An 82,645-nucleotide genomic window follows, 5' to 3' on the forward strand; every position below is an offset into this window, starting at 1 on the left:
CGGTACCGGCCGCCAGCGCCCTCGCCTTGAGCAGGGCGTTCTCGGCGAAGGTGACGCCGGTCTCCCTGACGTCGGGGATCTCGGGGTAGGCGTCGGCCCCGACGAGGTCCACGTCCAGGCCGCTGTCGGCGAGGATCGCGTGGAGTTCGGTGACCTTGTGTGCGTTGCGGGTGGCGAGTACGAGGCGGCGGGTCATGGGGGAATTATCTCCGGCCGGATGCCGTGGCCGTTGAGGCGGTCGTGTGACGACGGTTCACGCGCCCCCTCCCCCGTGGCCGCGCCTCCCGGCGGGCGCGGCGCGCGTGGCTGTCAACACGCGGCAGCCGCCGGGAGGGTGGCGTCGAGCGGGGTTCAGGCGGTGGCCGCCAGGGCGGCTTGCTGGGCGGCGGTGAGGTCGGCGCAGCCGTTGACGGCGAGGGCGAGGAGGGCGTCGAGTTCGGCGCGGTCGAAGGGCTGGCCTTCGGCGGTGCCCTGGACCTCGACGAAGCGGCCGTCGCCGGTGCAGACGACGTTCATGTCGGTTTCGGCCTTGACGTCCTCTTCGTAGGCGAGGTCGAGGAGGGGGACGCCGTCGACGATGCCGACGCTGACGGCGGCGACGGTGCCGGTGAGGGGCTGGGCCTTGGCGCGGATGAGGCGGTTGGTCTGCATCCAGGTGACGGCGTCGGCGAGGGCGACGTAGGCGCCGGTGATGGCGGCGGTGCGGGTGCCGCCGTCGGCCTGGAGGACGTCGCAGTCGAGGACGACGGTGTTCTCGCCGAGGGCTTTGTAGTCGATGACGGCGCGCAGGGAGCGGCCGATCAGGCGGGAGATCTCGTGGGTGCGGCCGCCGATCTTGCCGCGGACGGATTCGCGGTCGCCGCGGGTGTTGGTGGCGCGCGGGAGCATGGAGTATTCGGCGGTGACCCAGCCTTCGCCGCTGCCTTTGCGCCAGCGGGGTACGCCTTGGGTGGCGCTGGCGGTGCAGAGCACGCGGGTGTCGCCGAAGGAGACGAGGACGGAGCCCTCGGCGTGCTTGCTCCACGCGCGCTCGATGGTGACGGGGCGGAGCTGGTCAGGGGTGCGGCCGTCGAATCGTGACATGCGCGTGAGCCTATCCGGGTGAGGCCGCCGCGCAGGACCGGGTGGGTCCGGGACCGCGGGGCCCGTCGGGGGCGCGGCCCGCGGCCGTCGGCGGGAACGGGGAGGACCGCGCCACGGGAGTGACGCGGTCCTCGGACGTTCAGCGCGGGCGCCGCGTCACATCATGTCTTCGATGTCCGCCGCGATCGGGTCCGCGTCGGTGCCGATGACGACCTGGATGGCGGTGCCCATTTTGACGACGCCGTGGGCGCCCGCGGCCTTGAGGGCGGCCTCGTCGACGAGGGAGGGGTCCCGTACCTCGGTGCGCAGCCGGGTGATGCAGCCCTCGACCTCTTCGATGTTGTCGAGTCCGCCGAGACCGGCGACGATCTTCTCAGCCTTGCTGGCCATCTCTTGTCTCCTGTTTCCCTGACCCACCGTGAGTCCGATATGTCACGGTAACGCACGGTTGGCCCAACTTCACGGGCGGTTGACCCCCGGGTGGACCACCATGGCGCTCAGCGGCGCCCCCCTGCCGGACGGGCGCCGCCTGCGTACAAGTGGTCTAAACCAATGTACGGCCACTGTACGCGAACGCCCGCAGGCAGCAGTCAGGGAGGACACCGAATGAGTTCGGCCACCGCGTCCGCGGCGCCCCGCAAACCCTGGTTGAGCGTGCTGTTCCAAGGGCTCCAGAAGATGGGCCGCAGCCTCCAGCTGCCGATCGCCGTCCTGCCCGCCGCGGGCATCTTGAACCGGCTGGGCCAGCCGGACGTCTTCGGCGCCGACGGCCTCGGCTGGGACCGGGTGGCCAAGGTCTTCGTCGGCGCGGGCGGCGCGCTGCTGGACGGCTCGATCGGTCTGCCGCTGCTGTTCTGCGTGGGTGTGGCCATCGGCATGGCCAAGAAGTCCGACGGCTCGACCGCGCTCGCCGCGGTGGCCGGTTTCCTGGTCTACAACGGCGTGCTGCACCAGTTCCCCAAGGACTGCGGGCCCGGCACCGTACTGTCGGCGGGCGCGTGCATCGCCAAGGACGGTACGGCGGCGGCGGCCACGTACCAGAACCCCGGTGTCTTCGGCGGCATCGTGCTCGGGCTGCTGACCGCGTACTTCTGGCAGCGCTTCCACCGCACCAAGCTGGTCGACTGGCTCGGCTTCTTCAACGGCCGCCGCCTGGTGCCGATCATGATGGCCGGAGTCGCGATCGTCTTCGCGGTGATCTGCACCTGGGTCTGGCCGCCGATCGGCGACGCGCTGACCAGCTTCAGCAAGTGGCTGGTGGACCTCGGCGCGATCGGCTCGGGCATCTTCGGTGTCGCCAACCGCGCGCTGCTCACGGTGGGTCTGCACCAGTTCCTGAACACCTTCGTGTGGTTCCAGTTCGGCGACTTCACCAAGCCGGACGGCACGGTCGTGCACGGCGACATCCCGCGCTTCCTGGCGGGCGACCCGACGGCCGGGCAGTTCCAGACCGGCTTCTTCCCGATCATGATGTTCGCGCTGCCCGCCGCCGCGCTGGCCATCGCGCACACCGCCAAGCCGCACCGCCGCAAGGAGATCAGCGGCATGATGCTCTCGGTCGGCCTGACGTCGTTCGTCACCGGGATCACCGAGCCGATCGAGTACTCCTTCCTGTTCATCGCACCGCTGCTGTACGCCTTCCACGCGGTGCTGACCGGCGTCTCGATGGCGGTCTGCTGGGGGCTGGGCGCCAAGGACGGCTTCAGCTTCTCGGCCGGTCTGATCGACTACTGCCTGAACTGGAACCTGGCCACCAAACCCTGGCTGCTGCTGATCGTCGGCGCGTGTTTCGCCGTGGTCTACTACGCGCTCTTCCGCTTCGTGATCGTGAAGTTCAACCTGGCCACGCCGGGCCGGGAGCCGGACGAGATCGAGGCCGAGCTGGAGCAGGGCAACGTAAAGTAACGATTCGGCGTCGTAAAAGCCCCCAAGTCCCCGGACTTGGGGGCTTTTGTCATGTCACCCAGCGTGTGACTCATGGCACACACAACGATCCGGAATCATGGATTCCTTTACGCCTCCCTCACGTGTTAAAACTGGTCTACACCACTGAGTGGTATAGACCACGGCGGCGGGCCGTCCCCTTCCATGCGCCCGCCTCACCAGGAGGAATCTGATGAGTACGGCCACCGGCACGGCGGCTCCCGCGAAGAAGCGGGGCTCCGGCCTGTTCCAGGGTCTGCAGAAGGTGGGACGGAGCCTCCAGCTCCCGATCGCCGTCCTGCCGGCCGCGGGCATCCTGCTCCGGCTCGGCCAGCCCGACGTCTTCGGCGCCGACGGTCTGGGCTGGGGCAAGGTCGCGACCGTCTTCGCCGAGGCCGGCGGCGCGGTCTTCGACAACCTGCCGCTGCTGTTCTGCATAGGCGTCGCCATCGGCTTCGCGAAGAAGTCCGACGGCTCCACCGCGCTGGCCGCCCTGGTCGGCTTCCTGGTCTACAGCCGGGTCCTCCAGGCGTTCCCGGTCACCGACGCGGTCGTCAACACCACCGCCAACAAGGGCGTCGACGTCGCGGCCACGTACAACAACCCCGGTGTCCTCGGCGGCATCCTGATGGGTCTGCTGGCCGCCGTGCTGTGGCAGCGCTTCCACCGCACCAAGCTGGTCGACTGGCTCGGCTTCTTCAACGGCCGCCGCCTCGTCCCGATCATCATGGCCTTCGTCGGCACCGGCATGGGTGTCTTCTTCGGCCTGGTCTGGAAGCCGATCGGCGAGGGCATCAGCAACTTCGGCGAGTGGATGACCGGCCTCGGCGCGGTCGGCGCCGGCCTGTTCGGCCTGATCAACCGCGGTCTGATCCCGGTCGGCATGCACCAGTTCGTGAACTCCGTCGCCTGGTTCCAGATCGGCGACTTCAAGGACGCCTCCGGCACGATCGTGCACGGCGACCTGACCCGGTTCTTCGCCCACGACCCGACCGCGGGCCAGTTCATGGCGGGCTTCTTCCCGATCATGATGTTCGGCCTGCCCGCCGCCGCGCTGGCCATGGCGCACACCGCGCGCCCCGAGCGCCGCAAGGCCGTCATGGGCATGATGCTCTCGCTCGCCCTGACCTCGTTCGTGACCGGTGTCACCGAGCCGATCGAGTTCTCGTTCATGTTCATCGCGCCGCTGCTGTACGCGATCCACGCCGTGCTGACCGCAGCGTCGATGGCCATCACCTGGGCGCTGGGCGTGCACGCGGGCTTCACCTTCTCCGCGGGCTTCATCGACTACGCGCTGAACTGGAACCTCGCCACCAAGCCGTATCTGATCATCCCGATCGGCCTGGTCTTCGGAGCGATCTACTACTTCGTCTTCCGGTTCGCGATCGTCAAGTTCAACATCCCCACCCCGGGCCGCGAGCCCGAGGAGGAGATCGAGGACATCACCAAGTGACGTACGGGCGCTGACAGTTCAGCCACCCGCGGCGGGTCCGGGACCGGATACGGTTACGGGCCCGCCGTCCGCGTTCCGGTCAGAGTTCGTAGACCGCGCCGGAGACGGCGAGTTCGACCGGACCTTCGAAGGCGGACTTGGCGTCACGCAGGTTGACCGAGGGGTTGGTCCACGGCGGGATGTGGGTGAGGACCAGGCGTCCGGCGCGGGCGCGGGCGGCGGCCTCCCCGGCCTCGCGGCCGTTGAGGTGCAGCTCGGGGATGTCCTCCTTGCCGTGCGTGAAGGACGCCTCGCACAAGAAGAGGTCGGCGCCGTCCGCGAGCCCGTCCAGGGCGGCGCAGGGGCCGGTGTCGCCGGAGTACGCCAGCGTGCTGCCCTCGTACTCGATACGGAACCCGTACGCCTCGACCGGGTGGCTGACCAGGTCCGTGGTGATGCCGAACGGGCCCAGGCGGAAGGCGCCGGGCTCCAGGGTGCGGAAGTCGAAGACCTCGCTCATGCACTTCTCGTCCGGCACGTCGCCGTAGGCGATGCTCAGACGGCGCTCGGTGCCCTCGGGGCCGTAGACCGGGATCGGGGCGGCGGGGCCGCCGTCGTGCCGGTAGTAGCGGGCCACGAAGTAGCCGCACATGTCGATGCAGTGGTCGGCGTGCAGATGGCTGAGCAGTACGGCGTCCAGGTCGTACAGGCCGCAGTGACGCTGCAGTTCGCCGAGGGCGCCGTTGCCCATGTCGATCAGCAGCCGGAAGCCGTCGGCCTCGACGAGGTAGCTCGAACAAGCCGATTCCGCGGACGGGAACGACCCCGAGCAGCCGACGACGGTGAGCTTCATTCCTGGAAACACCTCCGTGGGCGCGCCACAGATCACCCCATTCCGGCTGGAGTGGGGGGATTGGCGGGACGGTCCGCCATGTCTTGAGAGGGTAAGGCGCGGGGGGTCCTCACGCGCCTCTCCCGCACCTCGTTGTGGGCGGAATCACCAGTACGGGGGGCCGCGGGGCCGGTTGCCGAACACCAACGCGGGCCCCCGCGCACCGGGGGGTGTCCTGGAACGCCGGACGGGCCGGCCGACGAGCGGTCAGGCCCAGAGCTGGCCGTGCAGGGCCGCGACGGCGGCCTCGGTGGACTCGGCGGTGTAGATGCCGGTCGAGAGGTACTTCCAGCCGCCGTCGGCGACGATGAAGACGATGTCGGCGCGCTGGGCGGCGCGGTGCGCCTTGGCGGCCACGCCGAGGGCGGCGTGCAGGGCCGCGCCGGTGGAGACCCCGGCGAAGATGCCTTCCTGCGACAGGAGTTCGCGGGTGCGGCGGACCGCGTCCTCGGAGCCGACGGAGAAGCGGGTGGTGAGCACGGACTCGTCGTACAGCTCGGGCACGAAGCCCTCGTCGAGGTTGCGCAGGCCGTAGACGACGTCGTCGTAGCGCGGCTCGGCGGCGACGACGGAGATTCCCGGCACCTTCTCGCGCAGGAAGCGGCCGACGCCCATGAGGGTGCCGGTGGTGCCGAGACCGGCGACGAAGTGGGTGATGGTGGGGAGGTCGGCGAGGATCTCCGGGCCGGTGGTGGCGTAGTGCGCGGCCGGGTTGGCAGGGTTGCCGTACTGGTAGAGCATCACCCAGTCGGGGTGCTCGGCGGCCAGTTCCTTGGCGACCCGGACCGCGGTGTTGGAGCCGCCCGCGGCCGGTGAGGAGATGATCTCCGCGCCCCACATGGCCAGCAGCTCGCGCCGCTCGGAGGAGGTGTTCTCCGGCATGACGCAGACGATCCGGTAGCCCTTGAGGCGGGCGGCCATGGCCAGCGAGATGCCGGTGTTGCCTGAGGTGGGCTCCAGGATGGTGCAGCCGGGCGTGAGGCGGCCGTCCGCCTCGGCCTGCTCGATCATGTGCAGGGCCGGGCGGTCCTTGACCGAGCCGGTCGGATTGCGGTCCTCCAGCTTCGCCCAGACGCTCACCTCGTCGGACGGCGACAGGCGCGGCAGGCGGACCAGCGGGGTGTTGCCGACCGCCGCCAGCGAACTGTCGTAACGCATCAGCGCGCGCCGCCGGCCACTGCCGGGAGGATCGTCACGCTGTCGCCGTCGGCGACCTTGGTGGAGATGCCGTCGAGGAAGCGGACGTCCTCGTCGTTGAGGTAGACGTTCACGAAGCGGCGCAGCTCGCCGCCGTCCACGACGCGGTCGCGCAGGCCCGCGTGCCGGGTGTCGAGGTCCGCGAACAGCTCGTCCAGGGTGGTCCCGGCGCCTTCGACGGCCTTCTGGCCGTCGGTGTAGGTGCGGAGGATGGTCGGGATGCGGACCTCGATGGCCATGACTGCGCTCCAGTGAGTGCGTGCGTACGACGACAGGGGCGGGGCGGGGCTGCGGTGCTTCAGCGGTCGTGCGGGGTGCGTGCGGAAGCGGGCGCGGGTGGTCAGGCGCCCTGACACGCCGCGCTGGTGCGGCGGCACAGGTCGACGTGCAGCCGCGCCACGAGCAGCGTGCCCGGCGCCTTGTCACTCACGTCGAAGAGAACCATGGGGTCATCGTATCGATTCCCCCTGGTGGGCCGAGACGGCCGTCCCACGATCCGGACCGTCAGACGTAGGAGTCCACGACCTGTACGGGTTCTTCGGTGACGACACCGTCCACGATGCGGAACGAGCGGAACTGGAACTCCTCCGCGAGCGAGACCAGCACGTAGTGCGCGCCGGGTTCCTGGGCGAGCGAGATGTCGGTACGGGAGGGGTACGCCTCCGTCGCGGTGTGCGAGTGGTAGATCACCACCTGCTCCTCGCCGCGCTGCCGCATCTCCTTGTCGAGCCGGAGCTGCTCCATCGAGTCGAACTCGTAGAAGGTGGGTGAGCGGGCCGCGTTCAGCATGGGCACGAACCGCTCGGGGCGGTCGCTGTCCTCGGGGCCCGCGACGACCCCGCACGCCTCGTCGGGGGCGTCGGCCTCGGCGTGCGCGACGATCCGGTCGTACAGGTCCTGGGTGATGGTGAGCATGCGGGAAAAATAACAGGGGCCGCGCGGTCACGGCCCGGTGGTCGGGGCCCGGCGCTCACGGCCCGGTGGCCGGGGCCCGGCGCTCACGGCCCGGTGGCCGGGGCCCGGCGCCTACGGCCCGGTGGTCGCGGTCGCGGCGGCGGGGGTGGGGGCGGGCGCCAGGTGGGCCCTGCGGGCGAAGGCGGCCGGATTGCGCCGCTTGAGCAGCGTGTAGCCGCCGGCCAGGAGCGCGAGCCACAGCGGGACGCCGTACAGCGAGATCCGGGCGTCGGCGTCGGCGCCGATCAGCACCAGCACCAGGACGAGGAAGGCGAGCGCGAGCCAGCTGGCGACGGCGCCGCCGGGCGCGGTGAACCAGGCCGCCGCCGCGCGCCCGTCCTTGACCGCGGCGCGGTAGCGGATGTGCGAGGCAAGGATCACCCCCCAGGTCCAGACGGCGGCGACGGTCGCGAAGGCGGTGATGTACGTGAACGCGCCTGCGGGGTCGACGTAGTTGAGCCACACGCCGGTGCCCATCAGGGCGACGGAGACCAGGGTGCCGGTGGCCGGGGTGCGGCGGGCGGTGAGGCGGGTGAAGACCCGCGGGCCCTGGCCGTTGACGGCGAGGTCGCGGAGCATGCGCCCGGTGGAGTACATCCCGGAGTTGCAGGACGACAGGGCGGCGGTGAGCACCACGAAGTTGACGATGCCCGCGCCGAAGGGGATGCCGATCCGGGCGAAGGCGGCCACGAACGGGCTGACGCCGGGCCGGAATTCGGTCCAGGGGACGACGCAGAGGATGACGGCGAGCGCGCCGACGTAGAACAGGCCGATGCGCCAGGGAAGGGTGTTGATGGCCTTGGGCAGCGTCTCGCGGGGGTTCTCGGCCTCGCCCGCGGTGACGCCGACGAGTTCGACGGCCAGATAGGCGAACATGACGATCTGGAGGGTGAGCAGCGAGGAGCCGACGCCGTTGGGAAAGACCCCGCCGTCGCGCCACAGGTGGCCGACCGAGGCGGTGTCACCGGCCGCGGACACCCCGAGGGTGAGGACGCCGACGCCGATGAGGATCATGCCCGCGATGGCGGTGACCTTCACCATCGACAGCCAGAACTCGACCTCGCCGAAGAGCCGCACGGAGATCAGATTGGCCGCGAAGAGCAGGACGAGGAAGCCGAGGGCGGCGGTCCACTGCGGAATCCAGGGCCACCAGTACGCGAGGTAGGTGGCGGCGGCGGTGACCTCGGCCATGCCGGTGACCACCCACATCAGCCAGTACGTCCAGCCGGTGACGAAGCCCGCGAAGGGGCCGAGGAATTCGCGGGCGTAGTCGGCGAAGGAGCCGGACACCGGGCGGTAGGTGAGGAGTTCGCCGAGCGCGCGCATGATGACGAAGATGGCGACGCCCGCGACGGCGTACATCAGGACCAGGCCGGGGCCCGCCTGGTGGATGGCGCGGCCCGCGCCGAGGAACAGGCCGGTGCCGATCGCGCCGCCGATGGCGATCATCTGGATCTGGCGGCTGCCGAGGCCGCGCGCGTACCCCTCGTCCCCCGCCGGGGCCTCGCCCGCCCCGTCCCGCCCGTCCGTTCCACCCGTCACGTCCGACACGTCCGTCATGCCGGATTCGTACCACGTGCGGCACGGCGCCGCCCGTCGGCGGCCGACGGTCCGTCAGGTCGGGTGCGGGCCGGATGAGGGGCGGACACGGGCCGGGGGCGGGTGGGCGCGGCTCGGGCGCGGCTCAGGTGAGGACCGCGCGGGGCTCAGGTGAGGGCCGGGCGCGGCTCAGGTGAGGGCTTCGAGCAGGGTCTCCTGGAGCAGGCCGAACCACTGGAAGGCGAGCATCAGCGGCTTGCGCGGGTCCTCGTCCGGCAGGTGGTACAGCTCGCTGCGCTCGTCCTCGCTGACCTCCAGCCGGGCGCCGATGGACAGCCGCAGGTCGTTGAGCGTGCCGAGCCACTGGCGGGCCTCGTCGGCGCTGAGCCGGATCAGCGGGCCGCCCGCGTCCAGCGCGCGCAGCACGGCGAGGGCGTCCTCGCGCTTGCGGGCGCGCAGGTCGTTCTCGGTGAAGCGGCGGAATTCGGCGGCGTCGGCGGTCTCCTCGTACGCGCTCGGGAAGAGCCGGGCCAGCGCCGGGTCCTCCGGGGGCTTGGTGGGGCCGTCGGCGAAGAGCGCGGCCAGCGGGTCGTCGTCGGCCTCCGCGGGCTGGCTGCCCGGACCGACGAGTTCGAGCAACTGCGCCGTGAGGCTGCGGAGGATGGAGATCTCCACTGTGTCCAGCTCGATCGCGGCGCCGCCGCCGCGGACCCGCTCGAAGTAGCCCGCACGGGCGCGGCGGCCCATCAGCGGTCCTGCGTCAAGGTGGCCCACAGGCCGTATCCGTGCATCGCCTGCACGTCGCGTTCCATCTCCTCGCGGGTGCCGGTCGACACCACGGCGCGGCCCTTGTAATGGACGTCTTCCATCAGCTTCTTGGCCTTGCCCTTCGAGTACCCGAAGTAGGTCTGGAAGACATACGTCACGTAGCTCATGAGGTTGACGGGGTCGTTGTGGACGAGGGTCACCCACGGCACGTCCGGCGCGGGAACCTCGAAAGGCGCTTCGCTCGCTTCGGGACGCTCGACTTCTACTGGCGCGACACTCACAGGTTCCATGCTGCCGCTCCTGTGGTGCCTCGCACAAATGGGCGTGCGCGGCACCGCCGAATGGGGGGTTTTGCGCCCGCGCGGAATCCGTCGGTGTGCGGCGCCGCACACTTGCCCCGAGAAATCGTCACTCTGACGAGTATTGGGGGTAGCATCCTCGCCATGAGCACAGCAGACCTGGGACTGCCGGTGGACGTGCCGTCCACCGCCCTGTTCACCGACCGGTACGAGCTGACGATGCTGCGGGCCGCCCTGCGCAGCGGCGCCGCGCAGCGCCGCTCGGTCTTCGAGGCGTTCACCCGCAGGCTGCCCGAGGGGCGCCGCTACGGAGTGGTCGCCGGCACCGGCCGGGTCCTCGACGCGGTGGAGAACTTCCGCTTCGACGAACCCGTGCTGGAATTCCTGGAGCGCGAGGGCGTGGTGGACTCCGCGACCCTCGACTGGCTGGCGGGCTACCGCTTCACCGGCGACATCTGGGGATACCCGGAGGGCGAGGTGTACTTCCCCGGCTCGCCGATCCTGCGCGTCGAGGGCACCTTCGCCGAGGCCGTGCTGCTGGAGACGGTCATCCTGTCGATCCTCAACCACGACTCGGCGATCGCCGCGGCGGCCTCCCGGATGGCGGTGGCCGCGGGCGGCCGTCCGCTGATGGAGATGGGCGCCAGGCGCGCCCACGAGCTGGCCGCGGTGGCCGCCTCGCGGGCCGCGTACATCGGCGGCTTCGGCTCCTCCTCCAACCTCGCCGCCGGTTTCCGGTACGGCATCCCGACCATCGGCACCAGCGCGCACGCCTTCACGCTGCTGCACGACACCGAGCGCGACGCGTTCACCGCCCAGGTGGACGCGCTCGGCCGCGGCACGACGCTGCTGGTGGACACGTACGACCTCACCAGCGCCGTGCGCACCGCCGTGGAGATCGCCGGGCCCGAGCTGGGAGCGGTCCGGATCGACTCCGGCGACCTGCTGCTGCTCGCCTACCGGGTGCGCCAGCAGCTCGACGACCTCGGCGCCAAGGACACGAAGATCATCGTGACCTCCGATCTGGACGAGTACGCCATCGCCTCGATGGCCGCCGCGCCCGTGGACGCCTACGGGGTCGGCACCTCCCTGGTCACCGGCAGCGGGCACCCCACCTGCTCGATGGTCTACAAGCTCGTGGCCCGCGCCACCTCCGACGACCCCGACGAGCCGCTGGTCTCCGTCGCCAAGAAGTCACTCGGCGGCAAGACGAGCGTCGGCGGCCGCAAGTGGGCCGCCCGGCGGCTCGACGAGGACGGCGTCGCCGCCGCCGAGGTGGTCGGCACCGGGGCCGTGCCGCCCGAGCTCGCCGACCGCCAGCTCCTCGTCCCCCTCGTCCGCCACGGCGAGGTCATCGGCCGCGAGCCCCTCGACTCCGCCCGCGCCCGCCACATCACCGCTCGCGCGGGCCTTCCCCTCTCCGCGACCCAGCTCTCCCGCGGCGAGCCCGTCCTCCCCACCGAACTGATGTGACCCCCGCGGGGGCGCCCCCTCAGGGGCGCGAGGAACCGCGCGAGCGGCCCGTCGACGGCTGAGCGCGCGGTTCCCCGCGCAGCGGGGAGGGCAACGTCTTACGTTGGGGGGAGCGCACCCCTAGGCTCGGGACCGTTTCCACACTTTCCGCCGGAAGGGCAAAATGCACCGCGCATTGATCGTCGTCGACGTGCAGAACGACTTCTGCGAGGGCGGCAGCCTCGCGGTGACCGGCGGGGCCGACGTGGCCGCGGCGATCACGGACCTGATCGGGGAGTCGGCGGGCAGCTACCGGCACGTCGTCGCCACCAGGGACCACCACATCGACCCGGGCTCGCACTTCTCGGACCGGCCGGACTTCGTGACGTCGTGGCCGGTGCACTGCGTGGCGGGCACGGAGGGCGCGGGGTTCCACCCGAACTTCGCGCCCGCGGTCGCCTCCGGCGCGGTGGACGCGGTCTTCGACAAGGGGGCCTACGCGGCGGCGTACAGCGGCTTCGAGGGCCTGGACGAGAACGGCGCGGCGCTGACCGGCTGGCTGCGCGAGCGCGGCGTCACGGAGGTGGACGTGGTGGGCATCGCCACCGACCACTGCGTGCGGGCGACCGCGCTGGACTCCGTACGCGACGGCTTCACGACCCGCGTGCTGCTCTCGCTGACCGCGGGCGTGGCGCCCACGACGACCGACCGGGCGCTGGTGGAGCTGCGCGAGGCGGGCGTGGAGCTGACCGGCGCCCCGGTGGTCGCCGGCTAGCGCGGAGTACGGTTCAGCTAGTGCGGAGTACGGTTCAGCGCCGAGATCGGGTGCCACAGCTCGGTGCTGGCGCCGACGTCCCCCTTGCCGCGGTATTCGCGCCAGACCAGGCCGTCCGGGTGGTGCAGGACCGCGGTGACCTCGTCGGGCGTGGGCGGCTCGGCGTTGCCGGTGAGCCGGGCGCCGCGGAAGCCGAGGTTGCTGAGCCGGGTGAGGGCGCGCTGCCGGTTCTGGGCGTGCACCACGACCCGTACCGTGCGTTCGGGGCACGCCGGATGCGGCAGGCCGAGTGCGACGACGACCGTGCCGCCCGGGAGCTTGGTGAATCCACCGACCGCCATGGTCACATCATCAGCCGTTCGGCCGCCGCCCACCAGAGGACGACGGCCGAACGCGGGATGAACCCGGATGAAACAGCAGGTCACAGCGGATGCGACCCGATCAGGACGATCTTCGTGCGGTGACCGTCCCGGTGATTAGCCCGGCGATCGGCGCGGTGATCAGCGGTGCGCCGGCCCGACCTGGAGGGTCATCGTGCTGCCGTCGAGCGCCTCACCGACGATGGTGATCCGGGTGTTGGTGTCCTGCACCTTCACCCCGCCGGTCGGGTTCGCGGCGTCCCAGTAGGAGCCGTAGTGGTCGTCGAAGACCGGGTTGCCGAGCTTCGCCTTGACCTTGGTGGCGACACCGTTGGTGTGCACGGTGAAGCCGTCGGTCGGGAACCAACTGAACGGCGAGTCGTACGCCTGGATGCGGTTGCGCATCACGCTGCCGTCCGACCACTTCTCCGCCTTGGCGTGGGCGTCGATCGGCAGGATCTGGCCCGTGCCGGGGTGGATGCCGACGTTGTTGTCGGACTGCGAGGTGTCCCACAGCCAGACCAGCAGACCGTTCTGGTACGGGTAGTGCTCGACCCAGTCCGGCCGGGTGCTCGTCCAGCCGAAGTTGTACGGGCCGGTCTTCAGCGTCTTGTCGTACGAGACGTACTGCCGGTTCTCCGCGATGTAGTACTGCGGGTAGTCGTTGGTGAACGACGCCCCGATCCGGGAGAAGCCCTTGGCGGTCCAGCCGTTGTCGTCCGTCTCGGCACCGTCGGTGAAGACGGTCGCGCCGTCCGCGGTGACCGAGATCGCGTCGGCCGCGAAGCCCTGCTGGGCCACGCCACCGTCGGTCAGGTAGCGGAAGCGGAGCTGGATCTGCTTGCCCGCGTAGGCGTTCAGCGGGAAGGACAGGTCCTGGTACGCGCCGTTGGTGCCGGTCAGCGCCGGGGTGCCGCCGCCGTCGCGCGGGATGGACTTGCCGTTGGCGGTGCCGTCGAGCGCGGTCCAGGTGGCCCCGCCGTCGGCGGACGCCTCGGTGTAGAGGTAGTCGTACCCCTCCTCGATGTCCCACCAGCCCTTGAGGGCCAGCGACGCCGAGGACTTGCCGGTCAGGTCGACCGAGCGGGTCAGGGTGTTGGACAGGTTGTCGCCGCTGCCGCTCCACCACTGCTTGCTGCCCTCGGCGGGCGCGGTGATGGCGGTGGTGACCGCCTTGTCGGGCAGCGAGACGATCAGCGCCTGCTTGTCCTTGGTGTTGTACTCGGCGACGCCCAGCTTGGTCGTTGAGCGCGAAGCGGCCTTGGCCGTACCGTAGTTGAGCCAGCCGAGCTGGAGCTTGTCCCAGGCGCTCATGTCGTCCGGGAGGTCGCCGATCGAGTCCTTGCCGGTGCCCATCCAGGAGCCGGAGGACATCAGCGACCAGAAGCCGACGCTGGACTCGCCGACGTACGTGGTGTCGTACTCGTCGGGCAGGCCGAGGTCGTGGCCGTACTCGTGCGCGAAGACGCCGAGTCCGCCGTTCTCCGGCTGGAGGGTGTAGTCACCGATCCAGACGCCGGTGTTGCCGATCTGGGTGCCGCCGGACTTGTTGTCGGCCGGGCCCGTGCGGCCCGCGTCGGTGCCGTAGGCGTACCAGCGGTGCGCCCACAGCGCGTCCGTGCCCTGGGCGCCGCCGCCCGCGGACTCGTCCTCGCCCGCGTGCACGATCTGGAAGTGGTCGATGTAGCCGTCGGGCTCGTTGAAGTTGCCGTCGCCGTCGTAGTCGTAGCGGTCCCACTGGTCGTACTGGGCCAGGTCCGCCTTGATCTGCGCGTCGGTGCGGCCCTGGGCCTTCTGGTCGGCGACGTACGCGGTGGTGGCGTCGCGGATCAGGTCCCAGGCGCTGGAGCAGGTGCTGGCGCCGCAGTAGTTGGAGCCGTAACGGGCCTCGTTCCAGGGCACCTTGACCCAGGAGGAGACCTCGCCCTCCACCGAGTAGCGGCCCGAGGACTGCTTCTCGTAGTACTTCGCCAGCGACTCCTTCTTCGCGTCGTGCGAGAAGTAGAGGTCGTTGAAGTGCTGCTGGTTGTAATCCGCCTGCCAGGCCGTGCTGTTGTCGTTCTTCGGGTCCGGCTTGGCGATGGTGTTGTGCGCGGGGCCCGGGTCGCCGCCGTACTTCACGACCGGCGGCTGCGGGCCGTCGGGGCCGTCCGGGTCGTACGTCGTGGTGTTGTCGACCTGGTCGCCGAACTCGACAAGAATCGTGAAGATCTTGTCGGTCTGCTCGCGGCCCAGCTCGACGTACTTGCTCTTCTTGCCCTTGCCGGAGCCGAGTTGGACGACCTTCGAGCCGCCGCGCTGCTGCACGGTCGCGTCGCCGTTCACGACCTGCTGAAGCGCGGCCGTACGCTCGGCCGACTGCTTCTCGCTGAACGGGCCCGGCAGATCGTGGGCCTGGTTCTCCGCCGGATCGTGGCTGGCCACGGGTGCGGGCTGCCCCTTCTCGGCGGGAGCCGCGTACGCCCCCGCGGTGGTGACCGCGGTGACGCCCAACACGGCTATCGCGAGGGCCAGGGCGGCGGGTTTGGTGATCCTCCGCTGCGTTTTCAAGATTTTTGACCTCCCCTTGAGAAAGGCCATTGCATCGGAGTGACGGGAGAAAAAACAGATCTTGACTTGAGCATGGCAGGCCAGTACGTTTACCGGTTTCCCGGCACCGCTCAGCGGACCCACAGGTCACACCAACCGGCCGCCACCGTCCGGGCGTTGACGGACACCGGCGTCCGCAGGATGAGACGCCTGACACGCTTGCGACCCCGTGCGCCCCCTCGTGCTCCGCACCGTGGGTTAGGTCACGCTTACCCCATGTTCGGGCCGGGCATGCCGAAGCGTAGAGCCAGCCCGCTACCGAGGACGGATTCCCCCAATGCCACGTCCTACGACCGCGCAACTCGCCTACGGTTCCCTGACCGTTGTCCTGTCCACCTTCGCGATGCTCCTGCTGTCGGACGCACGGTCCGGCGTGGGAGTCGCCGTCATTTGCGCGGCGGGACTGATCCTGGGCCTGCTCGTCGCGGTGACCGTCACCCTGCCCTTCGTCGCCCGGGTGCGGTCCGCCCAGGCCCGGCCCAGCGCCTCTACCGGTTCCACCGTTCCCGCCGCCGAGTCCGGCGCCCAACCGTCCCCCGCACAGCGCCCGCTCCCACGGGCGGCCGGCGGTCGCGGCGTACGCGAGTCGTCGCGGGTCGGCGAGGCGTCACTACGACGCTGAGGCCCGGCGCGGACCCGCGCGGAAGACCCGCACCGCATGTCACCGCTGAAGGCACTTCGGCACTTCGGCCCTTCGGCCCTTCGGCGCTTCACGGCGCCACCGCTTCATCGCTCCAGCGCTCGTCCGCTGCACCGCTTCACCGCTGCACCGCGTCAGACGGCGGCCACGACCACGGTCCTGGCCGCCTTGTCGTGCAGGCACTGCCGGAACGGCTTGTCCCAGGTGCACCACAGGGAGTTGAGCAGCCAGAAGAGCGGGCCGATCAGGATCGTGACGAGCACGCCGGGCAGCGCGTAGACCGCGGCCCGCGTCCAGCCGACGCCGCCGGGGACCGCGCCGTCCTCCAGGCGCGCCGCGCGTATCCGCAGCAGCATCTTGCCGAGGGTCTGCCCGCGGGCGGCCGTCATGGCGCCCTCGTAGAGGAAGTACGCGATGAAGGTCGCCGCCCCCGCGAGGATCTCCTTGCCGCGGCCCGCGTCACCTGGATTGGACAGATCACCGCCGAACACCGCCGCGCTGAGCAGCACGTCGAGGACGATCAGGATCGCGGTGTCGACGACCCGGGCCAGGAACCGCTGGCCGAGGGAGGCGAGCGGGGCCATCCCGGACGGCTGGTCTGCACTCATGACGCTCAGTCAATCAGCCATCCGGGTGGCGGTACAGGGCGTGTGCGGCGCCCTTCCGCCCGGCCGCCGGCCCGTCAGGCGGTCTGGACGACCACCGTCTTAGCGGCCTTGTCATGGAGCCCCTGCTTGTACGGCTTGTCGAACAGCACCGTGATGCCGAGGATCACGAACCAGACGCAGCTGCAGCAGAAGGCGGGCAGCCACAGCACGAGCGCGCGCAGCCCCGCCGCCGCGGAGGTGGGCACGCTGCCGTTCTCCAGCATCGCCACGCGCAGCTTCATCAGCTTCTTGCCCACCGTCTGGCCGGTGGACCGGGTCATGAACCACTCGTAGAGGAAGCCGAGCACCGCGAAGAAGGCGCCGCCGACCGCCGACTTGCCGCTGCTGAAGTTGTCGGTGCCGCCCGCCGCCCAGTCCAGCAGACCGGCCGGGATCAGCACGATGATCACGTCGATCACGCGGGCCAGCACGCGCTTGCCGCCGTCCGCCAGCGGCGGCATCCCGGCCAGCGGGTCCTGCGGGGCGCCGCCGTAGGGGTTGTTGGGGTCACCAGGCCCGCCGGGACCGCCAGGACCGCCGCCGTACGGGTTTCCCGGACCGCCGGGACCGCCGCCGCCGTACGGATTCGCCGGGCCGCCGGGACCGCCGCCGTAGGGGTTGTCGGAGCCGCCGGGGCCGCCCGGAGTGGCGGGACCGCCGCCGTACGGGTCGCCGCCGTACGGATTGCCCGGCGGCGGGGTGCCCTGGGCGCCGTTGTACGGGCCGCCGGCCTGGTCGCCTGGCGGCTTGGCGAAGGGGTCCTGGGGGGAACCGGGCGCTGGCTGATCGGTACTCATGTCCCGAGTCAAACCCGGACACCGGCCGCCCGCCCGCTGCGGACTCCGTTCGGAGTACGGCGCCGCCCCGGACGTACGGCATCGGCGCGGACGTACGACCCGCCCCCGGACGTGACCTCAGTCGGCCGCCACGAACGTCCGCGCGGCCTTGTCGTGCCAGCACTGGCGCCACGGGCGGTCGAAGAGGCACCAGGCGAGGCCGACGACGCCGACGACCAGGACGTCCAGCACGGTGTGGGTCAGCCAGCGGCGAAGGCTCGGGCCGAAGGCCGGCGGGATCTGCGCCTCGACGTCCAGCACCCGCAGGCCCACCAGCTTCTTGCCCAGCGTGCGCCCCCACTTGACGGTCGGCAGCACTTCGAGCAGCAGGCCCGCCAGGACCGCCACCAGCAGCACCACGGCCAGCTCCAGGCCCGTCGTGCCGTCGATCAGCCACACCTTCACGGTCTCGCCGCTCTGCTTCGCGTCGTCCACCTTCGTGTGGATGTGGTGGTACGCGGCCGTGCCCAGCGGTACGGCCGCGGCGGCGGTCACCGCGCAGAACAGCACCGTGTCGAGCACGCGCGCCGCGAACCGCCGCACCAGCGCGCCCGGCCGCCCCTGCGCCGAGATCATGCTCAGGAACGGGTCACCGGCCGGGGGCCGCCACGGCGCCGGGCGCTCCTCGCCCGCGGGCCGCTCCTGCTCCCCCGCCGACTGCCGGGCCAGATGGTGCACCTGCTGCGCCCAGGGCGCGGCCTGCGGTTGAGGTTGCGGCTGGGCCTGCGGCTGCGGCTGGGGCTGGGGGGCGGCCTGCGGCTGCGGCTGGGCGTGCGGTTGAGGCTGGGCGTGGACCTGCGGCTGGTGGGGCGGTGTCCGCGGCTGGGGCCGCTCGGCGGCGGGCGGCGACTGCTGCGCGGGCACGCCCGGCGCGGCGGCCGTGCCCGCGGCGCCCCAGGAGATCCGCGGCGGCTCGGCGCCGGGCTCCTGCCCGGCGGGCCGGGGCCAGGAAGGAGCGGGCTCCGGGGCGGACGCCGGGGCCGCAGCGGGCGCCGGCGTACCGAAGTCGGAGTGCGGCGCCCCCGGGTCCTCGTCGAGGAACATTGGCCCGGACTCGTCCATCGCCGGGGCGGGCGGAGGGGAAGAAGAAGGGGACGGGGACGGAACCGGCGCCTCACCCGCGGCGGGCGCGGGCCGGCTCGTACCCGGCACCCAGGTGGAGCCGTTCCAGTAGCGGATGTAGTTCGGGACCGAGGGGTCAGGGTAGTAGCCCGGGGCCGGGGACGCGGAGGAGGAACCGGAGGAGCCAGAAGTGGGTGCGCTCATGGTTCACGGAATCCGTATCTGCTCGGTCTGGGGGGTTTGTGACGTCCACATCTACCAGACGCGCGGGCCCGGCGTGACCGCCGTTCCCCGCACCGCCCGGCTTCGGAGGGCGTACTTGTCTTTACCCGTACGCGCCCCCTCGTGCCCGTGCTTCAGGAAATTTGAACCGAATCCCGCGAACCCGCGTAATGGTTGGAGTGGTACGCGCTCTCTCCTGGTGCAGGCCCCGGCGCAGCACCCGCTGCGCGTCACCGAAGACACCGCGGAACACGCGGAACGCGAAATGGGGCTGCCGCGCCGAGGAAAGGATGTCGAGTCGATGCACACCGTGGTGGAACGCGAACTGGAAATGCAGCTAGTGCTGTCGCCGGAGCGGAGCATCCCCGTACCCGCCAGGCTGGCCTATCGCACGGATGATCCCTTTGCCGTGCACATCACTTTCCACGTGGGCTCCGACGCCCCCGTGAACTGGACCTTCGCCCGCGAGCTGATCGTGGAGGGGGTGTTCAGGCCGTGCGGTCACGGTGACGTGCGGATCTGGCCGACGAAGGTCAACGGCCGCAGCGTGATCTGTCTGGCCCTCAGCTCCCCCGACGGCAACGCGCTGCTGGAGGCGCCCTCGTCGCCGGTCGCGGCCTGGCTGGAGCGGACGCTGCGGGTGGTGCCGCCGGGCACCGAGCACGAGCAGCTCGGCATGGACGACGGTCTCAGCCGGTTGCTCGCCCCGACCACGCGGGACGAGCTATGGCTGAGCGATCCGTGGTCGGGGAAGGACGAGACGCCGGACGCGGGGGCGTGAGGGCCGGGCACGCCCGGCGCGGCCCTCAGAACAGCTTGCCCGGATTCAGCAGCCCGAGCGGGTCGAAGACGGCCTTCACGCCGCGCTGCAACTCGACGCCGGTGGGGCCGAGTTCGCGGGCCAGCCAGTCCTTCTTGAGCAGGCCGACGCCGTGCTCGCCGGTGATGGTGCCGCCGAGCGCGAGACCGAGCGCCATGATCTCGTCGAAGGACTCGCGGGCCCGCAGGGCCTCGTCGGGGTCGTGCGCGTCGAAGCAGACCACGGGGTGGGTGTTGCCGTCGCCCGCGTGCGCGCACACCCCGATCGTCAGGCCGAACTTGGCCGAGATGTCCGCGACGCCGTCCAGCATCTCGCCGAGCTTCGCGCGCGGTACGCACACGTCGTCGATCATCATGGCCGTCGAGATGGTCTCCAGCGCCGTCAGTGACAGGCGGCGCGCCTGGAGCAGCATCTCGGACTCGGCGCTGTCCTCCGCGGGCACCACGTCGGTGGCGCCCGCCGCCGTGCACAGCTCGCCGACCGCGGCGAGGTCGGCGGCCGGGTCGGCGGTGTCGAAGGCGGCGAGCAGCATGGCCTCGGTGGTCTCGGGCAGGCCCATGTTCGCCATCGCGTTGACCGCGCGGATGGTCGTGCCGTCCATCAGCTCCAGCAGCGACGGCACATGGCCGCTCTCCATGATCGAGCAGACGGCGGCGCAGGCCGCGGCGGCCGACGGGAATTCGGCGACCATGGCGAGCTGGCGCGGCGGTGCGGGCCGCAGCGCGAGGACCGCCTTCACGACGATGCCGAGGGTGCCCTCGGAGCCGACGAAGAGCCGCGTGAGGTCGTATCCCGCCACGCCCTTGGCGGTGCGCCGCCCGGTGGTCAGCAGCCGCCCGTCGGCCAGCACCACCTCGAGGCCGAGGACGTACTCGGCCGTCACCCCGTACTTCACGCAGCACAGGCCGCCCGCGCCGGTGCCGATGTTGCCGCCGATCGTGCACTGTTCCCAGCTCGACGGGTCCGGCGGGTAGGACAGGCCGTGCTCGCCGACCGCCCTGGACAGCACGGCGTTGACGACGCCCGGTTCGACCACGGCGATCCGGTCGACCGTGTCGATCTCCAGGATGCGGTCCATCTTCACCAGCGAGAGCACGATGCAGCCGTCCATGGCGTTGGCGCCGCCGGACAGCCCGGTCCGCGCCCCCTGCGGTACGACCGGCGCCCGGTGCGCGGTCGCGGTCCGCATGACGTGCTGCACGTCCTCGGTGCTGCGGGGCAGCACGACCGCCGCCGGGGTGCCGACGGCGGAGAAGCTCGCCATGTCCTGGGAGTACGCCGCGACGACGTCGGGGTCGGTCAGTACCGCCTCCGGCGGCAGGCCGCCGCGCAGTGCGGTGATCAGTTCATCGTGCATGTGTTCACCCTGACAGGCCGGGGCCCCGCCCTCAAGGGCGGGACCCCCACGAGACCACAGGGTGAGATCAGAGGTTGCCGCGCAGCTCCTGCTCCCGCTCGATCGCCTCGAACAGGGCCTTGAAGTTGCCCTTGCCGAAGCCCATGGAGCCGTGGCGCTCGATCATCTCGAAGAAGACGGTCGGGCGGTCCTGGACCGGCTTGGTGAAGATCTGGAGCAGGTAGCCGTCCTCGTCGCGGTCCACGAGGAGCTTGAGTTCGCGCAGTGTCTCGACGGGGACGCGGGTCTCGCCCGCCCATTCGCCGAGGGTGTCGTAGTAGGAGTCGGGGGTGTCGAGGAATTCGACACCGGCGGCGCGCATGGCGCGTACGGAGGCGACGATGTCGTTGGTGGCCAGCGCGATGTGCTGGACGCCGGGGCCGCCGTAGAACTCCAGGTACTCGTCGATCTGGGACTTCTTCTTGGCGACGGCCGGCTCGTTGAGCGGGAACTTCACCTTGAGCGTGCCGTCGGCCACGACCTTGGACATCAGCGCCGAGTACTCGGTGGCGATGTCGTCGCCGACGAATTCCTTCATGTTGGTGAAGCCCATGACCCGGTTGTAGAAGGCCACCCACTCGTTCATCCGGCCGAGTTCGACATTGCCGACGCAGTGGTCGATGGCCTGGAAGAAGCGCCGCGCCGGGGGCTCGACCACCGGCTCGGCGGCGACGAAGCCCGGCATGTAGGGGCCGTCGTAGCCGGTGCGGTCGACCAGGGTGTGCCGGGTCTGGCCGTACGTGGCGATGGCGGCGAGCACGACGGTGCCGTGGTCGTCCTTCAGCTCGTACGGCTCGGTGAGGCCGGTGGCGCCGTGCTCGACGGCGTACGCGTACGCGGCGCGCGCGTCCGGGACCTCCAGGGCGAGGTCGACGACGCCGTCGCCGTGGGCGGCGACGTGGTCGGCCAGGAAGCGGCCGTGGTCGGTGGCGGGCTTGATGACGGAGGTGAACACGAAGCGCGCGCCGCCCGACTCCAGGACGTAGGAGGCGGTCTCGCGGCTGCCGTTCTCGGGTCCCGAGTAGGCGACGCGGCGCATGCCGAAAGCGGTGGAGTAGTAGTGCGCGGCCTGTTTGGCGTTGCCCACGGCGAAGACGACGGCGTCCATGCCCTTTACCGGGAAAGCATCCTGGGTCTCAGTCATGACAAAAGCGTCCCGCCGCTTGTCAGGGTGCGCAATAGTTCCGGATTTCAGTGGACAGTCTGCACAGCGGAAGCGAGGATCGACGGGTCAATCTGTGCAGCATGACCACGGAAGGCGGCGGGGTATGGGGATCGACGCGCTGGACGGGCGGCTGATCACGCTGCTGGACCGGGAGCCGCGGATCGGCGTGCTGGAGGCGTCCCGGCGGCTGGGGGTGGCGCGCGGCACGGTGCAGGCCCGGCTCGACCGGCTGAGGGCCAATGGGGTGATCCGCGGCTTCGGCCCGCAGGTGGACCCGGCGGCGCTCGGCTATCCGGTGACGGCGTTCGCCACGCTGGAGATCAAGCAGGGCCAAGGGGCCGACGTACGGGCGCACTTGACCACTGTGCCGGAGGTGCTGGAGCTGCACACCACGACCGGTCAGGGCGACATGCTCTGCCGTCTGGTGGCCCGTTCCAACGCCGATCTCCAGCGGGTGATCGACCGCGTTGTCGGCTTTGATGGGATTGTCCGGGCCGCCACGGCCATCGTCATGGAGAACCCGGTCCCGCTGCGGATCATCCCGCTGGTGGAGCAGGCGGCGCGCGACACGTAGACGCGCCACGCGGTCGAAGGAGACGGGGAGGTGGCGGCGCGGTGAGCTTCTGGCAGTACCTCTCCAACCGGCACCAGCAACTGCTCACCGACGCCTTCCAGCACGCCAGCGCCGTGTTCCAGTGCATGGTGCTCGCGACCGTGATCGGCGTCCTGATCGGTGTCCTGACCTACCGCAGCGACTGGGCGGGCAATCTCGCGGTCACCTCGACCGCGACCATCCTCACCATCCCGTCGCTGGCCCTGATCGGTCTGCTGATCCCGGTCCTGGGCCTGGGCGTGCCGCCGACGGTGACCGCGCTGACGCTGTACGGGCTGCTGCCGGTCGTCCGCAACTCCATCGTCGGGCTGCGCGGTGTGGACCCGGCGCTGGTGGACGCGGCCAAGGGCATCGGCATGTCGCGGGTGGCCCGGCTGCTGCGGGTGGAGCTGCCGCTGGCCTGGCCGCCGATCCTGACCGGTATCCGGGTCGCCACCCAGATGCTGATGGGTATCGCGGCGGTGGCCGCGTACGCCTCGGGCCCCGGCCTCGGCAACGAGATCTTCCGCGGCATCGCGTCGCTGGGCAGCGCCAACGCGCTCAACGAGGTGCTGTCCGGCACGCTCGGCATCATCGTCCTCGCGCTGCTCTTCGACGCCGCGTACGTGGGCATCGGCCGTCTGACCATTCCGAGGGGGATCCGTGTCTGAGCAGTGGTCACCGCAGGACCGGGAGCAGCCGGCGCCCGCCGGGGTGGCGGGCGCCACCATCGAGCTGGAGAACCTGACCAAGCGCTATCCGGGCAGCCAGGACCCGGCCGTGGACAGCGTCAGCATGGAGATCAAGGCCGGTGAGACGGTGATCTTCGTGGGCCCTTCCGGCTGCGGCAAGTCCACCACGCTGAAGATGATCAACCGGCTGATCGAGCCGTCGTCCGGGCGGATCAGGATCAACGACGAGGACGTCACCGCGATCGACCCGGTCAAGCTGCGCCGCAAGGTCGGGTACGCCATCCAGTCGTCCGGTCTCTTCCCGCACATGACGGTCGCGGAGAACATCGCGCTGGTGCCGAAGATGGTCGGCTGGAGCAAGTCGCGGGTCAAGGACCGGGTCGAGGAGATGCTCGACCTGGTGGGCCTGGACCCGCGGGAGTTCCACGGCCGCTACCCGCGCCAGCTCTCCGGCGGACAGCAGCAACGCGTGGGCGTGGCACGGGCGTTGGCGGCCGACCCGCCGGTGCTGCTGATGGACGAGCCGTTCGGCGCGGTCGACCCGATCACCCGCGACCACCTCCAGGACGAACTGATCAGGCTCCAGCACGAGTTGCACAAGACGATCGTCTTCGTCACGCACGACTTCGACGAGGCGATCAAGCTGGGCGACCGGATCGCGGTGCTCCGCGAGCACTCGCACATCGCCCAGTTCGACACGCCGGAGGCCATTCTCACCAACCCGGCCGACGACTTCGTGTCCGGCTTCGTCGGCGCCGGTGCGGCGCTCAAGCGGCTCAATCTCACCCGCGTGCGCGATGTCGGCATCGCCGAATTCCCCGCGGCGGGCGTCGACGAGCCGTTGCAGTCGATCTTCGAGCGGCTGCGCACCAGCCAGCACAACGAACTGCTGCTGCTCGACCGGCGGCGGCGCCCGTACAAGTGGCTGCGGCGCGGCGATCTGATGCGCGCCAAGGGGTCGTTGGCGCGGGCGGGCACGATCGTGCACGACACGGTGACGCGGGACGCGACGCTGCGGGACGCGCTGGAGGCGGTGCTGACCGACAGCGGCGGGCGGGTGGCGGTGACCGGGCGGCGCGGCGAATTCGTGGGCGTGGTCGACATGGAGACGCTGATGAACTCGGTGCAGGAGATGCTGGAGGCCGACCGGCTGACCGCGATGGAGCACCAGCACGAACTGGCCGAGTCGCAGGCCGGGCAGGGGCACGAGGAGGAGCGGGCACGCGCCGAGCAGGAGGGCGCGGCGGGCGCGGAGCCGGCGTCATGAGCCCGGACAGCCCGGACCGCGCGACGGGGGCCAGCCGCGCCGACGGCGGCCGGTCCCACCCGTCGGGCCGGGACACCCGCGACGCCGGGGAGCGCCGTCCCCCCGGCGAGCACGACGTGCGCGGCCTGGCCTTCCGCGACGACGACGGCGGTACGGAGCACGAGGAGCACGAGGGCGGGCCCGCGCCCGCCGCGACCAGGCCGAAGCCCAAACTGACCTGGCGGAAGCTGGTGTTCACCCCGGTCGTGCTGGCCGCCGTGCTGCTCGCCACGTATCTGTGGATCACCAACATCCACCTGGACGCGATCGAGAAGAATTCGCTCGACGACGGCAATGTGCAGCTCCGGCTCTGGCAGCACGTGAAGCTGACCGCGATCTCCACCTTCTGGGTGCTGGTGATCGCCATCCCCGTCGGCATCGCGCTGACCCGGCGGCGGCTGCGCAGGGTCGCGCCGTTCGTGACCGCGCTCGCCAACATCGGCCAGGCCACCCCGGCGATCGGCCTGCTGGCGCTGCTGGTGATCTGGCTGGGCATCGGCGCCCGCACCGCGATCATCGGCATCGTGGCCTACGCGGTGCTGCCGGTGCTCTCCAACACCGTCGCGGGGCTCAAGGCCATCGACCCGACGCTGGTGGAGGCCGCGCGCGGCATCGGCATGTCGGCGCCCGGTGTGCTCGCCAAGGTCGAACTGCCGCTCGCCGTACCGCTGATCCTCGCGGGCGTGCGGACCGCGCTGGTGCTCAACGTCGGCACCGCCACGCTGGCCACCTTCGGCGGGGGCGGCGGCCTCGGCGACCTGATCACCTCCGGCATCGTCAACCAGCGGATGCCGGTGCTGATCCTCGGCTCGGTGCTGACGGTGGTGCTCGCGCTGTTCGTGGACTGGCTGGCCTCGGTCGCCGAGCAGTTGATGCGCCCCCGCGGCCTGGAGGTGACGGTGTGACGCGGCGGCGTACGGGGCTCGTGGCGCTCTGCGGCGCCGCCCTGCTGGCGTCCTGCGGGCTGACCAGCGGCAGCCCGCTGGTGGACAACGTCAAACCGGGCTCGATCGGGCAGGGCGAACCCCTCAAGGGCGCCCACCTGGTGATCACGTCCAAGAACTTCAGCGAGAACATCATCCTGGGCGAGATGATCGGCCTCGCCTTCAAGGCGGCGGGCGCGAGCGTGCTGGACCGGACGAACATCACCGGCTCGATCGGCGCCCGCGAGGCGGTCAAGTCCGGTCAGGCGGACGCGATGTACGAGTACACCGGCACCGCCTGGATCACGTATCTGGGGCACACGGAACCCATCAAGAACCCCCAGGCGCAGTGGGAGGCCGTGCACGACGCGGACCTGAAGAACGGCCTGACCTGGCTGCCGCCGTCGACGCTGAACAACACGTACTCGCTCGCCGTCAGCCAGCGCAACAACGCGAAGTACCACCTCAAGACGCTCTCCGACGTGGCCGCGCTGGCGAAGAAGGACCCCAAGGCCGTGACGCTGTGCGTGGAGAACGAGTTCGCCTCCCGGCAGGACGGGCTGCCCGGCATGATGAAGGCGTACGACATGGACATCCCCAGCTCGCGGATCCAGAAGATGGACGCGGGGATCATCTACACCCAGGTGAACAAGAGCGGTTCCTGCCTGCTGGGCGAGGTGTACACCACCGACGGCCGCATCCAGTCGATGCACCTGACCGTCATGGAGGACGACAAGCACTTCTTCCCCAACTACAACGCGGCGCCCGTCATCTACAGCAAGGCGTTCAAGAAGTACCCGGCCATCGCCAAGCTCCTCGACCCGATCAGCGCCAAGCTGGACACGGCGGTCGCGCAGAAGCTGAACGCCCAGGTGGACGTGGACGGGCAGGACCCGCACGACGTGGCGAAGAAGTGGCTGATCGCGGAGGGCTTCATCAAGAACGGGTGAGGGGGCCCTGCGGGGCTCGGGGGGTACGGCTCGCGGGGTACGGCTCGGGCGTACGGCTCCGGGGTGGATGCAAAGCTGTTTTGCAAAAGAGCGTTGCAAAGGTGCTTTGCACGCGCTTAAGGTGGTGTCCATGACGGACAAGAAGGACGCGGTGCCGATCGGCCCGATCTCGGACGAGGATCTGCTGACCCTCGACGCCAGGTCGCTGCGCGGCCTCGCCCACCCGCTGCGGATGCGGCTGCTGGCCGCGCTGCGCGACCGCGGCCCCGCCACGGCCTCCCAACTGGCCGACCGGCTCGGCGAGTCCAGCGGTGCGACCAGCTACCACCTGCGCCAGCTCGCCTCGTTCGGCCTGGTCGAGGACGACCCCGGCCGCGGCACCGCGCGCGAGCGCTGGTGGAAGGCGGTGCACCGGGGCCAACGCTTCGACAGCATCGGGGAGTTCGTCCGCCACCCCGACCCCGAGGTGCGCGCCGCGATGAGCACCTTCCTGGTCGAGCACGCCACCAGCAGCGCCGAGCAGGTGGCGACCTGGATGAGCACGATGCACACCTGGCCGAAGGTCTGGCAGGAGGCGTGGGACTCCAGCCGCTTCACGCTGCGCCTCACGCCGCAGGACGCGGTGGAGCTGAGCGAGCGGGTACACGCGCTCGTGGAGTCCTTCCGCGAGCGGGAGACGGACGGGCCGGAGGGTGAGCGGGTCCGGGTGCAGTTCCACGAGTTCCCGATCGCGTCCGACTGACCCCGCTCCCCCGCGCCGCGCGCGCCGTCACCGCACGCGCAGCCGTATCCGTATCCGTATCCGTACTCGTACCCGTACCGGCTCTCTGTCCGTACCGCCTCCCTGTCCGTACCGGCCCGTAATTCCGTAGCTCCGTCACTCCGTATCAACGACCCATCGTCACGGGGGAATTCGCCATGCCCGCACGCACCGCGATACCGCACGCCCACCACCGGCCCGACGGGTCGGGACCGGCCCGCGACCGGCGCCCGCTGGGGGTGCTGCTGGCCGCCAACGTGGTCTCGATCGCCGGGAACATGCTCACCGTCGTCGCCGTCCCGTGGTTCGTGCTGGAGACCACCGGGAGCCCGGCGCGGGCCGGTCTGGTCGCCTTCGCGGCCACCCTGCCGGTCGTGCTCGCCGCGATCCTGGGCGGCCCGCTGATCGACCGGCTCGGCTACGCGGTCACGAGCGTCGTGTCGGACGTGGTGTGCGCGGCGGCCATGGCGGCCGTACCGCTGCTGCATCTGACCGTCGGGTTGCGCTACTGGGAACTGCTCGCGCTCGTCGGCGTCAGCGGCCTCTTCCACGCCCCCGGCGAGACCGCCCGCGAGGTGCTGATGCCCCGGCTCGCCGCACGCGCCGACACCACCGTGGCGCGGGCGTCGAGCGCGTACGAGGGCGCGTCGCGCGGCGCCCGTATGCTCGGCGCCCCGCTGGCTGGCGTGCTCATCTCGGTGATGGGCGCCACCAATACGCTGCTGGTCGACGCGGCGACCTTCGCGGTGTCCGCGGTGCTGATCGGGATCGGGGTACGGGACCGGACGCCGGCGGAGGCGCCGGAGCCGCCGAAGGAGTCCGCCGGCAGTTACCGGGCCGAACTGCGCGAGGGATTCGCCTACTTGGTGGCCGCGCGGCTGCTGTTCGCCATCGTGGTGATGGTGATGGTGACCAACGCGCTGGACCAGGCGTGGTCGGCGGTGCTGCTGCCGGTGGACGCCCGCGAGCACCTGGGCGGTTCGGTGAGCGTCGGCCTGGTCGCCGGGACCTTCGGCGGCGGCGCGCTGATCGGCTCGCTGACGTACGGCGTCGTCGGCCACCGGGTGTCGCAACGCGGCCTCTACATCGGCGCGTTCCTCATCAGCGGCTTCCCCCGGACGGCCGTGGCCGCCTTCGTGCCCGGTCTGACCCCGCTCCTGGTCACCTGCGCGGTGTGCGGGCTGGCCGCCGGGGTCCTGAACCCGATGATCGGCACCGAGATGGTCCGCCTGGTCCCCGAGCGGCTGCGCAGCCGCGTCTTCGGCGCCGTCACCTCCGGCGTCCTGGTCGCCGTGCCGCTGGGCGGCCTGCTCGGCGGCTTCCTCGTCCAGTACGCGGGCCTGCGCACCGCCATGGCCACCGTCAGCGCCGTCTATCTGCTCACGACGCTGAGCCCGCTCGTCCTGCCCGCCTTCCGGCACTGGAACGACGAGCCCGGCGACGAGCCCGCCGTGTCGCCGGGCGCCGCGCGGGCGTCGGTCTAGCGGCCGTCTAGCAGGTCGGCAGCTTTCCACCCTTGTCCAGGGCGGCCAGGGCCGCCAGCGCGCCATCCAGGTCGTTGACCGGGACCAGCCTGAGCCCGTCGGGCAGCTCCGCCTTGGCGTCGGAGCACTCGCCGCGCGGTACGAGGAAGACGGTCGCGCCGTCGCGGCGGGCGGCCTGCTCCTTCAGCGGCACCCCGCCGACCGCGCCGACCTTGCCCGAGGCGTCGATGGTCCCGGTGCCCGCGATGGTCCGGCCGCCGGTGAGGTCGCCGCCGTGGCCGTCGCCGTTGATCTTGTCGATGATGCCGAGTGCGAAGAGCAGCCCGGCGCTGGGGCCGCCGACGTCGGCGAGCTGGAGATCGACCTTCACCTTGGACGGTGAGAGCCCGAGGTGCTTGAGCGCGGCCGTCGTCGCCGCGTCCTGCGAGTCGGTCATCTCCTTGCGGTTCGCCTTCTCGATCTCCTTCACCGAGCCGCCGGTGGGGTAGACCGAGTCGCGCGGCATCGCCGCCTGGTCCTTCTTGAACCACGCCTTCAGCACGTCGGTGACGTGCACCGAGGCGTCCGGTGACGTCGCCTGGATCGTCACCATCCGCAGTTGCCCGCTCGTCCTGCGCACCGGTGTCCCGCTCACCGTGATCACCTGCGTCCCCTGGTCCGCCCCCAGCACGTTCGCCGTCAGCCCCGGCTCCACGATCGAGATCGGGAGCGGGGCGAGGGCCGCGACGGCCAGCAGCCCGGCCGTGACTGCTCCGCAGACGGCCAGAGTCACGGTCCGCCGGGAGACGCTGCTTCTACGCATGCCGCCGACCCTATTTCACACCCCCCGCCCTCGCGGCCACGCCCCCGCACGACCAGCGCCCCGCCAGGGGCGCGAGGAACTGCGCGAGCAACCCACCACCGGCCGGTGGCCCGGACCCAACCGAACCGCCCCGCCGCCCCCGGCAAAGCAACCGCCCCGGGGCCGGGCCCCAGCTACCCGCACGCACGACCAGCGCCCCCTCAGGGGCGCGAGGAACTGCGCGAGTAACCCACCACCGGCCGGTGGCCCGGACCCACCCGAACAGCCCCGCCGGGACCGGCGGTGACCCGCGGCAGCCCGCGCCCCAAAAACACGGCCCACCGCCCCCAGCAAAACAACCGCCCCGGGGCAGCAGCCCAAAACGCGTAGCGGCGTCCCGGCAAAGGAGCCCCCTTGGGCCGGGCCCGTGAAGACGCGTAGCCGGCGTCCCGGCAAAGGACCCGCCACGGGCCCGGGGGCCTGGGGGCGCACCCTTGTGGGGAGGCTCAGCGCCCTAGCGCAGGGCGTCGGCGACCTCCGTGGCGGCCTCCACGACGCGCGCACCGACCCTCTCGGGGACCGAGTCGGCGAGCATGACGACGCCGACGCTCCCCTCGATGCCGGGGACGCCCAGGAGGGGCGCGGCGGCCCCGCTGGCACCGGCCTCCAGCTCGCCGTGGGTGAGGACGTACCGGACCGGCTCGGTGGCGGTGACGGTATGGGCGGCGGGCGGCCCCTCGGCCGGGCGGGCGCCCAGGGACTCCTCCTCGACGAACCGCTCCCAGCGCGACCCGTCGGGCGTCGGCTGCATGCCCCGCCCGGCGAGAATGGCGCGCCCCGCGGCCCCGCGGTCCAGCGGGTGCCGGAAGCCGGTGCGATAGGCCACGTGGTAGTCGGTCCAGGTCGGCTCCACGACGGCGACGGCCAGCGCCTCGCTGCCGTCGACGAGGGTCAGGTGGGCGGTCGCCCCGATCTCCTCGGCGAGCGAGCGCAACGCGGGCAGTGCGGCCTCGCGCAGCAGCGGGTGCACCTGGTGGGCCAGACCGAGCACGCCCAGTCCGACGCGCGCCCGGCCGCCGAGGTCACGGCGGACCAGCGAATGCTGCTCCAGCGTGGCCAGCAAGCGGTAGACCACCGTCCGGTTCACACCGAGTTTGGCGGCCAGCTCGGTCACCGTCAGGCCGTGGTCGGTGTCGGCGAGCAGCTTGAGAACCCGCAGGCCCCGGTCAAGCGTTTGAGACGTCTCCGCGGTCACGACGCCCCCTCCTCGTAGGCGGCGGCCATCTCCACGGCGGTAACGCACTGCCGGTCCCGCGGCAGTGCGCGGAGAGGCCGCCGGTAGTCGTCATACCGGCTGCGCTCCGCGGCTGCACTGCCACGGCGCGTGCGTGACCGGCACCGTAGCGAGCGGGTACCGCTCAGCGGAAGGGGTCGTCCACAATCCGGGCGTCGGCTTGACCCGACTTTGGAGATCCACCCTCTACAATACGGCCGACATCATCGCATTCGGGTCGCCCACTCCTGCACCTTCTTGATCCGCTCGCCGAGCTGTCCCGCCGTCGCCTCGGCGCTCGGCGGTCCGCCGCACGCACGGCGCAATTCGGTGTGAATCACCCCGTGCGGCTTACCGCTCTGATGGTTGTACGCGGCCACGAGCGTGTTCAACTGCTTGCGCAGTTCGAGCAGTTGGCGGTGGGTGACGATCGGGCGCCGCTCGGCGGGGAGTTCGAGCAGATCGGCCTCTTCGTCCGGCTTCTTCCGGCTGTGGGCGATCTGCCGGGCCTGCCGCTTCTGCAGCAGTATCTGGACCTGGTCCGGTTCGAGGAGTCCGGGGATGCCGAGGTAGTCCTGCTCCTCCTCGCTGCCCGGATGCGCCTGCATGCCGAACTCGGCCCCGTCGTACAGCACCCGGTCGAAGACCGCGTCGGACTCCAGCGCCTCGAAGGGCAGCATGTCCTCCTCGGTGGCCTCGTCCTCGGCCTTCTCCGCGTCCGCGAGGAGCTTGTCCTCCTCCGCGAAGGGGTCCTCCTCGCCCTGCTTCTTGGGCTTGTCGAGCACGTGGTCGCGCTCGACCTCCATCTCGTTGGCGAATTCCAGCAGCATCGGGATGGTCGGAACGAACACCGACGCCGTCTCGCCGCGCCGCCGCGACCGTACGAAACGGCCCACGGCCTGCGCGAAGAACAGCGGCGTCGAGATCGTCGTGGCGTACACGCCGACCGCGAGGCGGGGCACGTCGACGCCCTCCGACACCATCCGGACCGCGACCATCCACCGGTCCTCGGACTCGCTGAACTTCTCGATCCGCTTGGAGGAGCCGGGGTCGTCGGAGAGCACGACGGTCGGCTTGTGCCCGGAGATCTCCTTGAGCAGCTTGGCGTAGGCGCGGGCCGAGTCCTGGTCGGTGGCGATCACCAGGCCGCCCGCGTCCGGGATGCCCTTGCGGACCTCGGTCAGCCGCTGGTCGGCGGCCTTCAGCACGTTCGGGATCCAGTCGCCGGTCGGCGCGAGCGCGGTCCGCCACGCCTGTCCGATGGCGTCCTTCGTCATCGGCTCGCCCAGGCGCGCCGCGATCTCGTCGCCCGCCTTGGTGCGCCAGCGCATGTTGCCGCTGTAGCTGAGGAAGATCACCGGGCGCACGACGCCGTCGTTGAGCGCGTTGCCGTACCCGTACGTGTAGTCGGCGGCGCTGCGGCGGATGCCGTCGTTGCCCTCCTCGTACACCACGAAGGGGATCGGGTTGGTGTCCGACCTGAACGGCGTCCCGGTCAGCGCCAGCCGCCGCGTCGCCGGGTCGAACGCCTCCAGGCACGCCTCGCCCCACGACTTGCTGTCGCCCGCGTGGTGGATCTCGTCCAGGATCACCAGCGTCTTGCGCTGCTCGCAGCGGTTGCGGTGCAGCATCGGCCGCACCCCGACGCCCGCGTACGTCACGGCGACGCCGTGGTACTCCTTGCCGACGGGGCCCGCGCTGTACTCCGGGTCCAGCTTGATCCCTATCCGCGCCGCCGCGTCCGCCCACTGCGTCTTCAGGTGCTCGGTGGGCGCCACCACCGTGATCTGCTGCACCAGGTGGTTGTGGAGCAGATACGACGCCAGCGACAGCGCGAAGGTGGTCTTCCCGGCGCCGGGTGTCGCCACCGCGAGGAAGTCCCGCGGCTGCTTGGCGACGTACGCGTCGATGGCCCCCTGCTGCCAGGCCCGAAGCTTGTTCGCCGTCCCCCAGGGCGCGCGCCCGGGGAAGGCGGGAGACAGATGGTGCGGGTGCGATGCGGCGGTGGTAGTCACGGTCTCCGTTGAGGTTCGTCTCGCGGCGGGTCGGTACGAAAACCGCCTCAGCCTACCGGCCGCACCCCCTCACCCCCGTCCCGACGCCACCGCGCCGCCCGTGTGCGACTCAGCTCACATACGGGCGCGCGGACGCCGTCTCGTACGGTGATACGCCGTCCCGGGCGCAGGCGGTCGGTCTCACGCCGATTTCGGGTGGGGGCGCAGGCGCCCCGCTACGAAGGCGCCCACGAGGGCCAGGGCGGCGGCGGGGAGGAAGACGGCGGCGAAGGCCGCGGGGTGTGCCGTCGTGGTGGTGCTCGCGTCGGCCGCGGCGCCGACCGTGCCGCCGCCGAGGGCGGCGAAGACGGTGCCGGCGGCGGCGACCAGGAGGACGTTGGAGAGGGCGTCGGAGACCTGGAGGGCCGCGGAGTTGGCACCGGCCTCCGCGGGGGCGGACTGCTCCAGCATCAGCACGCTGAGGGTGGAGATGACCAGGCCCATGCCGAGGCCGCCCGCGCACCAGGCGACGGCCACGATCCACACCGGTACGGACTGGACGAGGGCGAGGGAGGCGCCGCAGATGGCGGCGGCGGACAGCACCATGCCGAACTGCGCGAGGCGTTCGCGGACCGGTGCCAGGCGCGGGCGGGCCTGGACGTACGAGCCGAGCGCCCAGGTGAGCCCGGCGCCCGCCAGCGACAGCCCCGCCATGGTCGCGGACAGGCCGCGCTGGGTGACCAGCATCAGCGGGATGAAGCTCTCGGCGGCGATGAAGGTGCCCGCCGCGATCCCGCGCATCAGGATCACCGTGGGCAGCCCGCGCACCGCGCGGAAGGTGCCGGGCGGCAGCAGCCGCAGCGCGGACGGTACGAGCAGCACGATGCCCGCGACGGCCGGTATCACCGAGAGCGGGCTGATGTCCTGGCCCGCGTACTGCAACAGCGCCGCGCCCGTCGCGAGCGCCACCGCGTACCAGATCCGCCGCCCGTCCCGTACGGGCGGCGCGACCGGCTCGGGGGCCTCGGGCAGCGTCTCGGGGGCCGGGTCGGGGGCGTGCGCGGCCCGCCGCAGGGGCGGCAGCATGACGGCGAGCGGCAGCGCCACCAGGACCGGGATGGCCAGGAACACCCAGCGCCAGCCGAGGTGTTCGGTGACCGTCCCCGACACCAGCGGCCCGACGATCGACGGCACCACCCACGACGCCGCGAAGGCGGCCATCACCGAGGGCCGCAGCCGTTCCGGATACGCCCGGCCGACCACCACGTACAGCGCGACGATCACGAGCCCGCCGCCGAGCCCCTGCACGGCCCGGCCGAGCACGAACGGCCACATCGACTGCGCGGTCCCGCTGACCACCAGTCCCGCCGCGAAGCCGCCGATGCCCGCCGCCAGCGGCGGCAGCGGCCCCGACCGGTCGCACCACTGCCCGCTGACCACCATCGCGAGCAGCGACGTCGTGAAATACCCCGAGAACGCGAACGCGTACAGCCCGAGACCGTCCAGCTCCCGCGCCGCGATCGGCATCGCCGTCCCCACCGCGGTCGCCTCGAACGCGATCATCAGCACCACCGACACGATGCCCAGGGTCAGCGCGCGGTACGACCGCCCCATCACGCCTTCCGGCGCGGCCGGGGCGGTCTCGGGGTCGATTCCAGGAAGCCGCTGGTCACGGCGAGTGTCGGAGGCAGTCACCAGCCAAGGGTAAGGGGCATCAGCCCCTTTCACCCCTGCCCTGCGACCGCCTTTCCCTCCGCCTTTCGCCCTACGCCCCGCCCTCGTCCCACCTCCGTCCCGGCCGCCTTCCCGCCCCGGCCCGCGCCCCCGTTCATGAACGCCGTATGGCAGTCCCGTTGCACCCCCTCCCCCACCCTTGACCCACCCCCGCCCCACCCGCGAAGGTCGAACCACACCGCACACACACCTGGCCGTGTGCCCGAGTGGTTGAGGGACTCGCCTGCAAAGCGAGTTACGCCGGTTCGATTCCGGTCACGGCCTCCGATTGCCTGATATGGCGAAAGAAGAGGGCGGCACCCCGTACGGGGTGCCGCCCTCTTCTTGATGTGCTGTCGTCTCCTGCGGCTTGCACGATCCGGAGCACTCGAGCTTGAGAGAGCGGGCCTCAGTGCGCCGGGGGACGGTCACTCGGGAGCATCGAACACGACACCGTCTCTTCCCTGGGGGCAGCAGTGGAGCTGACACGACTCGTCGGATCGTGCGACGACGGCGATTGTCCGACGCTGTACGTGACCGACCGGGGCACCCTCGCAGTGCAGGGGCCGCACATCACCGAGCACGGTCGGAGCATCCCCGCTCACGAAGGCATGGTCGAAATCCCTGTGGAACTGATCAGAAAGGCCATCCGTGACGGGCTCCTCTAAAACGCTCGGCGAGATGTTCTCGCAGTTCGAGCGGGAAGCGTTCCGGCTGGAAACGCTGGGCGACTACAGCAAGTCCGGTGGTGTGACCGCCTATCACGCCTTCCTCGCAGGGGAGGATCAGCCGGAGGACTACCGAGACGCCGACTGGGTCACGACGGTCCGCGAGATCACCCGGGCCGGGAAACGCATCTATCGGGTACACATCTTGTCACGGCCTCTCACACCGTACCTGCGATTCGAACTGGGCTGGGGATACCAGCGGAACATGACGGCCGGTGAGGAATTCTTCATCCTCGACACCACCGAGACGGAGAACCCGCTGCCGCAGGCCCCTGACTTCTGGCTGTTCGACGGCAGGACGGCGGCGGCCATGACGTACGACGGCGCTGGGAAGTTCCTCGGCGTGGACGTCCACGAGGCGGCGGATGCCGACGAGTTCGGGGCGTACCGCGATGTGGCGCTCGCACACGCGAGGCCCTTCACTGACTGGTGGGCCGAGTTCGGCGAGTGAACAGATCAGAACTGGGCGCCGCGCTGCGGGCGTTGCGGCAGGCCTCCGGGCAGGAAGCGAAGGCTGTGGCCCGCGGCGCCGTCATGTCCACCAGTAAGCTGAGCAAGATCGAGAACGGCCGCACCGCGCCCGGCGTCATCGACGTGGAGCGCATCCTCACGGCATTGGGCGTGTCCGCCAACCGTCGCTGATTCCGGGCCTGTTGCAGACACCCGAGTACGGGCGGGCGGTGCTCTCCCGCAAGGAGCTGGGCGACGAACAGTTGGCACGTACGGTCGCCGCGCGACTCGATCGCCAGAGCGTGCTGTACGACAGGACGAAGACCCTGCGGTTCGTCGTCACCGAGCCCGTACTGCGCTGGCTGCTCGTTCCGCCACCGGTGATGGCCGGCCAACTGGACAGGCTCATCTTCCTGTCCGGGCTTCCCAATCTCGACATCCGCGTCGTCCCGCTCACCGCAGCACAAAAATACGCACCCGGTCACTCCTTCGTCATCCGCGACAACCGTATGGTCACGGTCGAGACGCTGCACGCCGAAATGGCGGTGACCGATCCCAGGGACGTCGCTCTTTACGTGAAGAAATTCGAGCACTTCTCCTCGGGCGCCCTCGCCGACGACGCCATGCGCGACTTCCTCACGGCTGTTCGCGACGAATTCTTGCGCGAACAGGAAACGCCCTGGACACCGCACTCCGCCTCCCAGAATTCTGGACACGACAGCGAATAGGGCGGAAGGCCGAGCAAAGGAGATGCGCAGTGGAGAAGACTCCGCGAGGAATTCGTGCCGGTGGAGAGGGAGACGGGCAGCCGGGGACGCCGTGGACGCCGCCGGAGGAGCCGCCGAATCCGGATGGGTCCACGCCGCCCGGGGGCGGGACGCATCGGAAGTGACATCGATCGAACGGGGCGGGGGGCGGGCCGAGTTGGGGCGGTCGCTTCTCGCGGCGGGGGTCATGACGGACGATTGGGCGACGGCTTTCGCGGCGGTGCCGCGGGCGGCGTTTCTGCCCGAGGTGATGTGGCCGTTCGACCTCACCGCACAGGCCAGTGTGGCCGTGAGCAGGGCGGAGGACCCGGCGGCGTGGCTGGGGTACGCCGAGGCCGATGTGCCGATCGTGACGCAGTGGGACGACGGGCGGCACAGCGGGGCGGCGCCGGGGAAGGTGTCGACGTCGTCCGCGTCGATGCCGTCCGTCGTGTTCGCCATGCTCGGCGATCTGGAGGTGCGGCCCGGGCACGCGGTGCTGGAGATCGGCACCGGGACGGGGTGGAACGCGGGGCTGCTGACGCACCGGCTCGGCGGCGAGAAGGTGACGACCGTCGAGGTGGACGCGGCGGTGGCGGCAGCGGCCCGGGAGTCGCTGCGAAGGGCGGGGCTCGGCCCGACGGTGGTGACGGGGGACGGATACGGCGGGCACCTGCCGGGCGCGCCGGTACGACCGGGTCATCGCCACGTGCGGGATGCGCGAGATCCCGTACGCCTGGGTCGAGCAGACGGCACCCGGCGGGATCGTCGTGGCGCCGTGGGGGACGCATTACGGGAACGGTGACGCCGTGGCACGTCTGGTCGTCGGGGACGGGGTGGCGTCGGGGCGGTTCACGCGGCTGGTGGAGTTCATGAAGCTCCGCGCCCAGCGGAGGGCTGCCGTACGGCACGGCGATGACGTATCGCAGGAGGGCACGGACGGCGCCGACGCGTCCACGACCACCGTCACCGAGGCGGAATTCCTCACCGGGCGGTACACCGCGGGCCCCTTCGCGTTGGGGCTGCGGGTGCCCGGGTGCGTACAGGCCGCGGCCGAGAAGCGCGGGGACACGCGGCCGGTCTGGTTCTACGGTCTCACCGACACGTCGTGGGCCGTCGTGACCTTCCGCGACGGCCGGCCCGCGTCCACGGTCCACCAGTACGGACCGCGTCGGCTGTGGGACGAGGTGGAGGCCGCCTTCCGCTGGTGGACGGGCCGGGGAAAGCCGGGGGTCGAGCGCTTCGGGCTGACGGTCGACGCCGACGGGCAGTACGTGTGGCTGGACGATCCGGCCGAGTCCTGGGGTATCTGAGCGACATCACTCTCCAGGCACGAAGCGGGGAGAGGCTCCTGGACGGCTTCCGGGCCGGGCCGGAGCCCCTGCCGAAGACGCCGCCGAAGGCGAAAACCCTGCCCGCGCCACCCCTGACCGCCGCCCAGCTCGGCGACGTGCTCCTCGCACTCGGGCCGCACCGGCGCCGCTGACAGGGTGAACGACCGGACCGGCGGAAATACTGACGTGGCCGTGGCGGTTGCCGCCGGTATGGCGACTTTGGGACTGATCGGCAGCGGAAACATCGGCGGCACCCTGGCCCGGCTGGCGGTCGACAGCGGGCTCGATGTGGTGCTCAGCAACTCCCGGGGGCCGGAAACCCTCGCGGACCTCGTCGCGGAGCTCGGCCCACGAGCCCGCGCGGGCACGGCGGCGGAGGCCGCCGCCGCCGGGGACTGGGTGGTGGTGACGGTCCCGGTCAAGGCGTACCCGCGGATTCCGCGGGAGCCGCTGGCGGGCAAGACCGTGATCGACACCGGCAACTACTACCCGCAGCGCGACGGCGACATCGCCGAGCTGGTCGAGAAGAAGACCACCGACAGCGGGCTGCTCCAGGGGTATCTGGACGGTGCCCACGTGGTGAAGGCGTTCAACAACATCTTCTTCAAGCACCTGGCGGCGCTGCCGCGTCCGGCGGGAGCGGCCGACCGCAGCGCCCTGCCCATCGCCGGTGACGACGCCGACGCGAAGGCGCACGCCGCTGAGCTGCTCGATCTGCTCGGCTTCGACACGGTGGACGCCGGGCCGCTCGCCGAGGGCCGGCGGTTCCAGCCCGGCACGGCGGCGTACGGGCTGCCCTACGCGGACAAGTCGGTCGCCGACTTCATGGCCGAGCCCCCCGCGCCGGCCTCCGTCGCCGACATCGAGGCGGCCCTGGCGGCGGCGGAGAGCTGAAGCCGGGCCCGAAGCCGGGCCGCCCGTCCGCTCCCGCCGCGATTGGCCCAGGGATTTGGGGCGGGAGTGGTACAACGGCGCGGGGCGATCAGGCCGTAGCGTCGTCGGTATGAGTGAGCGAGTGGATTACGCGAAGCACGCGCCGGACGCGTTCCGGGCGATGCTGGGGTTCAGCCAGGCGGCGGCGAAGGGGCTCGACCCCGTGGTCGCGGAACTGGTGAAGATCAGGGCGTCGCAGATCAACCGGTGCGCGTTCTGCCTGGACATGCACATCAAGGACGCGCGGAAGGCCGGGGAGAGCGACCAGCGGATCTTCCTGCTGAGCGCGTGGGAAGAGGTCGACGGCGTCTACAGCGAGAAGGAGCGGGCGGCGCTGGCGCTGACGGAGGCGGTGACGCTGCTGACGGACGGGTTCGTGCCGGACGAGGTGTACGCGCGGGCGGCGGAGCACTTCGACGCGGACGAGTTGGCGCGCCTGGGGGCCGCGATCGTGGCGATCAACGCGTGGAACCGGTTCAACGTGACGTTCAGGACGCAGCCGGCGGCGAGCGCGTGAGCGGCGCGGGGGCCGGGGCGGGGGGCGTGGCCGGGGCCGAGGTCGGGGCCGTGGCCGGGGCGGGGGGCGCGAAGGCGCTGCTGGCGCTGCATCACGGGCGGGACGCCGCCGATCCGTTGGTGCTGCCCGGGCCGTGGGACGCGGCCAGCGCGCGGGTGTTCGCGGACGCGGGCTTCCCGGCGCTGGCGACGCCCAGCGCCGGGGTGTCGGCGTCGCTGGGGTACGAGGACGGCGAGGCGCCCGCCGACGAGATGTTCGCCGCGATCCGGCGGATCACCCGCGCCGTGGACGTCCCCGTGTCGGCCGACGTCGAGGCCGGATACGGGCTGGCGCCCGAGGAGTTGGTCGAGCGGCTGCTGGAGGCCGGGGCCGTCGGGTGCAATCTGGAGGACTCCGAGCCGGGGTCCAGGGGGCTGGTCGAGCCCCGGCGGCAGGCGGACCGGCTCGCGGCCGTACGCGCCGCCGCCGGGGACGCGTTGGTCGTCAACGCGCGCATCGACACGTTTCTGCGCGGCGACCGTACGACCGGCGCCGCCGTCGAGCGCGGGCTGCTCTACGCCGCCGCCGGAGCCGACTGCGTCTACCCGATCCTCGCCCCGCCCGCCCTCCTCGCCGAGATCGCCGAAGCCGTCCCGCTCCCCCTCAACGCACTCTGCCGTCCCGGCGGGCCCTCCCCCCGCGAGCTGGCCTTCCTCGGCGCCACCCGCGTCACCTTCGGCGGCGGCCTCCAGCAACAAGCCCTGGAAGCCGTTCGCGACATGGCGACCGGTATGCGCCTGTGACCCGCCGGGCGCGCGCCGCGTAAAGGCGCCGGGCGACGTTGTCCAGGGGCGCGGTGGACCGGCACGCTCAGCCGCGGCCGCGCCCCTGACAAGCTCAACCCGCCCCGGATAGCTCCGCTACGAGGCCGCCCCGGCGCCTTGCGCTCGCACGTACCGGGCGCCGCCTGGACCGCCCATGATCCGCCGGACAGGCGCTAGTTCTGGGGTTTGACCACCGCGGCTTGGGGGCGGATGGGGAGGCGGGGGATGGGGCGGGCGGTGGCGGCGCGGACGGCGGCGGCCACCGCGGCGGGGGCGGTGACGACGGGGACCGCGGAGACGGCCTTGGCGCCGAAGGGGGCGAGGACGTCGCGCTCCTCGACCAGCCGGATGATGCGGACCGTGGGGGCGTCGAGGGCGGTCGGCAGGGAGTATCCGGTGAGGCTGGGGCGTTTGACGATGCCTCGGGGCGCGCGGAGGTCCTCCATCAGGGCGAGGCCGACGCCCTGGGTGATCCCGGCCTCGATGCGGGCGGCGAGCTGGCGGGGGTTGAGGATGCGGCCGACGTCCTGGGCGACGGCCATCTCGACCACGCGCACGGCGCCCAGTTCGATGTCGACGTCGACCACGGCGCGAATCGCGCAGAAGGTGAGGCCGACGAAGGCGTCGCCCTGGCCGGTGTCGTCGAGCCGGTCGGTCGGGTGCGGGCGGCACTGCGCGGTGGCCCACAGCTCCTTGCCGTCGAGGGTCTCGGCGACGGTGGTGGACAGCACACCGTCGTACGAGGTGATCTTGCCGTCGGCGATGGACAGCAGCTCCACGGACATGCCGAATTTGGCGGCGAGCGGCTGGAGCAGCTGGGTGCGGACCATCTTGGCCGCGCGCTCGACCGCGCCGCCGGACACCCAGGTGTGGCGTCCGCGCGCGGAGGGTCCCGACGGCGGCTGGTCGGTGTCGGACGGCAGCACCTGGACGTCGTCGATGCCGAGGACTTCCTGGACGATCTGCCGCGCCAGCGTGGTGAATCCCTGGCCGGTCTCGACGGCGGCGCAGATGACGGTGGCGCGGCCGTCGTGGACGCGTACGGTCGCGGTCGACACCTCGTCGGCGCCCTCGGCGCCGAGCACGTGGACCATGCCGAGCGCGTAGCCGACCCCGCGCCGTACCGCGCCCGGCTCGCCCGCGCCCGAGGTGCCGCCGGGCAGCAGCCACTGCGACTCGTCGTCGCCGTCGGGCAGCGGGGGCAGCTCGGCGTCGCGTACGGCCTTCAGCAGCTCGCCGACGGGCGCGGGGCAGGTGACGGTCTGGCCGGTGGGCAGCAGGTCGCCGGTGGCCAGGACGTTGCGCATCCGGATCTCGGCCGGATCCAGGCCGACCTTCGCGGCGAGCTTGTCCATCTGGCCCTCGTACGCGGCGCAGACCTGGAGCGCGCCCTCGCCGCGTACGTGGCCGGACGGCGGGTTGTTGGTGCGTACGGCCCAGCCCTCGACGAAGACGTGCGGGACGACGTAGGGACCGGCCGCGAAGGCCACGGCGGCGGCGAGCGCGTCGGAGGAGGCGTCGGCGTACGCGCCCGCGTCGAGCAGGATCTGCGCCTCGACCTTGACCAGGCGGCCCTCGGCGTCGGCGTGGTGCCGGTAGCGCAGCAGGGTGGGGTGGCGGTGGGCGTGGCCGAGGAAGGACTCCTCGCGGGTGGCCACGAATTTGACCGGGCAGCCGGTCTTGAGCGCGAGCAGGCCGAGCGGGAGCTGGACGCCGGAGTCCTCGCGGTCGCCCATCGCGCCGGGCACGCCGGTGACGACGACCTTGACGCGGTCGGGTTCGAGGCCGAAGCAGGCGGCGGCTAGGTCGCGGTCGGCGTGCGGGTCGGTGGAGGCGACGTACAGCTCGACGCCGCCGTCCGGGCGCGGGACGGCGAGTCCGGCCTCGGCGCCGATCGGCGCCGGGTCCTGGCGGCCGACCCGGTACAGGCCCTCCACGATGACGTCGCCGATCGCGTCGGGGTCGCCGAAGCGCAGCGGGATGTGCCGGATCAGATTGCCGTCGGGGTGCAGCGGCTCGGCGGCGAACGCCTTCTCGGGGTCGGTGACCGGCTCCAGCACCTCGTACTCGACGAGGATCGCGGCGGCGGCCAGCCGGGCGGTGTCGGGGTGGTCGGCGGCGACGGCGGCGATCGGCTCGCCGTGGTGCCGCACCAGGTCCTCGGCGAAGACCGGGCGGTCCGCGACCCGGCGGCCGTGCATCGCGTCGCCCGGCACGTCCTCGTGCGTGACGACGGCCCGCACGCCGGGCATCGCGACGGCCTCGCTGGTGTCGATCCGGGTGATCCGCGCGTGCGGGTACGGCGAGCGCAGCACGGCCGCCCACAGCAGCCCCTCGGCCCACAGATCCGCCGCGTACGGGTAGGTGCCCTGCGCCTTCTGGAGCGCGTCGGCCGAGGGCAGCGACGCGCCGATCCCCCGTACCGCCCCGGCGCCCGCCAGGGTCTCCGCGACGGGCCCCGGTCCGTCGATGATGCCGGTCATACGGCGCCTCCCGAGGGGCCGCCCTGGTGCGGGACGCGGGCGGCGGTGGAGGAGGCCGCGGACGCCGGGTTGTCGGGGTCGTCGGCGGCGGCCTCGCGGGCGGCGATGACCTGGTCGACGGCGTCGAGGACGCCGCGGTAGCCGGAGCAGCGGCAGAGGTTGCCGCACAGCGCCTGGCGGGTCTCCAGGTCGGTGGGTTTGTGGTTGCCCTCCAGCAGGTCGTGCACCGTCATCGCCATGCCGGGGATGCAGAAGCCGCACTGGACGGCGCCGGATTCGGCGAGCGCGCGCTGGACGTCGGAGGGGCGGCCGTCCACGGTCAGGCCCTCGACGGTACGGACCTCGCTGCCCGCCGCGGTGGCCGCGGGCACCAGGCAGGAGGCGACCAGACGGCCGTCGACCTGGACGGAGCAGGCCCCGCACTCGCCCTGTTCGCAGCCGTCCTTGGCGCCGGCGAGGCCGAGGCGTTCGCGCAGCACGTAGAGCAGCGATTCGCCGAGCCAGGCGTCGGTCACCGGGCGGTCGGCGCCGTTGACGCGCAGGACGTAGGAGGCGAGGGGGTGTTCGCTGTGGGTCTCCTCGACGGGTTCCGGCTCCGGCTCCCGCTCGGCCTCGTCGGCCGCGAGGTCGCCGTCCGCCTCCGCCGTACCGGAATCCGGGGCGAGGGGGTCGGGGGCGAGGGCGTCGGGCGTGAGGCCGTCGGGCGCGGGGCCGTCCACGGCGTCGGGGAGCGGCCCGGCCGGGGGCAGTTCGCCCGGCGCGAGGCCGTCCGGTACGTGGCCGTCCGGTACGTGGCCGTTCGCCACCAGTTCCTCGCCGCCGTCGAGCGCGGGCAGCGCGGGCAGCGCGGACAGGCCGCCCGGCAGGGCGTCGAGGCCGCTGAGACCGTCGAGCGCGGACAGGCCGTCGACGCCGTCGAGCGCGCCGATCCCGGTGAGCGGGGTGAGGCCGTCCGACAGGCCCTCGGGGTCGTGCAGCGCGCCCGCGCTGCCGGGGCTCTCGGGGTCGCCGGGGGCGCGCGTCCTGGCCGCCGGGTCGTGGCCGGTGCCGTAGTCGGCGTCGTGGCCGGTGTGCGTGAACGCGCTGTCGGCGGTGGCCTGGTGTCCCGCGCCGGGCGGCGGGCCCTCCGGGTCGTCGACGGCGGCGGACCAGGCGGCCTGGGTGGGCGGCCAGGGCAGCCCCTCGTCAACTCCCGCGCCCAGGCCGGTGCCCAGGCCCGTGCCGGGGTCGATGCCGGTGCCGACGCCGCTGAAGTCCCACTGCCCGGTGAGCTGGTCCTGCGGTGCGCCCTGCCCGGCCTGCGCCTGGGCGGCGGCCTGAGCGGCCGCCTGGGCCTGCGCGGCGGCCGCCGCGCCCTGCCCGAACATCCCGGCGGGGAAGGACTGCGTGGGCGCGGGTGACGGTGCCTGGTCCCACGGCGAGGCGAAGGAGCCGACGGAGAACTCCCCCGAGTCGCCGTCCGCGTCGTCCTTTATGACCGGGATCGACCACTGGGTGACCGGGTCGCCCTCACCGGTGACGGGCGGTCCCGCCGGGCCGTGCGCGCCGAGCGGGTCCTCGCCCGGCCGCGGCTCCGGCGGCAGTTGGGCCGCGAAGGAGACGTGCATGGTCTGGTCGGGGTCGTAGTCCCCGCCGCCGGGCACCGGCTGCCAGGTCCCCGACGTGCCGGGCGACGTACCGGACGCGCCGGACGTGCCCGACCTGTCGTCGGTGCCGGGTGCGCCCGGCTGCGGCTGCGGCTGGTCGGTCATGCCAGTGCCCTCCCGAGCGCTCGACGGGACAGTGCGGCCACGGTACGGCGTAGCTGGACGGCGGCGGGCGGCAGTTCGACACCTTCCTGGTCCGGGATGCACGCGGCGGCCACGTACTCGCCGAAGGCCGTGCACGCCTCGGGGGCGAGATTGCGGTCGCCGTCCCAGTCGATGAGGCCCGCGACCCACTGCTCGGCCTCCAGGGGCCGCAGCGGCACCGGCGCGACCGCGCCCACCGAACAGCGCACCTGGCGGCGCGCGGGGTCGACCACGAGCGCGACGGAGGCCACCGCACGCCCCGGCCCGGTGCGCCCGGTGGCCTTGAGGAAGGTCTGCGGCGCGTGCAGCAGCGGAATCCTCACGAAGGCGAGGAGTTCGCCGGGGCGCAGCGGGTCCATGCCGGTGAGCAGGTGGCTGACCGGGAGTTCGCGGTCGCCCTCGGGTCCGGCGACGATGACGCTGGCCTCCAGCGCGGCGAGCACCGGGAGGGCGTCGCCGGTCGGGGCCGCGGTCGCGATGTTGCCGCCGAGGGTGCCCGCGTTGCGGATCTGCGGCGGTCCCGCGGAGCGGGCGGCGGCGGCGAGCGCGGGGATGAGGGCGGCGAAGTCCGGCCGCCCCATCCGCGCGTGGGTCAGTCCGGCGCCGAGCAGCGCCGCGCCGTCCGCGTACTGCCAGCCGCGGATCTCACTGATCCGGCCGAGGCCGACCAGCGCGTCCGGGCGCAGCAGCCCGGAGTTCACCGCCGCCATCAGGTCGGTGCCGCCTGCGACGGGCACGGCGCTGGGCATGGCGGCGAGCGCCTCCACCGCCTCGTCGAGCGAGGACGGCAGCGTCACGTTCTCCGCCGTCCGCCGTGCATACGTGCTCACGCAGCCTGCCCCTTCCCGGCCTTCCTCCGTCGCGCGGTAGCCGTACCGTACGTGCTCACAGCCTGGACGTGGCAACTCTGGCACATGTTCCACGGTGGTCAACGCGAGGGTCCACGAAGTACCGATCCGTCCGTCACGGGCGCGATCGTACGGCTCTGACGGAATCAACCGCTGTGCCGGAATTGCCATCCTTCGGGTGTGTTGCGACGGTACGCCACTCCACCGTGCCAGCTCCGCCCGCGCCGGGTGCGGAAGTTGCGGAATCAGTCACACGATCGGGGGCGGACCGTCCTTGGGACGGCCGAGGACGCCGGGGCGGCGCTGCCACGGCAGCGGGCCGCCCGGCGGCCGGTACTCCACGCCCAGGGCGTCCAGTCGGGCGTAGTGGGTCCGCATCCGGGCTTCGAATTCCGGCCAGTCGCGCTCGTCGGCGGCGGGCAGGTCCGACCAGGCGACCTCGGCGAAGGCGGCGAGCCGCGGGAAGGCCATGTAGTCCAGCACCCGTACGGAGTCCATGACTTCGGTCCAGATGTTGGCCTGGGTGCCGATGACGTGCGCCGCCTCCTCCTCGGTGAGCTGCGGCGGAACCGGCTCGAAGCGGAAGACGTCCTCCAGGCCGCGGGCGTGCGCGATCGGCACCGGCTCCTCGGGGTCCTCCGACTGCCGCCAGTCCAGGTAGACATGGGTCTGGGGGCACATCACCACGTCGTGCCCCGCCTTGGCCGCCGCGATGCCGCCGGCGTATCCCTGCCACGACGACACGGCGGCGCCCTCGGCGAGGCCGCCCTCCAGGATCTCGTCCCAGCCGATCAGCCGCCGGCCGCGCTCGGTCAGCCAGTGGTCGAAGTGGCCGATCATCCAGCTCTGCAGCTCGTCCTCGTCCTCCAGGCCCAGCTCCTGCATCCGCTCCTGCGCCGAACGCGAGGCGCGCCACTGGTCCTTGGGGCACTCGTCGCCGCCGACGTGGAAGAACTCGCCGGGGAACAGCTCCAGCAGCTCGGCGAAGACGTTCTCGTAGAAGCGCAGGGTGCTCTCGGCGGGCGAGAGCACATTGGGGTTGACGCCCCACGTGGTCAGCACGGAGAGGGCCGAGGTGTCGACGACGTCGGTGTTGCCGAGCTCCGGGTACGCGGCGATGGCCGCCTGCGAGTGGCCGGGGATGTCGACCTCGGGGACGACGGTGATGTGCCGCTCGGCGGCGTACGCGACGATCTCGCGGATGTCGTCCTGGGTGTAGTAACCGCCGTGCGGGCGCTCGTCCCACAGCGGCGACTCGCGCAGCCCGACCTTCGTGCGCTCGCGCCACGCGCCGACCTCGGTCAGCTTCGGGTAGCGCTTGATCTCCACCCGCCAGCCCTGGTCGTCGGTGAGGTGGAAGTGCAGCACGTTCAGCTTGTGGGCGGCCATCAGGTCGAGGTACTTGAACACGACGTCCTTCGGCATGAAGTGCCGTGCCACGTCGAGCATGAAGCCGCGCCAGGCGAAGCGGGGGGCGTCCTGTATCTGGCAGGTCGGCACGCGCCACTCGCGCTCCCCCAGGGGCGCCCGGCGGAAGGCGTCGGCCCCCAGGAGCTGGCGCAGGGTCTGCGCGCCCCAGAAGACGCCGGCGGGGCTCCCGCCGAAGACGTGCACGCCGGAGTTGGGCGCGGCCATGATGCGGTAGCCCTCGGGGCCCAGCTCCCTGGCCACCGCGTCGTCCACCGCCAGCCGGATCACGTCCTTCCCGGACGGCTCCACCGGTGCCAGCGGCAGGCCCGTCGCTGCCGCGAGCACTCCGCGCAGCCAGCGCGCGGCGCCTTCGGCGCCGGGGGTCGCGGTGAGGGTCGTCTCGGGCCCGAGGACGAAGGCGTCGTCGGTGCCGTACGGGGTCTGATGGCGCGGGGCCGGAATGAGGTCCATGGGGGCCATCCTGACCCGTAATCCGCGATTGGCATAGACCAATCCCGCAGCTGCCTGACCGAGGACCGTTCTCCGACCGCGGAAGCGTCATGCCTGGTCGCGCAGTTCCCGCGCCGCCGAAGGGCCCGGCTCACCCGCCCGCGGCAGACTTGCCCCGCCCGGGCGCGGGCAAAGACGACGGGCACGGGCCCCGAGGGGCGCCGGGGGCACCTCCCAGCGGTAGCTGGCGGAGGAACTGCGCGGCCAGCCCCCACCGGCCGGGAGTGCGGGGGCCGCCGGAGCGGGGCACCGCGTACCCGGCCCGGGAAAGACTAGAAGGCGGCAGCCGCCCTCTCGCGTTGGGCGCGCACGGCCAGCAGCACGGTGAGGGTCACACCGAGGAGCAGCCACGCCAAGTGGGCGATGGTGAGGGCCTGCCACGCGGAGTGGGGCACGTCGGGGGCGGAGGCCAGGGCGAGGGTGGCGCCCAGCAGCGCGAACACGGCCGCGAGCTGCACACGCCCGTTCCAGCTCCGCAGGAACGCGCGCTCGGCGAAGGGCCCGCCGTACCACCAGCGGACGGCGAGGCCGACGACGACCACGGCGGCCAGACCGGCCGCGGTCACGGCGGAGACCGCCCACAGCGGCCACGGCGCGCGCTGCCGTTCCTTGTCGCAGGGCAGCACGGTGGTGACCAGCGGCACCAGCGGGAGTACGGCGACGGCGTTGATCTCCCGGACCCGCCGCAGCCAGGGATCGGCGGCCAGCTCCGTACGGACGGTGGCACGGATGCCCCGCAGCCGGGCGGGCAGCGGCGTACCGGAGCGGCGCCCGGCCACCGTCAGCAGGACCACGATCAGGACCAGGGCCGCCGCGGCCCCGGCGGCGGTGGCGATGATCTGCCACACGTCACCGGTCGCGATCCGGAAGAGCTGCACGCCCACCAGCAGGGCCACGGCGATGATCCCGGCCAGTGCCCCGCCGCGCGGCGCGGTGAGCTGGCTGGGGTCGGCGCCGAGCATCAGCGCCCGCTCCACCGCGCTCTGGTGCTCGGCGCGGTGCCGCTTGGGCACCCGGCCGAGCAGCCCGCGCCCCGAGGTCAGCGAACGGGCCAGCGCGACCTGCGCCTCGGCCTCCTGCGGGGCGAGCGCGACCGCGCGGCGGGCGGCGGCCACCGCGTCGGGCACCCGGCCGAGCCGCCGGTAGACGTCGGAGAGCAGCACCGACGGCTCCCAGCCGTCGGGGTCGGCGCCGGTGGCCCGCAGCGCGACGGTCAGCGCCGCGTGCGGCTCGTCCAGCGAGAGCAGCACGACCCCGGCCAGCACGAAGACGTCGGCCGCCTCCGCGGGCCCGGCGAGCGCCAGTGCCCAGTCGACCGACTCGCGGGCCTCGGGGCGCCGCTTCTCCTGCGCGAGGATCCAGGCGCGCAGCAGGTAGCCCGCGCTGCCGTTGCGCTCCACGAAGGCATCGCTGACGAGGGCGTGCGCCTCGGCGAACCGGCTCTGCGCGACGAGCGAGTGCACCCGCTCGCCGTCGCTCGCGTCGTCGTCGCCGGGCGCGTCCGCCGCGCCGAACGCGCCGTCGTCACCCTGACCGCTGTCCACGTCCGCCCCTGTTTCCGCCGGCGAGGAGCGCGGACGTCAGCTCTTGCCGCCGCTGCCCTTGCCGGACTTGTCCTTGTCCCCGCCGCCCAGCGGCATGCCCTCGTAGATCTCCTTGCACATCGGGCAGACCGGGTACTTCTTCGGATCGCGTCCCGGGACCCAGACCTTGCCGCAGAGCGCGACGACGGGCGTGCCTTCCAGCGCGCTCGCCATGATCTTGTCCTTCTGGACATAGTGCGCGTAGCGCTCGTGGTCGCCGTCACCATGGGAGAGCTGCGGGGTCGGCTCGACCAGAGTGCCGGTGCCCGCCCCGCGCTCGGGCTCAAGAGTGCTCATAAGACTCAAGACTAGTTGAGAGACGGATCGTCGGGATACGTGGCCACCATGGCCAGCTCATTGCGCTGCCTGCGCAGCACCGAGCGCCACAGTTGTTCGGGATCGGGCGAGGACACGTCGCCCGGCTCGGACTCGATCACGTACCAGGCGCCGTCGACCAGTTCCTTCTCCAGCTGGCCGGGCCCCCAGCCGGAATATCCGGCGAAGATCCGCAGCGAGCCCAGCTCGGCGGCGAGCAGTTCGGGCGGCGCCTCCAGGTCGACCAGGCCGATCGCGCCGTGCACCCGCCGCCAGCCCAGCGGGTCCGCGTCCTCGCCCTCGCGGACGTCGCCCGGCACCACGGCCAGGCCCAGCGCGGAGTCCAGCGAGACCGGGCCGCCCTGGAAGACCACCGGGGGCGCGCCCGCCAGCGGCGCCCAGGGCAGCAGGACGTCGCCGACGCCGACCGGCGTGGGCCGGTTCAGGACGACGCCGAGCGACCCCTCCGCGTCGTGGTCGAGGAGGAGCACCACCGCCCGGTCGAAGTTGGGGTCGGCGAGCGCCGGTGTGGCGACGAGCAGTCTTCCGGTGAGCGAGGACACCTCGGTCATGGGACACATGATCCCGCACAAACCCGCTGGGCGGAGCGGCAACCGCCACTCCCGGACATCCGCCGCTACGGCGCGACACGCGGTACGGCGCGCGCGGCAGCGGACGGTGTGCGGTCCGCCACGCACCGCGCTGTAGCGAAGTCATGACACTGGCCGAGGTTCACGGCAGCCGGGACGGGTCAGTAGGCGCATTACCATTTCTTCCTGCGCTCCGCGCGGCGAGCACCCCGGCCGCGCCCGGCCTCCCCCGTACCAACCGTTCCGAAGATCGCGAGATCCATGACCGACATCGCCGATGTACTGCTTGTTCATGGCGGAACCCCCCTCGAGGGCGAGATCCGTGTCCGCGGTGCGAAGAACCTCGTGCCCAAGGCCATGGTCGCCGCCCTGCTCGGCAGCGGACCGAGCAGACTCCGCAATGTCCCCGACATCCGTGACGTACGCGTCGTACGCGGGCTGCTCCAGCTCCACGGCGTGACGGTGCAGAGCGGTGAGGAACCGGGCGAGCTGGTCCTCGACCCGACGCGCGTCGAGAGCGCCAACGTGGCCGACATCGACGCCCACGCGGGCTCCTCCCGGATCCCGATCCTGTTCTGCGGCCCGCTGCTGCACCGGCTCGGCCACGCCTTCATCCCGGGCCTGGGCGGCTGCGACATCGGCGGCCGGCCGATCGACTTCCACTTCGACGTGCTGCGGCAGTTCGGCGCCACGATCGAGAAGCGCGCCGACGGCCAGTACCTGGAGGCGCCGCAGCGGCTGCGCGGCTGCAAGATCCGGCTGCCGTACCCGTCGGTCGGCTCGACCGAACAGGTGCTGCTCACCGCGGTGCTGGCCGAGGGCGTCACGGAGCTGTCCAACGCGGCGGTCGAGCCGGAGATCGAGGACCTGATCTGCGTCCTGCAGAAAATGGGCGCGATCATCTCGATGGACACCGACCGGACGATCCGGATCACCGGCGTCGACAAGCTCGGCGGCTACAACCACCGGGCGCTCCCCGACCGCCTCGAAGCCGCCTCCTGGGCGAGCGCGGCGCTGGCCACCGAGGGCAACATCTACGTCCGCGGCGCCCAGCAGCGGTCGATGATGACCTTCCTCAACACCTTCCGCCGGGTCGGCGGGGCCTTCGAGGTGGACGACGACGGCATCCGCTTCTGGCACCCGGGCGGCCCGCTCAACGCCATCGCGCTGGAGACCGACGTGCACCCCGGTTTCCAGACCGACTGGCAGCAGCCGCTGGTGGTGGCGCTCACCCAGGCGTCGGGGCTGTCCATCGTGCACGAGACGGTGTACGAGTCCCGGCTCGGCTTCACCTCCGCGCTCAACCAGATGGGCGCGCACATCCAGCTCTACCGCGAGTGCCTGGGCGGTTCCGCCTGCCGCTTCGGGCAGCGCAATTTCCTGCACTCCGCGGTCGTGTCGGGCCCGACCAAGCTCCAGGGCTCCGACCTGGTCATCCCCGACCTGCGCGGCGGCTTCTCGTACCTGATCGCGGCGCTGGCCGCGCAGGGCACCTCGCGCGTGCACGGCATCGACCTGATCAACCGGGGCTACGAGAACTTCCTCGCCAAGCTGGAGGGCCTGGGCGCCCACATCGAGCTGCCCGAGCCCGCGGGCGCGGTCGCTTCCTGAGCGGTACGGCGGGCGTACGGCAGCCGTACGCCCGCCGTGCGGCCCGGCGTACCGCTGTCGTGCGGGCCGCCCCATGCGAAAGGGCGGCTTCTCCCCCGGGAGAAGCCGCCCTTTGGCGATGTGATTACTTGCCCTTGGCGGCTTCCTTGAGCTTGGAGCCCGCCGAAACCTTCACGCTGTAGCCGGCCGCGATGTTGATCGGCTCACCGGTCTGCGGGTTACGCGCGGTCCGAGCGGCACGGTGGGTGCGCTCGAAGGTCAGGAAGCCGGGGATGGTGACCTTCTCGTCGCCCTTGGCCACGATCTCACCGACGGTCTCAGCGAACGCGGCCAGTACGGCGTCGGCGTCCTTGCGGGTCACCTCGGCGCGCTCGGACAGAGCGGCCACCAGCTCACTGCGGTTCATATCTGTACTCCCGTGTTCTTTCTGCCATGGGGGCGCGAGCTCGAAGCTGTTGCTGTGTGCCTCACTGCCCAGGTGTGCATCCTGCCCCCATATATGGGGGGAAAGCCAATCCACCGACCGCGCGAGTCGCACAAAAAACGATGCGATTGCACGGGGACACCACGGGGATGACGGATTGTCGTCACATGGTCGACGCATCGAATCCGTTTGTCGGACGGATTGTCAGACCGCCCCCGGCGCGGTCGCCGCGGCGGCCACCGCCGGTCCCTGCGCCTTGGCCGCGTCGCGTACGGCGTCGGCGACCGCGCCCGCGACCTTGTCGTTGAAGACGCTGGGGACGATGTAGTTGGCGTTCAGCTCGCCCTCCCCCACCACGTCCGCGAGGGCGTGCGCGGCGGCCAGCATCATCTCGGTGTTCACGGTGCGGGACTGGGCGTCCAGCAGGCCGCGGAAGACGCCGGGGAAGACCAGGACGTTGTTGATCTGGTTGGGGAAGTCGCTGCGCCCGGTGGCGACCACGGCGGCGGTCTCGCGGGCCACGCCCGGGTCCACCTCGGGGTCGGGGTTGGCGAGCGCGAAGACGATCGCGCCGTCCGCCATCCGCGCCACGTCCGTACCGTCCAGGACGTTGGGCGCGGAGACGCCGATGAAGACGTCGGCGCCGGTCACGGCCTCCTTCAGGGTGCCGCTGACGCCCTCGGGGTTGGTGTTGTCGGCGATCCAGCGCAGCGGCGAGTCCGGCGACGCCTCCACCAGGTCGTCGCGGTCGCAGTGCACCACGCCGTGGATGTCGGCGACCACCGCGTGCTTCACTCCGGCGGCCAGCAGCAGCTTGAGGATGGCCGTACCGGCCGCGCCCGCGCCGGACATGACGACGCGTACGTCGCCGATCTGCTTGCCGACCACGCGCAGCGCGTTGGTGAGCGCGGCGAGCACCACGATGGCGGTGCCGTGCTGGTCGTCGTGGAAGACCGGGATGTCCAGCGCCTCGCGCAGCCGGGCCTCGATCTCGAAGCAGCGCGGCGCGGAGATGTCCTCCAGGTTGATGCCCGCGAAGCCGGGGGCGATGGCCTTGACGATCGCCACGATCTCGTCGGTGTCCTGGGTGTCGAGGCACAGCGGCCAGGCGTCGATGCCGGCGAAGCGCTTGAAGAGGGCCGCCTTGCCCTCCATGACCGGCAGCGCGGCCTTCGGGCCGATGTTGCCGAGGCCGAGGACGGCGGAGCCGTCGGTGACGACGGCCACGCTGTTGCGCTTGATGGTCAGGCGGCGGGCGTCCTCGGGGTTCTCCGCGATGGCCATGCAGACCCGGGCGACGCCGGGGGTGTAGATCATGGAGAGGTCGTCACGGTTGCGGATCGGGTGCTTGGACTGCATCTCGATCTTGCCGCCGAGGTGCATGAGGAACGTACGGTCGGAGACCTTGCTCACGGCGACGCCCTCGATGCCGCGGAGCTTGCCGACGATCTCGTCGGCGTGCGCGGTGGAGCTGGCGGCGACGGTGACGTCGATGCGGAGCATGTCGTGGCCCGACGCGGTGACGTCCAGGCCGGTGACCGAACCGCCCGAGGACTCCACCGCGGTGGTGAGCTGGCTGACCGCGGTCCCGCTGGCGGGGACCTCCAGCCGTACCGTGATCGAGTACGAGACGCTTGGCGCCGTTGCCATGACGGACCTTCTTCCGGTTCCTCTGCTGCTGGTGGTGCTGCCCGTCGATCGTTGCACCTACCGACGGGTACGCGTAAACCCGCGTGGGGTGAAGATTGGAAGAATACTTCCGCGATGCGGGAGCGGCGCAACCGGGTGGACCGAAGAAGAGATTTTCGTCCGCCGGGAAGAGGTTCCCGTAGCCGTTTGTTAGCCTGAGTACGGCACCGGCTCGATCCAAGCCCCCGGGCCCAACCTTAGGCGCTTCGAGCGCCCACTTGCCGCGAGGCGAGCATGGCGGGCCGGTGTCGTGAACGTCACGTGGGCGCCCCCTCTTCCGGAGGGGGCGCCCACGGCGTTTTCGGAACGGTGCCAGGACCCGTTGTCGGACCTGTTCCCGGACCCGTGCCAGGAGCCGCTTCCCGGACCCGTGCCAGGACCCGTCGTCGGACCCCGCCGCCCGGTCAGGGGCGCAGCAGGTCCGGCACTCCCTCGGCGTCCGGCAGATCGCCCTCGGCCGCGAGGACCATCAGGCGTTGCGTCGCCCGCGTCAGGGCCACGTACAGCACCCTCAGCCCCGCGGGCGACTCCTCCGCGATCTCGGCTGGGGACACCACGAGCGTGGCGTCGTACTCCAGGCCCTTGGCCTCCAGGCTGCCGAGCGCCACGACGCGCTCGCCGAGCCCTTCGAGCCAACCGCGGGCCTGGGCGCGGCGGTTCATGGCGACGACGACGCCGACCGTGCCGTCCACCTCCTCCAACAGCCGCGCGGCGCACCGGCGTACGTCCGCGCCGAGGTCGTCGCCCGCGACCGCGTACTGCGGCAGGACACCGGTGGAGCGCACGGCGCGCGGCGACTGCATGCCGGGCATGGCGAGCGCCAGCACGGTGGCGGCGACCTCCGCGATCTCGGCGGGGTTGCGGTAGTTGACGGTGAGGGTGAAGCGCCGCCGGGGCCGGGTGCCGAGCGCCTCGTCGCGCGCCCGCGCCGCCTCGTCCACGTCCGTCCAGGAACTCTGCGCCGGGTCGCCGACGATCGTCCAGGTGGCCGTACGGCCGCGGCGCCCGACCATCCGCCACTGCATCGGCGTCAGGTCCTGCGCCTCGTCCACGATGACGTGCGCGTACTCGGTGCGCTCCTCGTCCAGCCGCTCGGCCCGGCTGCGGCGGCCCGCGTCGTGCCGGTCGGCGAAGGTCGTGACCTCGTCCAGGCCGGTGAGCTGGTCCAGCGGGTCGGCCTCGCGGCGCTTGGGGCGCGGCACCGGACCGAGCAGCGTGTCGAGTTCGTCCAGCAGCGCCACGTCGTGCGCGGTGGCGCCGGTCCTGCGCAGTGAGCGCGCCACCCGGCGGACCTCCGGCGGGGACAGCACCCGGCGCGCCCAGCGGGCCAGCCGCTTCTCGTCGGCGAGCGCGGCCAGCACGGCGCGCGGCTGGAGCACCGGCCACCAGGCGTCGAGGAAGTCGGTGAAGTCCTGCTCGGTGCTGATGTCCTCGTCGAAGCCCTGGCGTTCCTCCGCGGCCAGCTCCGGATCGTCGAAGCGGCGGCCGGTCTTGCGCCACAGCGCGTCCAGCAGCAGGCGGCGGGCGCGCGGGCGCAGCAGATTGACGGGCGCGGTGCCGCCGAGGGTGTTGTGGCGGATGCCCGCCAGTTCCTGCTCGGACAGCTCCACGCGGCGGCCGAAGGCGACCACGCGCAGCGTCGCCGGGCGGCCGGGCGTCAGGTCGAGCGCGCCGCGGGCCGCGTTGCGCAGCACCTTCTGCATCCGCAGCGAGCCCTTGATCCGGGCGACCGCGGGCTCGTCGTACAGATCGGCGGAGACGCCGTCGACCAGCGAGCCGACGGCGCGGATCGCGACCTGGCCCTCCTCGCCGAGCGACGGCAGCACGCCCTCGGTGTACGACACCAGCAGCGGGGTCGGGCTGACGCACAGGATGCCGCCCGCGTACCGCCGCCGGTCCTGGTAGAGCAGGTACGCGGCCCGGTGCAGGGCGACCGCGGTCTTGCCGGTGCCGGGGCCGCCGGTCACCTCGGTGACGGACGCGGCGGGCGCCCTGATCACCATGTCCTGCTCGGCCTGGATGCTCGCCACGATGTCCCGCATGGTGTGGCTGCGGGCCTGGCCGAGGGCCGCCATCAGGGCGCCGTCGCCGACGACCGGCAGCCCGGTGGTCAGCTCGGGGCGCAGCAGGTCGTCCTCGACGCCGAGCACCTTGCGGCCCTTGGAGCGGATCACCCGGCGGCGCACCACGCGCCCCGGCGCGACCGGGGTGGAGCGGTAGAAGGGCGCGGCGGCCGGGGCCCGCCAGTCGATGACCAGCGGCGCGTACTCGCTGTCCAGGACGCCGATCCGGCCGATGTGCAGGGTCTCGGCGATGTCGGCGGTCCGGTCCTCGCGGACGGCGTCGTCGGCGGGTTCGACGGAGGTGAAGGCGCCGTCGGCGCCCTTCTTGCCGTCCTTGCCCCGCAGCAGGTCGATCCGGCCGAAGAGGAAGTCCTCGAACTCGCTGTTCAGCCGGTTGAGGTGGACCCCCGCGCGGAAGACCTGCGCGTCCCGTTCGGCGAGCGCGCCCGGCGTGCCGACGTGGCCGCGCTGGGCGGCGTCCTTCATCAGGAACTCGGCTTCGTCGATCTTCTCTTCGAGGCGGTGGTACACCCGGTCCAGATGCGCCTGCTCGACGGCGATCTCCTGATCCCGGACCCCCAGGTGGGCTGTGGTCTGCGCGGCCACGCAGGACCCCCTTCTTCATTGCGTCATGCGCCGCCCACGTACGTGACGGGGCACGTGGGGCAGCCTGCAACCGTACGCGACCTGCGGGCTTCTGCACACTCCGCCGTGCGGTCGGGTCTGAGGCGCGGTCAGTTTTCCGGCGGGCCGGGGACCCCGGCGGGTCAGCCCTGGGGCGAGGTGAGAGTCCCGCGCGTGGTGGTGCGACGGCGGTGCCGGGCGACGCGCTCGCGGTTTCCGCAGATCTCGCTGCTGCACCAGCGGCGGCGCCGGCCGCGGGAGGTGTCGAGGTAGACCAGCGAGCAGTTCTCGCCCTCGCAGCGGCGCAGTTGTGTACGGGCCAGCGGGTCGGTCAGCAGCGCGACGGCGTCGCGGGCGACGGCCGCGAGCAGTCCCGCGGGCTCCGGGGGCGCGGCCAGCGTACGGATCAGGGCGCCGCCCTCGCCGGTGACCGCGCGCGGGGCGGGCGGGGCGGCCAGCGCCGTCGCGTTCAGCTCGGCGATGTCGGCGGCGGCGGGCCGCTCACCGGCGACCTCGGCGGTCACGACCCGGCAGACGACGGCGCGCAGGCCGCGGAATCCGCTCAGCCAGCCGTCGTCCACGGCGAGGTCCGGCCGCGCCGCCTCCCCGGGCGCGCGCGGCACCAGGCCGGTCCCGTACAGCCACGCCGCCAGCCGGTCGGGCGTGCCGAGCCGCTCCCGCTCGGGGCGACCGGTGCGGGTGGCGACGAGATCGAGACACAGCCGGCCGGTGTCGAACCGTAGCGGGCTCGTTCCACTCATGGTCAGCCGCCTTCCCGCCCGCCCGTCACCTTCCCCCCAGGGTGCCCGGCGGCCGTCGCGGGGTCTAGGGCGTGTCAGGACCGCTGTGGCCGCGGCCGCCTGAGTCGAGGGAGAGCCGGTAGCCGCGTTTGACGACGGTCTGGATCAGCTGGGGGGCGCCGAGTGCGGTACGGAGCCGGGCCATGGCGGTCTCGACGGCGTGTTCGTCGCGGCCGGAGCCGGGCAGGGCGCGCAGCAGGTCGCCGCGGGCGACGACCCAGCCGGGGCGGCGGGCCAGCGCCCGCAGCAGGGCCATGCCCGCGGGCGGCACTGGCCGCAGCGTCCCGTCCACGACGACGGCGTGCCCGCGGATCTCGACGTGGTGCCCGGCGACGGGCAACGGCCTTACGCGGCCGGGCAGTTCGCTGGCGATGAGCTGCACCAGCGGTCCGAGCCTGAAGCGTTCGGGGTGCCGGGTGGGCACGTCGTGGCCCTGGAGCGGCAGCGCGGTGACCGGGCCGACGCAGGCGGTCATGACGTCGTGGCGGAGCGCCGCGAGGAGTGCGTCGCAACGGCCGCGCTGCCGGGCCCGGTCGAGGAAGGAGGCGGCGGCCGGGGCGCTGGTGAAGCTCAGCGCGTCGACCGACCGGGACAGGACGGCGTCGAGCAACCGGTCGACGGGCCCGAGGTCTTCGGGCGGCATCCAGCGGTAGACCGGCACCGCCACGACGGTCGCCCCGGCCGCCCGCAGCGACTCGATGAAGCCGGGCAGCGGCTCGCCGTGCAGCTGGACGGCGACGGTGCGGCCCTCGACTCCCTGCTCCAGCAGGCGTTCCAGGACCTCGGCCATCGATTCCGAGGCCGGTGACCACGCCTCGCGCAGCCCGGCCGCGCGCACCGCGCCGCGCACCTTGGGCCCGCGGGCGAGGAGTTCGACCGCACCGAGCCTGCGCAGCAGCGCCTCGCCCAGGCCCCAGCCGTCGGCGGCCTCGATCCAGCCGCGGAAGCCGATCGCGGTGGTGGCGACCACGATGTCGGGTGCGTCGGCGACGAGTCGCCTGGTGGTCTCCAGCAGTTCGGTGTCGTCGGGCAGCGGCACGATGCGCAGGACGGGCGCCCGCAGCACGACCGCGCCGCGCCGCTCCAGCAGCGCGGCCAGCTCGTCGGCTCTGCGGGCCGCCGTCACCCCGACGGTGAACCCGGCCAGGGGCGGCACCCCGCCGCCCGGGCCCGGATCGCTGTTCCTGGTCGCCTGCGCCTGCATGGCTCCGCCCCACTTTTGCTGGAGTTACGCGTGCCGGACGGCGGGCGGACCGTCCCTGATCCGCCGCCGCCCTCCCCGGCCACCCCGCCGGAGCCGCATCGTCCCAAGACGGGGTGACGGGTTCGATTCACCGGGATGACCCGGATGTTACGGACGCCTCCGCCGCTCACACCCGCGCGCGGACGGCGGTCCCGGCAGGCGCCGTCCGCCCGGTCCCGTCCGCCGCCCGCGCCGGTCGCCGCAGGTATACGGCCCACGTGACGGCGTAACAGAGCGCGGAGGAGGCGAGGAAGGAGAACGAAGGCGGGGAAGGAGACGAAGGCGGGGGGTGGACTGTCGGGCCCGCCCCTGGAAACGGCCGCATGACCGCCCCGCGCCCCGAGGTGACACGAGCGCAACCATGCGCTCGCCCGCGCCCGCACCCGGCTGTGCGTCGGCCCTCGTGGGGGGGAGTCAGGGCTGGGTGCCAGGGCTTGGTGCAGGGGCGTGGTCTCAGAGCCAGCCGCGGCGGGCCGCCTGCCAGGCGAGCTGGGTGCGGGTGGTGGCGCCCGCCAGTTCCATCATGCTCTGCACGCGCCGCTGGAGGGTGCGGCGGCTGAGGCTCATCTGGGTGGCTATCGCCTTGTCCGCGACCCCGGCGACCATCAGCGACAGCAGCCGCCGGTCGGTGGACGACAACGGGTCCGCGGGGCCGACGTCGGCCGCGCCGGTGACCGCGCCCGAGGCGTCGACGTGCAGCGGTACGGCGTCCTCCCAGTAGCGCTCGAAGAGCGCGATGAGCGCGTCGAGGAGGCTGCTGTCGCGGACCAGCGCGGTGGACGGTTCCTCGGGGCTGCCGTGCGGGCCGCCGGGGACCAGCGGGAAGATCGCCACCGAGCGGTCGGCGACGGCCAGCCGCAGCGGGAGGTGCGGGACGGCGCGGGCGATCTCGCCCTTCCGCACGGCCGCCGCGATGTTGCCGACGGCGCTCTCGTCGTCGAAGAAGTCCCGTTCGTAGAGCACCCGGTAGCGGACCCCGCGCTCCAGCGCGTCGAACTCGGCGGTGTTGCTGCCCGACGGCATCGCCACGTACTGCGCCTTGCAGAACCACAGCATCTCGTCGCGCGCGTCCGCCTGGATCTGCCGCAGCCGCTGGCGCAGCGCCTCCGCCCCGGTGATGACCTCGATCAGCAGCCCGGCGTCCCGGCGGCGCGCGGTGGCCCGGTAGCTCTCCAGCAGGTCGGCCGCCGCCGAGCGCGCCAAGTCCAGGGCGTCGGCCCGGTGCTTGAGCTGCGGCAGCAGCGCCACGTCCGGCGGGTAGGCCCGGTAGCGCGGCGGCCGGCCGTCGGAGGCGCTGGCCATGGCCTTGGCGACGAGACCGGTCAGCGCCGACAGCGCGGTGTCCGGGCTCAGGCCCGAGTACTCCGCGATCTCCCGCGCCGAGGCGCTGTCCATCGTCACCAGCAGCCGGTACGCGGCCTCTTCGGCGTCGGTGATCCCGGCGGCCTCCAGGGCCATGGCACCCTCCTCGCGGGTACGGGGGCTGGGTGAGCAGCCACCGTACTACGAGCGGAGATCACCACCGCGGCCCGGCGAAGCCCGTGCCGGGACCACGTACCGGAACCACGGGCGCCGGGACCACGTACCGGAACCACGCGCGCCGGAACCACGCGCCGGGGCGAGCGGGCACCCCACTGGCCCGCTCGCCCCGGCTGTCGAGGTGGCGTCGGATCAGCGCCACCGGCTCACGTGCCCGTTCACCCCCGCCACAGATACGCGCGGCGTACGGTCTGCCGCACCTGGTCGCCCGCGGCGTCGCGCGCGGTGACCCGCAAGGTCACGTACGCATCGCCCCTGGAGCGGGCCGACTTGGTGAGCCGGGCGTCGAAGGTGTTGTGACCTCGGCCGTCCACGCGCGCGCCGGTCCAGGTCCGCCCGTCGTCGTACGACGCCTGGACCTCGACCTTCACGCCGGTCGGCACGGCCGCCCCGTCCTGGGCGCGGACGGTGAGACCCACGGTGTGCGAACTGCCCTTGCGCACCACGTTCCAGGCGTCGACCGGTACCGCGTAGTCGACCTGGAGCAGCGGCAGCAGCGTCGGTCGCGCCGCGGTGCCGGAGCGGAACCACCACGAGGTGCTGGTGTCGGTGGCGTAGCGCCACTCCGGGGAGACCCGTGAAGTCGCCACGTCCAGGCGGTAGTCGGCGGTGCCCGCGGGCACTTCGAGGTCGGCCCACGGGGAGTCGGCGGCGGCGATCCGCCGGCCGTCGCGGAAGAGCGTCGCCTTGGCGGAGTCGCCCTCGACGGGGGCGTCCTGCGCGCCGCTCGTGCCGGAGGCCGTACGCGTGCCGGAGGCCGGGCTCGTACCGGCCGCCGTGCCGAAGCCGCCGAAGTCGCCGCCGACCGCCGCGCGTGCCCAGTGTCCGGCGCCGGAGTCGGTGAACTCCGGTATGCGCAGGTCGAGTACGTCGCCGTTGCGCACGCTCGGGTTGCGCGTGCCGCGCGGGATCGACGGCCGCACCACGGCCTGCTGCCACGCCTGGTCGGGCTGCTTGCCCGCCCGGTAGGTGGTGGTGGTGTCGACCATGCCGGCCAGCAGCGGCTGGTCGATGTCGAAGGTCGTCTCCTGGTTGACCCGGTGCATCCACCAGGTGCCGTTGGCGCTGACGTACTCGGTACGCGTCACGCCCGTCGGCACGTTCCGCGTCGCCTCCCACGCGAAGTTCTGGTAAGGCCGCCACGCGAAGCGCTGCTCAGCGGCCCACGGGGCGCCGCCGTTCTCGGCGTACGTCGTCCTGATCACCGCGCTGTTGGCGGCGGTGACGGTGTGGACGACGCGCTGCGGGATCTGCTGCGTGGACGTCTGGAACACGTCGTACAGATACGGGCTGACCGCCGTGCCGCCGATCCGTACGGTGACGGTCTTCACCGGCTTCTTCGCCAGTCGCGCCAGCAGCGCGTCACCGGCCGCCTTCCCGATCCGTATCGTCGGCACCGCGTTGCGCTCGCCGGTCGGGTACCAGCGGGTCCAGCCGAAGTCGGAGAAGTGCACGATCATCAGTCCGCGCACGCCCGCCTTGGCCGCGGCTGCCGCCAACTCCCTTTCTCCCTCGCCGGATTCGTTGCGGACGACGGCCAGCTTGCCGCGCGCCCCGCTGAAGTCCGGCGCTTCCAGGGAGCCCGCGTCGACCGCCGTCAGATTCACGCCCTTGCTGTCGAAGAGCGGTGAGTACGAGGTGTAGTAGCTCTTCAGCCTCAGTCCCGTGCCCGGTGCCTCGGTGGTGAGCTGCGGCGCGGCGAGCTGCCAGCGGGAGGAGAACTCGAAGTCGCCGTCGGTGACCTTCGCGGTGGGGCTGACGTAGAGCTTGCTGAGGATGCCGGTGAAGAACTCCTCGCTCTCGGTGAGGCCCCTGCCCTCGATCTGACGGTACGTCTGGTAGTAGGGGATGCCGCTCTGTTCGGCGGGCCGCGGCGTACGGATCTCGACCTGCGTGGTCCTGCGGGCGTCCACCGTCACGGCCGTGTCCTTGGTGAGCCTCACCTCGGGCAGCACGACCAGCCGTTCCTCCATGCCGTCGTCCGTCATCTCCTGGAAGGACGCGCGGACTTGGTACGTGCCCTCTTCGAGGTCGGCGGCGGAGGTGCCCTTGCTGTCGCCCGACGGGTACAGCAGACCGCTCGCGCCCCAGATGCTGATCGTGGGGTGGGCCGGAGCGCCGTGCGCGTCGTAGGCGGTGACGGTCAGGGTGTGCAGCGGGCCGTGGGCGACCAGGCCGAGCGTGGTGTGGACGGGTGCTCCCGCCGTGCCCCCGGCCGGTGTCGCCGTCAGATAGCCGTAGTAGGAGCCGTACGTCACCTTGGCCGGGTCGAGGGTGAGGTCGGCGCGGGCGGTGCCGTGGGCGGGGACGGTGACCTTCGTGGCGGCGGCGGAACCGTCGCCGATCCGTACCGCGCCCGCGTTCACCGCCCGGCCGCCCGACGTCCTGAGCGCCAGGCCCAGCGTCAACGTGACCGGCGCGGCGGAGGTGTTGGTGTACGTGACCGGGTAGGTGGCCTTCGGGTCGGTCGCGTGGATGTCGCCGAGGAAGACGGTGCCGGTCGCGGTGAGCGTGCCGAGCGCCGCCGCCGACACGTCGATCCGGCCGCCGCCCTGGTCGGTCACGGCCTGCCCGTCCACGGTGTGCGCGGTGCTGATCAGCGCGTCCTTGAGTTGGCGCGCGGTCCAGTCCGGGTGCCGCTGCGCCAACAGGGCCGCGGCGCCCGCCACATGCGGGGTCGCCATCGACGTCCCCGACAGGCTGACGTAGTACGGGTCGACCGGGTCGCCGAGCGTCGTGCCGCTCGCGCGGGCCGCCACGATGTCCACGCCGGGCGCGGTGACATCGGGCTTGACGGCGCCGTCGCCGTAGCGCGGGCCGCGGCTGGAGAAGTTCGCCAGCGCGTCCTTGCCGTCGACCGCGCCGACGGTCAGCGCGTCGTCGGCGACGCCCGGGATGCCCACGGTCCGCTGCCCGTTCTCGCCGTTGTTGCCCGCCGCGACGACGAAGAGGGTGCCGCTGGCCTCGCTGATCTCGTTCAGCGCCAGGCTCATCGGGTCGGTGCCGTCGCTCTCGTCGTCGGCGCCCAGGCTCATGTTGACGACCTTGGCGCCCTGGTCGGCCGCCCACTGCATGCCCGCGATGACCTGCGAGTCGTAGCCGTAGCCGTCGTCCCCGAGGACCTTGCCGACCAGCAGGTTCGCGGCTTTGGCGACGCCCTTGCGGGCACCGCCGGAGGCCGCTCCCGTACCGCCGACGATGGACGCCACGTGCGTACCGTGTCCGAAGTGGTCGCCGGTGCCGGTCGGGCTCCCGGTGAAGTCCTCGGCCTTCGCGACGCGGCCCTTGAGGTCGGGGTGGGTCTGGTCGACGCCGGTGTCCAGCACCGCGACCTTGACGCCCGCGCCCTCGTATCCCGCCTTCCACAGCGGGGGCGCGCCGATCTGGTCCATGCTGTCCGCCGCCGCCCGGACCCGGCCGTCGAGCCAGATCTTCGGGACGGCGGCGGCCTTCGCGGTGTCGGCCGGCCAGGTGCCGGTCGCCGCGGTGCCGGTCTTCCCGGTGTCCGTTCCCGCGGGCACGATCTGCTGCCAGAAGGCGGCGAGCTTCGCGTCGGGGACGGTGAGGGAGTGGGCCCCGATGCTGCCCAGGTCATGGGTGGGGGCGCCGGGCGCGGCCAGCGCGGTCAGCCGGTCGGCCGCCGCTCCCCCGGACCCCGCGACGATCAGCGGCAGCGAGGCCCGGTGCTCCTCGTCGTACCGCTGGTCCACCAGCGCCGTCACGTCGAACAGCCGCCGGTCAAGCCGCCCCGACCGTACGAGGGGGTCGGCGTCCGACGGCAGCACGGTCAGCCGCCCGTCGGCGTCCGAGGTGTGGAAGACGACGCGCTCCCGTCCGGCGCCCGGCTCGACGGAGGCGGTGTGCCGGCCGTCCGCGGTCGTCGTCACCCGCACCCGGTCGCCGGTGATCAGCCGAACCGTGGCGGTGCTGTCGGGGGTTGTCCCCGGCTGTGCGCCCGATGTCGGTACGGGTTCGGCGCCGGGTACGGCGACGGCCGCGGTGGGTACGGCGGCGGAGACGGCCAGGATCAGCCCTGTCGACACGACCGCCGCGAAGCGGGTTCGTCTCATCGGTCCAGCCCCTTTCCATGCATGTGCACGCGATGCTGGAAAGAATCCGGTGGGGCCGGAGGGTGTGTCACCCGTTTCCGGTGGCACGGATGTGACGTGGCACAACGGCGCCACCCGCGCCGCCGCCCCCTCCCCGGTGACGGCCGGGTGGCCGCGCGCTTGCTCCCGGGCGTGCGCCGGGCCACCCACGGGGGAATGCGCTGGCCCGTGTGACCGTTGATCCCGTACGATGGAAGCAGCCGCCACCCTCGGGTGGTGCACCTTGAAAAATCAACATGGGGATGATCGGTTTCGACTGGGGATGTCGAAGCAGGGGAAGCGAGCCGAGGAAGCGGCAATGATCTCGTTAACCATATGTCGCAACCAATAATCGCCAACACCAAGCGCGATTCCTTCGCCCTCGCTGCCTAAGTAGCGACTTGCGAAGTGTCAGCCCGGGGGTGATCCCGACCCGGATCCTGGCATCATCAAGGGATCTAAACTTCTAGGGCCGGTCACGGGCCCCAGAAGGAAATCAAACAGTGACTGAGCCCGTCGGCAGCTTGTCCGCGTGACAGCCGGGGCCGAGAAAAGCACAGCGGACTGCGCTCGGAGAAGCCCTGATTCCGCACCACAGGACGCGGGTTCGATTCCCGCCATCTCCACCACCCCATGTGACAACGGCACCCTCCTTCGGGAGGGTGCCGTTTTGTCGTTTCAGGGCAAGCCGACGTCGTGACGTCGTGTCACCCGCGTCTCCCCCGGGCACGTCGAGGCAGGCGGCCGGGGGCGGCTCAGCCGCGCTGTTTGCGGCGCACGGCCGAGATGGCGCGGTCGGACTCGCGGCGGTCCTGCTTCTCGCGCAGGGTCTGCCGCTTGTCGTACTCCTTCTTGCCCTTGGCCAGGGCGATTTCGACCTTGGCGCGGCCGTCCTTGAAGTACAGGGCGAGCGGCACGATCGTGTGCCCGGTCTCCTGGGTCTTGTGGACCAGCTTCTCGATCTCGGCGCGGTGCAGCAGCATCTTGCGGCGGCGGCGCGCGGAGTGGTTGGTCCAGGTGCCCTGGGTGTACTCCGGGATGTGCACGTTGTGCAGCCACGCCTCGCCGCCGTCGAGCTGCGCGAAGCCGTCCACCAGGGAGGCGCGTCCCTGGCGCAGGGACTTGACCTCGGTGCCGGTCAGCACGAGCCCGGCCTCGAAGGTGTCCAGGATGAGGTAATCGTGCCGCGCCTTCTTGTTCTGCGCGATCAGTTTGCGACCCGTCTCTTTTGCCATAACCGGGCCATTGTCCCACTAGGAGGGGGGTCCGAGGCCAGCGAATACCTCGTGACTCTCGGCGAGGGGGTCCTCACCGGAGGGGACGGTCACATCGGGGTCGATGCCGCGCCCGTCCACACTGCGCCCGTCCGGCAGCCGGTAGTGGCCGACGGTCAGCTCGGCGACCGACCCGTCGGGCAGCGTGCTGGGCATCTGGACCGAGCCCTTGCCGAAGGTGCGCGAGCCGATGACGACGGCCCTGCCGCGGTCCTGGAGGGCGCCGGTGAGCAGTTCCGCGGCGCTCATCGTGCCGCCGTCGACCAGGATGACCAGCGGGACGGTGGTGTCGCCGCCCTCGGCCGCGTAGAGGGCCTGCTGCTCGCCGTGGACGTCGTAGGTGGCGACGAGGCCGCCGTCGAGGAAGGCGGAGGCCACCGCGACCGCCTCGGTGACCAGGCCGCCGGAGTTGCCGCGCAGGTCGAGCAGCACGCCGTGCTCGGAGTCCCGTACCGCGTCGCGTACCTGGTCGCCGACGCCGAGCGTGAAGGCGTCGATCTTGACGACCGTGGGCGCGTCGGCGGACCGCGTCACGGTGACGGCGTCGGTGTCGAGCGTGGCGCGACGTACCGTGACCGTCCAACTACGCTGTGCCCGCTGGATTCCCAGCTGTACGACGCTGCCGGGGACGTTGTCGCCGCGCAGGTCCGCGACGACCTCGGTGACCGCGAGGCCGGTGCACTTGACCGGGCCGATGGTGGCCAGCAGGTCGCCCTCGCGCAGGCCCGCGCGGTCGGCGGGGCTGCCGGGCTGGACGCGGGCGATCTGGATCCGGCCGTCGTCGATTCGCCGCACGGACAGGCCGACGCCGACGTAGCGGCCGTCGAGCGCTTGTTGGAGGCCCGCGTACTCGCGGGCGGTGTAGAAGGACGACCAGCGGTCGCCGCTGCGGCTGACGAGCTTCGCGGCGGCGAGCGGGCCGACCTTGCCGTCCTGGATCTCCTCGGCGATCCGGCCGGTGTCGACGTGGTCGCCGTTCGTCCCGTCCGGCTTCGCCCGCGAGCCCGTGGGGGTCTCGGAGGCCGCGGGGGACGACGGGGCGGGCTCGCCGCCGTGGGGCGGGGCCGGCGGCTTGCCGTCGTCCTGCCGCCCGTCGGCGACCGGCGCGGCGGCGATACGGGTGGCGCGGGCGGCGGTCCGGGCGTCCGGCGCGGTGAGTCCGCTGGCCGCCGCACCGGTGGCCAGCAGAGTGCTGAACACCAACGTCAGAGTGGCCCCGCGGCGCAAGCGGCGGGGCGTCCCGAACAGCGACGGGCCGGACATGGCCGGAAGTCTAGGACAGAAACGGGCGGCATACGGATAGTTGCCGCTACCTCGGCGGGGCATGATCCGCAACCCGGTACACCGCCCCCCTGGGACCCGTCCCCCGCCGTACGGCCCCGCGATGGGCCCGGCGCGACGGCCGGGCCCGGCCCGCGGGCGTCAGACCTTCAGATACCTGCGCAGCGCGATGAAGGCGGCGATCGACGGCATCACGACGCCGATCAGCAGCACCAGCGGCAGCACCGCGACGACCGAGTCCCAGCCGAGGAAGGAGACCAGCGGGATCTTCTCCTGGAGCTTCAGACCCGCGTCGATCATGAAGTACCGGCCGCCGAGCAGCATTCCGCACGCCAGCCCCGCGCCCACGAGTCCGGCGAAGGCCGCCTCCATGATGAACGGCATCTGGATGTAGAAGCTGGAGGCGCCGACCAGCCGCATGATGCCGGTCTCTCTGCGGCGGCTGAAGGCGGACACGCGCACGGTGTTCACGATCAGCAGCATCGCGACGGTGAGCATGAAGGCCAGCACCACCCAGGCGGCCAGCGTCATACCGTTCAGCAGCGAGAAGAGGTTCTTCAGCACCGCCCGTTGATCCTCAACGGACTGCACCCCCGGACGCCCGTCGAAGGCGCTCGCGACGACGGTGAACTTCGTCGGGTCCCTGAGTTTGACCCGGTAGTTCTCCTGCATCTGGTCCGGGGTGATCGAGGCCGCGAGCGGGGAGCTCTTGAACTGCTCCTGGTAGTGCTTGTACGCCTGCTCGGCGTTCTCGAAGTAGACCTTCTCCACGATCGGGAGCTTTTCCAGGTCGGCCTTGATCTGGGCCTTCTGGTCGTCGGTGACGGCGCCCTTGGCGCAACTGGGCGTCGTCGACGCGTCGCCCTTGTTGCACATGTAGATGGTGACCTGGACCTTGTCGTACCAGTAGCCCTTCATGGACTTGACCTGCTTGTTGGCCAGCAGGGCGCCACCGGTCAGGGCGAGGGAGAGCGCGACGGAGATGATCACCGCGAAGGTCATGGTGAGATTGCGGCGGAGTCCTACGCCGATCTCCGACAGGACGAACTGGGCGCGCATGGTCTCTGGTTGTCCTTTCAGGGGGGTGGTGACTACTGCTGTACGGCAGTACGTACGCCGTACGCGCGGCTCTCAGTGTTGGTAGCCGTAGACACCGCGCGACTGGTCGCGCACCAGCCGCCCCTTCTCCAACTCGATGACGCGCTTGCGCATCTGGTCGACGATGTTCTGGTCGTGGGTGGCCATCACCACGGTTGTGCCGGTCCTGTTGATCCGGTCCAGCAGGCGCATGATGCCGACCGAGGTCTGCGGGTCGAGGTTTCCGGTCGGCTCGTCCGCGATCAGCAGCATGGGCCGGTTGACGAAGGCGCGGGCGATGGCGACGCGCTGCTGCTCACCGCCGGACAGCTCGCCGGGCATCCGGTCCTCCTTGCCCGCGAGGCCGACCAGGTCGAGCACTTCGGGCACGGTCTTGCGGATGGTGCCGCGGGCCTTGCCGATCACTTCGAGGGCGAACGCCACGTTCTCCGCGACCGTCTTGTTGGGCAGCAGCCGGAAGTCCTGGAACACGGTGCCGAGTTGGCGCCGCATCTGCGGCACCTTCCAGTTCGACAACCGGTTGAGGTCCTTGCCGAGGACGTGCACCATTCCCGTGTCCGTGCGCTCTTCGCGCAGGATCAGCCGCAGGAAGGTCGACTTTCCCGAGCCGGACGAGCCCACCAGGAAGACGAACTCACCCTTCTCGATCTCCAGCGAGACGTCCCGAAGTGCAGGACGGTTCTGCTTGGGGTAGGTCTTGGTGACGCTGTCGAATCGGATCACGTTCGCACCAGGTTTGCGGGGACGGGTGGACAGGGGATGTGGGGGCGACACTACGCGACCGAGCCAGGGGTGCGCAGTCGCCGGGGAGGGTTGGTGGGCTTGCCCACAGGGCACACGCGGACAAACCCGTCATTGACCCCTTACACCTCAGCGCGGCCGGCCGCCACCGGAGGTCCGCTCCCCCGCCCGCCCCGCTCTCGCGGACCCCGCCGGAGCCGCCGTACGGGCCGCCGGTCCACCGGGGGCCGCGCCGAATCCGGCGGAAGCTGGCACAGTGGAACATGGAACACTTCGGCCTCCCGGGGCGTTCACCGGACGAGGAGGAGATCGCATGACGTGCGACCGGCTGGTGTGCGCCAACTGCGCGGGTCCGGTGAGCGAGGGCCGCTGCCCCGTCTGCCGGGCGAACCGCGCCCGCCTGGAGCGGGAGAATCCCTGGTCCAACATCTCCCCCGCGACCTTGATAGCCCTGCTCGTGGCCCTGCTGACGGTGGTGCTCGTGGTGGAGCACGCGACCGCGTAGAGCAGTCCCGCGGGCGGCACGTGAGAAATACGTGAGAAGTACGTCACATTCACGGGTGGGCGAGCTGAGACATCACGGAGGGCCCGGAACGCATCGCGTTCCGGGCCCTTCGTCGTGCGCGTCAGGTGCGGTCGCGCGGCGCCTCAGGAGGCGTCGCGGCGCTCCTTCAGGCGCGGGGCCAGCTTGAAGCCGACGCCGCCCGCCACGAGGGCTGCGGCGCCGATGAGCATGTACGTGGTGCCGTCGGAGCCGGTCTCGGCGAGCTGCTGCGTCGTCTGGCTCTGCGGGACCTGCTGGGTGTTGTCGGTGCCGGGGTTGTTGTTCCCGCAGTCGACGCTGTCACCGGTCAGGGTGCAGGTGTTGTTGTTGCCCGTCGCGCTCGGGCTGACGCTGGGGCTCGGCGAACCGCTCGGACCGCCGTCGTCGCTGCCGCCGCTGACACCGGCGATGGAGCCGGGCGCGGTCGTCGGAGGCGTGGTGGGCGGAGTGGTCGGCGGCGTCGTGGGAGGCGTCGTCGGCGGGGTGGTGGGGGGCGTGGTCGGCGGCGTCGTGGGAGGCGTCGTCGGGGGCGTGGTGGGGGGCGTCGTCGGCTCGTCGGTCGGCGGCGTGGTCGGTTCGTCCGTCGGGTCCGTCGTGGGCGGGTCCACCACCGCGGTGGCCGACGGCGGCGCGTCGCTGCTCACCGCCGCCTGAGCAGCCCCCGCCACGGTCAGGGACGCACCGGCCGCGATCACCGCGACGGCCGCCACGCGCGTGACGCGTACCCTCGTGCTCTGCTTGGTCATGTCTCAACTACCCCCGGTAGACGTCGGCTTGAAGCACGCGCCGCTGCGGGCACGGTCGATTACGCCGCTTTCGCGCGCATGCCGGACATCACCTTTGTGGCATTCACCGGGAGCGTCAAGGTCATTAAGCGCAAAGTGCCCCAACTGTCCCGTCTTGCCCGGCACTTCAGCACACGTCTGTGACACGGCAGACAGATGGGATCAAGGCAACGGCCGTACGGCGGGGCCGTATCGCCCTCTCAGCCGTACGGCGCGGGGCCGTATCACGCGGTGATCCGCTCCCGATTACGCGGTGGCCTTCTCGCGGGACTTGCGCCAGCGGATGCCCGCCTCGATGAAGCCGTCGATGTCGCCGTCCAGGACGCCCTGCGGGTTGCCGACCTCGTACTCGGTGCGCAGGTCCTTGACCATCTGGTACGGGTGCAGGACGTACGAACGCATCTGGTTGCCCCAGGAGTTGCCGCCGTCGGACTTGCCGAGGGAGTCCATCAGGGCCTGCTCCTCCTGGCGGCGCCGCTCCAGCAGCTTGGCCTGGAGGACGTTCATCGCGCTCGCCTTGTTCTGGATCTGCGAGCGCTCGTTCTGACAGGAGACGACGATGCCGGTCGGGATGTGGGTGATCCGGACCGCGGAGTCGGTGGTGTTGACGCCCTGGCCGCCGGGGCCCGAGGCGCGGTAGACGTCCACGCGCAGCTCGGACTCGTCGATCTCGACGTGGTCGGACTGCTCCACGACCGGCAGCACCTCGACGCCCGCGAAGGACGTCTGGCGGCGGCCCTGGTTGTCGAAGGGCGAGATCCGCACCATGCGGTGGGTGCCCTGCTCGACGGAGAGGGTGCCGTAGGCGTAGGGGACCTTGACGGTGAAGGTGGTCGACTTGATGCCGGCCTCCTCCGCGTACGAGGTCTCGTAGACCTCCGTCGGGTAGCCGTGCCGCTCGGCCCAGCGCAGATACATCCGCTGGAGCTGCTCCGCGAAGTCGGCGGCGTCGACACCGCCCGCCTCGGCGCGGATGTTGACCAGCGCCTCACGGGCGTCGTACTCGCCGGACAGCAGGGTGCGGACCTCCATCTCGTCCAGCGCCTTGCGCACCGACTCCAGCTCGGCCTCGGCCTCGGTCTGCGCGTCGGCGTCGTCCTCGCTCTCGGCCAGCTCGAAGAGGATGGACAGGTCGTCGATCCGGCCGCGCAGCGCCTCGACCTTGCGCAGCTCCGCCTGGAGGTGGGAGAGCCGGCTGGTGATCTTCTGCGCGTTCTCCGGGTCGTCCCACAGGGACGGCACCGCGGCCTGCTCCTCCAGCGCGGCGATGTCGGCCCGCATCCGGTCGAGGTCGAGGACGGCCTCGATCGACCCCATGGTCGAGGACAGGGACTTCAGCTCTTCGGAAACATCGACGATCGCCACGGCTCCAGCCTACCGGCTGGTCGAGCGGACCCGCCCCGGCCGGGAGCCCGCCGGCCGCCGGGAGGGCCCGCGATCCGGTGCCGGGCGGGCCGGATCGCGTCAGATGTGGGCCGTGGTGCGGGTGAGGGTGCCCGACGGCGTCCTGGAGTACAGCTCCAGGGTGTGCGCGGAGGCGGCGGCGCCCAGGGCCGCGTCGGTGGGCGCGGTGAAGGGCGCGGTGGCCCAGTCGCCCTCCAGCGAGGCGGCGTCGCCGTCGAGCGCGGCGGCGGCCTGGGTGCCGGGCGTGAAGGCGAAGAGCCGGCCCGAGGCGGCGACCGCGTCGGGACGCGCGGAGGTGTCCAGGCCCTTGATGACCTCGCTGGGCCGCCAGGCGCCGCCGGAGTACGGCAGCCGCAGCACGGCGCCGTCGGCCTTGCGGACCACGAAGGCGTCCAGGGAGCCGCGGGACCGGGAGATCAGCGCGGGGGCCGAGGTGATCCGGCCCGCGGTGGGCACCAGCGCCCAGGCGTTCCAGCGGTCGCCGACCAGCGAGGCGGTCACCAGGTCGCCGCCGACCCGTCCGACCAGGTCGATCCGGCCGGGCTCCGAGGACGCGGCGGCGGGCGCCGCGTCGAAGCGGGTCCGCTCGTCCACCTGCGACCAGGCGTTCCAGTAGCCGTCGGTCAGCGTGCGGCGGTAGAGCAGCCCGTCGGTGCCGAGCCCGAACAGGTCGATCCGCCCGGCGTGCGCGGACGCCACCGCCGGGTCGTCGTCCACGCTTATCCCGGTGAGCTTGTGCCACGCGCCGTAGCCGGAGCCGTCCCGGATCACGTACCAGACGTTCTTGTCGGCGCCGCGGGCGAAGACGTACGTGGCGCCGTCCATGGTCAGGGCGCGCGGGCCGCCGAGCAGCTTGACGCCCGCGGCCGGTACGTCCTTGTACGACGACCACTGCGGGAGCGTGACCGGCGCGCCGGTGCGGCCCTGCGGGGAGGCGGCGCCCGCGGTGGGCGCGGTCGGGGTGCCGCGGGTGGCGGTCGGCGTCGGGCTGGGCGGGGCGTCGTCCCGCGAGGTGCCGCCGGAGTCGTTGCCCGAGCCGGAGCCCGCGGTGGCGATCCCCCAGCCGCCGATGCCCGCGACGGCGAGCGCGGCGGCGGCCGCGGCGGCGAACTTGATCCGGCGCTGGCGCACGGCGTCGGAGACCGCGCGGTGCCGGGGGCTGGCCGGGCGGCCCGGTGCCGAGGCGCGGCGCTGGCTGTCGCGGGCCGCCTTGCTGCCCTTGCCGTTGCGGGAGGCGGCGCCGTAACCGGCCAGCTCCTCCGCCGTGGGCAGCTTGATGCTGGTGTGGGTGTCCCGGCTGGAGTCCGGCGCGGCGCCCCTGACCAGCGGTACGGCGCCGCGCGGGCGGTCGGCGCCGGGGCCGCGGGGCGGTTCCGGGGCACCGGGCGGCAGGTCGGCGAAGCCGTCGTCGTACGCGTCCTGGTCGTCCGCGCCCGGTCCGCCGTCGTCGGTGCCGGGGGCGGCGACGTCGAGCGCGGGCAGGCCCGCGAGGTGCGGCAGCAGGTCCCTCAGCCGGGTGGCCAGCTCGCCCGCGGTCAGCCGCGAGGCGGGCGCCTTGGCCAGGCAGGCCGCGAGAATCCGCCACAGGTCGTCGGTCAGACCGGGCAGCGGCGCGACGGTCTCGGTGACGTGCCGGCGCAGCACCGCACCGGGGTGGCCGCCGCCGAACGGCGTGAATCCCGCGAGGAGTTCGTACAGCACGGTGGCCAGCGCGTAGATGTCGACCGACGCGCGCGGCGGCAGGCCCTCGATGATCTCCGGGGCCAGGTAGTCGGGGGTGCCGATGATCCGGGTGGCACGGGTGCGGCGCGGGGTGTCGACCAGCCGCGCGATGCCGAAGTCGGTGAGCAGCGCGGGCGGCGCGCCGCCGGGGCCCGTGGCCACGGCCGAGTCCAGCAGCACGTTCTCCGGCTTCACGTCGCGGTGGACGACGCCCGCCGCGTGCGCGGCGGCCAGCCCGTCGGCCACGTCCGCGGCGATCGCGACGGCGGCCTCCGGCACCAGGCGCCGCTCGCGTTCCAGCCGCGAGCGCAGGTCGGTGCCGCGGACCAGGTCCATCACCAGGGCGAGGTCGGTGCCGTCCACCACGAGGTCGCGGATGCCGACGATGTGCGGATGGTCCAGGGAGAGCAGCGCCGTGCGCTCCTGCACGAAGCGGCCGACGAGGTCCTGGTCGGAGGCGAGGTCCTCGCGCAGCAGCTTGATGGCGACCGGGCCCTCGGGGCCCTCGCCGAGCCACACCGTGCCCGCGGACCCCCGCCCGAGCACCTGGTGCGCGGTGTACCGGCTGCCGATCTTCCTGGCCAAGGCTTGCTCCGACTCCTCCGACAGTCCGTCGTGTTGGCGACAAAGCTACGCGGATCAGGGGCCGTTCGGGGTACGCGAGCCCCCTCACGCGCCGTTCCGCCACAGAAATCACCCTCCAGAAGTCGACAAATCCCCACCCCAAGCACCCCACCGGTGCAAGGGTGCCTCGCCGAGAGGGCACCGCCTTCGGGGGTGGGTGCGGGGGTGCGCAGGGGGTGAGTGCCGGGGGGCGTGTGCGCAGGGGGGTCGCCGCTGGGGCGCGGGTGCGGGTGCGGGGTGAGGGTTCGCCGCCTGGGTGCGGCTGCGCAGGAGGGTTCGCCGCCAGGTCACCGCCACGCAGGGCGGTTCGCCGCTGGGGGCCGGTTGCGCGAGGGGCTGCGCCCCAAGGTCGCTGCTACGCAGGAGGGTTCGCCGGTGGGGTGCGAGTGCGGGGTGGGGGTTCGCCGCCTGGGTGCGGCTGCGCAGGAGGGTTCGCCGCTGGGGTCCGGTTGCGCGAGAGGCTGCGCCCCTGCGGTACGGCTGCGCAGGTGGGTTCGCCGGTAGCCATGGAGCCGAAGGGCGCGCCGGTGTTGAAAAGGAGAACGCGCACAGTGACCGAGGAACGAGGGAACGAGCACGATCGACTGTCGACACCGGGTCTAAGCGCCCGGAGGCGGAAGGGCGGCAAAAAAAGGGGATCGGGGTGCGCATAGAAAGGACGGCTCCCCCGCAGGGTGAGGATGCGAGAGGCGGTTCGCACGACGGTGAGCCCACACAGGACGGCACCCACCTACCCTCACCGCAACGCTGAGCCGACGGGAGGGGGTTCGCGCATACGGTGAGCCCGCGCGAGACGGCACCCACCATGGTGGCCCCACGGGAGACGGCACCCCCAGGGTGAGCATGCGCGAGGCGGTTCGCACGACGGTGAGTTCACGCGGGAGGGCACCCGCGCAGGGTGAGCTTGCGCAGGACGGCACCCGCGCACGGCCCCGCCGAGAGGGCACCCACGTACGGCGAGCTCGCGCGAGGCGGTTCGCACCACGGTGAACTAGTACGAGACGACACCCACCATGGTGGCCCCACCGGAGACGACACCCCCAGGGTGAGATTGCGCGAGACGGTTCGCACCCACAGTGAGCCCACACAGGACGGCACCCACCCACCTTCACCCCCAACACTGAGCCGACGGGAGGGGGTTCGCGCATACGGTGAGCCCGCGCGAGACGGCACCCACCATGGTGGCCCCACGGGAGACGGCACCCCCAGGGTGAGCATGCGCGAGGCGGTTCGCACGACGGTGAACTGGTACGAGTCGGCACCCACCACGGTCAACTGACCCCGGGGGGCAGGCACCCCACGGCGACCTCACGCGAGACGGCACCCACCTACGGCGAACCGTGCGTGCGAGCCCTCTTGTGTCAGCTCACCGCGATCCCCTTTTTTTGCCGCCCTCTCGCCTCCGGCGGCTTAGATCCGGTGTCGACGGTCGATCGTGCTCGCTCCCTCGTTCCTCGGTCGCTGTGCGCGTTCTCCCTTTCGACACCGGCGCCGCCTTCGGCTCGCTGGCTACCGGCGAACCCACCTGCGTAAACGCACCCGAGCGGCGAACCCCACCGCGCAGCGGTGCCGTAAGGGCGCAGCCCCTGCGCAAACGCACCCCGGCGGCGAACCCCCCTGCGCAACCGCACCCCGGCGGCGCACCCTCCCCCGCAGCCGCACCGAACAGCGAACCCCACCCCGTAGCGCTGACCTCGCGGCACGCCCTCCCCCCGCAGCCGCACCCAGCGGCGGACCGCCCTGTCCCACAGGGCCGTCTCCTACAGGGCCGTCGTGCGGCGCACCCCGGCGTCAACCGGCGGGCGGAGCCCGTTAGTTGCCGTTGGAGTCGCCCGTGATCGAGGAGATTTTGTCGTAGACGGTGCTGACCCAGCCGGAGGAGGCGTCCCAGAGGTTGCGGGTGCTGTTGACCCAGTCGGGGAGGGGGGTGGTGTACCAGACGACGACGAAGATGACGACGATCACGAGGATGACGGTGAGGCAGCCCTTGAGGCAGCCGAGGCCCGGGATCTTCATGGGGTTGGCGCTGCGCTGGCGGGGCTCGCGTTGGCGGGGCTCGGGCGCGGGGGCGGGCGGGCGCTGGGGCTCGTAGCGTTGCGGCTGCGGCTGTTGGTAGCGCGGCTGCGGGGGCTGAGGGCGCTGCTGCTGGGGCTGCTGGTACGGCTGCGCGTAGCCCTGTCCGCCCTGCTGCCCCCGACCCTGGCCCTGGCCCTGCCCCTGCCCCTGCCCCTGGTGCGGCTGGCGCGGGGGCTGTTGGGGCTGGGGGCGGCGGCGCGGCTCGCGGCGCAGGGGGTCCTGTTCGGGGGAAAGGTAGCGCAGCTCGGTCTGCTCGTTGCGGTGCCGCAGGGCGCTGAGCTGGGATTCCCACGGGTGCGGGCCCTGGGGGGTGCCGGGGCCCTCGTCCGGGATGGGCGGCAGGACGCGGGTGCCCTCGGCGGCGGCACCGCCGGGGCCGGGGTCGCCGGGCAGTTCGGTGGTGGAGGCGTTCGGGTCGTAGGTGGAAGGCGTCGCGCCCTGGCGGGAGGGCAGCACCTGGGTCGGCTCCGCGTCTCCGGAGGCGGAGGCGGAGCCCTGGCCGGTGCCGGGGACCAGCGTCGGCGTCGCGTCGGGCGCCAGGAGGCCGCCGACGGCGAAGGCCGCCTCGGCCGCGGCGGGCGAGGAGTGCACGCCGATGCCCGCGGCGACCACGCGCAGCGCGCGGGCCAGGTTCTCGGCGCTGGGCCGCTGCCCCGGCTCCTTGCGCAGGCAGCGCTCTATCACCGTCCACAGCGGTTCCGGCACGGTCGTGGGGCGGCGCGGCTCCTGGTTGAGGTGCGCCTGGAGCACTTCGATGGCGCTGTCGCCGCGGAACGGCGGACGCCCGGTGACCAGCTCGTACAGCAGGATGCCCGCGCCGTAGACGTCCACGGCCGAGGTCTGCGGGCGGCCCTGCGCGGACTCCGGCGCGATGTAGGCGGGGGTGCCGACGAATTCGTGGGTACGGGTGAGGCCCGGCGAGTCCGCGAGCCGCGCGATGCCGAAGTCGGTCAGCATCGGGTGCATCTGCGGGTTGCCGTCCTCGCCGGTGACCGTGGCGAGCAGCACATTGGCGGGCTTGAGGTCGCGGTGCACGACGCCGTCGGCGTGGCTGGCGGCGAGCGCGTCGGCGACGGCCGCGGTGAGCAGTGCGGCGCCGACCGGGCTGAACGGCCCGTTCTCCCGCAGGTAGCGGTGCAGGTCGGGACCGTCGATCAGGTCCATCACCAGGGCGAGCAGATCGCCCTCGACGACCAGGTCGCGGACCCGGACGATGTGCGGGTGGCGCAGCCGGACCAGCACGGAACGCTCGCGCAGGAAGCGCATCACCACGTCCGGGTCGCCGGCCAGCTCTTCCTTGAGCACCTTGACGGCGACGGCGCTGCCCTGCTCGCCGCGCACCTGGCCACGCCAGACGGTGCCCGTGGCGCCGCGTCCCAGCGGTTCCTCCAGGAGGTACTTGCTGCCTACCGGCCGCACGTCATGCGCTCCCTGCTCCGTAGTGTGTCCGCCCTGACCATGCGCGCCGCCGGCACGTGCGCGGCGGTGCTCATGGCCGTACTCATGGCGGGCTCGCCCTGATTCCGGCCAAGCGTAGTGCCGCCGGGCGGACCCGCGTCCTGGCCGCGCCACGGGAATCGGCCCGTGCCGCGTTCCGTCCGGCGTTCCGTGCCGTGCCCGGTGTCGCGCCCACGACCCGCCGCCAGCCCGCCGTCGGCCGGACGACGGCCCGGCGAGGGCCCGCGGATGGTCCGGGAACGCCCGAGAACGTCCGAGAACAGTTGTCCGACCTAGGACGCGAGGACCGGGCTGTTGGTTGCGTCACGTGGTGTCACGGGCATGTGCCGTGGCGCGCGGTGAATCGCGCGCGGAGGGCCCGCGCCCGGTTTGTGGCGGCGATCGGCCGCGAGCGGCGGCTTTCCGGTCGGATGCGGCGCTCTTTCCGGACGGTTTCCGTCGCGGGATGATCATCTGCCGTACTTTCAAGATCACTCGGGGCGGGACCGGGGACGGGGTGTCAGTGGCGGGTGGGAGGATGCACCCGTACGGTCCGGTTGGGGCAACGGGGGCTCCACCGCTCGTGCTTGTACGTGTCGACGCGCCCGCGCGCGGCCGGGGAGGGGACTTCCCGCCGCGGGTCAGGGCAGAAGGGGAGCGCGGACGAGATGCAGATCCGGCTGACCGTCCTCGGGCCGCGCAGCGGTCGGGCCGTGCGCGCCTGCGACGTGCTCATCACCGCGCCCGCGGGGACCACGCTGGGCGCGGTGGCCGGTGCCCTCGCCTCCGCGGCCGGGTCCGGGCAGCCGGGCAGGTCCGCCGGGGCGTCCGTCGCGCTCTTCGCCGGGACGCTGCGGCTCGCGCCGACCACGCCGCTGGGCGTGCCGCCCCTGGTGGACGGCGCCCTGCTCTCGCTGCACGCGCCCGCGGAGCAGCGCGGCGGCCATGTCGCGGACCACGGTCAGTACGGCCGGTTCGGGCAGTACGGGCAGCCGCCCGCCGAGACGGCCAGGCTGCATGTGGTCGGCGGCCCCGACGCGGGCGGTGTGCACCTGCTCCAGGGCGGCCAGGCCAGGATCGGCCGCTCGGCCGACGCCGACGTGCCGCTCGACGACCCGGACGTCTCGCGTCTGCACTGCGAGGTCGCCTTCGGCGCGGACGGGCTCATCACCGTCGCCGACCTCGACTCGACCAACGGCACGACCCTCGCCGGGCGGCCCGTCGGCCCCCGCCCCCTCGCGCTGCCCCCGGGCGCCCTGCTCCGGATCGGCGAGTCGACGCTCCGTCTGGAGTCGGGAAGCCCCACCGGGCCCTCCGCCCTCGCCGCCGAGCCCGACGCCGACGGGCACCTGCGCGTCTCGCTGCGCGAGCCCTCCGCGCCGCTCCCGGTCGCCGACCCCTCGTCCACCGTCACGCACGGCGCGGGCCTGGCCCTGGGCGCGGCCGTCGACGCAGGCGCGGGTGCCGCCACCGGCCCCGGTGCCTTCGGCGGTGCGCGGCCGGACGGCCTCCCCGGCGCGGGTACGTCCGGCACGGCGCACAGCCGTCCCCCGGCGGCGCCCGAGGCCGACGCCTACGGCCGTACGCCCGGCGCCCCGTACGACGCGCCGGGCGCCCCCGCCGACGTGTACGGCGACGACGGCGACGAGGACGACGCCCCCCTGGGCAGTGGCCGCCGGGCCACCGGTGAGCGCCGGGCGCCCGGATTCGACAGCGCGCGGCGCCCCGGTGGTGGCGGCGTCGTCGGGTCGATAGGGGCCTGGGCGCGGCGGCGGCTCGGCGCGGCGAAGGGCGTCGCGGACGACGGGGACGGCGGGGAGGCCGAGTCGCTGCGGGAGCGGTGGCCCGATCCCGCGGCCGTCCTGCTGACGGCGCTGGGCCCGGGGCGGCGGCTGTGGGAGCGCGGTCCCGGCCATCCGGACGCGCTGACCGTACGGCTGGGGACGGCGGATCTGCCGTCCGAGGACGGGACGCGGCTGCTGACGGCCGTGCCGTTCACCGTGGACCTGCTGGCGCCGCGGACGGCCGCGCTGACCCTGACCGGGCCCCGGCCGCGGCTGGCGGGTCTGGCGCGCGCCGTCCTGGCACAGCTGTGCGCGCTGCACTCCCCCGCCGCTCTTGAGCTGGTGATGCTGAGCGCCGACCGCGCCCGCACCGCCGACCAGCGCGCCGAGGAGTGGTCCTGGCTGAACTGGCTGCCGCATCTGCGCCCCGCGCACGGCCAGGACTGCCGGCTGCTGCTGGCCTTCGACCGGGACCAGGCGGACGCGCGCACCGGCGAGTTGGCGCGTCGTCTGGAGGCGGGTCCGCTGGGCGCGGGCTGGGCCGCCGCGACCCCCGAGGCGGCTTCGGCGGCGGCGGCCTCGTACGAAGGGCCCTTCACGCTCCTGGTGGTGGACGGCGATCCGGGGTCCACGACGCTGCGGCAGACCGTGGCGCGGATCGCCGTCGCCGGACCCTCGGTCGGGGTGCATGTGCTGTGCCTGGCCGAGAGCGGGGAGCGGCCCGCCGTGGACACCGGGGTGGTGGCCCGGCTGTCGGGCGACGTGGCGACGACGCTGCGGATCGAGCCCGCGGGCCCGGCCGCCGCGAGCGCGCCGCCGGAACCGGCCGCCGACGAGATCGTGCTGGACGCCGTGTCGGCCGCGTGGGCCGAGCATTTCGCGCGCGCCCTGGCGCCGCTGCGCGAGGCCGACGGCGAGGTGTCCGGCGCCCGTTCGCGGCACGCGCTGCCCGGCACCGTACGGCTGCTCGACGAGCTGGACCTGGCGCTGGCCACGCCCGCGAAGATCGCCGACCGGTGGGCGGCGGCCCCCGCGGCGGTCGGGGCGGCGACGGCCGTCCTGGGCGTCGGCGCGGGCGGCCGGGTCGCGGTGGACCTGGTGACCGAGGGGCCGCACGCGATGGTCGGCGGCGCGCCGGGCTCGGGCAAGACGGAGCTGCTGCGGTCGGTCGCGGCGGCGCTCGCGGCGGGCGACCGCCCCGAGCGGCTGTCCCTGGTGCTGGTGGACGGGGCGGGGCAGGATCGCGGCGAGGGCCTGCGCGCCTGCGCCGACCTGCCGCATGTGAGTACGCATCTGGTGGCCTCGGACCCGTTGCGGATGCGGGAGTTCGCGCAGGCGCTCGGCGCGGAGCTGAAGCGGCGCGCGGAGCTGCTCGACGGGCAGGACTTCGCGGCCTGGCACGGGGACCGGCTGGTCGCCGCGACCGTGCCGCACCAGGGCGGGCCGCACCAAGGCGGCCGGTCCGACGGGCGGAACGAGGCGCGCGCCGGTGAGACGGGGGCGCGCAAGCCCACCGGTCAGGGCGCGGTGACGGCGCGGACCCAGCCCGTGCTGCCCCGGCTCGTGGTGGTCGTGGACGACTTCGACGAGCTGGTCGCGCCCGGTCTCGGCAGCACCGGCAGACCGGCGGCGGGCAGTGTCGTCCGGGCGTTGGAGGCGGTCGCCAGGGAGGGCGCGCGGCTCGGTGTGCACCTCATCGCGTCGACCGGCCGTCCGGAGCGTACGGCGGCCACCGAGGCCGACGAGCGGTCCCGGCTGCGGATCGCGCTGCGCATGCCGGACGCGGAGTCCGCGGCGCTGCTGGTGCATGTCGAGGACCCGGCGGGGCTCGACGACACGGTGCCGGGGCGCGGCTATCTGCGGCGGCCCGGCGGCGCGGTGACGGCGTTCCAGGCGGGCCGGGTCAGCGGCCGTATCCCGCGTACGGCGACGCTCCGGCCGACCGTCGTGGCGCTGGAGTGGGAGCGGATGGGCGATCCTCCGGCCCGCCGCCAGGTCCGCGAGCTGGGCAACGGCCCGACCGATCTCGCCCTGCTGGCCAGTGCCTTGCAGCGGGCGGCGGAGTCGGCGCCCGAGGAGGCGGGCGCACGCGCCGCGGAAGGCGCCGCGTCCGCGAGCGCGCCGGGTTCCGCCCCCGGCCCGCTGATCTGACACCGCGCGCCCGTCGGACGGCCCGTCGGACGGGCATCCCGCCGAATCCGCCCGTACCGACGCGTCGGAAGCGTCCGAAGCGTCCGCGCGCGGATTTCACGCGGATGCCCTGATCCTGCCCCGTCCGCCAATTCGTACCCGCACGGCGATCCGATTCCGTCCGGCGGGCGGAAACCGTCATTGGTCTGAACCGGTCAGGTGGCCGACGGCGGTCAACTGGCCCGCGTCAGACGGCTGATCTGCGATGTTCCGACGGTCATCGCGCACGCCGTCCGTCGATTCTCATGCGGATAGGCCGATTTGACGGGGCGTTGGCCAACGCCCCGTCATGCGGCACACCCGTGCCCCGGCATTCGGGAGGCGCGTGACGGACAAGCGGCGATATTCCAACAGCCGTCCCTGTTAAAGCGTTTGGCTCAAGATCACGTCATGGTCACGATAGCTGTCACGGAGCCCCGTACTCCCTTGCGGCTGGGGTTCGCGAAGGCATAGGACAGACGCCACGGGACTGAGGGGATGGCCAGATGCGTACGCTGAAGAATCCGCGCACCAGCCGAAACAACCGCACTACGCGCATAGCGCTCGCCACAGTGACGGCGACCGCGCTGGCGTTGACCGCCGCCGCGTGCGGCGGTGACAGCGACAAGAAGGACGACGGCGGGAAATCGCCGAGCGCGTCCGCCACGAGTTCCGCCTCGGGGGTCAAGCTGCCCGATCTGCACGGGCAGAAGCTCGAAGTGGCCGCCGTGTGGACGGGGCCGGAGCAGAAGAACTTCCAGAAGGTGCTGGACGAGTTCGACAAGCTCACCGGAGCGAAATCGACGTTCGTCCCGACCGGCGACAGCCAGTCCACCTTCCTCGGCACGAAGATCGAGGGCGGCGCCCCGCCGGATGTCGCCTTCCTCGCGCAGAACGGCGTGCTGCACCAATTCGCCGACAAGGGCTGGCTGAAGCCGCTGGGCCCCGAGGCGACCGCGCAACTCCAGAAGAACTTCTCGCCCGGATGGCAGAAGCTCGGGGCGTGGAAGGACAAGCAGTACGGCATCTACGCGAAGGTCTCCAACAAGTCGCTGATCTGGTACAACAGCGCGGCTTTCGAGACCGCGGGCGCCTCTGTGCCCAAGACCTGGGACGACTTCCTGAAGACCGCGGAGACCGTCTTCGAGTCGGGCACCGCGCCGGTCTCGGTGGGCGGCGCTGACGGCTGGACGCTCACCGACTGGTTCGAGAACATCTACCTCTCGCAGGCCGGACCCGAGAAGTACGACCAGCTCGCCGCGCACACCATCAAGTGGACCGACCCGTCGGTGAAGGACGCGCTCACCACGCTCGGGCAGCTCTTCGGCAAGAAGGACCTGCTCGCGGGCGGCAACAGCGGCGCGCTCGCCGCCGACTTCCCGAAGTCGGTGACGCAGGTCTTCACCGGCAACCCGCCGGCCGGCGCGATGGTCTACGAGGGCGACTTCGTCTCCGCGTTCATCGCCGCCAACACCAAGGCGAAGGTGGGCACGGACGCGAAGGTCTTCCCGTTCCCCGCGGTGGGCAGCGGCAAGGCGCCGGTGGTCAGCGGCGGTGACGTGGGCGTGGCGCTGAAGGACAGCCCGGCCGCGCAGGCGCTGCTGACGTACATCGCGACGCCGGAGGCGGCCAAGATCTGGGCGCAGGGCGGCGGTTACCTGTCGCCGAACAAGTCGCTGGACTTCGCGGCGTACCCGGACGACGTGCAGCGGTCCATCGCGCAGGCGCTGATCGCGGCGGGCGACGACTTCCGCTTCGACATGTCGGACCAGGCTCCGGCCGCCTTCGGCGGGACCAAGGGCCAGGGCGAGTGGAAGGACCTCCAGGACTTCCTCTCCAAGCCGTCCGATGTCGCGGGCGTGCAGGCCAAGCTCGAAGCGGACGCCGCCAAGGCGTACGGGAACTGAGGCGAGATGCCCCCGATGGCTGACTCCGCCGCGGGGGCGGGAGGCGGGGGCCCCCCGGTGGCGGGGGCCCCCCCCCCCCGCCCCCAGCCCCGCCCCCCCCCCCACGGGCCCGGGCGCCGCCGGGGCCGCTTGGGCCCCCCGACCGGGGGGGGCCCGCGCA

65 protein-coding genes, 1 tRNA gene, 1 other RNA gene and 3 pseudogenes (1 of these 70 cut by a window edge) are annotated in these 82,645 nt (G+C 72.3%); 26 read left to right on the top strand and 44 right to left on the bottom strand.

The window, feature by feature from the left end:
* From rdgB to ACFZAM_RS17985, 3 genes are all read right to left on the bottom strand, one after another.
* Positions 1-196, bottom strand: the 5' end (the start) of a protein-coding gene (gene rdgB / locus ACFZAM_RS17975) for an RdgB/HAM1 family non-canonical purine NTP pyrophosphatase (RefSeq protein ID WP_355343107.1). It extends 410 nt beyond the left edge of the window; 196 of the gene's 606 nt are visible here — the first part of the coding sequence; its start codon is at positions 194-196; the stop codon falls past the left edge of the window.
* A 155-nt stretch (positions 197-351) separates the two neighbouring features.
* Positions 352-1,083: a ribonuclease PH gene (rph, locus tag ACFZAM_RS17980; protein ID WP_355343104.1), complete on the bottom strand. Its 732-nt coding sequence runs from the start codon at positions 1,081-1,083 to the stop codon at positions 352-354.
* 156 nt (positions 1,084-1,239) lie between these two features.
* Positions 1,240-1,473: a glucose PTS transporter subunit EIIB gene (locus ACFZAM_RS17985; RefSeq protein ID WP_188282159.1), complete on the bottom strand. Its 234-nt coding sequence runs from the start codon at positions 1,471-1,473 to the stop codon at positions 1,240-1,242.
* 216 nt (positions 1,474-1,689) lie between these two features.
* Here ACFZAM_RS17985 and ACFZAM_RS17990 point away from each other — a divergent pair, with 216 nt between their 5' ends.
* Both ACFZAM_RS17990 and ACFZAM_RS17995 read left to right on the top strand, forming a co-directional pair.
* Positions 1,690-2,988 carry a PTS transporter subunit EIIC gene (locus tag ACFZAM_RS17990; RefSeq protein ID WP_355343101.1) on the top strand — a complete coding sequence of 433 codons (1,299 nt, stop codon included), beginning with the start codon at positions 1,690-1,692 and terminating at the stop codon, positions 2,986-2,988.
* Positions 2,989-3,199: 211 nt separating this feature from the next.
* Positions 3,200-4,459 carry a PTS transporter subunit EIIC gene (locus tag ACFZAM_RS17995; protein WP_355343098.1) on the top strand — a complete coding sequence of 420 codons (1,260 nt, stop codon included), beginning with the start codon at positions 3,200-3,202 and terminating at the stop codon, positions 4,457-4,459.
* A 79-nt stretch (positions 4,460-4,538) separates the two neighbouring features.
* Here ACFZAM_RS17995 and ACFZAM_RS18000 read toward each other — a convergent pair whose 3' ends face one another.
* The 8 genes from ACFZAM_RS18000 to clpS all read right to left on the bottom strand — a co-directional run bounded on the left by ACFZAM_RS18000 (position 4,539) and on the right by clpS (position 10,078).
* The gene (locus ACFZAM_RS18000; RefSeq protein ID WP_355343095.1) at positions 4,539-5,291 is read right to left on the bottom strand and encodes an MBL fold metallo-hydrolase; all 753 of its coding nucleotides are present in this window, start codon (positions 5,289-5,291) and stop codon (positions 4,539-4,541) included.
* Between the two features lie 246 nt (positions 5,292-5,537).
* Entirely contained in the window at positions 5,538-6,488 is a 951-nt protein-coding gene (locus tag ACFZAM_RS18005; RefSeq protein WP_391047110.1) for a cysteine synthase, read from the bottom strand.
* Positions 6,488-6,766: a MoaD/ThiS family protein gene (locus ACFZAM_RS18010; RefSeq protein WP_188282154.1), complete on the bottom strand. Its 279-nt coding sequence runs from the start codon at positions 6,764-6,766 to the stop codon at positions 6,488-6,490. Before ACFZAM_RS18010 ends, ACFZAM_RS18005 begins: the two co-directional genes overlap by 1 nt.
* A gap of 101 nt (positions 6,767-6,867) precedes the next feature.
* Positions 6,868-6,972, bottom strand: a complete 105-nt coding sequence (locus ACFZAM_RS18015; RefSeq protein ID WP_317452711.1) for a putative leader peptide — start codon at positions 6,970-6,972, stop codon at positions 6,868-6,870.
* Positions 6,973-7,031: 59 nt separating this feature from the next.
* On the bottom strand, positions 7,032-7,442 hold the full coding sequence (locus tag ACFZAM_RS18020) for a M67 family metallopeptidase (RefSeq protein ID WP_355343087.1): 411 nt from the start codon (positions 7,440-7,442) through the stop codon (positions 7,032-7,034).
* Between the two features lie 111 nt (positions 7,443-7,553).
* Positions 7,554-9,041 carry an amino acid permease gene (locus tag ACFZAM_RS18025; protein WP_391047115.1) on the bottom strand — a complete coding sequence of 496 codons (1,488 nt, stop codon included), beginning with the start codon at positions 9,039-9,041 and terminating at the stop codon, positions 7,554-7,556.
* A gap of 168 nt (positions 9,042-9,209) precedes the next feature.
* Complete coding sequence (locus ACFZAM_RS18030; RefSeq protein ID WP_391047204.1) at positions 9,210-9,767, bottom strand: DUF2017 family protein; 558 nt, start codon at positions 9,765-9,767, stop codon at positions 9,210-9,212.
* A complete protein-coding gene (clpS, locus tag ACFZAM_RS18035) occupies positions 9,767-10,078 on the bottom strand; it encodes an ATP-dependent Clp protease adapter ClpS (protein ID WP_391047118.1) in 312 nt (103 codons plus the stop codon). Before clpS ends, ACFZAM_RS18030 begins: the two co-directional genes overlap by 1 nt.
* Positions 10,079-10,231: 153 nt before the next feature.
* On the opposite strand from clpS, the gene ACFZAM_RS18040 reads away from it, so the two are divergent.
* Both ACFZAM_RS18040 and ACFZAM_RS18045 read left to right on the top strand, forming a co-directional pair.
* Complete coding sequence (locus ACFZAM_RS18040; protein WP_391047120.1) at positions 10,232-11,560, top strand: nicotinate phosphoribosyltransferase; 1,329 nt, start codon at positions 10,232-10,234, stop codon at positions 11,558-11,560.
* A gap of 163 nt (positions 11,561-11,723) precedes the next feature.
* A complete protein-coding gene (locus ACFZAM_RS18045) occupies positions 11,724-12,314 on the top strand; it encodes an isochorismatase family protein (protein WP_355343078.1) in 591 nt (196 codons plus the stop codon).
* A gap of 17 nt (positions 12,315-12,331) precedes the next feature.
* Here ACFZAM_RS18045 and ACFZAM_RS18050 read toward each other — a convergent pair whose 3' ends face one another.
* Positions 12,332-12,655, bottom strand: a complete 324-nt coding sequence (locus ACFZAM_RS18050) for a hypothetical protein (RefSeq protein ID WP_391047122.1) — start codon at positions 12,653-12,655, stop codon at positions 12,332-12,334.
* A 159-nt stretch (positions 12,656-12,814) separates the two neighbouring features.
* Positions 12,815-15,223 (bottom strand): immune inhibitor A domain-containing protein, encoded by a 2,409-nt coding sequence (locus tag ACFZAM_RS18055; protein ID WP_391047123.1) that lies wholly within the window; start codon positions 15,221-15,223, stop codon positions 12,815-12,817.
* A gap of 316 nt (positions 15,224-15,539) precedes the next feature.
* Between ACFZAM_RS18055 and ACFZAM_RS18060 the strand changes: the two genes are divergently transcribed.
* Complete coding sequence (locus tag ACFZAM_RS18060) at positions 15,540-15,884, top strand: hypothetical protein (RefSeq protein WP_391047125.1); 345 nt, start codon at positions 15,540-15,542, stop codon at positions 15,882-15,884.
* A gap of 152 nt (positions 15,885-16,036) precedes the next feature.
* On the opposite strand, the gene ACFZAM_RS18065 is transcribed toward ACFZAM_RS18060, so the two are convergent.
* The 3 genes from ACFZAM_RS18065 to ACFZAM_RS18075 form a co-directional block, all read right to left on the bottom strand.
* On the bottom strand, positions 16,037-16,510 hold the full coding sequence (locus ACFZAM_RS18065) for an RDD family protein (RefSeq protein WP_355343066.1): 474 nt from the start codon (positions 16,508-16,510) through the stop codon (positions 16,037-16,039).
* A 74-nt stretch (positions 16,511-16,584) separates the two neighbouring features.
* Complete coding sequence (locus ACFZAM_RS18070) at positions 16,585-17,346, bottom strand: RDD family protein (protein WP_391047128.1); 762 nt, start codon at positions 17,344-17,346, stop codon at positions 16,585-16,587.
* Between the two features lie 117 nt (positions 17,347-17,463).
* The gene (locus ACFZAM_RS18075) at positions 17,464-18,651 is read right to left on the bottom strand and encodes an RDD family protein (protein WP_391047130.1); all 1,188 of its coding nucleotides are present in this window, start codon (positions 18,649-18,651) and stop codon (positions 17,464-17,466) included.
* A gap of 319 nt (positions 18,652-18,970) precedes the next feature.
* Between ACFZAM_RS18075 and ACFZAM_RS18080 the strand changes: the two genes are divergently transcribed.
* Positions 18,971-19,450: an SsgA family sporulation/cell division regulator gene (locus ACFZAM_RS18080; RefSeq protein ID WP_355343286.1), complete on the top strand. Its 480-nt coding sequence runs from the start codon at positions 18,971-18,973 to the stop codon at positions 19,448-19,450.
* A gap of 25 nt (positions 19,451-19,475) precedes the next feature.
* Here ACFZAM_RS18080 and ACFZAM_RS18085 read toward each other — a convergent pair whose 3' ends face one another.
* Both ACFZAM_RS18085 and hppD read right to left on the bottom strand, forming a co-directional pair.
* Positions 19,476-20,846 carry an FAD-linked oxidase C-terminal domain-containing protein gene (locus ACFZAM_RS18085; RefSeq protein WP_355343057.1) on the bottom strand — a complete coding sequence of 457 codons (1,371 nt, stop codon included), beginning with the start codon at positions 20,844-20,846 and terminating at the stop codon, positions 19,476-19,478.
* A 67-nt stretch (positions 20,847-20,913) separates the two neighbouring features.
* Positions 20,914-22,029 (bottom strand): 4-hydroxyphenylpyruvate dioxygenase, encoded by a 1,116-nt coding sequence (gene hppD / locus ACFZAM_RS18090; RefSeq protein WP_355343054.1) that lies wholly within the window; start codon positions 22,027-22,029, stop codon positions 20,914-20,916.
* A gap of 124 nt (positions 22,030-22,153) precedes the next feature.
* On the opposite strand from hppD, the gene ACFZAM_RS18095 reads away from it, so the two are divergent.
* From ACFZAM_RS18095 to ACFZAM_RS18125, 7 genes are all read left to right on the top strand, one after another.
* On the top strand, positions 22,154-22,624 hold the full coding sequence (locus tag ACFZAM_RS18095; protein ID WP_093716663.1) for an Lrp/AsnC family transcriptional regulator: 471 nt from the start codon (positions 22,154-22,156) through the stop codon (positions 22,622-22,624).
* A gap of 41 nt (positions 22,625-22,665) precedes the next feature.
* A complete protein-coding gene (locus tag ACFZAM_RS18100) occupies positions 22,666-23,313 on the top strand; it encodes an ABC transporter permease (protein ID WP_355343051.1) in 648 nt (215 codons plus the stop codon).
* Positions 23,306-24,601 carry a betaine/proline/choline family ABC transporter ATP-binding protein gene (locus tag ACFZAM_RS18105; protein ID WP_391047134.1) on the top strand — a complete coding sequence of 432 codons (1,296 nt, stop codon included), beginning with the start codon at positions 23,306-23,308 and terminating at the stop codon, positions 24,599-24,601. The genes ACFZAM_RS18100 and ACFZAM_RS18105 overlap by 8 nt, the downstream gene beginning before the upstream one ends.
* Positions 24,598-25,545: an ABC transporter permease subunit gene (locus ACFZAM_RS18110; RefSeq protein ID WP_391047137.1), complete on the top strand. Its 948-nt coding sequence runs from the start codon at positions 24,598-24,600 to the stop codon at positions 25,543-25,545. Before ACFZAM_RS18105 ends, ACFZAM_RS18110 begins: the two co-directional genes overlap by 4 nt.
* A complete protein-coding gene (locus ACFZAM_RS18115) occupies positions 25,542-26,513 on the top strand; it encodes a glycine betaine ABC transporter substrate-binding protein (RefSeq protein ID WP_391047138.1) in 972 nt (323 codons plus the stop codon). The genes ACFZAM_RS18110 and ACFZAM_RS18115 overlap by 4 nt, the downstream gene beginning before the upstream one ends.
* A 130-nt stretch (positions 26,514-26,643) precedes the next feature.
* Entirely contained in the window at positions 26,644-27,255 is a 612-nt protein-coding gene (locus ACFZAM_RS18120; RefSeq protein ID WP_188284047.1) for a helix-turn-helix domain-containing protein, read from the top strand.
* 176 nt (positions 27,256-27,431) lie between these two features.
* A complete protein-coding gene (locus ACFZAM_RS18125) occupies positions 27,432-28,757 on the top strand; it encodes an MFS transporter (RefSeq protein ID WP_355343039.1) in 1,326 nt (441 codons plus the stop codon).
* 7 nt (positions 28,758-28,764) lie between these two features.
* Here the strand turns inward: ACFZAM_RS18125 and ACFZAM_RS18130 are convergent, their stop codons facing one another.
* The 4 genes from ACFZAM_RS18130 to ACFZAM_RS18145 all read right to left on the bottom strand — a co-directional run bounded on the left by ACFZAM_RS18130 (position 28,765) and on the right by ACFZAM_RS18145 (position 34,419).
* Positions 28,765-29,559 (bottom strand): S16 family serine protease, encoded by a 795-nt coding sequence (locus tag ACFZAM_RS18130; protein ID WP_355343036.1) that lies wholly within the window; start codon positions 29,557-29,559, stop codon positions 28,765-28,767.
* 493 nt (positions 29,560-30,052) lie between these two features.
* On the bottom strand, positions 30,053-30,793 hold the full coding sequence (locus ACFZAM_RS18135; protein WP_355343033.1) for a helix-turn-helix domain-containing protein: 741 nt from the start codon (positions 30,791-30,793) through the stop codon (positions 30,053-30,055).
* Positions 30,794-31,035: 242 nt separating this feature from the next.
* Positions 31,036-32,826, bottom strand: coding sequence for a DEAD/DEAH box helicase (locus ACFZAM_RS18140; protein WP_355343030.1), 1,791 nt, complete (start codon positions 32,824-32,826; stop codon positions 31,036-31,038).
* Between the two features lie 180 nt (positions 32,827-33,006).
* Complete coding sequence (locus ACFZAM_RS18145) at positions 33,007-34,419, bottom strand: MFS transporter (RefSeq protein WP_391047206.1); 1,413 nt, start codon at positions 34,417-34,419, stop codon at positions 33,007-33,009.
* Positions 34,420-34,731: 312 nt separating this feature from the next.
* Here ACFZAM_RS18145 and ACFZAM_RS18150 point away from each other — a divergent pair.
* The 8 genes and pseudogenes from ACFZAM_RS18150 to ACFZAM_RS18185 all read left to right on the top strand — a co-directional run bounded on the left by ACFZAM_RS18150 (position 34,732) and on the right by ACFZAM_RS18185 (position 40,008).
* Positions 34,732-34,803 (top strand) — tRNA-Cys (locus ACFZAM_RS18150).
* Positions 34,804-34,994: 191 nt separating this feature from the next.
* Positions 34,995-35,186, top strand: coding sequence for a hypothetical protein (locus tag ACFZAM_RS18155; RefSeq protein WP_355343280.1), 192 nt, complete (start codon positions 34,995-34,997; stop codon positions 35,184-35,186).
* Positions 35,170-35,697, top strand: a complete 528-nt coding sequence (locus ACFZAM_RS18160) for a DUF6879 family protein (protein WP_391047144.1) — start codon at positions 35,170-35,172, stop codon at positions 35,695-35,697. The genes ACFZAM_RS18155 and ACFZAM_RS18160 overlap by 17 nt, the downstream gene beginning before the upstream one ends.
* 32 nt (positions 35,698-35,729) lie before the next feature.
* Positions 35,730-36,424 (top strand): annotated as a pseudogene (locus tag ACFZAM_RS18165) (helix-turn-helix domain-containing protein).
* Between the two features lie 226 nt (positions 36,425-36,650).
* Positions 36,651-37,755 (top strand): annotated as a pseudogene (locus ACFZAM_RS18170) (methyltransferase domain-containing protein).
* A gap of 231 nt (positions 37,756-37,986) precedes the next feature.
* On the top strand, positions 37,987-38,670 hold the full coding sequence (locus tag ACFZAM_RS18175; RefSeq protein ID WP_391047146.1) for an NAD(P)-binding domain-containing protein: 684 nt from the start codon (positions 37,987-37,989) through the stop codon (positions 38,668-38,670).
* Between the two features lie 109 nt (positions 38,671-38,779).
* Positions 38,780-39,226 carry a carboxymuconolactone decarboxylase family protein gene (locus tag ACFZAM_RS18180; RefSeq protein WP_355343018.1) on the top strand — a complete coding sequence of 149 codons (447 nt, stop codon included), beginning with the start codon at positions 38,780-38,782 and terminating at the stop codon, positions 39,224-39,226.
* Positions 39,227-39,276: 50 nt separating this feature from the next.
* Complete coding sequence (locus ACFZAM_RS18185) at positions 39,277-40,008, top strand: isocitrate lyase/phosphoenolpyruvate mutase family protein (RefSeq protein ID WP_391047149.1); 732 nt, start codon at positions 39,277-39,279, stop codon at positions 40,006-40,008.
* Between the two features lie 194 nt (positions 40,009-40,202).
* Here the strand turns inward: ACFZAM_RS18185 and ACFZAM_RS18190 are convergent, their stop codons facing one another.
* The 7 genes from ACFZAM_RS18190 to ACFZAM_RS18220 form a co-directional block, all read right to left on the bottom strand.
* Positions 40,203-42,512, bottom strand: a complete 2,310-nt coding sequence (locus ACFZAM_RS18190; protein WP_355343012.1) for a xanthine dehydrogenase family protein molybdopterin-binding subunit — start codon at positions 42,510-42,512, stop codon at positions 40,203-40,205.
* Complete coding sequence (locus tag ACFZAM_RS18195; protein WP_391047152.1) at positions 42,509-44,263, bottom strand: 2Fe-2S iron-sulfur cluster-binding protein; 1,755 nt, start codon at positions 44,261-44,263, stop codon at positions 42,509-42,511. Before ACFZAM_RS18195 ends, ACFZAM_RS18190 begins: the two co-directional genes overlap by 4 nt.
* Positions 44,260-45,132 (bottom strand): FAD binding domain-containing protein, encoded by an 873-nt coding sequence (locus tag ACFZAM_RS18200; RefSeq protein ID WP_355343006.1) that lies wholly within the window; start codon positions 45,130-45,132, stop codon positions 44,260-44,262. Before ACFZAM_RS18200 ends, ACFZAM_RS18195 begins: the two co-directional genes overlap by 4 nt.
* A gap of 267 nt (positions 45,133-45,399) precedes the next feature.
* Positions 45,400-47,031: a family 20 glycosylhydrolase gene (locus ACFZAM_RS18205; RefSeq protein WP_391047154.1), complete on the bottom strand. Its 1,632-nt coding sequence runs from the start codon at positions 47,029-47,031 to the stop codon at positions 45,400-45,402.
* Between the two features lie 311 nt (positions 47,032-47,342).
* Positions 47,343-48,614: a hypothetical protein gene (locus ACFZAM_RS18210; RefSeq protein WP_355343000.1), complete on the bottom strand. Its 1,272-nt coding sequence runs from the start codon at positions 48,612-48,614 to the stop codon at positions 47,343-47,345.
* Between the two features lie 36 nt (positions 48,615-48,650).
* The gene (locus ACFZAM_RS18215; RefSeq protein WP_093716639.1) at positions 48,651-48,950 is read right to left on the bottom strand and encodes a DUF3039 domain-containing protein; all 300 of its coding nucleotides are present in this window, start codon (positions 48,948-48,950) and stop codon (positions 48,651-48,653) included.
* Between the two features lie 11 nt (positions 48,951-48,961).
* The gene (locus tag ACFZAM_RS18220) at positions 48,962-49,540 is read right to left on the bottom strand and encodes a YqgE/AlgH family protein (protein ID WP_188284071.1); all 579 of its coding nucleotides are present in this window, start codon (positions 49,538-49,540) and stop codon (positions 48,962-48,964) included.
* Between the two features lie 279 nt (positions 49,541-49,819).
* Here ACFZAM_RS18220 and murA point away from each other — a divergent pair, with 279 nt between their 5' ends.
* Positions 49,820-51,169, top strand: coding sequence for a UDP-N-acetylglucosamine 1-carboxyvinyltransferase (murA, locus tag ACFZAM_RS18225; protein ID WP_391047158.1), 1,350 nt, complete (start codon positions 49,820-49,822; stop codon positions 51,167-51,169).
* A 124-nt stretch (positions 51,170-51,293) separates the two neighbouring features.
* On the opposite strand, the gene ACFZAM_RS18230 is transcribed toward murA, so the two are convergent.
* The 7 genes from ACFZAM_RS18230 to ACFZAM_RS18260 all read right to left on the bottom strand — a co-directional run bounded on the left by ACFZAM_RS18230 (position 51,294) and on the right by ACFZAM_RS18260 (position 63,621).
* Complete coding sequence (locus ACFZAM_RS18230; protein WP_355342991.1) at positions 51,294-51,575, bottom strand: HU family DNA-binding protein; 282 nt, start codon at positions 51,573-51,575, stop codon at positions 51,294-51,296.
* A 222-nt stretch (positions 51,576-51,797) separates the two neighbouring features.
* A complete protein-coding gene (locus ACFZAM_RS18235; protein WP_391047160.1) occupies positions 51,798-53,243 on the bottom strand; it encodes a malic enzyme-like NAD(P)-binding protein in 1,446 nt (481 codons plus the stop codon).
* 443 nt (positions 53,244-53,686) lie between these two features.
* Positions 53,687-55,951 carry a UvrD-helicase domain-containing protein gene (locus ACFZAM_RS18240; protein WP_391047162.1) on the bottom strand — a complete coding sequence of 755 codons (2,265 nt, stop codon included), beginning with the start codon at positions 55,949-55,951 and terminating at the stop codon, positions 53,687-53,689.
* A 161-nt stretch (positions 55,952-56,112) separates the two neighbouring features.
* Positions 56,113-56,730, bottom strand: coding sequence for an ABATE domain-containing protein (locus ACFZAM_RS18245; RefSeq protein ID WP_355342982.1), 618 nt, complete (start codon positions 56,728-56,730; stop codon positions 56,113-56,115).
* A 64-nt stretch (positions 56,731-56,794) separates the two neighbouring features.
* On the bottom strand, positions 56,795-57,973 hold the full coding sequence (locus ACFZAM_RS18250; protein ID WP_391047164.1) for a uroporphyrinogen-III synthase: 1,179 nt from the start codon (positions 57,971-57,973) through the stop codon (positions 56,795-56,797).
* 492 nt (positions 57,974-58,465) lie between these two features.
* On the bottom strand, positions 58,466-59,470 hold the full coding sequence (locus ACFZAM_RS18255) for a helix-turn-helix domain-containing protein (RefSeq protein WP_391047165.1): 1,005 nt from the start codon (positions 59,468-59,470) through the stop codon (positions 58,466-58,468).
* A 239-nt stretch (positions 59,471-59,709) separates the two neighbouring features.
* On the bottom strand, positions 59,710-63,621 hold the full coding sequence (locus ACFZAM_RS18260; protein ID WP_391047168.1) for a S8 family serine peptidase: 3,912 nt from the start codon (positions 63,619-63,621) through the stop codon (positions 59,710-59,712).
* 277 nt (positions 63,622-63,898) lie between these two features.
* Between ACFZAM_RS18260 and ssrA the strand changes: the two genes are divergently transcribed.
* Positions 63,899-64,268, top strand: a transfer-messenger RNA (tmRNA) gene (gene ssrA, locus ACFZAM_RS18265).
* A 126-nt stretch (positions 64,269-64,394) separates the two neighbouring features.
* Here the strand turns inward: ssrA and smpB are convergent.
* The 4 genes from smpB to ftsE all read right to left on the bottom strand — a co-directional run bounded on the left by smpB (position 64,395) and on the right by ftsE (position 68,015).
* Complete coding sequence (smpB, locus tag ACFZAM_RS18270; RefSeq protein ID WP_355342970.1) at positions 64,395-64,874, bottom strand: SsrA-binding protein SmpB; 480 nt, start codon at positions 64,872-64,874, stop codon at positions 64,395-64,397.
* An 18-nt stretch (positions 64,875-64,892) separates the two neighbouring features.
* Entirely contained in the window at positions 64,893-66,176 is a 1,284-nt protein-coding gene (locus tag ACFZAM_RS18275) for a S41 family peptidase (RefSeq protein WP_391047171.1), read from the bottom strand.
* Positions 66,177-66,335: 159 nt separating this feature from the next.
* Positions 66,336-67,253, bottom strand: a complete 918-nt coding sequence (gene ftsX, locus ACFZAM_RS18280) for a permease-like cell division protein FtsX (protein ID WP_188284085.1) — start codon at positions 67,251-67,253, stop codon at positions 66,336-66,338.
* A gap of 72 nt (positions 67,254-67,325) precedes the next feature.
* Positions 67,326-68,015, bottom strand: coding sequence for a cell division ATP-binding protein FtsE (gene ftsE / locus ACFZAM_RS18285; protein WP_188284086.1), 690 nt, complete (start codon positions 68,013-68,015; stop codon positions 67,326-67,328).
* Between the two features lie 331 nt (positions 68,016-68,346).
* On the opposite strand from ftsE, the gene ACFZAM_RS18290 reads away from it, so the two are divergent.
* A complete protein-coding gene (locus tag ACFZAM_RS18290) occupies positions 68,347-68,538 on the top strand; it encodes a hypothetical protein (RefSeq protein ID WP_355342964.1) in 192 nt (63 codons plus the stop codon).
* A 143-nt stretch (positions 68,539-68,681) separates the two neighbouring features.
* Here the strand turns inward: ACFZAM_RS18290 and ACFZAM_RS18295 are convergent, their stop codons facing one another.
* The 4 genes and pseudogenes from ACFZAM_RS18295 to ACFZAM_RS18310 all read right to left on the bottom strand — a co-directional run bounded on the left by ACFZAM_RS18295 (position 68,682) and on the right by ACFZAM_RS18310 (position 76,607).
* Complete coding sequence (locus ACFZAM_RS18295; RefSeq protein ID WP_391047175.1) at positions 68,682-69,323, bottom strand: hypothetical protein; 642 nt, start codon at positions 69,321-69,323, stop codon at positions 68,682-68,684.
* 285 nt (positions 69,324-69,608) lie between these two features.
* Positions 69,609-70,727 carry a peptide chain release factor 2 gene (gene prfB, locus ACFZAM_RS18300; RefSeq protein ID WP_355342958.1) on the bottom strand — a complete coding sequence of 373 codons (1,119 nt, stop codon included), beginning with the start codon at positions 70,725-70,727 and terminating at the stop codon, positions 69,609-69,611.
* Between the two features lie 1,023 nt (positions 70,728-71,750).
* Positions 71,751-73,073, bottom strand: a pseudogene (locus tag ACFZAM_RS18305) (serine/threonine-protein kinase); the annotation flags it as partial.
* A gap of 1,851 nt (positions 73,074-74,924) precedes the next feature.
* Positions 74,925-76,607, bottom strand: coding sequence for a protein kinase (locus ACFZAM_RS18310; RefSeq protein ID WP_391047178.1), 1,683 nt, complete (start codon positions 76,605-76,607; stop codon positions 74,925-74,927).
* A gap of 686 nt (positions 76,608-77,293) precedes the next feature.
* Between ACFZAM_RS18310 and ACFZAM_RS18315 the strand changes: the two genes are divergently transcribed.
* Both ACFZAM_RS18315 and ACFZAM_RS18320 read left to right on the top strand, forming a co-directional pair.
* Positions 77,294-80,560, top strand: coding sequence for an FtsK/SpoIIIE domain-containing protein (locus ACFZAM_RS18315; RefSeq protein WP_391047179.1), 3,267 nt, complete (start codon positions 77,294-77,296; stop codon positions 80,558-80,560).
* Positions 80,561-81,084: 524 nt separating this feature from the next.
* Positions 81,085-82,485, top strand: a complete 1,401-nt coding sequence (locus ACFZAM_RS18320; RefSeq protein ID WP_355342949.1) for an extracellular solute-binding protein — start codon at positions 81,085-81,087, stop codon at positions 82,483-82,485.
* Positions 82,486-82,645: the final 160 nt, after the last annotated feature.

The sequence above is a fragment of the Streptomyces sp. NPDC008079 genome (assembly GCF_042957385.1).
Classification (GTDB): Bacteria; Actinomycetota; Actinomycetes; order Streptomycetales; family Streptomycetaceae; genus Actinacidiphila.

Excerpts from the sequence above, each read along its gene's own strand:
- rph (WP_355343104.1), bottom strand. The coding sequence starts at position 1,083 with ATGTCACGATTCGACGGCCGCACCCCTGACCAGCTCCGCCCCGTCACC.
- ACFZAM_RS17985 (WP_188282159.1), bottom strand. The coding sequence starts at position 1,473 with ATGGCCAGCAAGGCTGAGAAGATCGTCGCCGGTCTCGGCGGACTCGAC.
- ACFZAM_RS17990 (WP_355343101.1), top strand. The coding sequence starts at position 1,690 with ATGAGTTCGGCCACCGCGTCCGCGGCGCCCCGCAAACCCTGGTTGAGC.
- ACFZAM_RS17995 (WP_355343098.1), top strand. The coding sequence starts at position 3,200 with ATGAGTACGGCCACCGGCACGGCGGCTCCCGCGAAGAAGCGGGGCTCC.
- ACFZAM_RS18000 (WP_355343095.1), bottom strand. The coding sequence starts at position 5,291 with ATGAAGCTCACCGTCGTCGGCTGCTCGGGGTCGTTCCCGTCCGCGGAA.
- ACFZAM_RS18005 (WP_391047110.1), bottom strand. The coding sequence starts at position 6,488 with ATGCGTTACGACAGTTCGCTGGCGGCGGTCGGCAACACCCCGCTGGTC.
- ACFZAM_RS18010 (WP_188282154.1), bottom strand. The coding sequence starts at position 6,766 with ATGGCCATCGAGGTCCGCATCCCGACCATCCTCCGCACCTACACCGAC.
- ACFZAM_RS18015 (WP_317452711.1), bottom strand. The coding sequence starts at position 6,972 with ATGGTTCTCTTCGACGTGAGTGACAAGGCGCCGGGCACGCTGCTCGTG.
- ACFZAM_RS18020 (WP_355343087.1), bottom strand. The coding sequence starts at position 7,442 with ATGCTCACCATCACCCAGGACCTGTACGACCGGATCGTCGCGCACGCC.
- ACFZAM_RS18025 (WP_391047115.1), bottom strand. The coding sequence starts at position 9,041 with ATGACGGACGTGTCGGACGTGACGGGTGGAACGGACGGGCGGGACGGG.
- ACFZAM_RS18030 (WP_391047204.1), bottom strand. The coding sequence starts at position 9,767 with ATGGGCCGCCGCGCCCGTGCGGGCTACTTCGAGCGGGTCCGCGGCGGC.
- clpS (WP_391047118.1), bottom strand. The coding sequence starts at position 10,078 with ATGGAACCTGTGAGTGTCGCGCCAGTAGAAGTCGAGCGTCCCGAAGCG.
- ACFZAM_RS18040 (WP_391047120.1), top strand. The coding sequence starts at position 10,232 with ATGAGCACAGCAGACCTGGGACTGCCGGTGGACGTGCCGTCCACCGCC.
- ACFZAM_RS18045 (WP_355343078.1), top strand. The coding sequence starts at position 11,724 with ATGCACCGCGCATTGATCGTCGTCGACGTGCAGAACGACTTCTGCGAG.
- ACFZAM_RS18050 (WP_391047122.1), bottom strand. The coding sequence starts at position 12,655 with ATGGCGGTCGGTGGATTCACCAAGCTCCCGGGCGGCACGGTCGTCGTC.
- ACFZAM_RS18060 (WP_391047125.1), top strand. The coding sequence starts at position 15,540 with ATGCCACGTCCTACGACCGCGCAACTCGCCTACGGTTCCCTGACCGTT.
- ACFZAM_RS18065 (WP_355343066.1), bottom strand. The coding sequence starts at position 16,510 with ATGAGTGCAGACCAGCCGTCCGGGATGGCCCCGCTCGCCTCCCTCGGC.
- ACFZAM_RS18070 (WP_391047128.1), bottom strand. The coding sequence starts at position 17,346 with ATGAGTACCGATCAGCCAGCGCCCGGTTCCCCCCAGGACCCCTTCGCC.
- ACFZAM_RS18075 (WP_391047130.1), bottom strand. The coding sequence starts at position 18,651 with ATGAGCGCACCCACTTCTGGCTCCTCCGGTTCCTCCTCCGCGTCCCCG.
- ACFZAM_RS18080 (WP_355343286.1), top strand. The coding sequence starts at position 18,971 with ATGCACACCGTGGTGGAACGCGAACTGGAAATGCAGCTAGTGCTGTCG.
- ACFZAM_RS18085 (WP_355343057.1), bottom strand. The coding sequence starts at position 20,846 with ATGCACGATGAACTGATCACCGCACTGCGCGGCGGCCTGCCGCCGGAG.
- hppD (WP_355343054.1), bottom strand. The coding sequence starts at position 22,029 with ATGACTGAGACCCAGGATGCTTTCCCGGTAAAGGGCATGGACGCCGTC.
- ACFZAM_RS18095 (WP_093716663.1), top strand. The coding sequence starts at position 22,154 with ATGGGGATCGACGCGCTGGACGGGCGGCTGATCACGCTGCTGGACCGG.
- ACFZAM_RS18110 (WP_391047137.1), top strand. The coding sequence starts at position 24,598 with ATGAGCCCGGACAGCCCGGACCGCGCGACGGGGGCCAGCCGCGCCGAC.
- ACFZAM_RS18120 (WP_188284047.1), top strand. The coding sequence starts at position 26,644 with ATGACGGACAAGAAGGACGCGGTGCCGATCGGCCCGATCTCGGACGAG.
- ACFZAM_RS18125 (WP_355343039.1), top strand. The coding sequence starts at position 27,432 with ATGCCCGCACGCACCGCGATACCGCACGCCCACCACCGGCCCGACGGG.
- ACFZAM_RS18130 (WP_355343036.1), bottom strand. The coding sequence starts at position 29,559 with ATGCGTAGAAGCAGCGTCTCCCGGCGGACCGTGACTCTGGCCGTCTGC.
- ACFZAM_RS18145 (WP_391047206.1), bottom strand. The coding sequence starts at position 34,419 with ATGGGGCGGTCGTACCGCGCGCTGACCCTGGGCATCGTGTCGGTGGTG.
- ACFZAM_RS18175 (WP_391047146.1), top strand. The coding sequence starts at position 37,987 with ATGGCGACTTTGGGACTGATCGGCAGCGGAAACATCGGCGGCACCCTG.
- ACFZAM_RS18180 (WP_355343018.1), top strand. The coding sequence starts at position 38,780 with ATGAGTGAGCGAGTGGATTACGCGAAGCACGCGCCGGACGCGTTCCGG.
- ACFZAM_RS18190 (WP_355343012.1), bottom strand. The coding sequence starts at position 42,512 with ATGACCGGCATCATCGACGGACCGGGGCCCGTCGCGGAGACCCTGGCG.
- ACFZAM_RS18195 (WP_391047152.1), bottom strand. The coding sequence starts at position 44,263 with ATGACCGACCAGCCGCAGCCGCAGCCGGGCGCACCCGGCACCGACGAC.
- ACFZAM_RS18205 (WP_391047154.1), bottom strand. The coding sequence starts at position 47,031 with ATGGACCTCATTCCGGCCCCGCGCCATCAGACCCCGTACGGCACCGAC.
- ACFZAM_RS18215 (WP_093716639.1), bottom strand. The coding sequence starts at position 48,950 with ATGAGCACTCTTGAGCCCGAGCGCGGGGCGGGCACCGGCACTCTGGTC.
- ACFZAM_RS18220 (WP_188284071.1), bottom strand. The coding sequence starts at position 49,540 with ATGACCGAGGTGTCCTCGCTCACCGGAAGACTGCTCGTCGCCACACCG.
- murA (WP_391047158.1), top strand. The coding sequence starts at position 49,820 with ATGACCGACATCGCCGATGTACTGCTTGTTCATGGCGGAACCCCCCTC.
- ACFZAM_RS18230 (WP_355342991.1), bottom strand. The coding sequence starts at position 51,575 with ATGAACCGCAGTGAGCTGGTGGCCGCTCTGTCCGAGCGCGCCGAGGTG.
- ACFZAM_RS18235 (WP_391047160.1), bottom strand. The coding sequence starts at position 53,243 with ATGGCAACGGCGCCAAGCGTCTCGTACTCGATCACGGTACGGCTGGAG.
- ACFZAM_RS18245 (WP_355342982.1), bottom strand. The coding sequence starts at position 56,730 with ATGAGTGGAACGAGCCCGCTACGGTTCGACACCGGCCGGCTGTGTCTC.
- ACFZAM_RS18250 (WP_391047164.1), bottom strand. The coding sequence starts at position 57,973 with ATGCAGGCGCAGGCGACCAGGAACAGCGATCCGGGCCCGGGCGGCGGG.
- ACFZAM_RS18255 (WP_391047165.1), bottom strand. The coding sequence starts at position 59,470 with ATGGCCCTGGAGGCCGCCGGGATCACCGACGCCGAAGAGGCCGCGTAC.
- ACFZAM_RS18260 (WP_391047168.1), bottom strand. The coding sequence starts at position 63,621 with ATGAGACGAACCCGCTTCGCGGCGGTCGTGTCGACAGGGCTGATCCTG.
- smpB (WP_355342970.1), bottom strand. The coding sequence starts at position 64,874 with ATGGCAAAAGAGACGGGTCGCAAACTGATCGCGCAGAACAAGAAGGCG.
- ACFZAM_RS18275 (WP_391047171.1), bottom strand. The coding sequence starts at position 66,176 with ATGTCCGGCCCGTCGCTGTTCGGGACGCCCCGCCGCTTGCGCCGCGGG.
- ftsX (WP_188284085.1), bottom strand. The coding sequence starts at position 67,253 with ATGCGCGCCCAGTTCGTCCTGTCGGAGATCGGCGTAGGACTCCGCCGC.
- ACFZAM_RS18290 (WP_355342964.1), top strand. The coding sequence starts at position 68,347 with ATGACGTGCGACCGGCTGGTGTGCGCCAACTGCGCGGGTCCGGTGAGC.
- ACFZAM_RS18295 (WP_391047175.1), bottom strand. The coding sequence starts at position 69,323 with ATGACCAAGCAGAGCACGAGGGTACGCGTCACGCGCGTGGCGGCCGTC.
- ACFZAM_RS18315 (WP_391047179.1), top strand. The coding sequence starts at position 77,294 with ATGCAGATCCGGCTGACCGTCCTCGGGCCGCGCAGCGGTCGGGCCGTG.
- ACFZAM_RS18320 (WP_355342949.1), top strand. The coding sequence starts at position 81,085 with ATGCGTACGCTGAAGAATCCGCGCACCAGCCGAAACAACCGCACTACG.